Origin of the sequence: Kitasatospora cheerisanensis KCTC 2395, from assembly GCF_000696185.1 — a bacterium.
In the GTDB taxonomy this organism is placed as follows: domain Bacteria; phylum Actinomycetota; class Actinomycetes; order Streptomycetales; family Streptomycetaceae; genus Kitasatospora; species Kitasatospora cheerisanensis.
Genome location: NZ_KK853997.1, coordinates 7,715,059 through 7,796,324 on the forward strand (window position 1 = coordinate 7,715,059; position 81,266 = coordinate 7,796,324).

Annotated in this window: 65 protein-coding genes and 6 pseudogenes; 41 read left to right on the forward strand and 30 right to left on the reverse strand. The window is 74.6% G+C overall.

Annotation, left to right across the window (positions count from 1 at the left end; genetic code table 11):
* From KCH_RS40545 to KCH_RS34740, 6 genes and pseudogenes are all read left to right on the forward strand, one after another.
* Positions 1-7,705 (forward strand): annotated as a pseudogene (locus tag KCH_RS40545) (amino acid adenylation domain-containing protein); the annotation flags it as partial.
* Positions 7,692-9,358, forward strand: a pseudogene (locus KCH_RS34720) (phytoene desaturase family protein). The pseudogenes KCH_RS40545 and KCH_RS34720, both read left to right, overlap by 14 nt.
* Before the next feature lie 32 nt (positions 9,359-9,390).
* Positions 9,391-11,031, forward strand: a pseudogene (locus KCH_RS40550) (phytoene desaturase family protein); the annotation flags it as partial.
* Between the two features lie 70 nt (positions 11,032-11,101).
* Positions 11,102-12,157 carry an MDR family NADP-dependent oxidoreductase gene (locus KCH_RS34730; protein WP_035869941.1) on the forward strand — a complete coding sequence of 352 codons (1,056 nt, stop codon included), beginning with the start codon at positions 11,102-11,104 and terminating at the stop codon, positions 12,155-12,157.
* A 35-nt stretch (positions 12,158-12,192) separates the two neighbouring features.
* Positions 12,193-13,311, forward strand: a complete 1,119-nt coding sequence (locus KCH_RS34735) for a Rieske 2Fe-2S domain-containing protein (protein ID WP_051653774.1) — start codon at positions 12,193-12,195, stop codon at positions 13,309-13,311.
* The gene (locus KCH_RS34740) at positions 13,274-13,774 is read left to right on the forward strand and encodes a peroxiredoxin (RefSeq protein ID WP_035869943.1); all 501 of its coding nucleotides are present in this window, start codon (positions 13,274-13,276) and stop codon (positions 13,772-13,774) included. Before KCH_RS34735 ends, KCH_RS34740 begins: the two co-directional genes overlap by 38 nt.
* Before the next feature lie 62 nt (positions 13,775-13,836).
* Here KCH_RS34740 and KCH_RS34745 read toward each other — a convergent pair whose 3' ends face one another.
* A complete protein-coding gene (locus KCH_RS34745) occupies positions 13,837-14,352 on the reverse strand; it encodes a TetR/AcrR family transcriptional regulator (protein WP_051653775.1) in 516 nt (171 codons plus the stop codon).
* Positions 14,353-14,486: 134 nt separating this feature from the next.
* Between KCH_RS34745 and KCH_RS45545 the strand changes: the two genes are divergently transcribed.
* Complete coding sequence (locus KCH_RS45545) at positions 14,487-15,440, forward strand: TIGR00730 family Rossman fold protein (RefSeq protein WP_063750235.1); 954 nt, start codon at positions 14,487-14,489, stop codon at positions 15,438-15,440.
* Positions 15,441-15,497: 57 nt separating this feature from the next.
* Here the strand turns inward: KCH_RS45545 and KCH_RS34760 are convergent, their stop codons facing one another.
* The 4 genes from KCH_RS34760 to KCH_RS34775 form a co-directional block, all read right to left on the reverse strand.
* Entirely contained in the window at positions 15,498-16,388 is an 891-nt protein-coding gene (locus tag KCH_RS34760; RefSeq protein WP_051653776.1) for a universal stress protein, read from the reverse strand.
* Positions 16,389-16,473: 85 nt separating this feature from the next.
* Positions 16,474-18,894, reverse strand: a complete 2,421-nt coding sequence (locus KCH_RS34765; RefSeq protein ID WP_244305571.1) for a glycoside hydrolase family 65 protein — start codon at positions 18,892-18,894, stop codon at positions 16,474-16,476.
* Between the two features lie 77 nt (positions 18,895-18,971).
* Complete coding sequence (locus tag KCH_RS34770; protein WP_051653777.1) at positions 18,972-20,399, reverse strand: MBL fold metallo-hydrolase RNA specificity domain-containing protein; 1,428 nt, start codon at positions 20,397-20,399, stop codon at positions 18,972-18,974.
* Positions 20,400-20,478: 79 nt separating this feature from the next.
* Positions 20,479-21,036 carry an Rv1733c family protein gene (locus KCH_RS34775; protein WP_035869949.1) on the reverse strand — a complete coding sequence of 186 codons (558 nt, stop codon included), beginning with the start codon at positions 21,034-21,036 and terminating at the stop codon, positions 20,479-20,481.
* Between the two features lie 920 nt (positions 21,037-21,956).
* Here KCH_RS34775 and KCH_RS34780 point away from each other — a divergent pair.
* From KCH_RS34780 to KCH_RS34800, 5 genes are all read left to right on the forward strand, one after another.
* Positions 21,957-22,880 carry a zinc-binding alcohol dehydrogenase family protein gene (locus KCH_RS34780; RefSeq protein WP_341865457.1) on the forward strand — a complete coding sequence of 308 codons (924 nt, stop codon included), beginning with the start codon at positions 21,957-21,959 and terminating at the stop codon, positions 22,878-22,880.
* Positions 22,881-23,029: 149 nt separating this feature from the next.
* The gene (locus tag KCH_RS34785; RefSeq protein WP_035869954.1) at positions 23,030-24,229 is read left to right on the forward strand and encodes an NAD(P)/FAD-dependent oxidoreductase; all 1,200 of its coding nucleotides are present in this window, start codon (positions 23,030-23,032) and stop codon (positions 24,227-24,229) included.
* 88 nt (positions 24,230-24,317) lie between these two features.
* Positions 24,318-25,745: an MBL fold metallo-hydrolase gene (locus KCH_RS34790; RefSeq protein WP_244305572.1), complete on the forward strand. Its 1,428-nt coding sequence runs from the start codon at positions 24,318-24,320 to the stop codon at positions 25,743-25,745.
* Entirely contained in the window at positions 25,742-26,536 is a 795-nt protein-coding gene (locus KCH_RS34795; RefSeq protein ID WP_035869957.1) for a sulfite exporter TauE/SafE family protein, read from the forward strand. Before KCH_RS34790 ends, KCH_RS34795 begins: the two co-directional genes overlap by 4 nt.
* Before the next feature lie 129 nt (positions 26,537-26,665).
* Positions 26,666-27,445, forward strand: a complete 780-nt coding sequence (locus KCH_RS34800) for a GntR family transcriptional regulator (protein ID WP_035869961.1) — start codon at positions 26,666-26,668, stop codon at positions 27,443-27,445.
* 17 nt (positions 27,446-27,462) lie between these two features.
* Here the strand turns inward: KCH_RS34800 and metX are convergent, their stop codons facing one another.
* The 3 genes from metX to KCH_RS34815 all read right to left on the reverse strand — a co-directional run bounded on the left by metX (position 27,463) and on the right by KCH_RS34815 (position 31,044).
* On the reverse strand, positions 27,463-28,602 hold the full coding sequence (gene metX / locus KCH_RS34805; RefSeq protein WP_084224100.1) for a homoserine O-acetyltransferase MetX: 1,140 nt from the start codon (positions 28,600-28,602) through the stop codon (positions 27,463-27,465).
* 8 nt (positions 28,603-28,610) lie between these two features.
* The gene (locus KCH_RS34810) at positions 28,611-29,921 is read right to left on the reverse strand and encodes a bifunctional o-acetylhomoserine/o-acetylserine sulfhydrylase (RefSeq protein ID WP_035869965.1); all 1,311 of its coding nucleotides are present in this window, start codon (positions 29,919-29,921) and stop codon (positions 28,611-28,613) included.
* Positions 29,922-30,159: 238 nt separating this feature from the next.
* Complete coding sequence (locus KCH_RS34815; RefSeq protein ID WP_035875197.1) at positions 30,160-31,044, reverse strand: LysR substrate-binding domain-containing protein; 885 nt, start codon at positions 31,042-31,044, stop codon at positions 30,160-30,162.
* A 92-nt stretch (positions 31,045-31,136) separates the two neighbouring features.
* On the opposite strand from KCH_RS34815, the gene KCH_RS34820 reads away from it, so the two are divergent.
* Positions 31,137-32,057 carry an EamA family transporter gene (locus KCH_RS34820; protein WP_051653779.1) on the forward strand — a complete coding sequence of 307 codons (921 nt, stop codon included), beginning with the start codon at positions 31,137-31,139 and terminating at the stop codon, positions 32,055-32,057.
* Positions 32,058-32,093: 36 nt separating this feature from the next.
* Here KCH_RS34820 and KCH_RS34825 read toward each other — a convergent pair whose 3' ends face one another.
* On the reverse strand, positions 32,094-33,131 hold the full coding sequence (locus KCH_RS34825; RefSeq protein WP_035869969.1) for a C40 family peptidase: 1,038 nt from the start codon (positions 33,129-33,131) through the stop codon (positions 32,094-32,096).
* 198 nt (positions 33,132-33,329) lie between these two features.
* Here KCH_RS34825 and KCH_RS34830 point away from each other — a divergent pair, with 198 nt between their 5' ends.
* From KCH_RS34830 to KCH_RS34840, 3 genes are all read left to right on the forward strand, one after another.
* Positions 33,330-34,190, forward strand: coding sequence for a DUF4253 domain-containing protein (locus KCH_RS34830; protein ID WP_063750236.1), 861 nt, complete (start codon positions 33,330-33,332; stop codon positions 34,188-34,190).
* A 234-nt stretch (positions 34,191-34,424) separates the two neighbouring features.
* Positions 34,425-35,825 (forward strand): oxygenase MpaB family protein, encoded by a 1,401-nt coding sequence (locus KCH_RS34835; protein WP_035869973.1) that lies wholly within the window; start codon positions 34,425-34,427, stop codon positions 35,823-35,825.
* A gap of 198 nt (positions 35,826-36,023) precedes the next feature.
* On the forward strand, positions 36,024-36,347 hold the full coding sequence (locus tag KCH_RS34840) for a hypothetical protein (RefSeq protein WP_035869976.1): 324 nt from the start codon (positions 36,024-36,026) through the stop codon (positions 36,345-36,347).
* Between the two features lie 154 nt (positions 36,348-36,501).
* On the opposite strand, the gene KCH_RS46900 is transcribed toward KCH_RS34840, so the two are convergent.
* The 4 genes from KCH_RS46900 to KCH_RS45550 form a co-directional block, all read right to left on the reverse strand.
* A complete protein-coding gene (locus KCH_RS46900) occupies positions 36,502-37,806 on the reverse strand; it encodes an ABC transporter permease (RefSeq protein ID WP_341865458.1) in 1,305 nt (434 codons plus the stop codon).
* Positions 37,707-39,026, reverse strand: a complete 1,320-nt coding sequence (locus KCH_RS46905; RefSeq protein ID WP_341865459.1) for an ABC transporter permease — start codon at positions 39,024-39,026, stop codon at positions 37,707-37,709. Before KCH_RS46905 ends, KCH_RS46900 begins: the two co-directional genes overlap by 100 nt.
* 184 nt (positions 39,027-39,210) lie before the next feature.
* Positions 39,211-40,146, reverse strand: coding sequence for an ABC transporter ATP-binding protein (locus KCH_RS34850; RefSeq protein ID WP_084224101.1), 936 nt, complete (start codon positions 40,144-40,146; stop codon positions 39,211-39,213).
* Positions 40,147-40,307: 161 nt separating this feature from the next.
* Positions 40,308-41,345: an SCO2583/SCO2584 N-terminal domain-containing protein gene (locus KCH_RS45550; RefSeq protein ID WP_063750237.1), complete on the reverse strand. Its 1,038-nt coding sequence runs from the start codon at positions 41,343-41,345 to the stop codon at positions 40,308-40,310.
* Between the two features lie 112 nt (positions 41,346-41,457).
* Here KCH_RS45550 and KCH_RS34865 point away from each other — a divergent pair, with 112 nt between their 5' ends.
* A complete protein-coding gene (locus KCH_RS34865; protein ID WP_035869979.1) occupies positions 41,458-41,808 on the forward strand; it encodes a 5-carboxymethyl-2-hydroxymuconate Delta-isomerase in 351 nt (116 codons plus the stop codon).
* A gap of 102 nt (positions 41,809-41,910) precedes the next feature.
* On the opposite strand, the gene KCH_RS38295 is transcribed toward KCH_RS34865, so the two are convergent.
* Positions 41,911-45,309, reverse strand: coding sequence for a glycosyltransferase (locus KCH_RS38295; RefSeq protein ID WP_051653780.1), 3,399 nt, complete (start codon positions 45,307-45,309; stop codon positions 41,911-41,913).
* A gap of 740 nt (positions 45,310-46,049) precedes the next feature.
* Between KCH_RS38295 and KCH_RS34875 the strand changes: the two genes are divergently transcribed.
* The 5 genes and pseudogenes from KCH_RS34875 (at position 46,050) to KCH_RS34890 (ending at position 50,973) form a co-directional block, all read left to right on the forward strand.
* Positions 46,050-47,450 (forward strand): M4 family metallopeptidase, encoded by a 1,401-nt coding sequence (locus KCH_RS34875; protein WP_244305573.1) that lies wholly within the window; start codon positions 46,050-46,052, stop codon positions 47,448-47,450.
* Between the two features lie 45 nt (positions 47,451-47,495).
* Positions 47,496-47,628: pseudogene (locus tag KCH_RS45555) on the forward strand (IS5/IS1182 family transposase); the annotation flags it as partial.
* A 93-nt stretch (positions 47,629-47,721) separates the two neighbouring features.
* Complete coding sequence (locus KCH_RS34880; protein ID WP_035869982.1) at positions 47,722-48,261, forward strand: carboxymuconolactone decarboxylase family protein; 540 nt, start codon at positions 47,722-47,724, stop codon at positions 48,259-48,261.
* Positions 48,262-48,456: 195 nt separating this feature from the next.
* Entirely contained in the window at positions 48,457-49,770 is a 1,314-nt protein-coding gene (locus KCH_RS34885; protein ID WP_244305574.1) for an MFS transporter, read from the forward strand.
* Positions 49,771-49,953: 183 nt separating this feature from the next.
* Positions 49,954-50,973 carry a S66 peptidase family protein gene (locus KCH_RS34890; protein ID WP_035869984.1) on the forward strand — a complete coding sequence of 340 codons (1,020 nt, stop codon included), beginning with the start codon at positions 49,954-49,956 and terminating at the stop codon, positions 50,971-50,973.
* Positions 50,974-51,099: 126 nt separating this feature from the next.
* Here the strand turns inward: KCH_RS34890 and KCH_RS34895 are convergent, their stop codons facing one another.
* Positions 51,100-51,501, reverse strand: a complete 402-nt coding sequence (locus tag KCH_RS34895; RefSeq protein WP_035869985.1) for a DUF4345 domain-containing protein — start codon at positions 51,499-51,501, stop codon at positions 51,100-51,102.
* Positions 51,502-51,591: 90 nt separating this feature from the next.
* Here KCH_RS34895 and KCH_RS34900 point away from each other — a divergent pair, with 90 nt between their 5' ends.
* From KCH_RS34900 to KCH_RS34920, 5 genes are all read left to right on the forward strand, one after another.
* Positions 51,592-52,200 carry a TetR/AcrR family transcriptional regulator gene (locus tag KCH_RS34900; RefSeq protein ID WP_035869989.1) on the forward strand — a complete coding sequence of 203 codons (609 nt, stop codon included), beginning with the start codon at positions 51,592-51,594 and terminating at the stop codon, positions 52,198-52,200.
* A gap of 140 nt (positions 52,201-52,340) precedes the next feature.
* Positions 52,341-53,531, forward strand: coding sequence for an NAD(P)/FAD-dependent oxidoreductase (locus KCH_RS34905; protein ID WP_035869990.1), 1,191 nt, complete (start codon positions 52,341-52,343; stop codon positions 53,529-53,531).
* 10 nt (positions 53,532-53,541) lie between these two features.
* On the forward strand, positions 53,542-54,483 hold the full coding sequence (locus KCH_RS34910; protein ID WP_035869992.1) for a sigma-70 family RNA polymerase sigma factor: 942 nt from the start codon (positions 53,542-53,544) through the stop codon (positions 54,481-54,483).
* A gap of 335 nt (positions 54,484-54,818) precedes the next feature.
* On the forward strand, positions 54,819-55,247 hold the full coding sequence (locus KCH_RS34915) for a DUF6193 family natural product biosynthesis protein (RefSeq protein ID WP_208866023.1): 429 nt from the start codon (positions 54,819-54,821) through the stop codon (positions 55,245-55,247).
* A 10-nt stretch (positions 55,248-55,257) separates the two neighbouring features.
* Complete coding sequence (locus KCH_RS34920; RefSeq protein WP_035869996.1) at positions 55,258-55,668, forward strand: Imm7 family immunity protein; 411 nt, start codon at positions 55,258-55,260, stop codon at positions 55,666-55,668.
* A gap of 7 nt (positions 55,669-55,675) precedes the next feature.
* Here KCH_RS34920 and KCH_RS34925 read toward each other — a convergent pair whose 3' ends face one another.
* Entirely contained in the window at positions 55,676-56,401 is a 726-nt protein-coding gene (locus KCH_RS34925; protein ID WP_035869999.1) for a class I SAM-dependent methyltransferase, read from the reverse strand.
* 304 nt (positions 56,402-56,705) lie between these two features.
* Here KCH_RS34925 and KCH_RS34930 point away from each other — a divergent pair, with 304 nt between their 5' ends.
* Together KCH_RS34930 and KCH_RS34935 are read left to right on the forward strand one after the other, a co-directional pair.
* Positions 56,706-57,080, forward strand: coding sequence for a VOC family protein (locus tag KCH_RS34930; protein WP_035870003.1), 375 nt, complete (start codon positions 56,706-56,708; stop codon positions 57,078-57,080).
* Between the two features lie 55 nt (positions 57,081-57,135).
* Positions 57,136-57,705, forward strand: coding sequence for a maleylpyruvate isomerase N-terminal domain-containing protein (locus tag KCH_RS34935; protein ID WP_035870006.1), 570 nt, complete (start codon positions 57,136-57,138; stop codon positions 57,703-57,705).
* A gap of 91 nt (positions 57,706-57,796) precedes the next feature.
* Here the strand turns inward: KCH_RS34935 and KCH_RS34940 are convergent, their stop codons facing one another.
* Complete coding sequence (locus KCH_RS34940; protein WP_035870009.1) at positions 57,797-59,077, reverse strand: YhgE/Pip domain-containing protein; 1,281 nt, start codon at positions 59,075-59,077, stop codon at positions 57,797-57,799.
* 256 nt (positions 59,078-59,333) lie between these two features.
* Between KCH_RS34940 and KCH_RS34945 the strand changes: the two genes are divergently transcribed.
* Positions 59,334-59,882 carry a YbaK/EbsC family protein gene (locus KCH_RS34945; protein ID WP_035875224.1) on the forward strand — a complete coding sequence of 183 codons (549 nt, stop codon included), beginning with the start codon at positions 59,334-59,336 and terminating at the stop codon, positions 59,880-59,882.
* Between the two features lie 125 nt (positions 59,883-60,007).
* Positions 60,008-60,514 (forward strand): peptide-methionine (S)-S-oxide reductase MsrA, encoded by a 507-nt coding sequence (gene msrA, locus KCH_RS34950; protein WP_035870010.1) that lies wholly within the window; start codon positions 60,008-60,010, stop codon positions 60,512-60,514.
* 135 nt (positions 60,515-60,649) lie between these two features.
* Here the strand turns inward: msrA and KCH_RS34955 are convergent, their stop codons facing one another.
* Complete coding sequence (locus KCH_RS34955) at positions 60,650-61,219, reverse strand: TetR/AcrR family transcriptional regulator (RefSeq protein WP_035870014.1); 570 nt, start codon at positions 61,217-61,219, stop codon at positions 60,650-60,652.
* Between the two features lie 95 nt (positions 61,220-61,314).
* Between KCH_RS34955 and KCH_RS34960 the strand changes: the two are divergent.
* From KCH_RS34960 to KCH_RS34970, 4 genes and pseudogenes are all read left to right on the forward strand, one after another.
* Positions 61,315-61,811 (forward strand): annotated as a pseudogene (locus KCH_RS34960) (FBP domain-containing protein).
* Positions 61,808-62,224, forward strand: a pseudogene (locus tag KCH_RS45560) (class I SAM-dependent methyltransferase); the annotation flags it as partial. The pseudogenes KCH_RS34960 and KCH_RS45560, both read left to right, overlap by 4 nt.
* Positions 62,225-62,442: 218 nt before the next feature.
* Positions 62,443-62,655: a hypothetical protein gene (locus KCH_RS45565; protein WP_244305749.1), complete on the forward strand. Its 213-nt coding sequence runs from the start codon at positions 62,443-62,445 to the stop codon at positions 62,653-62,655.
* A gap of 196 nt (positions 62,656-62,851) precedes the next feature.
* Positions 62,852-63,754 (forward strand): NADP-dependent oxidoreductase, encoded by a 903-nt coding sequence (locus KCH_RS34970; RefSeq protein ID WP_035870018.1) that lies wholly within the window; start codon positions 62,852-62,854, stop codon positions 63,752-63,754.
* Between the two features lie 74 nt (positions 63,755-63,828).
* On the opposite strand, the gene KCH_RS34975 is transcribed toward KCH_RS34970, so the two are convergent.
* Together KCH_RS34975 and KCH_RS34980 are read right to left on the reverse strand one after the other, a co-directional pair.
* Positions 63,829-64,545, reverse strand: a complete 717-nt coding sequence (locus tag KCH_RS34975; protein WP_035870021.1) for a GNAT family N-acetyltransferase — start codon at positions 64,543-64,545, stop codon at positions 63,829-63,831.
* Positions 64,546-64,727: 182 nt separating this feature from the next.
* The gene (locus tag KCH_RS34980) at positions 64,728-65,363 is read right to left on the reverse strand and encodes a hypothetical protein (protein WP_051653782.1); all 636 of its coding nucleotides are present in this window, start codon (positions 65,361-65,363) and stop codon (positions 64,728-64,730) included.
* A gap of 210 nt (positions 65,364-65,573) precedes the next feature.
* On the opposite strand from KCH_RS34980, the gene KCH_RS34985 reads away from it, so the two are divergent.
* Entirely contained in the window at positions 65,574-66,356 is a 783-nt protein-coding gene (locus KCH_RS34985) for a class I SAM-dependent methyltransferase (protein ID WP_035870024.1), read from the forward strand.
* Positions 66,357-66,363: 7 nt separating this feature from the next.
* Here the strand turns inward: KCH_RS34985 and KCH_RS34990 are convergent, their stop codons facing one another.
* The 3 genes from KCH_RS34990 to KCH_RS38300 all read right to left on the reverse strand — a co-directional run bounded on the left by KCH_RS34990 (position 66,364) and on the right by KCH_RS38300 (position 68,871).
* On the reverse strand, positions 66,364-66,984 hold the full coding sequence (locus KCH_RS34990) for a GNAT family N-acetyltransferase (protein ID WP_035870027.1): 621 nt from the start codon (positions 66,982-66,984) through the stop codon (positions 66,364-66,366).
* Positions 66,985-67,216: 232 nt separating this feature from the next.
* Positions 67,217-67,783: an NUDIX domain-containing protein gene (locus tag KCH_RS34995; protein ID WP_244305575.1), complete on the reverse strand. Its 567-nt coding sequence runs from the start codon at positions 67,781-67,783 to the stop codon at positions 67,217-67,219.
* Positions 67,784-67,818: 35 nt separating this feature from the next.
* Positions 67,819-68,871 (reverse strand): hypothetical protein, encoded by a 1,053-nt coding sequence (locus tag KCH_RS38300; protein ID WP_157032329.1) that lies wholly within the window; start codon positions 68,869-68,871, stop codon positions 67,819-67,821.
* Here KCH_RS38300 and KCH_RS35005 point away from each other — a divergent pair.
* The 5 genes from KCH_RS35005 to KCH_RS35020 all read left to right on the forward strand — a co-directional run bounded on the left by KCH_RS35005 (position 68,785) and on the right by KCH_RS35020 (position 74,742).
* Entirely contained in the window at positions 68,785-69,474 is a 690-nt protein-coding gene (locus KCH_RS35005) for a DUF2199 domain-containing protein (RefSeq protein WP_084224104.1), read from the forward strand. The genes KCH_RS38300 and KCH_RS35005 overlap by 87 nt on opposite strands.
* Before the next feature lie 147 nt (positions 69,475-69,621).
* Complete coding sequence (locus KCH_RS46325; RefSeq protein ID WP_084224105.1) at positions 69,622-72,066, forward strand: SAM-dependent methyltransferase; 2,445 nt, start codon at positions 69,622-69,624, stop codon at positions 72,064-72,066.
* Positions 72,067-72,241: 175 nt separating this feature from the next.
* Positions 72,242-72,430 carry a MarR family transcriptional regulator gene (locus KCH_RS45575; protein WP_341865500.1) on the forward strand — a complete coding sequence of 63 codons (189 nt, stop codon included), beginning with the start codon at positions 72,242-72,244 and terminating at the stop codon, positions 72,428-72,430.
* 141 nt (positions 72,431-72,571) lie between these two features.
* Complete coding sequence (locus KCH_RS35015) at positions 72,572-72,985, forward strand: YfbM family protein (RefSeq protein WP_425268873.1); 414 nt, start codon at positions 72,572-72,574, stop codon at positions 72,983-72,985.
* Positions 72,986-73,104: 119 nt separating this feature from the next.
* Positions 73,105-74,742 (forward strand): alkaline phosphatase D family protein, encoded by a 1,638-nt coding sequence (locus tag KCH_RS35020; protein ID WP_035870036.1) that lies wholly within the window; start codon positions 73,105-73,107, stop codon positions 74,740-74,742.
* Between the two features lie 87 nt (positions 74,743-74,829).
* On the opposite strand, the gene KCH_RS35025 is transcribed toward KCH_RS35020, so the two are convergent.
* The 7 genes from KCH_RS35025 to KCH_RS45580 all read right to left on the reverse strand — a co-directional run.
* Entirely contained in the window at positions 74,830-75,492 is a 663-nt protein-coding gene (locus KCH_RS35025) for an HAD family hydrolase (RefSeq protein ID WP_035870039.1), read from the reverse strand.
* Positions 75,489-76,136, reverse strand: a complete 648-nt coding sequence (locus KCH_RS35030) for an HD domain-containing protein (RefSeq protein ID WP_051653785.1) — start codon at positions 76,134-76,136, stop codon at positions 75,489-75,491. Before KCH_RS35030 ends, KCH_RS35025 begins: the two co-directional genes overlap by 4 nt.
* Before the next feature lie 68 nt (positions 76,137-76,204).
* A complete protein-coding gene (locus KCH_RS35035; RefSeq protein WP_051653786.1) occupies positions 76,205-77,560 on the reverse strand; it encodes an NCS2 family permease in 1,356 nt (451 codons plus the stop codon).
* Positions 77,557-78,363, reverse strand: a complete 807-nt coding sequence (locus KCH_RS35040) for a hypothetical protein (protein WP_035870042.1) — start codon at positions 78,361-78,363, stop codon at positions 77,557-77,559. Before KCH_RS35040 ends, KCH_RS35035 begins: the two co-directional genes overlap by 4 nt.
* Positions 78,360-79,154, reverse strand: a complete 795-nt coding sequence (locus KCH_RS43055; protein WP_051653787.1) for an MFS transporter — start codon at positions 79,152-79,154, stop codon at positions 78,360-78,362. The genes KCH_RS35040 and KCH_RS43055 overlap by 4 nt, the downstream gene beginning before the upstream one ends.
* A complete protein-coding gene (locus KCH_RS43060) occupies positions 79,094-79,714 on the reverse strand; it encodes an MFS transporter (RefSeq protein ID WP_051653788.1) in 621 nt (206 codons plus the stop codon). Before KCH_RS43060 ends, KCH_RS43055 begins: the two co-directional genes overlap by 61 nt.
* A 101-nt stretch (positions 79,715-79,815) precedes the next feature.
* Positions 79,816-81,266 (reverse strand): nucleoside hydrolase (locus KCH_RS45580; RefSeq protein ID WP_051653789.1); only part of this gene is annotated, 1,451 nt, incomplete at its 5' end.

Sequence of the window (81,266 nt, forward strand, 5' to 3'; positions counted from 1 at the left end):
CCGTCAGGTCGACCGCGCGCAGCGCCGCCTGGTGTGGGTGTTCACCGGCATGGGCCCGCAGTGGTGGGGCATGGGCCGGGGCCTGTTCGAGGCGGAGCCGGTGTACCGGGAGGCCGTCGAGCGCTGCGACGCCGAGATCCGCCGGCAGGCCGGCTGGTCGCTGCTGGAGGAACTGGCCCGCCCGGAGGCCGAGTCGCGGATGGCCGAGACCTGGCTCGCCCAGCCCGCCAACTTCGCCGTGCAGGTCGGCCTGGCCGCGCTCTGGCGCAGCTACGGCGTCCGCCCGGACGCCGTGGTCGGGCACTCCACCGGCGAGGCCGCCGCCTTCCACGAGGCCGGGGTGCACGAACTCCCCGACGCGATCGCGGTGATGCTGCACCGCAGCCGGCTCCAGCACCGGCTGGCCGGCACCGGTGCGATGCTCGCCGTCGGCCTGACCGAGGCGGACGCCGTCCGCCGGATCCGGTCCTGCCGGGACCGGGTGTCGGTCGCCGCCGTCAACAGCCCCTCCTCGGTCACCCTCTCCGGCGACAAGGAGGCGCTGCGGCAGCTCGCCGCCGAACTGGAGCGGGAGCAGCTCTTCGCCCGTTTCCTGCCGGTGCAGGTGCCGTACCACAGCGTGCGGATGGACCCGATCCGGGACGAACTGCTGGACGCGCTCGCCGACCTGAAGCCGCGTCCGGCCGAGGTTCCGCTGTACCTGACGGCCCGGGAGGGCCGTGCGCACGGCACCGAGCTGGACGCCGCCTATTGGTGGCAGAACGTCCGCGAGCCGGTGCGGTTCCGCTCCGCGGTGGACCTGCTGGTCGAGGACGGCCACCAGGTGTTCCTGGAGCTCGGCCCGCACCCCGTCCTCGGCCACGCGATCCGCGAGTGCCTCGACGAGCGGGAGGCGACCGGCGTCACCCTGCCGTCGATCCGCCGGCAGGAGGACGAGCCCGAGCGGTTCGCCCGCTCGCTGGCCGAACTGCACAACCTCGGCGTCGAGTTGGACTGGGAGGCGCTGCAGCCCGAGGGCCGGCCCGTCCCGCTGCCCGGCTACCCGTGGAAGCGGGACCGGTACTGGGTGGAGCCCGCGCCGGTCGAGCAGGTCCGGCTCGGACGGCTCGACCACCCGCTGCTGGGCCGCCGCACCGCGAGCGTCCGGCCCGCCTGGGAGGTCCAGCTCGACGTCGAACGGCTGCCCTACCTGACCGACCACCGGATCGAGGACACCACGGTGTTCCCCGCCGCCGGCTACCTGGAGATGGCCGCCCAGGCCGTGCGGGTGCTGACCGGCGGCACCCGGACGGTGCTCGCCGACATCGAACTGCCCAAGGCGCTGTTCCTCTCCGAGGACCGGCCCCCGACCGTCCAGCTGGGCTTCGACTCCGACGGCGTGACCTTCTCGATCGCCTCCGCCGCGGGCGAGGAGCGCACCGTCCACGCCACCGGCACCGTCCGCACCGAGCAGCGCCGACGGCCCGCCGCCGCACCCGACTTCGCGGCGGTCCGGGCCCGCACCCGGCGGCTGGACGGGACGAGTGCTACCGGCGGCTCGGCGAACTCGGCTACCAGTACGGGCCGGCGTTCCAGCGGATCGAGGAGGTGTGGATCGGCCCGGGCGAGGCGCTGGCGCGGATCGCCCACCCCGAGCCGCGCCCCGCCGACGCCGGGCGGAGCCACGTCCACCCGACCCTGCTCGACGCCTGCTTCCAGACCCTGCTGACGCCCCGTCTGCTCGACCGGGACGGCCCGGACGGCGGCATCCGGCTCCCGCTGTCGCTGCGCGAGGTGAGCCTCGACCCGGTCGGCGACCGGCCGTTCTGGGTGCACGCCACGATCACCCGGGAGGACGAGGACGAACTGACCGGCGACCTCGCCCTGCACGCCGAGGACGGCACGCCGCTCGGCGGGATCACCGGTTTTCGCGCGGCCGGCGTCGAGCGCGCCGCCGCCTCCGTCGGCCCGGCCGCCATCGACGGCTGGCTGGCCGAACCCGTCTGGACCGACCTGCCCGCCGACACCGGCGACGCGCCGCCCCCGGACCGGCTGCTGGTCCTCGCCGACGCGCACGGGCTCGCCGAGCAACTCGCCGCCCGGCAGCGCGAACGCGGCGGCCACTGCCACCTGGTGCGCCCGGGCGCCGCCTACCGGCACGGCCCCGACGGCTCCACCGTCCGGCCCGGCTCCGCGGACGACCTGCGCCGGCTGTTCGCCGACCTCGACGAGGGCTACGACACCGTCCTGCACCTGTGGAACCTCGACCTGCCGTCCATCGACACGGCCGGCCGCGAGCAGCTCACGGACTGCGGCACCCTCGGCGGCTACTCCCTCGTCGCCCTCGCCCAGGTGCTGCCGAGCGCCCGGCCGAACGGGCGGCTGCACATCGTCACCCGGGGCGCCCAGGCCGTCGAGGACGGCGACCCGGTCGAGCCGCTCGGCGCGCCCGCCTGGGGCGTCGGACGGGTCCTGTGGCAGCAGGAACTCGTCGGCCACCGCGGCAAGTTGATCGACCTGGCCGGCACCGCCGAGCACCCCGCCGACCACTCCGCCGAAGCCGCCGCGCTGCTGCGCGAGCTGGCCGTCGAGGACGCGGAGGAGATCGCGCTGCGCGGCCCGCGGCGCGCCACCTGCCGCCTCGCCCGGCCGGCCGGCCTCACCCGGCCGCTGCCGCTGCGCCTGCGCGCCGACGGCAGCTACCTGGTGACCGGCGCGTTCGGCGCCCTCGGCCGGCTGCTCTGCCGGACGCTGGTCAAACGCGGCGCCCGCCGGCTGATCCTTGCCGGGCGCACCGCACTGCCCCCGCGCGAGCAGTGGGCCGACACCGACCCGGACACCCCGGCCGGCCGGCGGGTGGCGTTCCTGCGGGAGCTGGAGGAGCTCGGCGCGCAGGCCGTCCCGGTGCCGCTGGACGTCACCGACGAGACCGCCCTGGCGGACTGGCTGGCCGACCACCGGCGCCGCCAACTCCCACCCGTGCGCGGCGTGTTCCACCTCGCCGGGCAGGTCAGGGACGCGCTCGTCCCGGAACTCGACCGGGAGCTGTTCGACGCCGCGTACGAGCCCAAGGTGGTCGGCGCCCGCAACCTGCACCGGCAGCTGCGCGGGGAACCGCTGGACCACTTCGTGCTGTTCGCCTCCATCGCCTCGGTGCTGACCACCGCCGGACAGGCCAACTACGCGGCGGGCAACGCCTTCCTGGACGCGCTGGCCCACCACCGCCGGGCCCGCGGCCTGCCCGCGCTCAGCATCGACTGGGGGCCGTGGGCGACCGGCATGATCGAGGAGCTCGGCCTGGTCGGCCACTACCGGGAGGCGCGCGGCATGAGCTCGCTGCCGCCGGCCGCGGGCATGGCCGTGCTGGAGCGGGTCATCGGGCAGGACCGGGCGCAGCTGCTGGTCGCCACCGTCGTCGACTGGCCGGTGTTCCAGGCCTGGTACGCCACGCCGCCCGCGCTGGTGGCCGAGCTGGCGGCCGCCGCCGAGACCGTCCAGGCCGCGCCGGCCGGCGGCTTCCCGGCCGCGTTCCGGGCCGCCGACCCGGACGCCCGGCGGCAGTTGGTGGCCGAGCGGTTCACCGAGCTGGTCGCGGGCGTGCTCCGGGCCAACCCGGAGCGGATCGACCCGGCCGCCGGGCTGAACGGGCTCGGCCTGGACTCGCTGCTGGCGATGGAGCTGCGCGCCCGGATCCACGCCGAGATGGGCGTCTCGCTGCCGGTGGTGACCCTGCTGAGCGGCGACCGGGTCGGCGAGCTGATCGAGCGGGTGCACGCCGGCCTGCTGGAGTCCGCGGCCGCCGACGGTCCCGGGCCGGAGGCGGAGGTGGAGCTGCACACCGACGAGCGGCGCTACCCGCTGACGCAGAACCAGAAGGCGCTGTGGTTCCTCAAGCAGCTCAACCCGGACGCCTTCGCCTACAACATCGGCGGCGCGGTCGAGGTCCGCACCGAACTCGACCCGGAGCTGATGTTCGACGCCTTCCGGGTGCTGCTGGAGCGGCACCCGTGCCTGCGCGCCAACTTCGTGCTGGAGGACGGCCAGGCCGTCCAGCTGATCTCCGCCGAGGCCCGCCCGGACACCGGCCTGTTCGACGTCCAGGACCGCGACTGGGACGACATCCACCGGACGATCGTCCAGGAGTACCGCAAGCCGTACGACCTGGAACGGGATCCGCTGGTGCGGCTGCGGCTGTTCAAGCGCGGTCCCGACCGCTGGGTGATCATGAAGGCGGTGCACCACATCGTCTCCGACGCGATCTCCACCTTCACCTTCATCGACGAGCTGTTCACCCTCTACGAGGCCGCCCGCAGCGGCCGCACCGTCGAACTGCCCCCGGTGCCCGCCCGCTACCTGGACTTCCTCAACTGGCAGAACCGGCTGCTCGCCGGGCCGGACGCGCCGCGCATGCTGGAGTACTGGCGCACCCACCTGCCCGCCGAGGCGCCCGTCCTCGGCCTGCCCACCGACAAGCCGCGGCCGTCCGTGCAGACCCACAACGGCGCCTCCGAGTTCTTCAAGCTCGACGAGGAACTCAGCGGCCGCGTCCAGGAGTTGGCCCGCGAGCACGACGTCACCGTGTACATGGTGCTGCTCAGCGCCTACTACCTGCTGCTGCACCGGTACTCCGGGCAGGACGACATCATCGTGGGCAGCCCCGTCACCGGCCGCACCCGCGAGGAGTTCGGCTCGGTCTACGGATACTTCGTCAACCCGCTGCCGCTGCACGTCGGGCTCGCCGACCGGCCGTCCGTCGCCGGGCTGCTGGCCCGGGTCCGGGAGACGGTGCTCGGCGGCCTGGACAACCAGGAGTACCCGTTCGTCGTCCTGGTCGAGCAGCTCGGGCTGCAGCGCGACCCGAGCCGCTCCGCGGTGTTCCAGGCGATGTTCATCCTGCTCACCCACAAGGTCGCCACCGACAAGTACGGCTACCACCTCGACTACATCGAACTCCCGGAGGAGGAAGGGCAGTTCGACATCACGCTGTCCGCCTACCAGGACCGCTCCGACAACTGCTACCACTGCGTCTTCAAGTACAACACCGACCTGTTCGAGCCCGCGACCATGCAGCGGATGGCCGGCCACTACCGCAACCTGCTGGACGCCCTCACCAGCGCCCCGCGGACCGGCCCGCCGACCGGCTGCCGATGCTCGCCGCCGCCGAACAGGAACAGCTCCTCGACCGGTGGAGCGGCGCCGACCGCACCGAACCCGCCGACACCCCCGTGCACGAGCTGATCGCCCGGATCGCCGCCGAACGCCCCGAGGCCGTCGCCGTCACGCTCCCCGCCGCCCCGGCGCCGCCGCCCGGCACCTCGACTACGCCGAACTCGACCGCCGCAGCCGCCGCGCCGCCCGCCGGCTGCGCGAACTCGGCGTCCGCGACGGGGCGGTGGTGGCACTCTGCCTGGACAAGACGCCCGAACTGGTGGTCACCCTGCTGGCCGTGCTCCGGGCCGGCGGCGCCTACCTGCCGCTCGACCCCGGCTACCCCGTCGACCGGCTCGCCTACATGACTGCCAACGCCGACGCCGTGCTGCTGCTCACCGACCGCGACCGGCCCGAACTCGCCGGACTCGCACCGCAGTCGCTCACCGTCGGCCAGCTGGAGACCGGGCCCGACAGCGCCGACCCGGACGGGCCCGCCGTCGCCCTCGACGCGCCCGCGTACGTCATCTACACCTCCGGCAGCACCGGCCGCCCCAAGGCCGTGCGGGTCAGCCACCGCAACCTCGCCTCGGTGTACGCCGGCTGGCGCGCCGCGTACCGGCTCGACCAGGACGTCCGGGTCCACCTGCAGATGGCCGCCCAGTCGTTCGACGTGTTCACCGGCGACCTGGTGCGGGCGCTCTGCTCGGGCGGCACCCTGGTGCTGGTCGACCGCGACCTGCTGTTCGACACCGCCCGGCTGCATCGGACCATGGTCGAGGAACGCGTCGACTGCGCCGAGTTCGTCCCCGCCGTGGCCCGCGCCCTGCTCGCGCACTGCGAACGCGACGGCCACCGGCTGGACTTCATGCGCCTGCTGATCGTCGGCTCGGACGCCTGGAAGGCCGAGGAGCACCAGCGCCTGCACGCCCTGTGCGGCCCGGACACCCGGCTGGTCAACTCCTACGGCCTCACCGAGGCCACCATCGACAGCGCCTGGTTCGAAGGCCCGGCCGACGGAGCCGAACCCGGCCGGATGGTCCCGATCGGACGCCCCTTCCCCAACAGCGCGCTGTACGTGCTGGACGAGCACGGCGAACCCGTGCCGCCCGGCGTGGCCGGCGAACTCTGGGTCGGCGGCGCCGGCGTCGCCGACGGCTACGTGGGCGATCCCGAGCAGACCGCCCAGCGCTTCACCACCCGCGCCCTGGGCGGCCGCACGGTCCGCCTCTACCGCACCGGCGACCTGGCGCACTGGGACGCCGACGGCACCGTCCGGCTGCTCGGCCGGGCCGACAACCAGGTCAAGGTGCGCGGCCACCGCATCGAACTCGGCGAGATCGAGACCCAGCTCGCCGCACTGCCCGGCGTCGGCCAGTGCGCCGTGACGGTCCGTCAGGTCGACGACGGCGGCGGCGTGCTGTGCGCCTACTACGTCCCCGAGCCCGGCGCCGACCCGTTGCCGCGCGAGCTGCGCCGCAGCCTCGCCGACCGGCTGCCCGCCTTCATGACGCCCTCCCACCTCACCGCGCTGCCCGCGCTGCCGCTCACCCCCAACGGCAAGGTCGACACGGCTGCCCTCCCCGAGCCCCGGTTCGACCCCGGCGACGGCGAACCCGAACCGCCCACCACCCTCTTCGAAGTGCGGATGGCCGAGCACTGGAAGTCCCTGCTGGGCCTCGAACTCGTCGGCCTGCAGCACGACTTCTTCGAGGCCGGCGGCAGCTCGATCAAACTCATCGAGCTGATCCACCACTTGCAGGCCGAGTTCAACCTCAGCATCCCGGTCAGCCTGCTGTTCGAGTCCACCACGCTGCGCGGCATGGCCCGGACCCTGGAGCACATCATCACCGGCCGGATCGCCGGCGCCCGCCCGTACCTGTGCTTCAACCCCGGCGACGGCGGCGACGGCACGGTGTTCTGCTTCCCGCCCGCCGGCGGCCACGGCCTGGTGTACCGCCAACTCGCCGCGCACCTGCCCGAGTACCAGTTCCTCGCGTTCAACTTCCTGACCGGCGCCGACAAGGTCGCCCGCTACGCCGACCTGATCGAGAGCTTCCGCGAACAGGGCCCCTACACCCTGCTCGGCTACTCGCTGGGCGGCAACCTCGCCTTCGAAGTGGCCAAGGAACTCGAACGCCGCGGCCACGAGGTGCCGCACGTGCTCATCGTCGACTCCTACCGGATCACCGACGCCTTCGAGCTCCGGCCCGAACACCTCGACGCGTTCGAGAAGGAGCTGCGCGAACACCTGCACCGGCACACCGGCTCCGACGCCGTCGCCGAGGAGACCCTCAGCCAGGCCCGCGAGTACCTCGACTTCTGCAGCCGCACCCCCAACCTCGGATCGGTGCGCGGCCTGATCAGCGTCATCTCCGACGAGCAGAAGGTCCCGTTCTACGCGGCCGGCAACCAGGGCACCTGGCACGGCAGTTCCAGCGCCCGGACCACCGTGTTCCGCGGCTTCGGCAGCCACGCCGAGATGCTCGACCAGGACTTCGCCGCCCGCAACGCCGAACTGACCCGCGGCATCCTCACCGGAACCCGCACGGAAGGAGCGGCCGGTGCCGCGGGCTGAGCGACGACCGGCCACCCGGGCCGACGCACCCAACGTCATCGTCATCGGCGCCGGCATCGGCGGCATGGCCACCGGCTGCTACGCCCAGATGAGCGGCATGCGGAGCCGGATCTTCGAGAAGCACGTGCTGCCCGGCGGCTGCTGCACCGCCTGGTCCCGCAAGGGCTACCTGTTCGACTACTGCATCGACTGGCTGATCGGCACCGCCCCCGGCAACGACGCCAACCGCGTCTGGCGGGAACTCGGCGCCCTCGACGGCAAGACCATCACCAACTTCGACCTGTTCAACCGGGTCGTCGACGAACACGGCCGCTCGGTCACCTTCTACAACGACCCCGACCGGCTGGAACGCCAACTCCTGGAGATCTCACCCGCCGACGCCCCCTGATCCGCTCCTTCTGCCGGGACCTGCGCCGCTTCGCCGCGCTCGACCTGCACCCCTTCCTCAAACCGCCCGCCCTGCAGAGCCCCCGGGAACGGCTCGTCGCCCTGTGTGCGCTGCTGCCCTCCTTCCGGCTGCTGTGGCGGACGGCCGCGACCCCGCTCAACGCCTTCGCCGACCGCTTCCAGGACCCGCTGCTGCGCCAGGCGTTCCGCAACATCCTGTTCCAGGACCCGGACGGATTCCCGCTGCTGCCCTACCTGTTCAGCATGGCCGCCGCCCGCAACCTGAACGCCGGCTTCCCGCAGGGCGGTTCACTCGGCCTGGCACGCTCCGTCGAACACCGCTACACCTCGCTCGGCGGCGAGATCAGCTACCGCGCCCGGGTCGAACGCATCCTGGTCGAGGACGGGCGCGCCATCGGCGTCGAACTCAAGAACGGCGAACGGCACTACGCCGACCACGTCGTCTCCGCCTGCGACGGCCGCACCACCGTCTACCGGCTGCTGGAGGGCCGGTACACCGGACCCCGGATCGACCGGCTCTACCAGGACCTCATCCACGAACCCGGCACCCTGTTCCCCGCCGTCGTCTCCGTCTTCCTCGGCATCGACGGCGAACTCGACGCCGGCCGCGACACCGCCGACCCGCACTGCACCACCTACCTGCTCCCCGCCGAGCAGGCCGCCGAACTGCCCGGCTCCCTCCAGCGCAGCCTGGTGGTGCAGCAGCGCTCCCAGTACTCGGACGGCTTCGCACCGCCCGGCAAGTCGGTCGTCCACTGCACCTACTTCAGCGACCACGCCTACTGGAAGACCCTGCGCGGCCGGGACCGCCGCGAGTACCGCGCCCACAAGCAGCGCGCCGCCGACGTCGTCCGGGGCTTCCTGGAACAGCGCTACCCCGGCCTGCGCGAACGCATCGACCTGATCGAGGTCGCCACCCCGGCCACCATGGAGCGCTACACCGGCAACAGCCAGGGCAGCATCCTCGCCTGGAAGGCCTTCTCCGGCGCCGACGACGTGGTGACCAAACTGATCAACCGGGACCGGATGCGGCTGCCCGGCCTGGCCGGCTTCTCGATGGCCGGCCACTGGGCCAGCCTCGGCGGCCTGATCCGCGCCGCGTCCAGCGGACGCTTCGCCGTCCAGTACCTGTGCGAGGAACTGGGCCTGGAGTTCCGCGCCTGGGAGAGCGACGACCAGGAACCCTGGCACCCCGGCCGACTCGGCCACCTGCCCCAACTCGCCCGCTGGAGCGCCACCGCATGACCACACCCGGCCGCACGACCGGCAGAGAAACCATGATCGTCATCGGGGCGGGCCTCGGCGGACTCTCCACCGCCTGCTACGCCCAGATGAACGGCTACCGCAGCACCGTCCTGGAGATGCACGAGATCCCCGGCGGCTGCTGCACCGGCTGGGACCGCGGCGACTTCACCTTCGACTGCTGCATCAGCTGGCTGCTGGGCAGCGGCCCGGGCAACGAGATGCACCAGATCTGGCTGGAGCTCGGCGCGCTCCAGGGCAAGCAGGTGCGCCACTTCGACGTGTTCAACATCGTCCGGAGCGCCCACGGCGAGGTGTACTTCTACTCCGACCCCGACCGGCTCGAAGCCCACCTGCTGGCCATCTCGCCCGAGGACGCCCGCCCGATCCGGGAGTTCTGCGCCGGCCTGCGCAAGTTCCGCGCCTGCCTGCCGAGTTACCCCTTCCTCAAGCCGGTCGGCCTGATGGGCACGGTGGAGCGCTGGCGGATGCTGGCCGGCTTCCTGCCCTACTTCAACGTCGTCCGGCGCTCCATCGGCACCCTGATGACCGACTACTCGGCCCGCTTCCGGCACCCGCTGCTGCGCGAGGCCTTCAACTACATCCTGTACGAGCGCCACCCCGCCTTCCCCGTGCTGCCGTTCTACTTCCAACTGGCCTGCCACGCCGACCTGTCGGCCGGCGTCCCCGAGGGCGGCTCGCTCGGACTGGCCCGCTCGATCGAGGAACGCTACCGGCGGCTCGGCGGCGAGGTCCGCTACAACGCCAAGGTCACCGAGGTGCTCGTCGAGGAGGACCGCGCGGTCGGCGTCCGGCTCAGCGACGGACGCGAACTCCGCGCCGACATCGTGGTCTCCGCCGCCGACGGCCGCACCACCCTGCTGGACCTCCTCAAGGGCCGCTACCTCGGCGACACCTACCGCGAGCTGTACACCCGCACCATCGAACGGCCCGGCATGGTCTTCCCCGGCTACGTCACCGTCTTCCTCGGCATGCGCCGGCCCTTCCCCGAGGGCGAACCGTGCACCACCTACCTGCTCGACGAGGAACGCGCCGCCCGGCTCACCGGCATCCGCCACCCCAGCATCAACGTCCAGTTCCGCAGCCGGCACTACCCCGAACTCTCGCCCGCCGACTCGACCGTCGTCTACGCCAGCTACTTCTGCGACATCGCCCCCTGGCGGGCCCTCAGCACCGGCCCGGAACAGCAGAGCCGGCTGCGCCGCGGCGAGGAACTGCACACCCTGCCCACCGGCCGCGGCCGCGCCTACCAGACCGCCAAGCGCCAAGTCCGGGACACCGTCGTGGAGTTCCTCGACCAGCGCTACCCCGGCCTGAAGGACGCCGTCGCCGTCCGGGACGTCTCCACCCCGCTCACCCAGGTCCGCTACACCGGCAACTACGACGGCAGCGTGCTCGGCTGGCAGCCGTTCGTGGAGAGCGGCGAGACGCTGGAACAGGAGATCAAGCGCAACGGCCCCGCGCTGCCCGGCCTGCGGAACTTCTACCTCTCCGGTGTCTGGGCCACCACCGGCGGCCTGATCCGCGCCGCCGCCGCCGGACGCCACGTCATGCAGTTCGTCTGCCGCGACGACGGCAAGCCGTTCCGCGCCGAGATCGACCGCACCGCACCGCCGCCCACCCACCTCGTCGTCCCCGTCGGCCCGCTGCCCCCGCCGCGCCCGCCGTTTCCGCCGCCCCCGCCGCCCCCGTCGTCCCGCTCGGACACTGAGGAGAGAACACACCGTGCAGATCGCCAAGTGGGTCGTCCAGGAACACCTCGACGGCGTTCCCGACGCCCACCGGATGTACCGCAAGGTCGTCGAGGACGTCCACGTCGACCTCCGGGACGACGAGATGCTCTTCCGCACCCGCCACCTCTCGCTCGACCCCTACCTCCAGGGCATCACCCTCGACACCCCGATCGGCGACCTGATGGGCGGCGACGCCGTCATGGAGGTGCTCGCCGCCGGACCGCGCGCCCGGTTCGCCGTCGGCGACCTGGTCGAGGGCTACGGCGGCTGGTGCACCCACCTGGTGGGCACCGGCGACGCCCGGCTCTGGCAGACCGGGACCTTCCCGATGGTCTTCCCCGAGTACCGCCGCCTCGACCCCGCCGACTACGACGACACCCTGCCGATCAGCACCGCGCTCGGCATCCTCGGCAGCCCCGGCATGACCGCCTGGGGCACCCTGACCAAGTTCATGACGCTGCGCCCCGGCCACACCGTGCTGGTCAGCGCCGCGAGCGGGGCCGTCGGCTCGCTGTTCGGCCAACTCGCCGTCCGGGCCGGCGCGCACGTCGTCGGCACCACCAGCTCCGAGGAGAAGGCCGACTACCTCGAAGGCCTCGGCATCCACCCGGTCGTCTACCGGCACGGCGACGACCCCGAGCGGATCGGGGAGCTGCTGCGCAAGGCCGCGCCCGACGGCATCGACCGCTACCTCGACAACCTCGGCGGCGCCGTCACCGACGCGGCGTTCACCATGCTGAACGTGCACAGCCAGGTCGCGGTCTGCTGGCAGTGGGCCGCCCAGGTCGGCAACGAGCACACCGGGCCCCGCCTGCTGCCGTACATCCTGTTCCCGCGCACCACCATCCGCGGCATCTTCGCGCCCGAGTGGTTCACCGAGGCCAACTGGGCCGCGCTGCGCGCCGAGGTCGGCGGCCTGGTCCGGGCCGGGGAGATCTCCTACCGGCAGACCGTCCACCAGGGCTTCGACGCCATCCCCGCCGCCTACCAGAGCCTGTACAGCGCCGACCGCACCCGCAACCGCGGCAAGGTCGTCGTCGAACTCTGAACCCCTGTCCGCCGGACATCCGAACAGGAGAACCCATGCGACCGTCCCGGAAGTTCGGACAGGTCATCAACCAGGGCCCCACCCCGGGCGACGCCGCGCTGCCGCCCGCCCTGCCCTGCCCGGACGGCTGGGCCGCGCTCGCCTTCACCGCCGAACTCAAGCCCGGCACCGTGCTGACCCGCCAACTGGCCGGCGAGGACGTCGTGCTGTACCGGCAGCGCGACGGCCGGATCCGCGCCACCCGCCCCTACTGCCCGCACCTCGGCGCCCACCTCGGCCTCGCCGAGGTGGCCGGCAACGACCTGGTCTGCCCCTTCCACCGCTTCGCCTTCGGCCCCGACGGCCGCTGCGTGCGCACCGGCTACGGAACCCCGCCGCCCAAGGCCGCCCTGACGCACCTTCCGGTCCGCGAGGTCAACGACGCCGTCTTCGTCTGGCGCCACCACGACGGCCGCGAACCCGACTGGGAGATCCCCGCCTGGCACGTCCTCGGCGACCTGCCGTCCCGGCACGCCACCTGGGAGATGGCCGGCTACGCCCAGGACGTCATGGAGAACGCCGTCGACGTCGGGCACTTCCGCACCCTGCACGGCTGGTCGCGCGGCGAACTCGCCGCCCCCGTCAGCTTCGACGGGGTGACCTTCCACGTCTCGATGCGGGTGCAGGAGCAGTTCCCGCTGCTGGGCCGCCGTCAGGTCGAGGTCGAGGTCGACGGGTACGGCCTGAGCTGCCTGCACACCGACGTCCACACGCCAGCCCTCGGGCTGGAGATGTGCTCCCTGGTGATGGCCACCATGACCGCGCCCGGCCGGATGCAGTTCCGGCAGGCCAGCCGGTTCCGGGTGACCGAACCGTCCCGGCTCCCGCCCGCGCTGGCCCGCACCGCGAGCCGGACGCTGTCCCGGCTGCTGGCCGGGCCGATGTTCCGGTTCAGCTGCGAGTTCACGGCCGCGGACTTCCCGATCTGGTCCACCAAGCAGTATCTTTCCCGCCCCCGGCTGGCCGCCGGCGACGGCCCGATCGGCCCGTTCCGCCGCTGGTCCCGGCAGTTCTACCCACCGAACCAGACCGGGCCGCTCACGCTGCCCGGCACCCCCGTCGAAGGAGAACACCCGCATGGCCAAGCCGCCGGAACCCGGTACGTCCGCCCCTGAGTTCACCCTCCCCGGCCTCCGACTCGACGGGGACACCGCGGAGCGCCGCGAGTACCGCCTCGCCGACGCCAAGGGCAGCCCGCTCGTCCTCGCCTTCTACCCCGGCGACGACACGCTGGTCTGCACCCGCCAACTCTGCTCCTACAACACCGACCTGGACCGCTTCGCCGAACTCGGCGCCGCCGTCTGGGGCATCAGCGGCCAGGACCTGGACAGCCACGAACGCTTCGCCCGCAAGCGCGGGTTGGGCCTGCCGCTGCTCTCCGACGCCGGCGAGGCGGTCGCACGGGCCTACGGCATCACCGCCCCGGGCATCGGCCTGCGCCGCTCCGTCTTCCTGCTCGACGCCGAGGGCACCGTCCGCTGGCGGCACGTCGCCCTGGCCGGCCTGACCTTCCAGCGCACCGACACCCTGATCCGGGAGCTGGCGGCGCTGGTCGACGCGCCGGCGGCGCCCCGGTGAGACGGGCCGGGCGCGCGGTACGCGGTACTGGGCGCGCGGTGCTTGGTGCTCGGTGCTTGCTGTCAGAGGCCGAGGATGCGGACCAGGCGGTCGGGGAGGCGGTCGTCGACGGGGAGGCCGGTGACCAGTTGGCGGTAGAAGACCGCGCCGGCCAGGGCGTCCATGAAGAGTTCGACGTCGGTGTCGGCCGGCAGGTCGCCGCGGGCGATGCCGCGCCGGAGGACGGCGGCGCAGTTGGCGCGGCGTTCGGTGAGGAAGGCCGCGCGGAAGGCCTCCAGCGCGCCCGGGCGGCCGGCCAGGTCGGCGATCAGGGCGGGCATCGTCGCACCGGCCGGGGTGGCGGTGTAGTTGGCGATGGTGCCGCGCAGCCAGGTGGTCAGGTCGTCGCGGGTGCTGCCGGTGTCCGGGAGCGGGCCGGTGTCCATGCGGGAGGCCAGGGCGTCCGCGGCCAGCGCCGCCTTGTCCGGCCACCAGCGGTAGAGGGTGCTCTTGTGCACGCCCGAGGCGGCGGCCACGCCTTCGACGGTCAGCCGCGCGTACCCGGCCTCGCTGAGCAGGGCGAGGGTGGCGTCGAGCACCCGGTCCCGGCCGCGGGGCCCTTGGGGCGGGCGGAGGAGGCGGTGGGCGGGGGCTCGGCGTCGTGACGGGGTGAGGTCATGACGGCCACTCTGCCATAATGCGACGCGACGTCGCGTCGCATATGGAGGATTTGATGCGCTTCGCAGTCTTCGCCGGATCCGCCACCGGCCACCGCCCCGAGTACACCGCCCTCGCCACCGCGCTGGGCACCACGCTGGCCCGCAGAGGCATCGGCATCGTCTACGGAGGCGGCCGGGTCGGCCTGATGGGCGCGCTCGCCGACGCCGCACTCGACGCCGGCGGCGAGGTGCTCGGCGTCATGCCGAAAGCCCTGGTCGACAAGGAGATCGCCCACCGCGGCCTGACCCGCCTTCAGGTCGTCGAGGACATGCACCGCCGCAAGGCCGCCATGGCCGAGGCCGCCGACGCGTTCATCGCCCTCCCCGGCGGTGCCGGCACCCTGGAGGAGCTCTTCGAGGCCTGGACCTGGCAGCAGCTCGGACTCCACACCAAGCCCGTCGCCCTGCTCGGCCCGCCCGGCTTCTGGCAGCCCCTGACCGAACTCGCCGACCACCTCGTCGCCACCGGCTTCGTCCGCCCCGCCCACCGCGAGCTGATAGCCGAGACCGACCCCGACGCCCTGCTCGACGCCCTCGACCGCTGGCGACCGCCCACCCCCAAGTGGAAGACCCGGGCGGACCAGCAGCACCTGGACTCGGTCGGCTGGATCTGCGTCCGCGACGGGCGCCTGCTGGCCGTCCGCACCCGCGGCAAGGACGCCTTCTACCTCCCCGGCGGCAAGCTCGAACCCGGCGAGACCCCGACCGACGCCCTCGCCCGGGAACTGCGCGAAGAACTCGGACTCGGCTGCGCACCCGACCGCCTCACCCACGCCCACACCGTCGAGGCCCCCGCCCACGGCCGCCCCGGCACCCGGCTGCGCATGCACTGCTACACCGGCCCCGCCGACGGCACCCCCACCCCCGCCGCCGAGATCGCCGAACTCGCCTGGCTCACCGCCACCGACACCGAGCGCTGCGCCCCGGCCCTGCGCGAGCTCATGACCCGGCTCGACCTGGACCGCTGAACCCCTGCCCGGAGCGCGGCCGGCCGGCGCGCCGCCGCAGGGTGAGCCGGGGGCCGTTCAGCGCTCCCGCGCGAGCGGGTCGGCGGCGCCGGGCGCGGCCGGGACGATGACCACCGGGCAGGGCGCCCGGCGGACCAGGCCGTGCGGGACGGAGCCCAGCCGCAGCCCGGTGAGACCGCCCCGGCCGTGGCGGCCGACCACGACCGCCAGGGCGTGCGCGGACACCCGGACCAGCTCGTCCACCGGATCGCCGGCGATCACCTCGTGGGTGAGGTCGAGGTCCGGCTCGTCCGCACGGCAGCCCGCCGTCGACTCGAACAGCCGCCGCCGGATCTCCGGCTCGCTCTCCAGCGGCTCGAACGGGCGCACCGGCGTCCGGCGCACCCACACCGCGCGCAGGGCCGCGCCGCGGCGGCCGGCCAGGTCCGCGGCGAAGCGCACCGCCGCCCCGCAGGCCGGCGAGCCGTCGACGCCGAGCACGACGTACGGCGGCCGGAGGCTGGTGTGCTCGGGCTCCCGCACCACCGCGACCGGGCAGTGCGCCTGCGCGCCGACCGGGACGGCGACGGAGTAGCGGCTCAGCGCCTCCTCCAGCCGGTTGAGCCGGCGCGAACCCAGCACCACCAGCGCGGCCCGTGCCGACTCCGCGCACAGCAGCGGCGCCGGGCCGCCCTCGCGCAGCGCGGCGCTCACGGCCAGCCCGGGGTGGCGTTCGAGCGCGATGCCCTCGGCCTTCTCCAGAGCGACGCCCCCCGCCTCGCGCAGCGACTGCAGGTAGCTGCCGCCGTCGCCGCGCCGGTCGCGCGGCTCGTCCGGCACCACGTGCACCAGCCGGAGCGGGAGCCCGCGCCGCTCGGCCTCGTCGGCGGCCCAGCCGACAACCACGGGGCTGACCTGCCGGGCGTCGACGCCCAGCACGATCGGGCGGGTTTCGGTGCGAGACGACATGACTCCTCCACCGCAACGGCGGCCGTTGTCCGGTGACGGCCGGCTCACCTTCCACGCTAGGCGCGCCGGTCGGCGCGGGCGAGGGTCAGAGGGTGAAGGTGCGGCTCTCGCCGGGGCGGACGGTGGAGAGCACGCCGTGCAGGCGGACCCGGACGGGCTCGCGGCGGTCCGGGGCGAGGGTGATCGTGGCGGTGCGCCGGTCGACGGAGAGCCGCAGGCCGCGCTCGCCGCGGTAGCACAGGTCCATGGCCAGGCCGGGGAGTGCGGACGGCAGGTGCGGGTCGAGGCCGAGGGCGTCCTCGCGCAGATCGAGGCCGGTGTAGCAGCGCTGGAGCAGGTCGACGGCGCCGGCCATCGCCCCGAGGTGGACGCCCTCGCGGGTGGTGCCGCCCTGCGCGTCGCACAGGTCGGCGGTGAGCGCGTCGCGGAAGTGCCGCCAGGAGGCGCGGCGGTCGCAGCGGGTCAGCACCCAGGCGTGCACCACGGAGCTGAGGGTGGAGCCGTGGACGGTCCGGCGCAGGTAGTAGGAGGTGGTGCGGCGCATCAGCTCGTGGTCGGCGCGGTGGCCGAGGCGGCGCAGCAGGTCGCGGACCTCGCCGGCCGGGAACAGGTACCAGAGCATCAGCGTGTCGGCCTGCTTGGAGACCCGGTAGCGGTTGGCGGTGTCGCCCTCCGCCTCCAGGATCCGGTCCAGCCGCCGCAGGTCCGGGTAGCGGCGGCGGTAGCCGTCCCAGTCGAGTTCGGCGAGCCGCTGGTAGCCGTCGAACTGGCTGATCACGCCGTCGTGGAACGGGACGTGCAGGTGCCGGCCGAGCTGCTGCCAGCGGTCGAGTTCGGCGGCGTCCAGGGCCAGTCGCTCCGTCAACTCGCCGCGCCGGTGGGCGGGGAGGGCGGCGAGGGCGTCGGCGGCCCGGGCGAGCACCCAGGAGGCGAGGACGTTGGTGTAGGCGTTGTCGTCGAGCCCGGGGCCGTCGGCCCACGGGTAGGCGTCGTGGTACTCGTCCGGCCCGAGGACCCCGCGGATCGACCAGTGCCCCCGGGCGGGGACGTACTCGGCCGCCGACGCCCAGTACCGGGCGATCTCCAGCAGGGTCTCGGCGCCGGCCTGCGCCAGGAAGTCCCGGTCGCCGGTGGCCCGGTAGTACTGCCAGACGTTGTAGGCGACGGCCAGCCCGACGTGCCGCTGCAGGTGGCTGTGGTCGGGCACCCATCGGCCGGAGAGCGGGTTGAGGTGCACCAGCGGGGACTCCTCCCGGCCGTCGCTGCCGCTCTGCCACGGATAGCTCGCGCCGCGGCGGCCCTCGGCGCGGGCGGCCTGCCGGGCGGCGTCCAGGCGGCGGTGGCGGTAACGGAGCACCGCGCGGGAGAGCTCGGGGAACCGCAGGTCGAGTACCCGCAGCACGAACAGCTCGTCCCAGAAGACGTGGCCCCGGTACGCCTCGCCGTGCAGGCCGCGGGCCGGAACGCCCACGTCCAGGTCCGCCGAGTGCTCGGAGAAGGTCTGCAGCAGGTGGAACAGGTCGAGGTGCAGCGGGCCCAGGCCGGGGAAGTCCGCGTCGGTGCCGAAGCGCTGCCACAGCTGCGCCCAGCGCAGCGCGTGGCCGGCCAGCAGTTCGTCGAAGTCCCCGGCGTCGGCGGCGAGTCGGCGGGCGGCGTCGAGCGGGTCGCCGGTGGCGGGGTCGTGCGAGGTGTGCACGGCGACGGCCTTGTCGAGGGTGACGGGCAGGCCGGCGGCGGCGTCCAGAGCGAAGGTCTGCGCCGTCCACCCGGCCCGGGTCGCGCCGGTGCGGCCGACCCCGGCGGGCCCGTCCGCGCCCCGCAGCCGGTGGCGGGCGGCGAGCGCGATGCGGCGGCCCGCGCCGGTGGAGACCTCCAGCCACAGCGTGCCGTCCTGCTCCGCGCCCTGGCCGCGCGGGCGGAGGTGACGGGCCGTCAGTCCGGTGTAGCGGGGCACGCCCGTGTTGGTGACGGTGCCGTCGAGGGCGGAGCGGACCTCCAGGCGGCCGGACCAGTTCTCCGGCGTGAGCACGGTCTCCAGGGCGGCCAGGTGCGGCAGGGCCAGGCTGGCCAGGCGGCGCTGGACCAGCCGGGTGCGCCGGCCCGCGGCGTCCACACACAGCGCCCGGCGGGTCAGCACGCCGCGCCGCAGGTCGAGTTCGAGTTCCTGCTCGGCGGGCGGGCCGGTGAACCAGGCGCCGCCGGCGGGGCGGAAGGTGACGGGCAGCCAGTTCGGGCAGTTCACCAGGTCCTCGTGGGTGAAGGTCCGCCCGCCGACGACCGAGTCGGCCCGGTCGTAGCAGCCCGCCAGGTAGGTGCCCGGGTAGTGCACGCCGTCGGCCACCGCCTCGGGCGCGGCGCCCCGGGTGACCAGGTAGCCGTTGCCGACGGCGCACAGCGCCTCCCGCAGCCCGACCTCCGCCGGCCCCGCACCGGTCCAGCGCAGCGTCCAGGGATCCGGCATCGGCGGGCGGGCGTTCGCCCGCGAGGACCTGGCCTCGGACTCCACCGGCCACCTCCGTTCGTGCGGCCCCCGCTCCAGTGTGCCCGCCGGGGCGTGCCGCGGACGGCGGGCGCGGCCCCGTGTCAGCGGACCAGCACGCGTTCGCCGGAGCGCGGCACGACAGCGGTCCAGCCGAGTTCGCGGTCGATCCGGTCGCGCAGGGCCTGCGAGCCGTCCGGCTCGCCGTGCACCAGGTAGGTCGCGGACGGCGCCGGGGCCGGGCGCAGCCAGTCGAGGACCTCGGCGGCGTCGGCGTGCGCCGAGAACGCCGGGACGTCGACGACCTCCGCCCGGACCGGCACGTAGCCGCCGTACATCTTCAGGACCCGGGCGCCGTCGACCAGGTCCCGGGCGCGGGTGCCGGCGGCGGCGTAGCCGACGACGATCACGGTGTTGCGGGGGTCGGGCAGCAGCCGGCGCAGGTGGCGGACGACGCGGCCGCCGGTGGCCATGCCGGACGCCGACACCAGGACGGCGGGCAGCGGCGAGCTCTCCAGCTCCAGCGACTCCTGGAGGGAGTGCACCGGCCGGAACGGCTCCGGGCTGATCGCCGCCTCGCCCCGGGCGAGGACCTCCGGGCGCAGCTCCGGGGCCCGCTCGGCGAAGGCGTCCCGGTAGATGCGCAGGGTGGCGAGCGCCATCGGGCTGTCCACGTGGACCGGGACGCCGGCCGGCAGCCGTCCGGCGCGGCGCAGTTCGGTGAGCTCGTGCAGGACCACCTCGGTGCGGTCGACGGCGAAGGACGGCACCAGGACGGTCCCGCCGCGCGCCAGGGTGCGTTCGATCGCCCCGGCGAACCGTTCGCGGGCGGCGCCCTCCTCGTGCCGCCGGCCGCCGTAGGTCGACTCCACCAGCAGCGCGTCCGCGCCCGTGAACGGCTCGGGCGGGTTCAGCAGCGGGTGGACGGGGCGGCCGAGGTCGCCGCTGACGGCGAGGGTTCCGCCGTCCTCCAGGGTCAGGTGCACCCAGGAGGAGCCGAGGATGTGCCCGGCCCGGTGCAGGCGCAGCACGGTGCGGTCGGCGATCTCGACCTCGCTGCCGTGCCGCACCGGGTCGAAGCGGGCGAGGGTGCGTTCGACGTCGTCCTCGGTGTAGAGCGGCAGCGCCGGGCGGTGCTTCGACCAGCCGTGCCGGTTGGCGTGGTCGGCCTCCTCGCGCAGCAGGCGGGCGCTGTCGCGGAGGATCAGCTCGGCGATCCGGGCCGTGTACGGCGTGCTGAACACCGGGCCGCGGAACCCGTCGGCGACCAGCTTCGGCAGGTGGCCGCAGTGGTCGAGATGGGCGTGGGTGAGCACGACGCAGTGCACGTCGGCCGGGTCCAGCGGCAGCGGACGGCGGTTTCGGCGGCGCAGTTCGGCCGGGCCCTGGAACAGCCCGCAGTCGATCATCACCCGGGCGTGGTCGGTCTCGACGAGGAACTTGCTGCCGGTGACGGTGCCGACGCCGCCCAGGAAGGTGAGCAGTCCCGGCCGGGGCGACGGGGCGGGCCGGTTCTCCCACTGGTTCTCCATCGGGACCTCCAGGTTCTCCTCCGACCCAGCATCCGCCCGAGCTTGCCGCGGCGCAGCGGACGGCCGCCCTGACGGGCCGTCAGCTCGGCTGGCGGCGGGTCCAGTGCGGCTCGACCAGCAGCCACTCCGCGTCCCAGCGGGCGTAGCGGCGGCGGTCGAGGACGACCCGCCCGCCGTCCCGCACCAGGACGCCGACCAGCGGCAGCGCGGTGGCCGTGAGCAGCCCGGCGATCCAGCCCGTCACGGCGGCCTGCCCGGTGGTGGCCGGCGGGCGGACGACCGTCCCGGCGGCGTCCAGCCAGATCCGCACCTCGGCGCCGGCGCGCTCCCCGGGGACGACCCGGGCGATGCCCCGGTGGGCGGTGCCGTCGGCGGAGGTCCAGGTCACGGTGGCCGGAACCGTGGCGGTGCCGGCCCCGACCGGGACGTTCTCGGCGACCCGCGCCGTCACCGGGTGCCGGGACGCGGCCTCCGCCCGGGCGGCCCGGGCCTGGTCGTGGTCCACCGCCAGACCCACCGCGAGAGCCGCCGGGAGGCCGGCCACCGCCAGCAGCAGCGCGAGCGCCGACAGCCACCACTGAATCCGGTCACTGCCCCGCCGGAGCGGGTTCTTCCGTTGCCGCAAACGCCCGCGCATGACGTCCGCCTCCTCATCGGTCCACCGTGGCCGTCCCTGACACCAGCCTTCCCGGCCGAGACCGGCGCCACATGGGTCCGAAAGGCCCTATTCCAGGGGCAAGGGGCCCGGAGCGCAACCCGGTGCCCGGGGCTGCGCCCGCGCGACGGAACCGGACGCGGCACTGGAACCGCTGCGCCGGGTGCTGCCGGAGCGCGGGCGCCCGGAGACGGTCGCCGCGGCGGTGGCGGCCGTCCGGGCGGCACGGGTCGGCGGCGCGGGCGGCCCGAACCTGTGGGAGCTCGGCGTGCTGGCCGAGACGGACGTCGTGGAGGCGGGCCGGCTGCTGTTCGAGCTGGAGCGGGAACTCCGGCCGGTGCCGCGGCTGCCCGCCACCGCCGAGGGCCGCGACCGGGCGCCGGCCCGGTACTGCCTGCGGGAGCTGCTGGACGGCCGGCTCGACCCGGTGGCGGCGGCGGGGCGGATCGGCTCCGGGCTGTGCCCCGCCGACGACCCCGGCTCGCCGCTGTGGCCGGTCCGCGGCCGGCCGCACCGTGCGGAGGACCAGCAGGAGCACGGCAGCGGGCCGACGGTGGAGCAGGTGGCCGAACTGCGCGAGCCGGCGGCCCGGTTGCTGGCCGGTCCGGCGTCCTGGCACGGGTGTTCGGGGCGCGCGGTTTGCACCCCCGGCGTCGTTCGCCGTCCGGGGCGGCACGGGGCGGGCGGGGGAGCAGGCTGGTGGGAGGAGTCGGGTCCGTCCGTCGTCGCGGGGCGTCGTTCGTCGCCGGGCGGGCGTCGGGTGGGCGTCGAGCGGTGGGAGGCAGCGATGCGCGGCACGGAGTCGTCCGGCGGGGAGGTGGCGGCCTGGGTGGTGGACCGGCCAGGTCCGGTGGGGCGGTGGGCGGGGCGGGCCGCTGGTGCGGGAGCGGCGGCCGGCGCCCGTGCCCGGTGCGGGGGAGATCCTGGTCGAGGTGGAGGCGTGCGGGGTGTGCCGCACCGACCTGCACCTCGCCGAGGGCGATCTGCCGCCGCACCTGCCGAGGTGCACGCCGGGCCACGAGGTGGTCGGGCAGGTGGTGTCGACCGGGCCGGGGGTGACGGAGTTCGCGGTCGGCGACCGGGCCGGGGTGGCCTGGCTGGCCGGGGTGTGCGGGCGGTGCCGGTACTGCCGCAGCGGGCGGGAGAACCTGTGCCCGGGGTCGACGTACACCGGCTGGGACCGGCACGGCGGCTACGCCGACGCCGTCACCGCCGACGCCCGGTTCGCGTACCGGCTGCCCGCGGGGCCGCCGGCCGAGGAGCTGGCGCCGCTGCTGTGCGCCGGGATCATCGGCCACCGGGCGCTGGAGCGGGCCGAGTTGCCCGCGGGCGGCCTGCTCGGCATCTACGGGTTCGGGGCGTCCGCGCACCTGACCGCGCAGATCGCGCTCGCCCGGGGTGCGCGGCTGGCGGTGTTCACCCGCGGCGAGGCGGCCCGGGGTCTGGCGCGGGAGCTGGGTGCGGGCTTCGCCGGGGACTCGTACGACCCGCCGCCCGAACCGCTGGCCGCGGCGATCCTGTTCGCGCCCGTCGGGGAGCTCGTGCCGGTCGCCCTGGCCGCGCTGGACCGCGGCGGCACCCTGGCGGTCGCCGGGATCCACCTCACCGACATCCCGGTGCTGAACTACCGTCAGCACCTGTTCCAGGAGCGGACGCTGCGCAGCGTCACCGCCAACACCCGGGCCGGCGGCCGGGAGTTCCTGGCGGAGGCCGCCCGGGTGCGGCCGTCGGTCCGGGTCGACCGCTACCCGATGGGGCGCGCGGACGCGGCGCTCGCGGACCTCGCCGCCGACCGGGTGACCGGCGTCGCGGTGCTCGTCCGGTAGCGGCGGGACGCCGCCCGCGCACGGGCCCGGTGCGGCCCGGGTGTGCCTCAGAGGCAAATGTACGGACAAATGAAGAGGCCGTCTTGCGGTGGGCCGCCGGGCGGGCCTAGCTTAATGTCCGTACATTTGGCCAGGCCGGGGAGGCCCCTTTGACCAGCAAGCAGCACCGGATCGTGATCATCGGCGGCGGGACCGCGGGGATCTCGGTCGCCGCCCGGCTCAGGCGGGCCGGGGAGCGGGACGTCGCGGTGCTCGACCCGAGCGAGCGGCACTACTACCAGCCGCTGTGGACCCTGGTCGGCGGCGGGCGGGCACCGCTGGCGGAGAGCATCCGGCCGCAGGCGTCCGTGATGCCCAAGGGCGTGGCGTGGATACGCCGGGCCGCCGTCGCCGTCGACCCGGAGGCCCGGGAAGTGACGCTGGACGACGGCGGCACGGTCTCCTACCAGCAGCTCGTGGTCTGCCCCGGCATCCAGCTGGACTGGGACCGGGTGCCGGGCCTGGAGGCGGGACTCGGCAAGGACGGCCTGTCCAGCAACTACCTGCCGCAGCACGCCCCGGCGACCTGGCGCTTCATCCGGCAGACCCGCTCCGGCACCGCGGTGTTCAGCATGCCGAGCGGCGCCATCAAGTGCGGCGGCGCCCCGCAGAAGATCGCGTACCTGGCCGCCGACTTCTGGCGCAAGGAAGGCGTGCTCGGGAACATCGACGTCCACCTGGTGATCCCCGGCGCGGCCATCTTCGGCGTCCCGGAGTTCGCCCGGGTGCTGGAGGGCGTGGTGCGCCGCTACGGCATCAAGGTCCACTATGGCAGCGAGGTCACCGAGGTGCGCCCCGGCGCCCGCGAGGTGGTCGTCACCGAACTGGCCACGGGCGGCACCACGACGCTGCCGTACGACGTCGCCCACCTGGTGCCGCCGCAGAGCGCCCCGGACTGGCTCAAGCGCAGCCCGCTGGCCGGCGCCGACGACCCGGCCGGCTACGTCGAGATCGACAAGCACACCATGCGGCACGTCCGGTACCCCGAGGTGTGGGCGCTGGGCGACGCCGGCTCGTCCCCGAACTCCAAGACCGGGGCGGCGGTGCGCAAGCAGGCGCCGGTGCTGGTCGAGAACCTGCTCGCCGCGATGAACGGCCGGGAGCCGACGGCCTCCTACGACGGCTACGCCTCCTGCCCGCTGACCACGGCCCGCAACAAGATGCTGCTCGCCGAGTTCGACTACAGCGGGCGGCCCGCCCCGTCCATCCCGGTGATCGACACCGTCCGCGAGCGCACCGACATGTGGCACCTCAAGCGGCGCGGCCTGCCGTTCCTCTACTGGAACCTGATGCTCCGCGGGCTGGCCTGACCCCCGCCGCCCGACCCCGTGCACACCCCCGTCCCGCCGGCCGCCGGCCGCGCGGGGCACCACCACCCACCCTCCTCAGGAGTTCGATATGACGACGCCCGCCTCCGGGCCGCTGGTCTTCGTGCAGTTCTACCTCGACTGCCTCTCCCACGCCTCGTACCTGGTCGGTGACCGCACCACCGGCCGGGCCGTCGTGGTCGACCCGCAGCGCGACGTCCACGAGTACCTGGAGACCGCCGAGCAGCACGGGCTGACCATCGAGCGGGTGATCGAGACCCACATCCACGCCGACTTCCTCTCCGGCCACCTGGAGCTGGCCGAGCGCACCGGCGCGCGGATCTCCTACGGCTCCGTCGCCGTGCTCGACTTCGACACCGAGCCGCTCGGCGACGGCGAACGGATCCGCCTCGGCCAGGTCGACCTGGAGATCCTGCACACCCCGGGCCACACCCCGGAGTCGATCTGCGTCGTGGTGCGCGAACAGGCCGACGACGCCGTCCCGTTCGGCGTGCTCACCGGCGACACGCTGTTCATCGGCGACGTTGGCCGACCCGACCTGCTCAGCTCCCGCGGCCGCTCCGCCGAGGAGATGGGCCGGCTGCTCTACCACTCCACCCGCGCGCTGCTCACCCTCCCCGACGACACCCGGGTCTACCCGGCGCACGGCGCCGGCTCGGCCTGTGGCAAGAACCTGTCCACCGAACTGAGCTGCACCATCGGCAACCAGCGCCGCGCCAACTACGCGCTGGCCGACATGACCGAGGACGAGTTCGTCGCCGTGGTCGCCTCCGGCCAGCCCGCAGTGCCCGCCTACTTCGCGTTCACCTCGGTGCGCAACCGGCAGGCCCGCCCGGTGCTGGACGAGGACACCGCCGTCCCCGCGCTCGCCCCGGCGGAGTTCCTGGCGGCCCGGGCCGGCGGCGCCACCGTGCTGGACACCCGCGACCCCGAGGCGTTCGCCGCCGCCCACCTGCACGGCGCGGTCAACATCCCGCTCGGCGGCCGGTTCGCCGAACTCGCCGGCCAGGTCCTCGACGCCCAGGACGCCGTCATTCTGTGCGGCGACCCGGACACCGCCGTCGAGGCCCGCAACCGACTGGCCCGGATCGGCTTCGACCGCGTGCTCGGCGCCCTGAGCACCCCCGTGGACGCGGTCGACCCCGCCTGCCTGACCGCCGCGATACGCGTGGACGCCGGCCCGCTCGCCGCCGAACTGGCAGGCGCCGGAAGCGAGTTCGAGCTGCTGGACGTGCGCGGCCCGGGCGAGGTGCGGGACAACGGCACCATCCCCGGCGCCCGGCTGCTGCCGCTGCCGGAACTGCTCGCCCGGCTGGGCGAACTGCCGACCGAACGGCCGCTGACGGTGATCTGCGCGAGCGGCAACCGCTCCTCGGTGGCGGCGTCCGTGCTGCGCGCCCGCGGCTTCGAGGCCACCGACCTGCGCGGCGGCTTCGGCGCCTGGCGCGGCGAGGTCGCCCGGCCCGCCGGCAGCGCCCCGGACGGCGTCCCGGCGTGAGCGTGCTGATCACCGCTCTGCTCTGCGGAGCCGTGGTCGGCGTGGCCCTCGGCGCGCTCGGCGGCGGCGGGGGAGTGCTCGCCGTCCCGGCCCTGGTGTACCTGCTGGGCGTCCCGCCCGCCGAGGCCGGGACGACCAGCCTGGTCATCGTCACCGCCACCACCGTCACCGCGCTGTTGCGCCACGCCGGCACCGGGAACGTCCGCTGGCGCACCGGCACGCTGTTCGCCGCGGCCGGCGTGCTCCCGGCGATCGGGACGTCCGTGCTCGCCCACCGCATCCCGCAGTCGGCGCTGACCGCCGCGTTCGCCGTGCTGGCCGCCGTGGCCGCCGCGGTGATGCTGCGCGGCACCCGGGCGGCGCGGCGGGCGCCCGCGGCGGACGGCGACGGCGACGGGACGGCCGGGGCCCCGGCCGGGCGGGGCGGGCGGCTGCGGACGGTCGCGGCCGGAGCGGGACTCGGCGCGGTGACCGGACTGCTGGGCGTCGGCGGCGGCTTCCTCGCCGTGCCCGCGCTGGTGTCGGTGCTCCGGCTGCCGATGCGGCGGGCCGTCGGCACCAGCCTGGTGGTCATCCTGATCAACTCGGTGGTCTCGCTCACCACCCGCCTCGCGGTCTCCGGCATCACCCTCGACCTGGCGGTCTTCGGGCCGTTCGTGGGCGCCGCGATCCTCGGCGCCTGGGACGGCAAGCGGCTGGCGGGCCGGCTCTCCGGCGCCGCCCTCCAGCGGGCCTTCGCCGCCGTCCTGCTCGCCGTGGCCGCCTTCATGCTGATCGGCGCTGGCGCCTGACGGCTCCCACGACCGCCGCCCGGGGGCCACCCCCGGGCGGCGGTCGTCCGATTTTGTGCTGTCCCCCGGAAGCACGAACATGGGCAGCGTGCTGCGCACCACCCATCCGATCGACCCCAGGACGGCGCCGTGACCTCCGACCCCGGGCCCAGGCCCCTCACCCGGTCCGCGGGCAGTCCGCTCTGGGCGCAGCTGCGCGCCGACCTGCTGCGCCGGCTCGACGAGGGCGAGTTCCGCGACGTGTTCCCCGGCGAGCACGACCTGGTCGCCGAGTACGGGGTCAGCCGGCACACCGTCCGCGAGGCGCTGCGCGGGCTGCGCGAGGAGGGCCTGGTCACCGCCCGGCGCGGCCGGGCCTCCCGGTTCACCGCGAGCCGCCCGCTGGAGCAGGACGTCGGCGAGGCGTACAGCCTGTTCCGCTCGGTCGAGGAGGTCGGCGCCGTCCAGCGCAGCGTGGTGCGGGCGCTCGACCGGCGGGCCGACGGCGTCATCGCCGCCCGGCTGGGCCTGGAGGAGTCGACGCCGCTGGTCTACCTGGAACGCGTCCGGCTGGCCGACGAAGAACCGCTCGCGGTGGACCGGATCTGGCTCCCGGCGGACGTGGCCGCGCCGCTGCTGGACGTCGACTTCACCCACACCTCGCTGTACGACGAGCTCGAACGTCACTGCGGCAGCCGGATCCGCGGCGGCTGGGAGCGGATCCGCGCCGTCGTCCCCGGGCGGGGGGAGCGGATCCTGCTCGACTGCCCGGAGACCACCGCGCTGCTCGCGATCGACCGGCTCGGCCGCGACGACGACGGCCGGCTGATCGAGTGGCGCCAGACCCTGGTCCGGGCGGACCGGTTCGCCGTCTCGGCCGCGTTCTCCGCGCACGACTACCGGATGGGCGCCCCGGTCCAGATGGTCTGACGCCACGTCGGGCGCGGTCACTCGCGCGGCGGCAGGAGTTCGGCGATCAGCGCGGCGACCTGGGCGGTCTCCAGCAGGAAGCCGTCGTGGCCGTGCGGGGAGGCGATGGTGCGCAGGGCGTCGGCGTGCGGGAGGTGGGCGGCGAGTTCGGCCTGCTGGGCGGGCGGGTAGAGGCGGTCGGAGTCCACGGCGGCGACCAGCGCCGGGGCGGTGACGCGGCGCAGCGCGGCGGCGGTGCCGCCCCGGCCGCGGCCGAGGTCGTGGGCGTTCATCGCCTCGTTGAGGACGACGTAGCTGCCCGCGTCGAAGCGGTGCGCGAGCTTCGCGGCATGGTGGTCGAGGTACGACTCGACGGCGAACCGGCCGCCGTGCCACGGGTGTTCGCCCGGTTGGGGCGCGCGGCCGAAGCGGCCGGCGAGTTCGGGCTCGCTGCGGTAGGTGATCTGGGCCAGGCGGCGGGCCAGGCCGAGGCCGTGGTGCGGCCCGGCGCCGGGCGGCAGGTGGTGGTAGTCGCCGCCGTGCCAGCCCGGGTCGGTGCGGATCGCCTGCAACTGCGCGGAGGCGTGCGCGATCTGCTCGGCCGAGGCCGCGGCCGCGGTGGCCAGCACCAGCAGCGCGCCGACCCGGTGAGGGTGCGTCACCGCCCATTCCAGGGCCCGCATTCCGCCCATCGACCCGCCGACCACCAGCGCCCACCGCTGCACGCCGAGCGCGTCCGCGAGCCGCGCCTCGGCGGCGACCTGGTCGCGCTGGGTGAGGAACGGGAAGCGCCCGCCCCAGGGCCGGCCGTCCGGCGCGGGCGCGGACGGACCGGTCGAGCCCTGGCAGCCGCCGAGCACGTTGGGCGCCACCACGAACCACCGGTCGGTGTCCAACGCCCGCCCCGGGCCAACCAGTTCGTCCCACCAGCCGGCCGTGGGGTGGCCGGCCCCGGCGGGCCCGGCGAGGTGGCTGTCGCCGGTCAGCGCGTGCAGCACCAGCACCGCGTTGGAGCGGTCCGCGGCGAGCGTCCCCCAGGTCTCGTAGGCGAGCCGCCCGCCCGGGAGGGCGCCGCCCGCCTCCAGGGCGAGCGGCCCGGGCAGCGCGAACCAGCGCCGCCCGCCGGCCGGGTCGCCGTCCCGCCACGCCCCGGTGGCGGGCGGGACGGCGAGGCCCACCGTGCCGTTCAGGACGCGCCCTTCGCCGAACGGAAGCCCGCCTCCAGGTCCGCCTTCAGGTCGGTGACGCTCTCCAGCCCGACCGACAGGCGCACCAAGCCCGGCGCGGTGCCGGTGGCCGCCAACTGCTCGGCGTCCAGCTGGCTGTGCGTGGTGGACGCCGGGTGGATCACCAGGCTGCGCACGTCGCCGATGTTGGCGAGGTGGCTGAACAGCTCCAGCCCGTCGACGAACCGCCGGCCGGCCTCGACGCCGTCGCGCAGCTCGAAGGAAAGCACCGCGCCCGCGCCGCGCGGCAGGTAGTGCTGCGCCGCCTCGTGCCAGCGGCTGGACGGCAGGCCCGGGTAGTGGACGGCCGCGACCTCGTCGCGGGCGGCCAGCCAGCGGGCCAGCTCCAGGGCGTTGGCGGTGTGCCGCTCCAGCCGCAGCGACAGCGTCTCGATGCCCTGCAGCAGCAGGAACGCCGAGTGCGGGGACAGTGCCGGGCCGAGGTCGCGCAGCAACTGGACGCGGAGCTTGGCGGCGAACGCGCCCGGGCCGAGGGCCTCCCAGAACCGCAGGCCGTGGTAGCTCGGGTCGGGCTCGGTGAAGCCGGGGAAGCGCGCGGGGTGGGCGCCGAAGTCGAAGGTGCCGCCGTCCACGACCACGCCGCCGATGGTGGTGCCGTGCCCGCCGAGGAACTTGGTCGCCGAGTGCACCACCACGTCCGCGCCGTGCTCGATCGGCCGCAGCAGGAACGGCGTCGGCACCGTGTTGTCGACGATCAGCGGCACCCCGGCCTCGTGCGCGACGTCGGCGACGGCGCGCACGTCCAGCACGTTGCCGCGCGGGTTGCCGAGCGACTCCGCGAACAGCGCCTTGGTGTTCGGACGGATCGCCGCCCGCCAGGCCTCCAGGTCGTCCGGGTCGTCGACGAAGCTCACCTCGATGCCGAACCGGGGCAGGGTGTGCCGCAGCAGGTTGTAGGTGCCGCCGTACAGCGAGGACGAGGAGACCAGGTGGTCGCCGGCGGCGGCGACGGTGAGCAGCGCCAGCGTCTCGGCGGCCTGCCCGGAGGCCAGCGCGACCGCCGCCACGCCGCCCTCCAGGGAGGCCAGGCGCTGCTCCAGCACGTCGGTGGTCGGGTTGTGGATCCGGGTGTAGATGTTGCCCGGCTCGGCGAGCGCGAACAGGTCGGCGGCGTGCGCGGTGTCCCGGAACGCGAAGGAGGTGGTCTGGTAGATCGGCACCGCCCGGGCCCCGGTCGCCGGATCGGGCTGCGCGCCCGCGTGGATCTGCCGGGTCTCGAACGACCAGCCGGGGGTGCTCTGCTCGGACATGCTGCTCCTGTACGCGTGCGGGGACGGACGGCCGCACGGGGCCGTCACGGGGCGAGGGTCGACGGCCGTCGGAGCTGGACGGACGGTGGACGGAGGGCCACCGGGACGGCCGTGGCGTCAGGTAAGCACAGCGCTGGAGCGGCCCGCCAGCGGATCGCCGGAGCGGACACGGGACGACACGCGGCGACACACTGCCGAGACCTGACGGGACATCAGCTGATTGTCGTACGTGAGGAGTTCATGAGGTCGGCTCGGCCGGAACGCCCAGCAGTCCGAGGAACGCGGCGGTGGCCGGCGTGTGCCCCGCGCGGCTCCACACCACCGTCTCGACCCGGGTCGGCGCGTCCGCGACCTCCACCGCGGCCACCCCCGTCAACTGCGGCACGTACGCGGCCGGGAGCATCGCCACCGCTAGGCCCGGGCCGACCAGGCGGGGGATGTAGGCGGCGTCGGTGACCTCGAACGCCACGTCGCGGACCAGACCGGCCGCGCTGAACGCCAGATCGGTCTGGGCCCGCCCGGCGGTGCCGGCCGGCAGGTCGACGAACTGCTCGGCGGCCAGCTCCCGCAGTCCCACCCGGGCCCGGGCGGCCAGCGGATGGTCCGGCGCGACCACCGCCACCAGCCGGCCGCGGGCCAGCTCACGGGCCGTCACCCCCGGCAGGCGCAGCGCCGGCGGCAGCCCGAGGAACGCCACGTCCAGAGCGCCCTGGCGGACCTGCTCGGCCAGGTCGTCGCTGGCGCCGACCCGCAGCGAGACCCGCACCTGCGGATGGCGCTCGCGGAAGGCGTGCAGGCCGGCCGGGATGTCCACGGCGGTGACGGTGGGGATCAGGCCGACCGCCAGCCGCCCGCGCACCTCGCCGACCGCCGCCGCGACCTCGGCCGCCGCCCGCTCCGCCGCCTCCAGGCACTGCCGGGCGGCCGGCAGGAAGGCCTCGCCGGCGGCGGTCAGCCGCACCCGGCGGCTGGTCCGCTCGAACAGCCGGGCGCCCAACTCCTGCTCCAGCCGCGAGATCTGATGGCTCAGCGCGGACTGCACCACCAGGCAGCGCTCCGCGGCACGGGTGAAGTTGAGGGTCTCGGCGACCGCGAGGACGTACCGCACCTGCTGGAGCTCCATGCGGGCCATCCTGCATCCATCGCGGAACGAGATCAATGCGCTGACAGACATGTGTTGGACTCATCGATCGGCGGACCGCCAGACTCGTCGGCATGCCAGCCACCGACCGCACCACCCTTGCCGCGCCGGGCAGTTCGGGCCTCGGCACACTGCCGCGCACCGCGCTCACCGCGCTCGCCCCCGCCGTCTGGGGCACCACCTACGTGGTCACCACCGAACTGCTGCCGCCCGGCCACCCGATGTTCGCCGGCCTGCTGCGCGCGCTGCCCGCCGGCCTGATCGCGCTCGCCGCCACCCGGACGCTGCCGCGCGGCAGTTGGTGGGGGAAGGCGGCCGTCCTCGGCGTGCTGAACATCGGACTGTTCCTGCCGCTGCTGTTCACCGCCGCCGAACGCCTGCCCGGCGGGGTCGCCGGAACGCTCGCGGCCGCCCAGCCGATGGTCGTCGCCGTGCTGGCCGTCCTCGTGCTGCGCCAACGCCTGTCCGGGCGGCGGCTGCTGTGGGGCCTGGCCGGCGTGCTCGGCGTCGGACTGGTGGTGATCGGCCCGAGCGCGGCGCTGGACGCCGTCGGCGTCGCGGCCGGAATCGGCAGCGCGGCCACCATGGCGCTCGGCGTCACCCTCACCAAGCGCTGGGGCCGCCCCGAGGGCGCCTCGCCGCTCGCCCTCACCGGCTGGCAACTCACCGCCGGCGGCCTGTTCCTGCTCCCGCTCACCTTCCTGTTCGAGGGCGCCCCGCCGGCCGTCGACGGACGGGCCGCGCTCGGCTACCTCTGGCTCGGCCTGGTCGGCGGACTGCTCACCTACGCGCTGTGGTTCCAGGGCATAGCCACGCTCCCGGTCACCAACGTCGCGGTGCTCGCGCTGCTCTCCCCGCTGGTGGCCGCCGTGCTCGGCGCGGTGCTGCTCGACCAGACGCTCGGCCCGGTCCAGCTGGTGGGCTTCGCCCTCGCGCTCGCCTCGATCGTCGCCGGACAGCTCCCCGACCGCCGCCCCGCCCCCGCCCGGAGCTGATCGGCGATCAGATGCCGCGCCGCCCGTCCGGAACCGTCAGACCCGGCGGATGGTGTTGATCGAGATGGCGTCGACCTTCATGACCTTCACCACGTCGTTGGCCTTCGGGGCGTGCACCACCATGCCGTTGCCGATGTACATGGCGACGTGGCTCCGGTCGGACTTGTAGATCACCAGGTCGCCGGGCTGCGCGTTGTGCCAGTCCGTGCCGACGCTGGTGCCCACCGAGGCCTGCCCCTGCGAGGTGCGCGGCAGCGAGATGCCGGCCTTCGCGTACGCCCACACCATCAGGCCCGAGCAGTCGAAGGTGTTCGGACCGGTCGCGCCCCAGATGTAGTCCGCGCCCTGCTTGCTCATCGCGGCGTCCACCGCGACCTTGGCCGCGCCGCTGGCCTGCGGCAGGGTGGCCGGGTCGACCCGGGACGAGCTGCGCGAGGCGGACCCGTCGGTGCCGCGCAGGATCGCGGCCCGGTCGGCGGCGGACAGCGTGGAGAGCAGCTTCTGCGCCTCCTGCAGCTTGGACTGCACGGTCGCCTTGGCCTCGTTGAGGGCCTGGGTCTGGCCGTCCAGCTCGGCGAGGACGGCCGCCGCCTCCTGCTTCTGCTGGTTCAGCCGCCGCTGCTGGTCCTGCAACGCCTTCAGCGTGGCGGTCTGGGTGCTGGCGGCCTGGTCGAACGAGGACGCCTGGTCCAGGTACTTGTCCGGGTCGGAGGAGAGCATCAGCCGCACCGACGGGTCCATCCCGCCCTGCCGGTACTGGTCGCCGGCCACCGCCGCCAGACCGGAGGAGAGCTCGGTCAGCTGCTCCTGGCTGCGCGCCAACTGGTCCTGCAACTGGTCGGCCTGCTTGCGCAGCTGGTCCGCCCGCTCCTTGGCGCCGTTGTACTTCTCGGCCGCCTGCTCCTGCTCCTCGGCGAGCTTGTCGACCTGCGCCTTCACCTCGTTCTTGTTCGGCTGCGCGGGCGCGGCGTGCGCGGCGACCTGCGCGGAGAGCGCGAGCGTGGTGGCGGCGGCACCGGTCAGGACATAGGTCCGGGTGCGACTCGGTTGTTTCGGACGGCGATGGGAAGCCATGCGGGGCTCCTTCTTTCTGCTCCGGTCGGATCGTGGCTGTTCAGGTGATCATCCGACAATGAGTTCGATGCCAGACCGTAATCAGCCACGGGCCTCCACGTCCACTTCCGCAGGTCCGCGAACCGGCCCGCCCGCCAACCCCACTGACTACCAATCAGTAGTGACGGGCCTGTCGGAGGACATCGCTAGCGTGTTCGCATGAACGACGCCCACCACGATCTGCGCCGCCTGCGGCCCGACGCAGACCTGGCCGCGCTGGCAGCCCTGCTCCCCGCCGGACGGCTGGTCACCCCCGACGACAACGACCCCGATGCCCCGCCCGTGCTCTGGATGAGCGACGGACCCGCACCCCTCGGACTCTGGGAGAAACTCCACCGCGAACACCCCGCCAGCGGCCTGTGGCCCCTGCTGCTCGCCCCGCTCTCCACCACCGACGCCGACTTCCGGCCCTGGGGCACCGGCGAACTCTCGCCCCGGGCCGGCTCCGCACCCGACCTGTACGACCCCGCCGCGCTGCTGCGCACCGGCTGGGAGTACTCCACCACGCTCGTCGACGCCGACGAGGACGGCGAACCCCTCGACCCCGAGGAGGCGGCGGAACTCGCCGGCAGCATCGCCCCGTTCACCGAGGGCTGGCCCGGCTCGGCACCCGCCGCCGTACAACTCGGCGACCCCGACGCGGCGGCCCGCTCGCTGGCCCGCAACCTGCTCGCCAACAACGCGCACCTGCGGATCGGCCTGGTCCCCGCCGCCACCGGCGCCGAAGCGCTCACCGCCTGCGGCTGGACCGGGCCGGTCAACCACGAGGACGACGTCGCCAAGGTCTCCGCCGTGCTGCTCGACTGGGAGCGCCGCTACGGCACCCGGCTGGTCCAGGTCGGCTTCGCCGACCTCGAGTTGAGCGTCTCCGCCCCGCCCGAGGACGAGGACACCGCCCTCCGGATCGCCGCCGAACACCTCGCCTTCTGCCCCGACAACATCTTCCAAGGCGCCGGCTCCCTCACCGAATACGCCCCCGGCCTGGTCGACGCCGACCAGTGGACCTTCTGGTGGGACTGACCGGGCCGCCCAACGACCGGCTGCTCCGGAACGTGATCTGACGGAGCGTCGGTTCCGACCGGCCCCGAATCACCCGTGCGGGCGGAGAGTTGCCCGGGAACTCACCCCGCCGGGTGGTTTGGGCACCGGACCAGCAGGTTCACCCGCGAACCGCCCCTAGGCTTCGGACCATCCGGAACCGGCCGAAGCCGGACGGCCCGGCGGACGGGCCGCCGGGGCGGAAGGGGGGACCACATGACCGACACCGCACGCAGCGAAGCGGATTCGATGCTGCGCCGCACCCTCGGCGAACGCCGCATCGCCCTGGTCGCCTGGCGGCTGCTCGTCCTGCAGAACGCCCACCCCGCCGTCGGTGCCGGAGTCGGCCAACTGTCCACCTACCGCAGCCACCCCTGGCGGCGGGTCGAACACACCATGGACAGCGGCCGCCGCCTGTTCTTCTCCGACCAGGAGGCCCTGCACCGGGAGATCGAGCGCCTCGAACGGAGCCACCGCCGGATCGCCGGGGTCGACGACCGGGGCCGCCCCTACACCGCCCTCGACCCGGCGGTCCGGGTGTGGGTGCTGGTCACCCTCTACGAGGCCATGACGGCCCTCCGGGCGCTCTCCGGCCGCCCGCTGAGACCCGCCGAACTCGACCGGCTCTACCGGGAGTTCCGGGAGGTCTGCGCGGCCTTCCGGCTCCCCGACGAGCTGTACCCGCCCACCGCCGCCGACGTCCCCGGCTACCTCCGCGCCACCATCCGCGACACCCTCGAACTCACCGACGCCGCACGGGACATGCTGTACACGGTGCTCACCCGCGCCCCCGCCCCGCGCCGCCTCGGCCGGCTCAGCCCCGGCTGGCCGCTGCTGCGCCGACTCGTCGCCCGCTTCCTCACCGCGCTCACCCTGGCCGACCTGCCGGCCGAGTTCCGCGCCAAGTGCGGCCTGCCACGCAGCCGCAGCGCCGCCGTGCTGTCCTGGACGGTCCACCGGGCCGCCCGGCTGACCGCCGAGCGGCTGCCCGACCGGCTCCGCTACCGCACGCTGCCCACCGGGGAACGGGCCCGGCCCGCCACCGCCCGGCCACCCAGGCCGCCGCGCGCGCCACGCCGGGACGACCGGCCGGCCAGGCTCACCGCCTTCTACCACCAGGTACTCGACCAGACCGGTGACGGGCGCCTCACCGCCGCCGACTTCCAGGCCATGGCGCACAACGTCTGCTGGCCCCTGGAGCTCGGCCAGGACGCCGAGACCGCCGTCTACGCGGCCTTCGACACCTGGTGGCGGCAACTGCTCGCAGGCACGGACGCCAACGGCGACGGCGAGGTCTCCGCCGAGGAGTTCGTCTCCGCGACGCTGGCCGGCCTCGACCACGACCCCGACTACCTGAGCCGCGGCCTGCACGTCGCCGTCCGCGCCATGTTCCGCGCCGCCGACCTCGACCACAGCGGCCTGCTGTGCGCCGACGAGTACCGCACCCTGTTCGGCGGCTCCCGCGTCCACCCCGCCGAACTCACGCACGGCTTCCAGCAACTGGACACCGACGGGGACGGCCGGATCACCGAGGAGGAATTCGTCCGCGGCTTCACCGAGTTCTTCACCGCCCGCACCAACAGCACGGCCGGCACCCAACTCCTCGGCCGACCATGACGCCGCCCGGGCAGCAGCGGCCCCGGGCGGCGTGACAGGCTGGCGGCGAGAGGCCGACGGTGCGGAAGGAGCGACGGTGGAACTGCGCGCGGAGTTGCGGCCGCCCGTGGTGACGGCGGATCAGCGGGCGGAGATCGAGCGGGAGATCGAGCGGATCGCCGGGCTGCTGACGGCCGGGGACCCGGGGCCGAGGAGGCCGTGCGGGCCTTCAACCGGGCGACGGGGCACGACTACGGGCCGCTGGCCTTCACCGCGTACGAGGGCAGCCGGAGCCTGGCCGAGTTCGCGGTCGAAGCCGCCCGCCCGGCCCGGCCGCGGGTCGGCGAGGTGGGCCGGGACGAACTGGTGGAGCTGATCCGCCGGGTGCTGGCGGCCGGGCCGGACGCGGACTGGTACCTGGAGGCGGTGCAGGCCGCCGTGACCCACCCCGCCGCGGCCGATGTGCTGTTCTGGGGCCCGGACGGGGCGACGCCCGAGGAGATGGCGGCGGAACTGACGGCCTATCGGCCGATCGCGCTCTGAACGCCGCAGGGCCGCCCCGGGAAGGGACGGCCCTGCGGGGCTCCGGTCGTACCGCGCCGCTTCGGACGCGCCGTCCGGACTGCGCCGGTCGGATCGCGGCGTTCAGCGCTCGGCCGTACAGCACTCGGCCGTGCGGCACTCGGCGTGCGGGGCGTCAGATCGCGGTGGTGGGCCTGGCGCGGAGCAGGGCGCGGCCCGGGACGGCGGTGGCGGCCAGGCAGAGCAGCGCGGCCGCCGCACCGAGCGAGAGGGCGATGCCGAGCGGGACGTGCGGGGCGGCCGAGGTGAGCGCCCGGGTGAGCGGACTGAGCGTGGCCCAGGCGATCGCACCGCCGGCCGTCAGGCCGATCGCCGCGATCAGCAGCGCCTCCCAGCGCAGCATCGAGCGGACCTGACGGCGGGTACCGCCCGCCAGCCGCAGCAGGGCGATCTCGCGGCGGCGGTCCAGCACCGTCATCACCAGCGTGTTGGCGGCCGTCAGCGCCGCGAACCCGGCCAGCACGGCCGCCATCACGTTGTTCGCCCAGCCGTTCAGCTCGCGCTCGCGGTCGGCCTGCGCCGCGAAGCCCTGACGGTCCGTCACCGGCAGCCCGGACGGGGAGAGCGCGGACAGCGCCCTGGCGGTGGCCGCGCCGTCCGCCCCCGGGGCCTCGGCGACCAGCAGCCGCGCCGGGTACGGCGCATCGGTGTGCGCGGCGACCGCGGCCTTCGGCAGCAGGGCCTCCCCGAGACCCAGCCCCCGGCTGTAGACCGCCACCACCGTCGGCTCCACCCGGGTGCCGTCACCGAGCCAGAACGCCGCCCGCTGACCGACCTTCGCGTGCAGGCTCTCGGCCAGGAAGGAGTCCAGCGCCACCGTGTCGGCGGAGCGGCCGAGCTCGGCCAGCGAACCGGACGTCACCCCCGGATCCAGCACCTTCGCCAGCGCGGCCGGATCGCCGTCCACCGCCTGGGCGGTGGCCGAGCTGAGCGCGCCGGACGACTGGACCACCAGGCCGGTGGGCAGCAGCCCCACCGCCGCGTCCACGCCCGGCAGTTGCGCCGCCCGCCGCACGGCGTCCGAGGGCAGCCCGGGCGCGCCGGGGGCCGCGGCCACCACCCGGTCCGCCGTCAGACCCGCACGGACCTGCTCGGCGGCGGAGTGCTGGAGGCTGGACTGGAGGAACACCAGCGTCCCGCAGAAGGCGGTGACCATCACGATCGGGACGGTCGCCGAAGCCAGCCGCCGCGAGCCGGCCCGGGCGTTGTCGGCCGCCAGCGAGGCCGAGGCCCCGGCGGCGCGCAGCAGCACGCCCAGCAGGCCGACCGCGCCGCGCACCAGCCACGGGCCGAGCAGCCCCACCGCGACCAGGAAGCACATCACCACGCCCAGCGCGGTGTTCGCCGCCGCCGCACCGGGCAGTTGGGCGGCGACCACCGCCAGCGCGACCGCGCCCGCGGTGAACAGCGCGCCGAACACCGTCCGGACCGCGCCCGGCGCGCCCGGACCGGCAGCGGCCTCGCCGAGCGCCTGGGTGGGCCGCAGCCGGGCACAGCGCCGGGCCGCGAACCAGCCGGCCCCAGCGCCGTCACCGTGCACAGGGCGACCGACACCAGCAGCGGCAGCGGGCCCGCATCGAGCGACACCCCGGCGGGCACCGCACCGCGCGCGACCAGCTCGCCGAACCACCAGCGGGCCAGCGCCAGCCCGGGCAGCACCCCGATCGCCGACGCGACCGGCGCGACCAGCACCGCCTCGGTGGCGATCGCCCGGCGGACCTGACGGGGCGTCGCCCCGATCGTCCGCAGCAGCGCGAACTCGCGGGCCCGCTGACCGGTGGCCAGCGCGATGGTGCCGGCCAGCACGAACACGGCGGTCATGGTGGCCGTCCCGCCGAAGGAGCCGCCGAACCCGGCCAGCACCTCCTTGCCCCGGAGCAGCGCCGGCTGCTCCACGGCGCCGCGCTGCTGACCCGTCGTCACCTGCGCCTTGCCGTCCAGGGCGTGGCGCAGCGAGCGGGCCAGCGCGGACGGGTCGGTGCCGGGCGCCGGCCGCACCGCGAGGGCGTCGACCCGGCCGGGGTGGCCGGATATCCGGTCGGCGGCGCCGTCGGCGAACCAGGCCGTGGCGCGGCCGGGCTGGGCGTCGGCGAGACCGGAGACGCGGTAGGAGGCGGGGCCGGTGGGCGTGTCGACGGCGAGCACGGCGCCGGGGGCGAGGTGGGCGGCGCGGGCGCTCGCCGCGTCCAGCACCAGTTCGCCGTCGGCCGGGGCGCGGCCCTCGACGAGGCGCTCGCCCGGGGCGATGCCGAGCGCGGCCCAGCCGCGGCCGGTGAGCCCGGGCAGGCCGGAGGCTGCGGCCGACACCGGGAACGTGGAGTCGGGCCGGACCTGCCCGACACCAGGGACGGCGGCCACTGCGGCCGTCAACGAGGCGTCCAGCCGGGCCCGTTCGGGGAGGGCCTGGGCGATGGTGTCGGGATCCTCGCCGTGCACGACCGTCACCTCGACCTGCTGCTCGGCGGAGACCAGGATCGGCGCGTCCGCGTACCGGGCGGGCGCGAGGCTCGCGGTCAGGCCGGTCTGCAGCAGCACGCCGCAGGCCGTCACGATCGCCGAGGCGAACAGCAGGGCCAGGAAGGTGCCCGCGAACGACGCGGGCCGGAAGCGCACGGCGGCGCGGGCCAGTCCGGTGGTCATGCGGTCGGCTCCGAGGGGTGGAAGGGGAAGGGGCGGAAGCAGCAGGTGCTCGTGCGGCGGGCGTTTGTGGGGTCGGCGTTCGTGCGGTGCGGGCTCGTGCGCCGGGTGTTCGTGCGGTGCGGGCTCGTGCGATGGGTGCTTGTGCGGTGCGGGCTTGTGCGGTGCGGACGCAGGTGACGGGTGTTCATGCGGCGGCGCCGGCCGGGCGGGTGGAGAGGGCGAGCATGCGCTCGGAGACGGTGTGCGCGTCCGGGTGGTGGAGCTCGCCCGCGAGGACGCCGCCGGCCAGGAACACCGCGCGGTCGGCGAAGGAGGCGGCGACCGGGTCGTGCGTGACCATCACCACCGTCGCCCCCAGGCCGTCCACCGCGCTGCGCAGCAGGGCGAGGACCTCGTGCGCGCTGCGGGTGTCGAGCGCGCCGGTGGGCTCGTCGGCGAAGATCACGTCCGGTCGGGTGATCAGGGCCCGGGCCAGCGCGACGCGCTGCTGCTGGCCGCCGGAGAGCTGGCCGGGCCGGCGGTTCGCGTGCTCGCCCAGGCCGACCGTGGCGAGCAGCTCGCGGGCGCGCGCCCGGTCCTGCCGCTCGCCGGCCAGGCGCTGGGGGAGCAGCACGTTCTGAAGGACCGTCAGCGAGGGCAGCAGGTTGAACGCCTGGAAGACGAAGCCGATCCGGCTGCGGCGGAGCTTGGTCAGCGCCTCCTCGCCGAGCGAGCCGATCTCGCGGCCGGCCAGCAGCACCTGCCCCGCGTCCGGCCGGTCGAGGCCGGCGGCGCACTGCAGGAAGGTGCTCTTGCCGGAGCCGGAGGGCCCCATCACGGCCGTGAAGCTGCCCGCCGCGAGCGCCAGGTCGATCCCGCCGAGGGCGTGCACCACGCCCGCGCCCCGCCCGTAGCTGCGGCGCACCCCGCGCAGTTCGATCGCGGGCAGCCCGGCCCCGGGCAGCCCGGCCCCTGTAGTCCGGCCGGGGGCGCGACCGGGCCGGCCCAGGGCGACCGGGGCGCGGCGGCGTCGGCGGCGGCGGGCGGGGTGGGCCGGCCGGGCTGGGAACGGCGCAGGCGGGGCGACATGGTGAAGCCTTCCTCGGAGGTGACGCCCCGGTGGTCCTCGTTTCCGGGGCATCGCCAACGCTAGGAAAACCGCAGGTCACGCACCATGGCGTGGGCCGGAGACTTCAAGGTGGGGTTACCCCCACCCCCGACCGGCGGCCAGCTCCAGGACCGGCCGTCGCCGGAGCCGTCGGCGCCGGATCCGGTCGGCACCGAGGGGGAGGACGGCCGGGCTCAGACCGGCCTGGACGCGCGCACCGGCACCTGGTTGGTGACCGCCAGCACCTCGCCCTGCGGCTGCACGCCGAGCGAGCGCCGCAGTTCGGCCACCTCCGGGTCGGCCAGCGAGACCGTGACGGTGTACGGCGCGGGGCCGGTGAGGACGTTGTGCCCGTCGGTGCGCGGCCCCAGCCCGGCGGCGAGCGCCTGCGCGTCCACGCCCGGGCAGAGCGCCGCGGCGGGGAGCACCACGTGCGCGACCGCGCCCGCCGAGGAGACCAGCCAGCCCCGGCCGTCGGGGGTGTGCGGCGCGCCCTCGACCGTCGCGGCCAGCCCGTACGCCCCGGCCAGCAGGCCGTCGGGGCCCTCGATCTCCACCGCGACGCCGTCCGGGCCGAGCGGCGCGGACAGCGCCAGCGGCGCGCCGGAGCCCGGACCGATCCGCAGGTCGAAGGTGAACTCGCCGGCCCGGCCTGCGTCGAGGTCCCGGTGGCCGTGGGCGGCCAGCAGCAGCGCCGGTCCTGACGACCCGTCGACGCTCAGCGAGGCCGGCGCCGCCGGGAAGCGGTGGTAGCCGTGCGTCCCGCACCGGCTGCCGGCGGACGTCCCGCCGCCGGGCAGCGCGCGGTCGACCGAGGGCGAGGGCCGGCCGGGACCGCCGGCGGTGCGGGCGAGCTGCGGGGTGTGCGCCCGCTGCGGTTCGAACAGCACGCCGCCGACCACCAGCAGCACGATCAGCAGCCCCAGCGCCGCCGTCCACTGCTCGCCCCGGCTGAGCGAGCGGAACCGGCGCAGCCGCCCGAACCGGCCGGTGCCGCCCGGGAGCTCGTGCCGCCCGCGGCGGCGGGAGCGGCGGGAGCGGCCCGGGCCGTCCGTCGACCAGCGGCGGCCGCCCGGGTCGACCGGCGGCTCGTGCCGCCAGCGCTCGGCCAGCATCCGGGCCCGGGCGGACGGTTCGCTCACGGTGGCGGCGCGGACGAACTCCTCGTCCAGGACGAGTCCTTCGAACGGGTCCGGCGGTTCGACGGCGTCGGGCGGGCGATGGTCGGACATTGTGCCAGTATGCCCGCCCCGGGTGACCTCGCGGGGGCTATGTTCTCCGATCAAGGACGCCACCGTCCCGGGAAGGCCCCGGGCGGTCGAACGTCCGGTGAGGAAGCCCGCCATGCCGCAGATCCTGATCGACCACTCGCCCGGCCTCGACTTCGACGCGACGGCCTTCGCCAAGGAGGTGCACCAGCTGATCCCCGAGGTGATCAACGCCGGCACCGCCGACTGCAAGACCGTGGTGCGACCGGCCGCCACCCACCTGGTCGGTGACGGCTCGTCGGGCGAGGCGGTGGTCCTGGTCGAGATCAAGATCCTGGCCGGGCGCAGCGCCGAGGCCCGCGGCGAACTGTCCGCCCGGGTCACCGACCTGCTGCGCTCGCACGTCCGGGTGCCCGCCGCGTTCTGCGTCGAGATCACCGAACTCGACCGGGAGACCTACGTGTTCGTACACCACGCCGGGCACTGACCGAGGCCGCCGGCCCATGTCACGGGGCGACGCCACGGGCCGGGTGCGGACTCGTCGATGAGGGGCGGCCCGTCCGGTCACCCGGGGGGAGGCGACCCCGGGTCAGCGGGCCGCCGCCTCCCCGAGGATCACCGTCGCCGCCTCGGCCCACCGCACCCGTTCGGCGAGGCCGGTCCGAAGCTCCTCCGCCAGCTGGAACGAGCGGTTGCAGTCGCGCAGCTTCCGGTCGATGGCGCGGGCCCACCGGTCGGTGTCCTTCTCGTCGTCGCCGGACATCGCCACGATGTGCCGGTCGGCCTGCTCCCGGCCGAGCGTCTCGCGGAGCAGTTGGGCGAGCCCGCTCTCCGATCCGACCAGCACCGGCAGCCCGTGCGCGATCGCCTCGACGCCCACCAGCCCGAACCCCTCGGCGCGGGACGGCATGACCAGCAGGCTGGCGCTGTTCAGGTCGTTGTCGATGCGGTCCCGGGACGCCGCGTACCCGCGGACCACGACATCGAGTCGCGGATTGCCCGCCCAGGCCATGATCTGCGCGCGCTGCTCCTCGGCCGCCGCCTCGGGAGCGCCCCGTACCAGCAGCCGGACGCCGCGCAGACCGTCCTCCTCCATCCAGCGCGCGGCCCGGCCGCAGGCTGCGGCGGCGAGGTCGAGCCCCTTCAGCCGGGCGTCCTCGACCCGGCCGAGCAGCAGGACCCGGACCGGACGGCCGCCCGGCGGCACGCGCGACGGCGGCGAGGTGAACACGTCGAACCCGGGGTCGAGGCGCAGCGGCTGACGGCCGGGGGAGTCGGTGAACTCGGCCAGGAACTGGTCGTGCAGCCAGGGCCCGACCGCCACCACGCGGTGCGCGCTCCGGCCGAGCGCACGCTCGATGTCGGTCCGCTCCTCGGCGCGGAGCCCGGCGTCGCTGCCCCGGTCCGGCTTGTACCACTCGATCTCGTCCGGGGCCATGTGCACGAAGTGCAGGCGGCGGGCGGCCGGGAAGAAGTCGTCCGCGAGCTTCTTCGCGGCCGGCCCGGTGATCCGGCTGTGCCCGAGCACCAGGTCGGGGACCACCCCGTCCGGCAGGCCGGGCCGACTGGCCAGCCGCATGTCCTCGGACGCGCCGGGCATGCGGGGCGCCGGCAGCAGCGTGACGCCGACCCGCTCGGCGTCCTCCGACTCCTGGGTCGTGGCGTCCAGTACCACGCAGAACACCCGCGCGCCGGCCGCCACCAGGGCACGGCAGAGGTCGCGGTTGAGCGTGCTGAGACCACCGCGGGACGACGACCACTCGGTGGCCACGGACAGGATGACGGGCGCCCGGCCGACGGGTGGCTTTTCGGCGCCGACCGCCGGGGCAGTCCCAACGGCATCGAGCAGGTCGAGTGCGCGCCGCACGGCCGCGACCAGGTTGGCGCCGGTCTCCTCGCGCAGGGTGGCCGGGTCGGCGGCGTCCGGCATGAGCAGCAGCGCGACGAAGTAGGTGGTCAGGCCGCGGGTCTCCAACACCTCGGCGGCGCGGGCGAGCTGAGCGGCCGCCACCGTCCGGTTCTCGTCCAGGAGTTCCGCCATGGCTGCGTTGTAGTGGCTGAGCGAGCGCTCCTGCGGACTGGAGGCCAGCTCGACGGCGTGCCCCGCCCAGCCGCGCGCGTCGCCGGCGAGCCCGGCGACCAGGCTGATGTAGGTCAGGTTGTTGGCCTGTTCCCAGCCCGGCGTGAGATCGAACGACGACTTCAGGTGGGTGAGCGCGGCGCGCAGGTCGCCGGCGTCGTACGCCGAGTAGCTGGCGTCGAGGCGGGATTCGCCCAACAGGGCCCGCGTCGGCCCGGTCGCCTTGTCGAACCAGTCGTCCGCCGGCCAGGTCTCCAGCGGGATCCTGCTGCGGTGGGCCGTGAGCCGGCCGCCCAGGGCCGCGATCTGCTCGGCGGCAGCCCGGAAGTCAGGACGGTCGGCCAGCACGATGTCGTCCGTGTCCGCCGAGTACAGCCAGCGTTCGACGCGGTGGCTGCCGAAGGTGCAGGTGACGGTGGTCAGGTCGAGGTTCGCGGGTTCGCCCGCCTGCAGGACGGCGTGGTGGAGCAGCTCGATCCGCGGGGAGGCGTCGGGCCCGCCGTCGGGCAGTGTCCTCAGCGCGTCGAAGACCTGGTCGAGGTGCCGGGCGGCCATGCCGGGGCAGCAGGTGGGGAAGACCCGCAGCGGTCCGCCGGCGAAGCCCTTCAGCAGGTGGTGGAGCCGGTCGACCATCAGCGCGTGCACGGGGTTGCGGCTGGTGAACGGCGTGCCGGAGGCGGACCCGAGGGTGCTCGCCGTCCACAGCCGGGCGTAGATCTCGTCGAAGAGTTCGGTCTCGATCGCGAACCCGAGGATCTCCTGGTTCGCCAGGACGCCGTCGGCGATCAGGGTCTTCCTGGTCCGGTCGAAGTCCGCGCGGGTGATCTCCGGCGGTCCGGTCATGCAGTAGGCGAACCAGGCGTCGTCCGCCGTGGCGTGGTCGAGCGCCGAGGAGAGCACGTTGAACGCGATCAGGTCGGTGCGCTCCAGCGAGCGCACCGCGCGGATCAGCGGGCGGTCGAGGACGTCCCGGCGGCCCGACTCCATCCGGGAGCGGATGCCTTCGATGACTTTCGGGCTCAGCTCCATGCCGTCGGTGATGCCGTGCTGCCACTGGGCGAACATCTCGTGGCAGTACAGCTGGATCTCGTACGGATTGCCGTCAGTGAGGTGGGTCAACGCGGCCACCACGTCGCCGGACGTGTGGCTGTGGAGGCCGACACTGCGCAGCGGTAGCAGCATGCAGTTCTGGATGTCCTCCCACTCGACGAAGCGGCGGACCTCGATCTCCCTGAACTGCCGCAGGATCGGCGAGTGCACCTCGGTGATCTGCTCGATCAGCCCCGAGGTTCCGGCGAGCACCAGCACCAGCCCGTGGACGCGCGAGGTGAGGAACCGCAGGATCGACAGCACCCGGGCGTCCTCGGCGATCACCTGGGCCTCGTCCACCAGCAGCACGATCGGATGGCCGAGCAGTCCCACGAAGTGCGCGAGGTCGGCCCGCAACGCCGCCTCCGGCACCCGGCCGCCCGGCCCGGTGAGCGCCACCGCCTCCGGGAACTCGAGCGGGGCCACGGCCTCCGCCCCGGCGGCTCCGGCCATCACCCGCCGCACCGCCGCCGTTCCGACGGGCGCGGTGCCCGCGGCCTCGGCGGCCTCGGCGGCTTCGGCGGCGACCACGGCGACGATCTCCTCGTAGAGCTTCCGGAAGAAGTCCGCGGGCTCCCGGTCGGTGTCGTTCAGCTCCACCCGCACCGTGGTGAACTTCCGTGCCGCGGCCAGTCGTTCGGTCGCATTGAGCAGGCTCGTCTTCCCGGCGGCCCGCGGGCCGTGCAGGACGACGCACACCGACGGCCGGTCCACGCATGCCTGGTCCAGTTCGTACCCGAGGACGGCCAACTCCTCGCCGCGCCCGGCGAAGACGGCGTCGTCGCGAACCGGGTTGCGGTAGTCGTACGGATTGCGCAACGCGGAAATGTCCACAAGCCCCCTGACCTCGCGTCGATCGTAGGGTCTGGGGGAGGCGGAGGGGAGGGTTCTGCGGACTGCCGACGGCCGGATTCCGGAAGTAACTGACGCTCTCGGCAACGGAACTGACGGTACGTCGGCCGCAGCCTTCCGCTCCGGCGAGGCGAGGGCTCGGGGTGGCTGGGGCAGTAGCAGGCCGTTCGGGAGGTGGCAAGGGGGTGGTCGGTGGCGGGATCTCGCCAGTGCGGTGAACGGGGCGGTGGTGGGGCATCCCCGGCGGTCGGGCGGGGCTGGTGGCGGGACCTGGCCAATGTGCGGGCGGGAGCTGTCCTTTTACCGTCCGCATTGTCATGCTACTGCCCACCTCCCGTTCGGCGGCCGTCCCTCCCCACCCTGACGGGCCGTCACGAAGCGTGCGGGAGCAGCACGTCAGCGCCCGTACCGCCTCACGGTGCCAAGCCCGGCGCCCCGGTGCGCGGCGCGACCGCGCACCTGCGGTCTCGTGGAAGGGACACCCCGCACGTGAAGCGAAAGCCGACAGTCGGAGCCGTGCTCGCCGCCGCCGCCCTGCTGGCGGGCGTCGTCCAGGTCGCCGCGGCCCGGCCGCCCCCGCGTACGCGGGGGCGTCGGCGGCGGGGCAGCAGCGTGACGCCCTGCTCGCGCTGGCCGGGGCCCAGGCCGGCCCGGTCGCCAGGGCGCTCGCGCTGGGCGGCCAGGAACGCCTGATCGTCAAGGACGCGGTGCTGGACGCCGACGGCGACCGCCACCTGCGCTACGAGCGCACCTTCGCGGGCCTGCCCGTCATCGGCGGCGACCTGGTGGTGCACCAGCGGGCCGACGGCTCGATCAGCTCCGTGGACCGGGCCTTCGCCGGGCAGTTGTCGCTGCCGAGCCTCGTCCCGGCGCTCTCCGCCGAGCAGGCCGCCGCCGGGGCGACCGGCGCCGTCCGGGCTGCGCCCGGGGCTGCCGCAGGGCCGGAGGGCGCGGCGCTCGCGGAGGTCGGGGCCGCCGGGCAGGCGCAGTTGGTGGTCTGGGCCGGCGGCGACGCCCCGCGGCTGGCCTACCGGACGGCGGTGGCGGGCGTGCGCACCGACGGAGTCCCGAGCAGCCGGCGGGTGATCACGGACGCGGGCACCGGAGCGGTGCTCGCCACCGACGAGGGCATCCGGACCGCGACGGGCACCGGCACCGGCGTCCACGTCGGCGCCGTCACCCTCACCACCACGCAGAGCGGCGGCACCTACCTGCTGAAGGACGCCACCCGCGGCAACCAGTCCACCGTCGACGCCGGCGTGGCCGGCAGCCCGATCTTCACCAGCGCCACCAACGTCTTCGGCAACGGCCTCCAGTCGAACCGTCAGTCGGCGGGCGTGGACGCGCAGTTCGACGCCGCCGCGACCTGGGACTACTACAAGAACACCTTCGGCCGCAACGGCATCCGGAACAACGGCGTCGGCATCACCAGCCGCGTCCACACCGGAAACAACCTGCTCGACCTCTTCTGGGACGACTCCTGCTTCTGCATGAGCTACGGCGACGGCCCCGGCAACGCCAAGCCGATGACCGAACTCGACGCCGCCGCCCACGAGATGACGCACGGCGTCACCGCCGCCACCGCCGGGCTGGTCTACTCCGGCGAGGCCGGCGGCCTCGACGAGGCCACCTCGGACATCCTCGGCACCATGGTCGAGTGGTCCGCCGACCTGCCCGCCGACCCGCCGGACTACCTGATCGCCGAGAAGCTCGACCTCAACAACAACGGCACCCCGCTGCGCTACATGGACAAGCCCTCCAAGGACGGCTACTCGCGGGACTACTGGTACGCGGGCATCGGCAGCCAGGACCCGCACTACTCCTCCGCCGTCGGCAACCACTTCTTCTACCTGCTGGCCGAGGGCAGCGGCCTGAAGACCATCAACGGCGTGACCTACAACAGCCCGACCTTCGACGGCTCCATCCTCGCCGGCATCGGCCGCACCAAGGCCGCCGCCATCTGGTACCGCGCCCTGACCGTCTACATGACCTCCACCACCACCTACAAGGGCGCCCGCACCGCGACCCTCCTGGCAGCCACCGAACTCTACGGCTCCCCGGAAGCCACCGCCGTGGCCGCGGCCTGGAAGGCGGTCAATGTCAACTAGGTCCTGCCGGCGGATCGTGCGACCTCCGGACGGTCGGAGCGCCGTGGCACCCGGTGCCGGGTCCTCCGAGCGGTCCGGGCGGACGCCGACGCCCGGGGCCGGCTGGGCCGGAGCCCGGTGGGCGGGGACTCGACCTCGTGCCGGGCCCACCGGCACGCCGCCGGGGCGCCCCGGCGGCGTGCCGCGATCCCGAAAGAAGACACCGGACGGTGCCGGGCGGGATCCCCGCCGACGGGCCGTCACATCCGGAACCCCGTAAAGGAGAACCACCGTGCCACACATCAGCATCGGCAACGACCTCCCGGGCATCAGCGGTCTGCTGGCCGACCGCCCCGACAGCGCCGCGCCACTGAACCAGCTCGTCAACGTCCTGCTGCGCGGCCCCTCCCCGCTGCCCCGGGGAGAGCGCGAGCTGATAGCCGCCTACGTCTCCGAACTCAACCGGACCCGGTTCTGCTCCGACTCGCACGGCGCGTTCGCCGCCGCGCAGCTCGACGGCGGCGAGGAGTTGGTGACGGCCGTCCTGAACGACCTGGAGACCGCGCCGGTCTCCGAGCAGCTGCGCGCCCTGCTGCGGGTCGCCGCCGAGGTCCAGGCGTTCGCCCGCCCGGTCTCGGAGAAGGCCGTGGCCGCCGCCCGGGCGGAGGGCGCGGGGGACGACGAGATCCACGACACGGTGCTGATCGCCGCCGCGTTCTGCATGTACAACCGCTACGTCAGCTGCCTCGACACCGAGCTGCCGGCCGACCGGAGCTACTACACCGAGGGCGCCCGGCGGATCGTGGCGCACGGGTACGGCAGCCGGCGCTGACGACGCCTCCGGGCCCCGGTCGGTGGACCGGGGCCCGGGACGCGCGGCGGTGGGGAGAGAGCAATCGGGAAGAAGGCGGCGGACGCGAGGCCCGGAATCATGAGCCCTCCCATCGTCCGCGCCGGGAGCAGCCCACCCATGCCACACACCGAGGCCGGCCCGCCCCACCCGCTGCCCGCCCCTTCGCCCGGGGCCGTGCGGTCACGTCGCCGCGCCGTCACCGCGACCGTGGTCGGGAACTTCGTGGAGTCCTTCGACTGGCTGGCGTACGGTCTGTTCGCCCCGCTCTTCGCGGAGCGGTTCTTCCCCTCCGCCGATCCGACCACCTCGCTGCTCGGTGCCTTCGCGGTGCTCGGGGTGGGCGTGCTGGCCAGGCCGCTCGGCGGCGTGCTGCTGGGCCGGCTGGCGGACCGCCGGGGCCGCAAGCCGGCGCTGCTGCTGGCGATTCTCCTGATGACGGCCGGTTCGGTCCTGATCGGGAGCGCCCCGACGTACCAGCAGGCCGGGATCCTCGCCCCGGTGCTGCTGCTCTGCGCCCGGCTCGCCCAGGGCATCGCCTCCGGCGGCGAGTGGCCCGCCGCGGCGGCGTACCTGATGGAGCTGGCCCCGCCTCGCCGCAGGGGCCTCTACGGCAGCCTGTTCTCGCTCACCACCGCCGCGGGCGCGTTCACCGCCGCGATGCTCGGCGGCATGCTGACCGGCCTGGTGGGCCCCGGCGCGATGGAGACCTGGGGCTGGCGGGTGCCGTTCCTGATCGGCGGCGTGCTCGGGCTGGTCCTGCTGGCGCTGCGGAGCCGGATCACCGAGAGCGAGGTCTTCCGGCGCGAGGTGAGCTCCCGTCAGGACCGCAGCCCGCTGCGCGAGGTCCTGCGCGCCCACCGGCAGCAGGTCCTGCGCTCCGTCCTCCTGGTGGCCGGGATGGCGACCGTCGGCAGCACCTGGACCTCGGTGATACCGGCGATGGGGCAGCGGCTGGCTCCGGACGGCACGATGTTCTGGGCCGTGGTCTGCGCCACCGCCGGGATGATCCTGCTCCAGGTGCCGATCGGCCTGCTCGCCGACCGGGTCGGACCACGGCGGCTGCTGGTGGTGGCGAGCCTGCTCTTCGCCACCGGCGGCTCCTGGGCCTACCTCGCCATGACCGGCCGGTTCACCAGTCTGCTGCTCGCCTACGGCAGCGGCGTGGTCTACCTGGTCTGCGTCACCACGGTCCTGCCCGCCCTGCTCGCCGAGATCTTCCCGCCCCGCGTACGCGCCCTGGGCATCGGCCTCCCCTACGCACTGACCAGCGCCGTCCTGGGCGGCGCCACCCCGCTCCTGGCCACCCACCTCGGCAAGAACGGCCCGTCCGGGTGGTTCATCGCCGGCGTGGTGGCCGCCGTCCTCCTCGGCCTCGCGGCCACCGTGACCTTCGGCCCCTCCGACACCGAACGGTCCCGACCGGCGCACCCGGAGCCGGTGCCGGCGGGTCAGGGCCCGTCCGGCAGGATCCGCCGGACGGGGCGGTGACCGCAGACGTTCACCGGGGCGCGGCCGGCCCACCTGCGGCGCGTCTTCGCGCGTGGCCTCGACCGCGTCCCCGACCGCGCGTTCGCGTTCGACGAGTTCGCCGTGGCGGGAACGGCCTGAGCCGGGGCGGACGACCGGAGAAAGTCGCGTGACCCCGCCAGTGGCACCGGCGACACTGACGCCATGACTGGTCCGGCACTGCCTCAACTGCTTCGACCGCGTGCCCTGCGGCCCGGCGATCTCGTGGTCATTGCCTCGCTGTCCGGTCCGCTGCCGGCCGCCTACGAGCCCAACGTCGAGCAGACGGTCGTGGTGCTGGAGCGGATGGGATTCCGCGTGCGTCGGGCTCCGCTGCTCGAAGCGGGACGCCGCCACTGGTGGAGCGCGGCCACGCCGGCGGAGATCGCCGGGGAACTCAACGGTCTTCTGCGTGATCCCGAGGTGCGCGCGATCGTCGCGAGCGACGGCGGCCAGACGGCGCTCGGCTACCTCGACCTGATCGACGTCGAGGCGATCAGGGCCGACCCCAAGCCCATCCTCGGCTACAGCGACATCTCGCTGCTGCATCTGGTGCTCTACGCGCGCACGGGCCTGGTCGGCTTCCACGCCGACATGGCCGTCCCCGGCTTCGGCGGGCACTGGCGCTCTGCGCCCGCGGCGCGCCGCGCGGATCTGGAAGCGCTCTACGCCAGGTTGCTGACCGGCACCGAGGCGATCGGTGCGCTGCCCGCGAGCCCGTCGTGGGAGTGCTGGCGTCCTGGCCGGGTCGAAGGCCGGCTGATCGGCGGGGTGATCAACCGGATCGTGCTGGCGCAGGCGACGCGATTCGCGCTGCCGCTCGAACGGTTCGACGGCGCGGTGCTGTTCTGGGAGGAGATGGGCGGCCTGGCATCGCACGTGTGGAGCTATCTGCAAGTGATGCGGCACTCCGGCATCCTCGATCGGATCTCCGGCATGGTCGTGGGCGTTCCGCGCGAGATCGGCGGACTCGAGCCCGGCGCGTCCCCGACCCTGCCCGAGATCGTCCTCGACGTCCTCGGCGACCGGGACATCCCGGTCCTGGGCAACGTCGAGTTCGGGCATGCCGGCCCGAATCTGCCGATGCCGGTCGGCGTCCGCGTCGGCCTCGATGCGCAGCAGCGGACGTTGTCGCTGCTCGAACCGGCGGTGGGGCCGCACGCGACGATGGCGCCGGCCGGCTGAGCACCGCGGCTCGGTGCACCGGCGGCCCCGGCAGCACCACCGCCCCGGGCCGACCCGCTTCGGTGACCGCCGCCCTGGGCCGCCCGTTCACGGTGCGGCGGGACGGTCGTGGTTGGCGGGGCGGGGTCAGGCCTCGGCCGGTCGGTGCGGCGCCGCGGCGGGGTGCGCCAGCCAGAAGAACAGGGGCGGCAGCACCAGTTCGACCACGCCCAGCACCAGTTGGAACCAGTGCGGCCAGCCGTCGGCGGCGATCGACAGGATCCGCCCGAGCCCGCCCAGCAGCATGAGCCCGGCCAGCCAACGGACGGCGGCCACCGGGACCGGCGACTGCCGGGCCGCCCAGAGCCAGGCGACGCCGTAACCGGCGAAGATCGCGCCGAAGAAGCGGCCCAGGCTGTCGACCGTCGGACCGGCCGAGGTCGCGCCCGGGATCGCCGCGTTCCCGAGCAGCAGGTGGTAGAGCCCGATCGCGGCGCAGGCGTACCCCATGACCTTCATGAGTCCCCGCAGTGCTCCGACCTTCGTCATGGCAGCGTCGCCCCCGTTTAGTAGACACGTGTCAACCAGGCTCACCAGGCTACGGCCGGTTAGTAGACACGTGTCAAGTACCATGGCGGCGTGCCTCCCAGACGACGCCTCAGCCCCGCCGACCGCCGCGCCCAGCTCCTCGCCGTCGCCGCGCAGGCCTTCGCCGCGCACCCGTACGACGAGGTGCTGATGGAGGACGTCGCCGAGCGGGCCGGCGTCTCCCGCGCGCTGCTCTACCGGCACTTCCCGAGCAAGCGCGACCTGTTCGCCGCCCTCTACCGGCAGGTCGCCGAACAGCTCCTCGCCCAGACCCGGTTCGACCCCGCCGACTCGCTGGTCGAGCAGCTCACCGAGGGCCTGGACGCCCACATCGAGTACTTCGCCGAGAACCGCCACACCGTGCTCGCCGCGAACCGGGTGCTGGCCGGCGACCGCCTGATCCAGACGATCATCGCCGAGGAGCTCGACGCCCTGCGCGAACGCCTGCTCGGCGTCCTCCCGCACACCGACGCCGGCACCCGCGCGGCCGTGTCGGGCGTGCTGAAGAGCTGGCTGGTGTTCGTCCAAGTCCTGTGCGTGGACTGGCTCGCCGACCCGCACTGCACCCGCACCGAACTGCGCGAGGTCTGCATCGGCGCCGTCCTGGGCGCGATCCGACCGCTGCTCCCGGAGGACCCCGCCCCGACCCGCCCGCACTGACGCCGACCCGCTCCGCAGCGACCCCGGTCCGCGGTGCGCACCCCGGCCTGGGCGTGGTGACCCGGGTCACATCCGGAACCTGTCAGCAATCGGTGCGCCGCCCCGTTCAGAGGGCACGCGAACCAGACAGGAGCACCGTCATGAGGCACCGCATCGTCGTCCTCGGCGCCGGCTACGCCGGAGCCTTCGCCGCCGGCAACCTGGCCCGCCGGCTGTCCGCCGCCGACACCGAGATCACCGTCGTCAACGCCGCCCCCGAGTTCGTCGAGCGGATGCGGCTGCACCAGCTCGCCATCGGCCACCCGGTCCGGTTCCGCCCGCTCACCGAGCTGTTCGCGGGCACCGGCGTGCGCGTCCGGGTCGCCCGGGTCACCGCCCTCGACCCCGAGCGCCGGACCGTCGCCGTCACCGGCGAGGACGGCGACGCCGAACTGACCTACGACACCCTGCTGTACGCGCTCGGCAGCGCCGTCGACCGGCACGGCGTCCCCGGCGTGGCCGAGTACGCGTTCGACGTGACCGGCCTGTCCGCGGCGCTGCGGCTGCGCGAGCGGCTGGCCGAACTCGGCCCCGGCGGAAGCGTGTTGGTGGTGGGGGAGGGGCTCACCGGGATCGAGACCGCCGCCGAGATCGCCGAGGCCCGGCCCGATCTGAAGGTGGCGCTCGCCGCCCGCGGCGAACTCGGAGCGTGGCTGTCCCCGAAGGCCCGCCGCCACCTGCGCGCGTCCTTCGCCCGGTTCGGCATCGCCGTCCACGAGCACACCGCGATCGCCGCCGTCGAACCGGGCGTGGCGATCGCCGCCGACGGCCGCTCCGTTCCGGCCGAAGTGACGGTCTGGGCAGCCGGGTTCGCCGTGCAGCCGCTGGCCGCCGTGAGCGGTCTGGAGGTCACCGCGGACGGCCGGGTGGTGGTCGACCGCACCATGCGCTCGGTCTCCCACCCGGACGTCTGGGCGGCCGGCGACAGCGTCCACGCGATCGGCGCCAACGGCCGCCCGCTGCCGATGTCCTGCGCCTCGGCCGGCCTGACCGCCATGCAGGCGACGGCCGCGATCATCGCCAGGCTGACGGGCCGTGAGGTCACCGTCTCCGGGCTGAAGTACTACGGCAACCACATCAGCCTCGGGCAGCGGGACGCGATCGTGCAGATGGTCGACGCCGAGGTCCGCGCCAAGTCCTGGTACCTGGGCGGCCGGACCGCCGCCCGGTTCAAGTCCGGCGTGCTCAAGGGCTCGGTGTGGAGCATCGCCCACCCGACCTACGGCCTGCCCCACCGCAGGCGCCACCTGTCGCTCGCCCCCGAGCAGGCCCCCGTGCGGAGCGCCGCCTAAGTTGTGGTGCATGGACACTGTCGCCGTCGACCGCTTCGAGGCCAGCCGGGGCCGGCTGGCCTCGCTGGCGTACCGTCTGCTCGGCTCGGCCGCCGACGCCGAGGACGCCGTCCAGGACGCGTTCCTGCGCTGGCAGGCCGCCGACCGCACGCGCATCGAGGTGCCGGAGGCGTGGCTGACCAAGGTGGTCACCAACCTCTGCCTGGACCAGCTCCGTTCGGCCCGCGCCCGGCACGAGCGGGCCGCGGGCGAGCACCTGCCCGAACCGCTGCTTCAGGGCGACCCGATGCTCGGACCCGCCGACACCTACGAGCAGCGCGAATCGGTGTCGCTGGCGGTGCTGACCGTGATGCAGCGCCTCGCGCCGGTCGAACGCGCCGCGTACGTGCTGCGCGAGGCGTTCTCGTACCCGCACGCCGAGATCGCCGGGATCCTCGACATCAGCGAGTCCGCCAGCCAGCAGCACGTGCACCGGGCCCGCCGCCGGGTCGCTGCCGAACGCCGCGGCGACGACGGGCAGCCGGACCCGGCGTCCGCCCGCCGGGTGGTCGAGGAGTTCCTGCTCGCCGCCACCTCCGGGCGGGTCGACCAGCTGGTGGCGATGCTGACCGCCGACGCCACCGCCGTCTCGGACGGCGCCGGCCTGGCCAAGCGGCTGCTGCGGCTCACCGACCGGAAGCAGATCGCCACCTTCGTGCGGGCCGGGTTCCGGCCCACGCCCGCCAAGATCCGGCTGGCCGGCGGCGCGCCCGTGCTGCACGTCGCGCACGTCAACGGCTCCCCGGCCGTGATCGCCGTGGTCGAGGGCCGGGTGCGCGGCGCCGTGGTGCTGGAACTGCGCGACGGCCTGGTGGCCGGCCTGTGCGGCATCGCCGCCCCCGCCCGGCTGGCCCGCCTCGACGCGGCCTGGCAGCAGCACAGCCCCGAGTCCCCACCGGTGGCCAGCTGGTGACAGGCAGTCAGGAACGGACGGGCTCGACCTTGACCCGACGGCCGGGGCCGTGTCCTCCACCGGCACCAGGCCGGACCGAGCGGGTTGCCTTCGTGGCGCCCGCGGCGTGCGCGTTCTTCGTCCTGCCTTCAGCGTGGAGCTTGACCTCAGTTCCTCGCCGACCCGTCCCTGCTGCCCAGCCTGACGGGCCTTCAGCGGCAGGACGACGCCGCCCACCGCGAACTGCTCACCCAGCACGGCGAGGACGACCGCCCCGGCCGGACCGCGCTCACCGCGCTGATCCGGCGGAAGCTGTGCGCGGCGGGCCCGGAACCGCCCTGAGGAACAATGGCCGGATGCCCGACACCACCCCGCACCCCGCAGACCCCACCGAGCAGCCCGGCGAGGTCGCCCGCCTGATCGCCTCCGCCTGGCAGCGCCTGCGGGACGAGGCGGCCGGACTGGACCACCCGTGGGCGCCGACGCACCGTCAACTGGTCGAGGCCGCCCACGCCGAGCCCGTGCTGCGCGTCCTCTTCCCGTTCACCAGCCACTGGGCGCTGCGCTTCTCCACCACCACCGGACCCGCCATGGCCGCCGTCGGGCCGGTCCTGGCGGCGGGCGGCGACGGCACCTTCGGGGTGGGCACCGGTCTGGGCGCCCCGGACCTCGGCAGCTACCCGACCGCGCGGGAGGCCGTCGCCCGCGCCGTCCGCGAACTCCCGCCCGTCCTCGGCCCGGTGACCCTCGGCGGCCCGCTGCGGCCGCTCGGCGGCGGGGAGTAGGCCGCGCGACATGTTCGAGTACCACGGCTGGGTGACCGTCCGGGAGAGCGCCGCGGCGGAGGACGACGAGGACTTCACCACCGAGCGGGCGCGCCTGCGGCGGCTGGTGGCCGGCATCGAGGAACGGGCCCGGCAGGTCGGCGGGCACGGGCTGCTCGACGTGCGGTGGATCAACGGCGAACCGTTCGTGCAGCTGGCCGGGTTCGCCAACCACCGCGACCCCGGGATCCCGGAGTTCTTCCGCGAGGTCGGCGCCCGCGCCCCCGGCTCCTACGGGCTGCTGTACGTCCACGACGACGAGGACCGCGCGCACCCCGAGGGGTTCGTGGTGCACCGGATGGTCCGGGGCCGGGTGAGCGAGCACCAGGACGCCCTGCTGTCCCCGTGCATCCCGGTGCTGGAGGATCCCTGGACGTCCTGACGGCAGGTCACGGACGGCGGGCCAGGAAGACGAACTCGCGGCCCGGACGGTCGGGCGCGTCGCGGACCTCCAGGAGTTCGAACCCGGCCGCCCGCAGGTCCTCGGCGACCTCGGCGCGCTCGCGGAAACGCAGCGTGGAGTCCGAGACGAGACGGGCGCCGTCGGCGCCGAAGACGTAGTGCCAACGGAACGTCACCAGCGGCCCGGACACGTCCAGCAGCTCCGCCCAGGTCTCCACCCGGCCGACGCCGGGCACCTCGTCGACCTGGTGGGTGGCCTCGCGGTTCCACTCCTCCCAGGCCCGCCGCGCCGGGTCGCGGGTCTCGAACGCCAGGTGCCCGCCCGGGCGCAGCGCGGCCCGGACGCCCCGCAGGGTGCCGCGCCAGTCGCCGGGATCCGTGATCGCCTGGGCCGCGTTGGCCGTCAGGGTGACCAGGTCCACCCGCAGCGGCGGCAGCGTGGTCCCGTCGCCGCAGAGCCAACGGACCCGCTCGGCGCCCGGCTTGGCGCGGGCCAGCGCGAGGGACGCCTCCGCCGGGTCCACCCCCGTGACCCGGTGGCCGCGTTCGGCCAGCAGCAGCGCGAACACGCCGGTGCCGCAGCCCAGATCGAGGACGCTGCGCGCGCCGAGCTCGTCCGCCAGGGCGAGATAGGGGACCAGGTCACTGCGGTCCGGATCCAGCACGTCGTAGAGGGCGGCCAGCCGGGGATCGGTGAAGCACTCGTCAGCCATGCGGGCGAGGGTACGGCCGACCCGGGGCCGGGCACCCGTGGTTTTCCGCCCGGCGCAGGGCAAGGGCGGTCCGCCCACCCGGGGAAAACCCGTTGCCGTCGGGACGGGGCGTTGCGTACGGTGTGCGGGTGAACACCGGAACGGCCATGGGCCACGCACGGATCGGCGACCCGGTGGGCGACTGAGCCCACCCCGGGCGTCCTCGGGGCGCCCACCGGTCAGGGGACCACCCGGTCCCGGGAGCAGTGCTCCCGGTACGACCAGGCTTCTCACCCACCCCTGACTCGGAACGAGGTTCCTCGCCATGCCCGCTGCCTTCAACCACACCATCATCCCCGCCACGGACCGCGAGGCCTCGGCACGCTTCTACCTGGAGCTGCTGGAGGCCGAACAGGCGCCGTCCTGGGGCCCGTTCACCAACCTGACCATCGCCGACGGCGTGCTGCTCCAGTTCGCCGAGCCGCCGGTGGAGATCCAGCGCCACCACTACGCCTTCCTGGTCGACGACGAGCACTTCGACCGCGCCTACGCCCTGCTCTGCGAGCGGGAGATCCCGCACTGGGCCGACCCGCAGATGCAGCGCCTCGGCGAGACCAACACCGAGCACGGCGGCCGAGGCGTCTACGTGCTCGACCCGGCCGGCCACGGCGTCGAACTGATCACCCGCCCCTACCTGTAGGCCCACCGCAGGCCCGCCGGTAGGCCACCGGCGGTGCGGGTGCGAGGATGACCCGATGGACCATCAGGACGTGCGCGCCGCCCTCGCGGAGCTGCGCCTCACCCTCGCCCCGCACCTGGAAGCCGACTGGAGCGTTCCGGCCGGCGGGCTGGAGTGGTCGTGCCGGGAGACCCTGGCGCACATCGGCCACGACCTGCTGGCCTACGCCGGCCAGCTGGTCGCCCGGCCCGCCGACCGTTACCTGCCCTTCGACCTGACGGTCCGTCCGGACGCCGACCCCGCCGCCACCCTGCAGATCAGCCTGGCCTGCGGAGAGCTGCTGGCCGTCGCGCTCGCCGCCGCCGACCCCGGGCTGCGCGCCTGGCACTGGGGCCCGACCGACCCGAGCGGCTTCGCCGCGATGGGCGTCGCCGAGATCCTGCTGCACACCCACGACATCGCCACCGGCCTCGGCCTCGGCCGGACCCCGCCGCCCGGGCTCTGCGCCGCCGTCCTGGCCCGGCTGTTCCCGGACGCCCCCGCCGGCGACCCGGCGGCCGTGCTGCTGTGGTGCACCGGGCGCGGCGAACTGCCGGGCCTGGAACGGCGCACCTCCTGGGGCTGGAAGGCCGCGCTGCCCTCCTGACGCGGGGGGATCCGACGACCCGTCAGGACAGCGCCCGCCACCGCGCCCGATCTCCGGAGCGGTACCGCGCCCGCCGCCGCTGCCGGGTGCTTCAGGAGGGCGACGGCACCATGCGGTGCAGGCCCTTGCGGTCGTAGTAGTGGGTCATCGCGAAGCCGAAGACCAGCGCCACCACGAAGCCGACCGCGATCATCACCCAGCCGCGGGTCAGCCCGGCGTCCGCCTGCGCGTCGAAGTACAGGATCGCCCGCACCCCGCCCGCGACCTGCCGCATCGGCTCGAACGCGCCGAGGAAGCGGTAGAAGGACGGCGTGGCCTGGAGCGGGATCGTCGCGCCCGAGGACGGCAGGGCGAACGCGATGAAGACGAACATCGCGACCAGCTGGCCGAGCGTGCCGAACGCCGCGTTGATCGCCTGCACCCCGAGGCCGACCGCCACGCAGGCGCAGAACGAGAACACCCAGAGCAGCGGCAGGTGCGGGGCGTCCATGTTCAGGATGCCCACCGTCGCCAGCATGATCATCGTGGTGGTGACGGCCGACAGGCCCGCCGTCATCACCATCTTCACCACCAGCGTCTGCGTCCGGTTGATCGGCACCGTCGGCCGGCGCGAGTGCCACGGGCCGATCTCGCTGTCCGCGTAACCCAGCGCCGTGTCCACCCCGTTGTGCACCAGGTTGGCGCTCAGGAAGCCGGCCAGCACCAGCAGCAGGGTGTAGTAGAACGCGCTCAGCCCCAGCCCCGTGTGCCGGGCGATCGGATGCCCCTGCTGCACCTGCACGTCCACCGGGTCGGCCAGCAGCAGCCGCGCCGTCGGCGGGGCGTTCGGCACCGCGGCCGTCAACTGCTCGCCGATCGACCGCGAGGACCGGTGCGCCGCCTGCTGGGTGATCTGCGAGGCCAGCGAGGAGGCCAGCGACCCGGTGCCCGGATTGGTCAGCGTCAGCAGCACCGGACGGGCCGAGGCCTGATCCGCCGTCAGCGCGGCCACCGTGCGGGAGAAGTCCTCCGGCACCACCAGCGCCCCGTACACCTTGCCCGCGGCCAGCTGCTCCTGCGCCCGCTCGCGGCTCAGCCGCTGCCACTGCACCTGGCCCGGCGGCGTCCCCGCCGCCACCGCGTCCGCCAACTCCGCGCCCAGCGGCGCGGAGTGTCCCGGCAGCGGCGGCCCGGCGTCCGCGTCGACCAGCGCGATCGGCAGCCGGTGCAGACTGTCGGACGGCGTCAGGATGCCGCCCATGTACAGCAGCGACAGCACCAGCGCGACCAGCGCGCTCAGCACCCCCGGAATCAGCCACAGCTTCCAGCGGCGCAGCACCCGCCCCGCGCGGGCCTCGGGGGCGTTCACCTGCGGGGGAATCCCGGTCGCCATGCCACTCCCGGCCACTCGACGCACCCTCGGTCCCCGGGTCGGGAACCCCCACGACGATAGGGTCGGGACGCGCCGTGCGGCCGCGACACCGGCGGCGACACCGGGTGCGGTCACCCCAACGGGCCAGCCGGGACCCGGCGGTGCCGTTCGCTAGGGTGGGTCCATGAACGAGCACGCATCGCCGGCCGGGACGGCGGACCCGGTCACCCCGGACTCCTCGGCCACCTCGGGCTCCTCGGGCTCGTCGGACGGGCGGGTGACGGCGCCGTTCGGGAACTTCCCCGACGTGCGGCGGGCCGTCGACTGCGTCGCCGAACTGGCCGGGCCGGTCGCCGCGCTGCTCAAGGAGTGGGACGCCGAACTCGCCCGCGCCGTGCGGTACGTGGACACCGACCCCGAACTCGCCGACACCGCCGTGTTCTGCGCCGCGTACCAGGTCCCCGTCGAGGCGTCGGCGAACTGCGTGGTGGTCGCCGCCAAGCGGGGCGGCGAGACCACGCTCGCCGCCGGCGTCGTGCTGGCCACCACCCGGCTCGACGTCAACAAGGCGGTGCGCGGCCACCTCGGCGCGCGCAAGGCCTCGTTCGCGCCGATGGACACCGCCGTCGGCGAGAGCGGCATGGAGTACGGCGGCATCACCCCCGTCGGCCTGCCCGCGCACTGGCCGCTGCTGATCGACGCCGCCGTCGCCGCCACCCCCTGGGTGCTGATCGGCAGCGGCCGGCGGCGCGGCAAGCTGATCCTGCCCGGCGCGGCACTGGCCGCCCTGCCCGGCGCGCAGGTGCTGGACGGGCTGGCGACCTGAGACCGCCGGGAACACCGGACGCCCGGCGGCGGTTGGACCGGATGGTCCCCGCCGGGCGGCACCGCGCGGAGGGGACACGCACCGCACCAGGAGTGCGGACGTCCCACGCGAGGAGTGAGAACGAGATGACCACGGACCGGGCTGTCCTGGCCGGCGGCTGCTTCTGGGGAATGCAGGAGCTGATCCGCAAACTCCCCGGCGTCCAGTCGACCCGCACCGGCTACACCGGCGGCGAGAACGCGCACGCCACGTACCGCAACCACCCCGGCCACGCCGAGGCGCTGGAGATCGTCTACGACCCGGAGCGGATCAGCTACCGCACGCTGCTCGAGTACTTCTTCCAGATCCACGACCCGAGCACCGTGGACCGCCAGGGCAACGACATCGGCAGCAGCTACCGCTCGGCGATCTTCTACGTCGACGAGCAGCAGCGCGCCACCGCGCTGGACACCATCGCCGACGTGGACGCGAGCGGCCTGTGGCCCGGCAAGGTGGTCACCGAGGTCACCCCGGTCGGCGACTTCTGGGAGGCCGAGCCCGAGCACCAGGACTACCTCCAGCACTACCCCAACGGCTACACCTGCCACTACCCGCGGCCCGGGTGGAAGCTGCCGGTGCGCGAAGGCGCGTGACGGTGCGTCAGGCCCCTCCGTCGGCCGCCGGTCGGTTCGTCCGACCGGCGGCCGGTGTTTTGCGGTAGGCGGCCGGTGTTGTGCGGTCGATGCTTCGCGGTCGGCGGTCGGCGGTCGGCGGTCGGCGGTCGGCGGTCAGTTGTCGGCTCGGGCGCGGAGCAGGGCGTCCAGGGAGTCGACGATCCAGTCCCAGGACTCCTGCGGGTCGACCGGGGTGTGGGCGAAGCCGCCGGCCGCCTCCAGTTCGATGTAGCCGTGGAAGGCCCCGCCGAGCAGGCGCACCGCGTGCGTCTGGGCGGGCTCCGGCAAGTGGTAGCCGCGCAGGATCGCCCTGGTCAGCTGGGCGTGCCGGGGCGCCGCACTGGCCGCGGCGGTCTCCGGGTCGAGCCGGAGCCGGGTGGCCTGGTAGCGGCCCGGATGCTCGCGTGCGTAGCCGCGGTACGCCTCGGCGAAAGCCGCCAGCGCGTCGCGCCCCGCCCGCCCGGCGATCGCGTCGCCCGCCCGGTCGGCGAGCTCGGCCAGCGACAGCAGGGCGATCCGCACCTTCAGGTCCTGCGAGCTCTTGACGTGCGAGTACAGGCTGGCCACCTTCACGTCGAAGCGCCGCGCCAACTCCGTCACCGTGACCTGCTCGAAGCCCACCCGGTCGGCCAACTCCGCGCCCGCCCTGGTGAGGACCTCCGCCGACAGCCCAGCACGCGCCACCCGGACCCGCCTCCCGCTCCTCGATCGCTTTCTCGCACCTCTCGGTCAGATTATCCATTTGCCTAAACGACTTAGGCAAATTAGCGTGGCGTTTCGTGCGAGAGTTGACCGAATCCGAGATCCGCGCCGCGTTCCTGAACTGCTCCAAGGGCGAGGCGAAACGACTGAACCTGCCGCGCGAACTGGCCGAGCAGCCGTGGAGCGAGCTCGACTTCCTCGGCTGGCGCGACCCGCAGGCCCCGACCGCGCCTACCTGGTCACCGTCGTCGACGACCGCGCCCGGGCCGTCGTCCTGCGCAGTTCCTCCGGCGCCGGCCGGCCGCCCCGGCGCAGCATCTGCTCCCTGTGCGTCACCACCCACACCGGCGGCGTCGCCCTCCTGGTCGCACCGCTGGCCGGCCCCGCCGGCCGCCAGGGCAACTCCGTCGGCGCCTACGTGTGCAGCGACCTCGCCTGCTCGCTGTACGTCCGCGGCCTGCGCGAGACCGGCACCAGGATCCACGAGTCGCTGACGCAGGAGCAGCGGATCGACCGCCTGCGCGACAACCTGACGGGATTCCTCGCCAAGGTGGCGGTCGGGGAGGCGAAGTGACGGGCGTTCAGGAGCCGGTCGTCGCAGGGGCGGAGGGCGTCGGCGCGTTCGAGGCGCTGGAGCGGCGGATCTGGTCCGGGCGGGCCGCCGCCTACGCCGCGAGCTTCGCCCGGCTGTGCGCCCACCCCGTCCCGGCGCTGCTCGATGCCGCCGGCGTCCGGCCCGGCAGCACGGTGCTGGACGTCGGCACCGGCACGGGCACCGTCGCCGCGGCGGCCTGCGCGCGCGGGGCCCGCGTGGTGGCCGTGGACGCCGAACCGAGCATGCTGGCCGAGGCGCGACGGGCTGCGCCCGAAGCCGAGGTGCGGGCCGCGACGCTTCCCGAACTCCCCTTCCCGGACGGCGCGTTCGACTGCGTCGTGGGCAACTTCGTGCTCAACCACGTCGGCCGGCCGGCCGACGCGCTCGCCGAACTCCGCCGCGTGCTCCGCCCCGGCGGCCGGCTCGCCCTCACCACCTGGGCGGCCCCCGCCCCGCCCGGACAGTCCCTGCTGGGCCGCGCCTTCGAGGCCGCCGGTGCGGTCCGCCCCGCGGACTTCCCCCGCCGCCCGCCGCGCTCGCCGCCGTCACCGAGCCGGGCGCCTTCACCGCGCTGCTCACCGGCGCCGGCCTGCGATCCGTCCACGGCCGGGTGCTGTCCTGGAACCACCGCGCCACCGCCGACGACTGGTGGGCCGGCCCCGCGACCGGCGTCGCCTTCCTGGGCGAACTGCTGCACCGTCAGGAGCCGGACGTGCAGCTCGGGATCCGTCGGGAGTTCGACCGGCTCGCCGCCGAATTCCTGGACGCTGACGGCCGGTTGGCGCTGCCGCACGCCGCGCTGCTGGTGTCGGCGCAGCGCTGACGGCAAGCGCAGCGGGGGCGCGGCCGCGGCGGCCGGCGATCGTGCGGGCGGGGCGGATCGCGTGGGCGGCCACCCTGCCCGCCGACGGTCCCACCGGCGGCGTCTTCTACGACGGCGAACGCGTCGCCTGACCACGAGCACCCGCCGGCGGCCCGGAGCCGGCGCCCCACGTCCGCCGTCCGGATCGGAGTCCAGGATGAAGTCGGTGCGGTTCAGCAGGTTCGGAGGCTCCGAGGTCCTGGAGATCGTGGACCTTCCCGCCCCGCACGCCGGCCCCGGCCGGATCCGCATCGCCGTCCGCGCCGCCGGCGTCAACGCCAGCGACAGGAAGAAGCGCGCGGGCCTGATGGACCAGGAACTGCCGCAACTGCTCGGGCACGAGGCGGCGGGCGTGGTGGACGAGGTCGGCGCGGGCGTCACGGGCGTGTCCGTCGGCGACCGCGTGCTCGGCCTCTCCGAAACCGCCGGCGTCCAGGCCGAGTCGGCGGTGCTGTCGCACTGGGCGCCGCTGCCGGCGTCCGCGGGCTTCGCCGCTGCGGCGGCCCTCCCGTCCGCGGCCGAGACGGCCGCCCGCGGACTCGACCGGCTGGGCGTGGCGAGCGGCACCCTGGTCCTGATCAACGGCGCCTCGGGAAGCGTCTGCAGCGTCGCCGTCCAGCTGGCCGTGGCCCGCGGCGCGGGGGTGATCGGCACTGCCGGCCCCGCCGGGCACGCCTACGTCCGGTCACTCGGGGCGGAACCCGTCGCCTACGGCGATACCCTCGGGCCGGCCGTCCGCGCCCTGGCCCCCGGCGGCGTCGACCGGGCCCTGGACGTCGCCGGACACGGAGCGCTGCCCGGGCTCATCGAGCTCAGCGGCGGCCCCGGACACGTCGTCACCCTCGCCGACTTCACCGGCGCCCAGCAGCACGGGGTGGCCTTCAGCCGCGGGGACGACGGCCGGGCCCTCTACGTCCTCGGCGAACTCGGCGCGCTCGTCGAAAGCGGCCGCCTCGCCCTTCCCCGGGTGCACGCCTTCCCGCTCGACCGGGTCGCCGAAGCGCACCGCCTCGGCGAGAGCGGCCGCGCGGCCGGGAAGATCGTCCTGGTCGACGGCTGAGCACCACCGCCACCCAGGCCCTGCCCCGAAGGCGCACTCCCAGGATGCCGCCGTCGATTCCGATGGGCCGCCAATCAACCGACCTCGACCGAGAGTTGGGTGCCGAGTTCGCGGAAGCCGAGCCGGGCGGCGACCCGGCGGGAGGCCGGGACGCGGGCCCGCCACTGGGGGAGGAGGCCGGCGGCGAGAGCGTGCCGCGCGGCGGCGGAGGCGGCGCGACGGGCGAGGCCGTGGCCCCGGTGGGCGGGGTCGGTGAGCACACCGAGATGCGCGATCCCGAACGGCCAGCGGCGGTAGCCGCAGGCGGCGAGCACCCGGCCGTCCTCGGCGAGGACCGTGAAGACCGGCGAGGTGAGGCCGGCCAGGCCGGACTCCTCGGCATCCGCTGCGCCCGTGCGGTGCGCGAGGTCGCACAAGCGGGCGTCGTCGCAGGGGAGTTGGTGGACGGTGGCCGGGTGCGGGCGGAGGCCGCCAGGGGCGAGGTAGGCGAGCGCGGCCGGGCCGAGCAGCCCGGTGACGGGGAGGAGGGTGCGCAGGAGGTCGGGGTCGGTGGCCGGTTCGTCCGGCTGCTCGTGCAGGGCCGCGCGGAGCAGGCGGGCGCGGCGCTCGTCCGGGGCGGTGGCCAGGACGGCGCCGCCCAGCGTCACCAGGCCGACCCAGCCCGGTGGGCAGAAGCCGGAGTTCGGCGAGACCACGACGGTGGCCCGGCCGGGAGCGGGGAAGGTCGCCGGGGCGTCCGCCAGGAGCTCCCAGCGGCGCCAAGTCTCGTGCAGCAGAGCATCGTTCGTCATCGCGCCATCCTGCCCGCCGCACCCCGCGCCCGGCACCTCGATTGTGCGCGCACCGCGGGCCGCCGGCCGGGAACGCGGCGGGCGGTGCCGGTGCGGATCTCGGCCGCCGCGTCGGCGTGGATCGCCGGGCGCTGCGAGGTGCCGTGCGGCGAAGGGGAGGAGCGGGTCGGGGCGGGGTGAGGTCAGTGGCCGCCGCGCGGGTACTCGCAGCCGCCTTCCAGGTAGACGCCGTGCACCTCGATGCGGCCCGCACCGGAGAGGACGCCGGTCAGACAGCCGCCCGAGCCCGGCACGGAGAGGGTGAAGTGGACGCCGTCGCCGGCGGCGGACAGCGTGGCCTGGGGGTAGTCCAGCCGGTTCATCAGCGCGCGGCCCTGCGCCTCGTCGGCGGGCGTCTCGCGGGCGGCCGCCGCCGTGATCCGGGCCGCGTGCGCCTCGCCCCGGCAGCGCTGACTCTCCGTCAGCAGCATCATCTTCCGGAAGGCGTGGTTCTCCGCGTACTTGGGGTTCTCCGGGTTCGACCCGCCGGACTCGCCGGAATCGCCGGGCCCGGCGGTCGGCACCGGGGTGGGCACGGCGGTGGAGGCCGTCGCGCAGGCCTTCGCCACCGCGGGGAACTTCTGGTCCGCCTCGGCGAGTTCGCGCTGCCGGCGCTCCGCCGCCTCCTGCTCGATCTTGCTGATGCTCGCCGACACCTGCGGGTCGGGCTGCGCCTTCGCCCCGGTGCCGGGGTCGCCCGCGTGCGTGCTGCCGCAGGCGGTCAGCGTGCCGGTGGTGGCGAGCGCGACAGCGGCCAGGACCAGGACAGGACGTTTCACGGCGAGTGCTCCCAAGGAAAACCAGTGGCGGGCCCCGGGCGGCCCGTCCCCCCGCGCGGCATTCTTCCGTATGCGATGCACCTGGCGCCAGAGTATCCGTACTCAAGTGCGGCCCAGGGCCGGACGGCGACGGCCGCGCCCGGCCCGAGCGCGCCTCCGTCGTACGATCCGCCGGTCGTATCCGTCGTACCGACCAGGGGGATCCACACGATGGCGCAGACCGACCAACACCGCGTGCACCGCTCCTCGTTCGGCGCGGTCGCCGGCGCGTACGCCGAACACCGCCCCGACTACGCGCAGGCCGCCGTCCGGTGGGCGCTCGAAGCGGCGCCCGGGCCGCGGGTGCTCGACCTCGGGGCCGGGACGGGCAAGCTCACCGGCTGCCTGCTCGCCGCGGGCGTCGAGGTCGTCGCGGTCGAACCCGACCCGGCGATGCTCGGCGCGCTGCGCCGCGAGCTGCCGGAGGTCCGGGCGCTGGCGGGCAGCGCCGAGGCGATTCCGCTGCCGGACGGATCCGTTGACGCCGTGGTGTCCGGCAACGCGATGCACTGGTTCGACATGGACGCGGCCGGCCCGGAGATCGCCCGGGTGCTCGCCCCGGGCGGGGGGCTGGCCGGGTTGTGGAACCTGTTCGACGACGGCGTCGAGTGGGTGGCCGGCCTGGCCCGGGTCGGCGGGCCCGAGGCGATCGGCCCGCGCGACGTGCCCGCGAGCTGGCGCACCGCGACGGCCGCGCTGCACCTGCCCCCTGCCGGCGGCCCCGCCCGGTTCGGAGCGGCCGAACAGGCCGAATTCCCGCACGGGCAGCGGCGGACCGCCGAATCGCTGGTGGCGACGCTCGGCACCAGGGCCGGCCTGCTGGTGATGCCCGCGGACGAGCGGGAGGCGCGGCTCGCCCGGGCCCGCGCCTACCTGGCGGGCCGGGCGGAGACCGCGGACGGCGAGTTCGACCTCCCGATGCTGACCGGGGTGCTGCGGGCCCGCCGTCTCTGACGGCGACTCAGGAGGCTGCGCGGTCCTGGTGCAGCGGGACGGCGTACACCGGCTCCGGACCGTACGAGGTGAAGCCGGAGGCGAGCAGGATCGGGCCGGAGGTGGTCGGGTTCGCCTTGACCAGCGCCATCGTCGCGCCGTGGCCCACCGCGTAGGTCAACCGGGCGCCGAGCAGCGCCCGGTACACGCCGCGCCTGCGCCACTGCGGCACCACCACTCCGCCGGTGAGCCGGGCGACGCCGTCCACGACCTGCACGCCGCCGCTGCCGATGGGCTCGCCGTCCAGGTACGCGACGACCATGCCGCCGCCACCGGCCGGGACGGACGCCGCGTTCCGGGCGGCGAGGGCCTCGATCCGGTCGTCCGGCGGAACGGCGCCGTTGAAGGCGGCGGCCTCCATCGTCACGCCGTCCCGGGCGGTGGCGGCGTCGGTGGCCCAGCGCAGCGAGACGTCCACGACGGGCTGCCGGAGCTCGGGGACGCCGCCGCTCAGGTCGGCCGCCATGATCTCCAGCACCAGCTTCACCGTCGCGCCGCGCGCGGACAGTTCGGCCTCCAGGTCGGCCGGGGCGCCGAGCAGCACCTGCCAGTCCAGGATCGGCGGGCCGAAGGCGCGGGCCCGCTCCACCAGCTCGTCGACGACCCGGCCAACCGGGCGGCCGGCGTGAACGAGACCACGGAGAGGTCGAAGTCGACGTAGTCGGGCAGCCGGAGGAAGGTGTACTCGTCGGTGCGGACGACCTCGGCGTCGGGCGGCATCCAGACCCAGGCCGCACCGGCGGCGGCGACATCGGAAACTGTCAGGCTCATGCAGCTCAGGCTAGGTGCGCATGATCGGAACGCCGGCTGCTGTTACAGGATCAGGACCTGACGGTGACACAGTTCGGGCCCGATCGGAACCTGTCAGCGGCCCCCGGCCAGCCGGTCGGCGTGGGCCCGCATCCGGGGCCGGTCGGCGGGGAAGCAGCTGTCCCACGGGCGGTCCAGCGGAAGCCAGGCGGCCGGCTGGTGGTCCTCCGGCGCGAGCGGCGCGGCCGGGTCGACCAGCGCGGCGTACGACAGCCCGAGGGTCGGCGGCAGACCGCGGAGGTACGAGCGGACGGCGGCGGCGGCCGGCGCGGCAGCAGCCGCACGGCGAGGCCGGTCTCCTCGCGGAGCTCGCGGGCGGCGCCCTCGCGCGGAGTCTCGCCCGGCTCGACCGCCCCGCCCGGCGGCACCCAGCCGCGGTGCCGGTGACGCACCATCAGGACGCGGGTCAGCGCCGGGTCGAACACCCACACCTCCGCCGCGAGCGGCTCGACCCACCCGCGGGCCCGCTCGGCGGCGAACCAGCGGCGGGCGTCGTCGTACTCGGCGGCGGCCGACGCGGCGTCGGCGGCCGCCGCGTCCAGGGCGCGCCGCTGCTCGGGCAGCTCTCGGGTCGGCATCCGGGCACCCTACGGCCCTGCTCCGACAGTGCGTCCTACTCGACGACCATCCGGACCTCGTGCCGGGGATCCCGGGTGCAGAGGAAGACGACGATCTCCTCCGGCCCCGTCAGGCCGGTCGGGTTGTCCTCGGGCCGGGCCGCGCGGGCAGGATCCCCGACCGGACTCCAACCCGGTTCGCCCTCCCCGCCCTCGGGGAGGGTCAGGAACAGGGCCGTCTCGGATCCGCAGTCGCACCGGACCCGGCGGGGGCCGACCGGCCAGCCGCCGGTCCTGGCGCCGGGAGCCACGGAGAGGTCCCGGTCGTAGGTCGGGCCGCCGGCGGCGTCCTGGGCCTCGTCCCACTCCAGCACGCGGGAGCGCAGCGGCTCCGGGAGGGCCTCGGCGCACGGGAACTCGGTGATGCCCTCCGGGCCGAGGACGCACTGCTCCAGCACGAAGCCGTCGATCGCGCCGGCCGGCCGCGGCGCCCCGACGGACCGTGAGAGTCCGGCCGCGGCACGCCAGATGAGGAGCGGGGCCGGTCCGGGAAGGTGCGAGAGAAGACCGGGCGCGCTGCGGTGGGGGAGCGGGCACCAGAGGAGCTGGACCAGGTCGGCGCCCTCCGGGAACGACGTCTCCGGTACGTCGGCGGCGTGCAGTTGCAGGACCGGCAGCAGGGGCACCGGCTGCTCGGGCGGCAGGAGTTCCTCGGTCGTGACGACGGCCCGGTCCCGCGGCTCGGCCGAGGCGGCGCGCTGGAGGTCGTACCAGCGGTCCCGGAAGGTGGCCAGGACGGAGCCGGGATCGGCCAGTTGCGCGGAGAACGGCTCCATCGACTGCTCGAAGTCCGCGTTCAGCCGGGCGAGTCCGGTGGCGGCATGCCGGGACTCCTCGGGCGTCGCGGGCCGTTCGACCTTCACCACGTGCGCCAGCCCGCAGGCCGGCCACGGCTCGTCCGCCGGCCACAGCAGGGGCCCCGCCAGTGAACTCGCCCCCGGAGCCGGGATCCCGCGGCGAGGATGCAGCCGAGTCGCGCGCCTGGCGAGGGGGGCGAGTTCGGGAAAGACGGCGAGAACGTCGAGCGGCCGGTCGGGCGTCGTGAACATGGGCCACGATCCCACCCGGGCACCGGCCGCTGTCAAGATCGGCAGCCCGGCCGCACCGCCTGTCCGACCAGGGCGGTAGCGTCTGCCGGCACGTCGACCGATACCGGATTCAGCTGCGCCTGCTGCGGCGAACACCACGCCGAGACCCCCATGAACTTCTCCAGCCCCGCGCCGGTCCACTGGGAGCCGGGGATGGAGCGGGCGAAGAAGTGCGAGCTGACGTCCGACCAGTGTGTGATCCGGGGCGAGGCGTTCTTCGTCCGGGGCCTGATCGAACTGCCCGTCCTCGGCCACGACGAGGTGTTCTCGTGGGGCGTGTGGGTGTCGCTCAGCGAGCGGAACTTCCTGCGGGCGAGCGAGATGTGGGAGAACCCCGCGCGGGAGTCGGAACCCGCGTACTTCGGGTGGCTGTCGACGGAGCTGTTCCCGTACGAGCCGACGACGATCAACCTGAAGACCATGGTGCACACCCGCGCGGTGGGCCTGCGGCCCACCGTGGAACTGGAGCCGACCGACCACCCGCTGGCCGTCGAGCAGCGGACGGGCATCACCATGGAGCGGGTGCGGCAACTCGCCGAGGCGGTGCTGCACGCCGGGGCGTGACGGAGGCCGCCCTGAGCCGAACGAGGGGACTCGGACACCGCGGGAGACCGGGCGGGCCGGGGCGGGAGCGGGCGACCTACAGTGCGGCGCAGGGGCCGAGTGTCGTGCCCGAGGTGTGGGCGGGGCCTGATCGCAGTGGGAGAGCTCATGACCGACGGACAGCTCCGCAGTACGCCCGCGCCCGGGCGCCGTCCGGGAACGCTGGTGCTGATGGGATCGGGGATCCGGGCCATCGGACAGTTCACCCTGGAGTCGCAGGAGTACCTCCGCTGGGCGGACCGGGTGTTCTACTGCGTCTCGGACCCGACCACCGAGCGGTGGATCCTCGACCAGCAGCCGGACGCGGTCGACCTGTACACGCTGTACGACAACGACAAGCCGCGGCGGATCACCTACGTGCAGATGGCCGAGTCGATGCTCCGGCCGCTGCGCGAGGGCCTGAACGTCGTCGGCGTCTTCTACGGACACCCCGGCGTGTTCGTCAACCCCTCGCACCGGGCCATCGCCATCGCCCGGCAGGAGGGCCACGCCGCGTTCATGCTGCCCGCGGTCTCCGCGCTGGACTGCCTGTTCTCGGACCTCGGGATCGACCCCTCGCGCCCGGGCTGCCAGATCATCGAGGCGACCGACCTGCTGCTGCGCAAGCGCCAGCTGCTGACGGACAGTCACGTGGTGCTGCTCCAGGTCGGCAGCGTCGGCGACACCGGCTTCCGGTTCGCCGGATTCCCGAACACCCACCTCGGGGCGCTGGTCAACTACCTCCAGGAGGCGTACGGGCCCGACCACGAGATCGTCAACTACATCGCCGCGCAGTACGCGATCGCCGATCCGGTGGTCCAGCGGGTGAAGCTGTCCGAGCTCCTGGAGCCGGAGAACAGCCGGCGGGTCACCGGCATCAGCACCTTCTACGTCCCGCCGGTGGCCGAGCGGCCGATGGACCTGGAGACGGCGAAGGCGCTGGGGCTGAAGGTCGCGGTCCAGCCCGAGCCGAAGGGCGGGAAGCTGCGCTCCGGCTCGGCGCTGGCGGGCCCGTTCGCGCCGTTCGACGAGCCGTACACCGAGTTCGACGAGCGGTTCGTCGAACTGCTCGACCGGCACCAGGTGCCGCGCGACTACCGCAAGTCCCGTTCCTCACGGGCGTTCTACGAGGCGATCCGCGACCTCTCCGTCGACCCGGCCAAGATCGAGCAGTACAAGGACGACCCGGACCGCGTCCTGCTGTCGCGGGCCCCGCTGCGCGCCGACGAGCGGACCGCGCTGCGGACCGGGCACGCCGGACGGATCCGGGAGGGCTTCCACCGCACCGAGGACGAGGTCGCCGCCGGGTTCGTGCTGAGCCTGGTCACCGACGTCGAGACCGCCGCCGAGTACACCCGCCTGCTGGTCGAGGCGTCCGCGGCGCCCGCACCCGCCGAGGCGGCCCGGACCGCGCTCGAACACTGGGGCTACGACACCGACGTCACCGCGATCGGCGAGGCGTTCACCAGGCTCGGCGCCGGACGGGCGCTGTGGGCCGGCGGCTACCACCTGGTCGTCGACGGCGAGCCCGGCCGGACGCTGTTCGTCGGCGGCACCCGGATCGAGCTCGACGGGGCGGAACTCCAGGGCGCCCGGCTCGCCGACGGGGTGCTGTCCTGGAGCGAGGACGCCGGCAACTCCTCGTCCGGGGCACTCGAGTTCGCCCTCGCCTCCGCGCCGCAGGACGGCACGGCCGGCGCCGGCTACGTGGGCCCGTACTGCCACGGACGGGTCTGGCACGGCAGCGCCCGCCCCGCCGCGGAGAACGCCTTCGGCAAGGTCGGCGTGTTCGACCCGGAGTCAGTTGCCGCCCGGGGCGCGGCAGATCCGCTGTCCACCTGGTACGGCAGCTACCGGACCTCGCTGGTCGGCGACGGCGGCCGGTGGGTCGACGGCCCGGTGGTCACCGTGCGGGCGGACGAGGACGACGCGCGCGGCGCGACCGTCGAATGCGACGGAAAGCCGGTCCAGCGGTTCGGCTACGCCGACGGAGTCCTCGGCTGGACCAGCGCCGAGCCCGGCTGGTCCGGCGGCGTGGTCTTCCAGATGCGGCCCGGACCGGCCCTGATCGGACGGCTGTGGAACAGCGCCGCCGACCCCCGGATGATGAAGATCCGCGCCATCGGGTACACCGACGCCGTGCCGGACCCGTCGGCGCTCGCCGAGCTCAGCCCGCTGCTCGCCTGGCGGGCCCACGCCGTCTGCGTCGCCCTCGCCGGGACGGCCGTCGAACTCGGCCGCTCGCTGGCCCTCGCCGAGCGCTCCACCGCCGTCGACCGGGCCCGCACCGCACTCGCCCGCACCTTCCGGATGCCCTCCACGCTCGCCCGACTCGCCCCCACCGACCTGAAGTTCGTCCCCCCGTTCACCGATCTCGACGTGGTCGACGTCGACATCGACGCCGTGGACGTGGACACCATCGACGTCAACGCGATCGAGGTCGACATCGACGCGGACTTCATCGACGTCACCATCCCCGTGGACATCGTGGACGCGGCCGTGGTCGAGGTCGAGTTCATCGCCGCGGTCGACGCCGGCGACAAGGAGCAATTCCGCGAGGAAGAGGAAGGCTAGTCCCGCCGCCAGCCGGGCCGCCGGGCCCCACCGAGAGGGCGGACCCCCGGGGCGCAGGTGGGGTGGATGCTGCTCCAGTTGCCCCGGGCCAGGTGAACCGTCTGCTGGCGGCCCCGCCGCCCCGCCCGGCCCGCACGTCCTGCGCCGCTTCCTCGGCCCGGCCCGCTGCGCCGCGCTGGCCGCCCTCAGGTCCCCCCTGTCGACCCGTCAACTCGCGGACGCGCTCCACCTCTCCCCCTCCGCGGCCAGCCGCCGGGCCACCACCCTCCGCGAGGCCGGCCTGATCGCCACCACCCGCGAAGGCCGCTGCGTCCGGCACACCCTGACCCCGCTGGGCCGCGACCTGCTCGACCGGACGGGCTGAAGCGAGGGACTGTCAGTGAGGTCGGCTTGGATCGGTCGGAGAGACGGAAGGGGGCGCCCGGGGGATGGGGTGTCGGGGAGTGTTGTTCGCGTTGACGGCGGAGGAGGGGGCGCGGCTGGGGCGTGTGAGGGGGACGAGGAGGTGATGGGGGTGGTCGAGGAGGTGGAGGAGGCCTGGGACGAGCCGCGGGTGTGCGAGCTGGACAAGGCGTGGGACGCGTTGCACCGGTGTCTGACGGACGGCCGGCTGCAGTTCGGCAACGGGGAGTTCCCGCTGTCGCACGCGATCCTCGGCGGCCGGCCGCTGCTGGAGGGGGAGGACTACGTGGTGTGCCACCTGGAGCCGGTCGAGGTGCGGGCGGTGGCGGAGGCGCTGGCGGGGGTCGACGAGGCGTGGCTGCGGAGGCGGTACGCGGAGCTGGAGTTCGAGGACTACGAGGGGTTCCGGGGCGAGGACGACCTGGCGTACACCGTGTGCTTCCTGCCGGACCTGCGGGAGTTCTACCGGCGGGCCGCCGAGCAGGGTCAGGCCGTGGTCTTCACCGTCGACCAGTGACTTCACGACTTTGCCATCAAATGATCATTCGTTTGCCGGAGTGAGGACCACGGGCGGACCACCTGAACGGGTCGAATTTCCTTCGCACACCCGCCCATTCAGCGAAAGGTGCCACTCCGATGAGCAGCCTTGCCGACCGCCCCACCCCCGACGAGCAGTTGCGCGCCGCCGCAGCCCGGCTCGACCGCCGCCGGTTCCTCACCGTCACCTCGGCCGCCGCCGCGCTCGCCTTCGGCGTCAACCTGCCGGGCGCGCACGCCGAGGAGAACGAACTCGCCGCGCGCACCCTCACCGAGAACCCGTTCACGCTGGGCGTCGCCTCCGGCGACCCGCTGCCGGACGCCGTGGTGCTGTGGACCCGGCTCGCGCCGCGCCCGCTGGAGCCCGGCGCCGGAATGCCGCCGGCGGGCAGCGTGCGGGTCGGCTGGGAGATCGCCCGGGACGAGCGGTTCAAGCGCACCGAGCGTCGCGGCACGGCCCGGGCGCACGCCGAGTTCAACTGGTCGGTGCACGTGGACGCCGACGGCCTGGACGCCGGCCGCGAGTACTGGTACCGGTTCACCGTCGGCCAGTGGAGCAGCCCCGTCGGACGCACCCGCACCGCCCCCAACCACGGCCGCAAGCTGGACCGCACCAGGATCGGGCTGGTCTCCTGCCAGGCGTACGAGGACGGCTACTTCACCGCCTACCGGCACCTCGCCCAGGAGGACCTGGACGCGGTGTTCCACGTCGGCGACTACATCTACGAGTACGGGATCGACCAGGCCGGCGGCGACCGCAAGTACACCGACCGCGTGCTGCCCGCGGCCCTCGGCCACGAGACCGCCACGCTGGAGGACTACCGGCTGCGGTACTCGCTGTACAAGACCGACGCCGACCTCCAGGCCGCGCACGCCGCCCACCCCTGGTACGTCACCTGGGACGACCACGAGGTGGAGAACAACTACGCCGCCGGCATTCCCGAGAAGAACCAGGACCCGGCGCCGTTCGTCGCCCGCCGCGCCGCCGCCTACCGCGCCTACTGGGAGAACCAGCCGCTGCGGATGCCGAAGCCGAACGGCACCGAACTGACCCTCTACCGCCGCTTCCAGTACGGGCAGTTGGCGCAGTTCGACATCCTCGACACCCGCCAGTACCGCGACGACCAGGCCAACGGCGACGGCTGGCAGTACCCGACCCCCGCGTCCGAGGACCCGAAGCGCACCCTGATGGGCGCCGCGCAGGAGCGCTGGTTCGCCGACGGGCTGCGCCGCTCCAAGGCGCTGTGGAACGTGGTGCCGCAGCAGGTGGTGTTCTCCCGCCGCAAGAACACCACCGCCGCCTCCTCCAAGCTCTCCATGGACGCCTGGGACGGCTACCCGGCCGCCCGCGAGCGCTTCCTGACCGCCGTCGAGCAGGCCGGCGTGAAGAACCTGGTGCTGCTCACCGGTGACGTGCACGTGGCCTACGCGCTCGACGTGAAGCGGAACTTCGACGACCCGAACTCCCGCACCGTGGGCGTCGAGTTCGTCGGCACCTCGATCAGCAGCGACGGCGACGGCGAGGCCCACCCGTCCAACTGGGCCACGCTGACCGCCGCCAACCCGCACATGAAGTTCTACGACGGCCGGCGCGGCTACACCCTGGTCACCCTCGACCGCCACCAGGCCCGCGCCGACTACCGCGCCGTCAGCCACATCACCCGGCCCGGCGGCACCCTGCTCACCGCCGCCTCCTTCGTCACGGAGGCCGGCAACCCGGGCGTCCGGCCCGCCTGACCGGACGTCCGACGGGGAAGCCGGGGGCCTCCGGCAGGTCTTCCGCAGCGGAGACCCGCCGGAGGCCGCGATCGGTGTGACGGGGCGTCAGGCCGGGGCGAGGATCCGGTCGACCACCGTCGGGAAGTCGGCGGCCAGCCAGGTCGGGCCGGCGGTGCGGAGGCGGGCCTCGGAGTGGAGGCCGTAGGTGACGGCGACGGAGCGGAGGCCGGCGGCGTTCGCCATCAGGACGTCGTGGACGGTGTCGCCGACCATCACCGCCTCGGCGGGCGGGTGGCCCAGTTCGGTGGTGATCAACAGGCCGGCGTCGGGGGCGGGTTTGGGGCGGGCTACGGCGTCGGCGCCCACCACCAGGGCGAACCGGTCGCGCAGGCCGGCCGAGGTGAGCAGCGCCTCGGCGCTGGCGGTGAGCATGTTGGTGGCCACCGTCAGGGTGAGGCCGGCGGCGCACAGCCGGGCCAGGCCGTCCGCGACGCCCGGGTAGAGCAGCTCGCGGGCCCGGGGCACGGTCCGTTCGCGGTAGAGCGCCAGATAGGCGCGCACCGCGGCGGCGACCTCCGCCGAGTCGGCCGGTGCGCCGAGGAGCCCCGCGTAGGACTCGGCCAGCGGGCGGCCGATGGTGGCGCGGACCGCCTCCGGGCCGACGCCGGTGACGCCGAGCGAGGCGAGGACCGCGGTGCTGGTGGCGACGACGGTGGACGCGGTGTCCAGCAGGGTGCCGTCCAGGTCGAACAGGGCCAGCGCGGTCATGACCGGGGCACCCAGCCGTGCTCGGCGCCGGTGCGGATCAGCGTCTCGGCGTAGGCCCACAGCTCGGCGGAGGACTCGCCGATCACGGACTTGCGGGCCAGCACGTCCGCCTCCGTCACCCCCGGGGTGCGCCACGTGCCGCCGCGGTTGCCGTAGTTGAGCAGCAGCGGCTGGAGGCGGTCCATCGCCTTGGCGAACCGGGCCTCCGCGCTGACCCGCTCCTCGAACTCGTCCCAGACCGCCCGGAACCGGTCCCGCTGGTCGTCCGGCAGGATCGCGAACAGCTTGTCCGCGGCCGCGCGTTCGCGGTCCTGCTGGCCGGCGGCGGCCGCGGCGTCGTACAGGAAGGTGTCCCCGGCGTAGATCTCCACCAGGTCGTGCAGCACGACCATGGCGAGCACCTTGAACGGGTCGACCGGCTCGTCCGCGTACTCGGCGAGGACCAGCGCCATCAGGGCGAGGTGCCAGGAGTGCTCGGCGTCGTTCTCGCGCCGGTCGGCGGCCAGCAGCGGGCTGCGCCGGAAGACGTTCTTCAGCTGGTCGACCTCGATGACGAACTCGATCTGGCGGCGCAGCCGTTCGGGGGTGGAGCCGGGCTGGTCCACGGACCCGGCGAACTCCGGGGTCCGGTCGTCACGGGGCATGGGGGCGCTCCCTCGGGCAGATGCTGACGGCATGTCAGGACAGTCGGATCGGAACGGGTCCGGAAGGGTCAGAACTGGAGGTACTGGAGCAGGATGCTCGCCGCGAGCACCAGGGTGGTGATCCACAGCGCCGGGTGGACCGGTCGCCGGCCCGCCGCGCGCAGCACCGCGCTGGTGGCGAACGCGGCGGCCATCGCCTGGTCGATGGCCAGGGTGGCGACGGTGACGGCGGCCGCCACGACGATCGCGGCCAGTGCGAGGCGGTCGCCGCGGGCCGGGCGCAGCGCGGTGAGCATCTTGACGGCGACGAACACCAGCGCGCCGGCCGTGGCCTCGACCGGCAGGTGGGCGAGGACGGGGGCGAAGAACAGGCACAGGAGCAGCAGCAGCCCGGTGGTGACGGCGGAGAGTCCGCTGCGGGCCCCGGCCCGGATCCCGACCGCGCTCTCCACGAACGCGACGAAGCTGGACGAGCCGGCGGCGGAGCCGGCCACGGTCGCCCCGGCGTCGATCAGCAGGGCCTGGCGCATGCCCGGGACCTTCCCGGCGCCGTCCTGGAGCGGGGTGTGGGCGGTCAGGCCGACGATCTTGGCGATGCTGCCGAAGAAGTCCAGGGCGAACAGCACCAGGATCACGCCCCAGGCCCGCGGGTCGGCGATCACCGTCAGGTCGAAGCGGAACAGGGCGGCGCCGGCGCCGTCGAGGCCGCGGCCCGGATCGGCCGCCGCGACGCCGCCGGCCGCGCAGACCACGGCCGAGGCGAGGATGCCGGCCGGCACGGCCACCGGCCGGGCCCGGCCGCCGAAGCGGTCCACCAGCAGGGACGCGGCCAGGCCCGCGCCGAGCGCGAGCGCGGGAGCGCCGGTCCAGTCGCCGAGCCCGGCGGGGTGCCCGCCGGAGGTGCGCAGCAGGTGGGCGATCTGAAGGCCGATCAGGGCGATGAAGACGGCGACGGCGCCGGCCAGCGCCGAACGCAGCTCGGCCGGAATGGCGTTGATGACGGCCTCGCGCACCCGCAGCAGGGAGACCGCCAGCATGGCGACGCCGGACCAGAAGACCATGCCGAGGGCCTCGGGCCAGCCGAAGGCGAGCGTGCCGACCACCGAGAAGGCGACGACGGAGTTCATCTCCATGCCGGGCGCGACCGCGAACGGCAGCCGGGCCCACAGGCCCATCGCCAGCGTGGCGAGGCCGCCGACCGCGGCGGTGGCCAGGAAGGCGGCGGTCCGCGGGATGCCGGCCTGGCCGAGGATCGCCGGGTTGACGATGACGATGTACGACAGCGCCAGGAAGGTGGACGCGCCGGCGAGTACCTCCCGGCGCCAGGTGGTGCCGCGGGCGGCGAGTTCGAAGTGCCGGTCGAGGACGGCGGCCGGGCCGGTGACGGGGCGTCTGCTCGCCTTGTCGGCTCCGGTGGTGGTCATGGCCGGGCGCCCGGGGCGGGGCGGGTCGCGGCCACCGGCGCGATGGTGTCGCCGACGTCGCCGAGGACGAGCGTGCCGTCGCCGTCGGGGCTGACCGCGTAGAACTTGCGGTTCAGCACCCCGGAGACGTGGCCGATGTGCAGGGTCAGCCGCAGGCCCAACTGCTCGGCGTGCCGGGCCAGGGCGAGGGCGCCCTGCTGGGTGGAGTGGCAGGTGAACACGTCCACGGTGGCGCCGGGCTGCAGGGCGAGCTGCATCATGGCCATCAGCGTGACGCCGCTGGCCACCACGCCGTCGATGATGACGACCCGTTCGGCCCGCGAGGGCAGCCACTCGTCGACGCCGACGATCAGCCCGTCGGCCATCGGGATGCGCTTGGCCTGCGGGGTCCAGTACCCGTGCCGGTCGGTGACGCCGAGGTGCTCGGCGAGGATGCGGCCCTCGCGCTCGGGGGCGATCACGGCGGTGCCGGGCTCGGCGGCCCGCTCCGCGGCCTGAACCGGCAGCAGCGCGTAGATGTCGAGCAGGGCTCGTAAGTAGCGGGCCCGGTCGGCCTCCTGCTGGTCCGTCAGGTTGGCGATCTCGGCGATGGCGGCCATCCGCTCCAGGACGGCGGGCCGCTCGGCGGAGGCCACCCGGACGTTGGCGGGCAGCGGCCCGGGGCGGTGCAGCTCCGCCAGGGCGGGGCCGCCGAAGTGCACCAGGCTGCCGAAGTACGAGTTGTAGTCCTTCTCGAAGCCGGCGACCAACTGCTGCACGTCGGCGGGGAGTTCGGAGCGGTCGATCAGGTGGGTGCGGTTCACTGCTGTCCTCCGGCCCGGGTTTCCGCGGGGATCGCGGGGTGGGATGCCGTGGTGGTGGCGCGCCCGTCGCGGGCGAGCAGGGCGAGCGCCAGCGGTGCGGCCGCGGTGGCGACCGCGGCGGTGACGAGGAAGGTGCGGGTGAAATCGGCGGTGACGGGGTGTTCGCCGTGCAGCAGGACCAGCACCGCCAGGCCGACGGAGCCGCCGGTGTACTGCGCGGTGGTCACCAGGGCGCTGCCGGTGCTGTTGCTCTGCGGCGGCAGGTCGCGGGTGCCGGTGATGAACATGCCGGTGAACGCCATGCCCTGGCCCAGTCCGCTGAGCAGCAGCCCGGGCAGCAGGCCGGCCGCGTAGCCGGCGTGCGCGCCGACCGCCACGGCGAGGACGGCCAGGCCGACCGCGCCGAGGAGGAAGGCCGTCGCCAGCAGGCGGCCCAGCGGCATCCGGCCGGCCAGCCGCCCGGCCAGGGTGTTGCCGACCACGATGGTGCCGGCCAGCGGCAGGAACGCGATGCCGGCGGCGAGCGCGCTCCAGTCGCGCACGTCCTGCAGGTAGAGGGTGACCAGGTAGAACTCGGCGCCGAAGCTGGCCATGTACAACGCGGCCACCACGCAGGCGACTTGGAGGGTGCGCACGCGCAGCAGCGAGCCCGGCACCAGCGGCCGGCGGCGGCTGCGGCCGGCGGCCAGGAAGGCGCCCGCGGCGAGCGCCGTCAGCACCGAGACCGCCATCACCGGCACCGACGGGTGGGCGCGGGAGAGTTCGGTGAACGCCAGCACCACCGCGACCACGGCGGTGCAGGCGGCGAAGGTCGCCGAGGCGGCGATCGGGGTGCGGGCGCGGTCCGCGGCCGCGCCGAGCGCCGGGCCGCGGCCAGCAGGCAGACCGCGACGATGGGCAGGTTGATCCAGAAGATCCACGGCCAGGACGCGACGGACAGGATGCCGCCGCCGGCGGTGACCCCGAGCGCCAGGCCGACCGCCCCGGTGGTGCCCCACACGCTGACCGCCCGGTCCCGGGCGGGACCGGCCGGATAGGCGGCGCTGAGCAGGCCGAGCGTGGACGGCACCAGCAGCGCCGCGGCAACGCCCTGCCCGACCCGGGCGGCGATCAGCGGCCCGGCCGAGCCGGCCAGCGCGGCGCCCACCGAGGAGGCCGCGAACAGGAGTTGGGCGGAGAGGAAGACCCGCCCCGCGCCGAAGGCGTCGGAGAGCTGGCCGCCGAGCAGCAGGCACCCGGCGAAGAAGATGGCGTAGGCGCTGACGATCCACTGCAGGGCGACGGTGGAGAAGTGCAGGCTTCCCCCGATGTCGGGGAGCGCGACATAGATGATGGAGAAGTCCAGCGCCACCAGCAGCTGCGCGCCGGCGAGCGCAGTGAGCAGGCGGGGCCGGGGGTCGGTCCGGAAGGAGCGTGCACTGCGGGTCAGCCTCCAGGGAGTGTGTCGTCGGGTCAGCCCAGAGCGGTGAGTGCCTTCATGAAGACGTCCCAGAACCGCTCGGTGTCCAAGTGGGTCGCCACCTTGGCGTTGGGGGTCCGTCCGGTGACACCGTACAGGTCGACCACGGTCGCGCCCCGGGTGAACTCTCCGCGCAGTTCGATGGAGACCGGGGCCTCCACGCAGTCGACCAGCGTCGGGTCGAGGACCCGGGCGATGGCCACCGGGTCGTGCAGCGGCGCGTCGGGCAGGTCCCAGATCTGGTCGTAGGTGCTGGAACGGAAGCCCAGCAGCGAGGCCGACACCTTGCTGATGTGCGTGCCGACGTCGAGGATCCGCTGCATCACCTCGGAGGTGACCGGGGCCTGGTGAGTGACGTTCAGGCCGCAGTAGGTGATCGGGACGCCGCTGGCGAGGACCTCGTGGGCGGCCTCCGGGTCGACCAGGATGTTGTACTCGGCGTACGGCGTGGTGTTGCCGCGGTGGGTGGCGCCGCCCATGCAGACGATCTCCTTGATCCGCGCCCGGTCGTCGGGGTGGCGGGCGAAGAGGCCGGCGATGTTGGTCTGCGGGCCGGTCACCACGAGGGTGATCGGTTCGGGGCTGTCCACCAGCAGGTCGTGGATCAGGTCGACGGCGTGCGCCGACTGCAGCGGGACCTCCGGCTCGGGGAACTCCCAGCCGTCCAGGCCGGTTTCGCCGTGCACGTCGTCGCCGATCAGCAGGGTGCCGGTGAGCGGCTTCGGGTAGCCGGCGGCGACCGGGACGTCGAAGGCCCTGGCGAGGGAGCACATCCGGCGGGCGTTCATCGCGGTCTTCTCGACCGTCTGGTTGCCGGCGCTGGTGGTGACGGCCTTCAGCTCGACGCGCGGGTCGCCGACGGCCAGCAGGATGGCCATGGCGTCGTCGTGGCCGGGATCGCAGTCCAGGATGATGGGGGTGGACACGGGAACCTCCGGGTCAGGTGGTGGCGGTGACGGTGCGGTAGAAGGACAGGTGCTGCCGGCCGGCGGTGGCGAAGGACTCCCGCAGGCGCCCGGCCAGCGCCAGGTCGGCCGCGGTCGGCTCGACCGGGGCGCGTCCAGGGCGCGGCGCAGCGCCCCGGTCACGGCCCGCGCGTCGCCGGCCGGGACGATCTCGGCGGCGGAGTAACCGGCCAGCAGCGCCGGCAGGTTGCCGGAGTCGCTGGCGACGATGCGGCGGTGGCAGATGACCGCCTGGGCGACGGAGAGCGAGAACGGCTCGCCGTGGGCGCCGTGGTCCACGGTCGGATGGACGATCACCCCGGCGGCCCGGACGGCGGACCAGCTCTGCTCGGGCCGGTAGTGCGTGAAGTGCAACCGGCCCTTGTCGCGCCAGGTCTCGGCGCGCCGCATCAGGTCGTCGGGGATGCCCGGCGGCCAGATCAGGTGCCGGGTCCCGGCGTGGACGAAGTGCAGGTCGGCGCCCTCGTCGAGCAGGGTCA

What these genes read in the sequence shown, in the direction of transcription:
- KCH_RS34930 (WP_035870003.1), top strand. Translation starts at nt 56,706, where the DNA reads ATGCCCGCTGCCTTCAACCACACCATCATCCCCGCCACGGACCGCGAG.
- KCH_RS35025 (WP_035870039.1), bottom strand. Translation starts at nt 75,492, where the DNA reads ATGACCGCGCTGGCCCTGTTCGACCTGGACGGCACCCTGCTGGACACC.
- KCH_RS34810 (WP_035869965.1), bottom strand. Translation starts at nt 29,921, where the DNA reads ATGTCCGAGCAGAGCACCCCCGGCTGGTCGTTCGAGACCCGGCAGATC.
- KCH_RS34905 (WP_035869990.1), top strand. Translation starts at nt 52,341, where the DNA reads ATGAGGCACCGCATCGTCGTCCTCGGCGCCGGCTACGCCGGAGCCTTC.
- KCH_RS34820 (WP_051653779.1), top strand. Translation starts at nt 31,137, where the DNA reads ATGCCAGCCACCGACCGCACCACCCTTGCCGCGCCGGGCAGTTCGGGC.
- KCH_RS34770 (WP_051653777.1), bottom strand. Translation starts at nt 20,399, where the DNA reads ATGGAGAACCAGTGGGAGAACCGGCCCGCCCCGTCGCCCCGGCCGGGA.
- KCH_RS34865 (WP_035869979.1), top strand. Translation starts at nt 41,458, where the DNA reads ATGCCGCAGATCCTGATCGACCACTCGCCCGGCCTCGACTTCGACGCG.
- KCH_RS34760 (WP_051653776.1), bottom strand. Translation starts at nt 16,388, where the DNA reads ATGTCGTCTCGCACCGAAACCCGCCCGATCGTGCTGGGCGTCGACGCC.
- KCH_RS35005 (WP_084224104.1), top strand. Translation starts at nt 68,785, where the DNA reads ATGCAGCCGAGTCGCGCGCCTGGCGAGGGGGGCGAGTTCGGGAAAGAC.
- KCH_RS34910 (WP_035869992.1), top strand. Translation starts at nt 53,542, where the DNA reads ATGGACACTGTCGCCGTCGACCGCTTCGAGGCCAGCCGGGGCCGGCTG.
- KCH_RS35020 (WP_035870036.1), top strand. Translation starts at nt 73,105, where the DNA reads ATGAGCAGCCTTGCCGACCGCCCCACCCCCGACGAGCAGTTGCGCGCC.
- msrA (WP_035870010.1), top strand. Translation starts at nt 60,008, where the DNA reads ATGACCACGGACCGGGCTGTCCTGGCCGGCGGCTGCTTCTGGGGAATG.
- KCH_RS34835 (WP_035869973.1), top strand. Translation starts at nt 34,425, where the DNA reads ATGACCGACACCGCACGCAGCGAAGCGGATTCGATGCTGCGCCGCACC.
- KCH_RS34985 (WP_035870024.1), top strand. Translation starts at nt 65,574, where the DNA reads ATGGCGCAGACCGACCAACACCGCGTGCACCGCTCCTCGTTCGGCGCG.
- KCH_RS34995 (WP_244305575.1), bottom strand. Translation starts at nt 67,783, where the DNA reads ATGCCGACCCGAGAGCTGCCCGAGCAGCGGCGCGCCCTGGACGCGGCG.
- KCH_RS34935 (WP_035870006.1), top strand. Translation starts at nt 57,136, where the DNA reads ATGGACCATCAGGACGTGCGCGCCGCCCTCGCGGAGCTGCGCCTCACC.
- KCH_RS34890 (WP_035869984.1), top strand. Translation starts at nt 49,954, where the DNA reads ATGACTGGTCCGGCACTGCCTCAACTGCTTCGACCGCGTGCCCTGCGG.
- KCH_RS38300 (WP_157032329.1), bottom strand. Translation starts at nt 68,871, where the DNA reads ATGTTCACGACGCCCGACCGGCCGCTCGACGTTCTCGCCGTCTTTCCC.
- KCH_RS34825 (WP_035869969.1), bottom strand. Translation starts at nt 33,131, where the DNA reads ATGGCTTCCCATCGCCGTCCGAAACAACCGAGTCGCACCCGGACCTAT.
- KCH_RS34815 (WP_035875197.1), bottom strand. Translation starts at nt 31,044, where the DNA reads ATGGAGCTCCAGCAGGTGCGGTACGTCCTCGCGGTCGCCGAGACCCTC.
- KCH_RS34925 (WP_035869999.1), bottom strand. Translation starts at nt 56,401, where the DNA reads ATGGCTGACGAGTGCTTCACCGATCCCCGGCTGGCCGCCCTCTACGAC.
- KCH_RS45550 (WP_063750237.1), bottom strand. Translation starts at nt 41,345, where the DNA reads ATGTCCGACCATCGCCCGCCCGACGCCGTCGAACCGCCGGACCCGTTC.
- KCH_RS34895 (WP_035869985.1), bottom strand. Translation starts at nt 51,501, where the DNA reads ATGACGAAGGTCGGAGCACTGCGGGGACTCATGAAGGTCATGGGGTAC.
- KCH_RS34850 (WP_084224101.1), bottom strand. Translation starts at nt 40,146, where the DNA reads ATGCCCCGGAAACGAGGACCACCGGGGCGTCACCTCCGAGGAAGGCTT.
- KCH_RS34970 (WP_035870018.1), top strand. Translation starts at nt 62,852, where the DNA reads ATGAAGTCGGTGCGGTTCAGCAGGTTCGGAGGCTCCGAGGTCCTGGAG.
- KCH_RS34775 (WP_035869949.1), bottom strand. Translation starts at nt 21,036, where the DNA reads ATGCGCGGGCGTTTGCGGCAACGGAAGAACCCGCTCCGGCGGGGCAGT.
- KCH_RS34740 (WP_035869943.1), top strand. Translation starts at nt 13,274, where the DNA reads ATGGCCAAGCCGCCGGAACCCGGTACGTCCGCCCCTGAGTTCACCCTC.
- KCH_RS46905 (WP_341865459.1), bottom strand. Translation starts at nt 39,026, where the DNA reads ATGACCACCGGACTGGCCCGCGCCGCCGTGCGCTTCCGGCCCGCGTCG.
- KCH_RS34790 (WP_244305572.1), top strand. Translation starts at nt 24,318, where the DNA reads ATGACGACGCCCGCCTCCGGGCCGCTGGTCTTCGTGCAGTTCTACCTC.
- KCH_RS35030 (WP_051653785.1), bottom strand. Translation starts at nt 76,136, where the DNA reads ATGCCCCGTGACGACCGGACCCCGGAGTTCGCCGGGTCCGTGGACCAG.
- KCH_RS34920 (WP_035869996.1), top strand. Translation starts at nt 55,258, where the DNA reads ATGTTCGAGTACCACGGCTGGGTGACCGTCCGGGAGAGCGCCGCGGCG.
- KCH_RS34735 (WP_051653774.1), top strand. Translation starts at nt 12,193, where the DNA reads ATGCGACCGTCCCGGAAGTTCGGACAGGTCATCAACCAGGGCCCCACC.
- KCH_RS34940 (WP_035870009.1), bottom strand. Translation starts at nt 59,077, where the DNA reads ATGGCGACCGGGATTCCCCCGCAGGTGAACGCCCCCGAGGCCCGCGCG.
- KCH_RS35035 (WP_051653786.1), bottom strand. Translation starts at nt 77,560, where the DNA reads ATGACCACCACCGGAGCCGACAAGGCGAGCAGACGCCCCGTCACCGGC.
- KCH_RS34975 (WP_035870021.1), bottom strand. Translation starts at nt 64,545, where the DNA reads ATGACGAACGATGCTCTGCTGCACGAGACTTGGCGCCGCTGGGAGCTC.
- KCH_RS46325 (WP_084224105.1), top strand. Translation starts at nt 69,622, where the DNA reads ATGACCGACGGACAGCTCCGCAGTACGCCCGCGCCCGGGCGCCGTCCG.
- KCH_RS34915 (WP_208866023.1), top strand. Translation starts at nt 54,819, where the DNA reads ATGCCCGACACCACCCCGCACCCCGCAGACCCCACCGAGCAGCCCGGC.
- KCH_RS45545 (WP_063750235.1), top strand. Translation starts at nt 14,487, where the DNA reads ATGCGCTTCGCAGTCTTCGCCGGATCCGCCACCGGCCACCGCCCCGAG.
- KCH_RS34830 (WP_063750236.1), top strand. Translation starts at nt 33,330, where the DNA reads ATGAACGACGCCCACCACGATCTGCGCCGCCTGCGGCCCGACGCAGAC.